The sequence below is a fragment of the Chryseobacterium elymi genome, assembly GCF_003385495.1.
GTDB classification, from domain to species: domain Bacteria; phylum Bacteroidota; class Bacteroidia; order Flavobacteriales; family Weeksellaceae; genus Chryseobacterium; species Chryseobacterium elymi.
In genome coordinates, this window is record NZ_QNUH01000001.1 from 230,687 (window position 1) to 346,029 (window position 115,343).

The 115,343-nt window shown below is 37.4% G+C and carries 102 protein-coding genes (1 of these 102 cut by a window edge); 57 read left to right on the top strand and 45 right to left on the bottom strand.

Annotated elements, in window-relative coordinates:
* Positions 1–106: 106 nt before the first annotated feature.
* Positions 107–541, bottom strand: a complete 435-nt coding sequence (gene msrB, locus DRF60_RS00975; RefSeq protein WP_116010258.1) for a peptide-methionine (R)-S-oxide reductase MsrB — start codon at positions 539–541, stop codon at positions 107–109.
* Between the two features lie 281 nt (positions 542–822).
* Between msrB and DRF60_RS00980 the strand changes: the two genes are divergently transcribed.
* Together DRF60_RS00980 and DRF60_RS00985 are read left to right on the top strand one after the other, a co-directional pair.
* Entirely contained in the window at positions 823–2,067 is a 1,245-nt protein-coding gene (locus DRF60_RS00980; RefSeq protein ID WP_116010259.1) for a DUF445 domain-containing protein, read from the top strand.
* 18 nt (positions 2,068–2,085) lie between these two features.
* Positions 2,086–2,973, top strand: coding sequence for a hypothetical protein (locus DRF60_RS00985; protein WP_116010260.1), 888 nt, complete (start codon positions 2,086–2,088; stop codon positions 2,971–2,973).
* Positions 2,974–3,002: 29 nt separating this feature from the next.
* On the opposite strand, the gene DRF60_RS00990 is transcribed toward DRF60_RS00985, so the two are convergent.
* Complete coding sequence (locus tag DRF60_RS00990) at positions 3,003–4,040, bottom strand: quinone-dependent dihydroorotate dehydrogenase (protein ID WP_116010261.1); 1,038 nt, start codon at positions 4,038–4,040, stop codon at positions 3,003–3,005.
* A gap of 203 nt (positions 4,041–4,243) precedes the next feature.
* Positions 4,244–4,939 carry a pseudouridine synthase gene (locus DRF60_RS00995; protein ID WP_116010262.1) on the bottom strand — a complete coding sequence of 232 codons (696 nt, stop codon included), beginning with the start codon at positions 4,937–4,939 and terminating at the stop codon, positions 4,244–4,246.
* 230 nt (positions 4,940–5,169) lie between these two features.
* Here DRF60_RS00995 and DRF60_RS01000 point away from each other — a divergent pair, with 230 nt between their 5' ends.
* Both DRF60_RS01000 and DRF60_RS01005 read left to right on the top strand, forming a co-directional pair.
* Positions 5,170–6,711, top strand: coding sequence for a glycine--tRNA ligase (locus DRF60_RS01000; RefSeq protein WP_116010263.1), 1,542 nt, complete (start codon positions 5,170–5,172; stop codon positions 6,709–6,711).
* Positions 6,712–6,988: 277 nt separating this feature from the next.
* Positions 6,989–8,521: a hypothetical protein gene (locus DRF60_RS01005; protein WP_116010264.1), complete on the top strand. Its 1,533-nt coding sequence runs from the start codon at positions 6,989–6,991 to the stop codon at positions 8,519–8,521.
* A gap of 29 nt (positions 8,522–8,550) precedes the next feature.
* Here DRF60_RS01005 and DRF60_RS01010 read toward each other — a convergent pair whose 3' ends face one another.
* Positions 8,551–9,876, bottom strand: coding sequence for a M48 family metalloprotease (locus tag DRF60_RS01010; RefSeq protein WP_238639945.1), 1,326 nt, complete (start codon positions 9,874–9,876; stop codon positions 8,551–8,553).
* A 102-nt stretch (positions 9,877–9,978) separates the two neighbouring features.
* On the opposite strand from DRF60_RS01010, the gene DRF60_RS01015 reads away from it, so the two are divergent.
* Genes DRF60_RS01015 through DRF60_RS01025 form a run of 3 tightly spaced genes read left to right on the top strand, consistent with a single transcriptional unit; the run spans position 9,979 to position 13,296 of the window.
* Positions 9,979–11,112 (top strand): serine hydrolase domain-containing protein, encoded by a 1,134-nt coding sequence (locus tag DRF60_RS01015; RefSeq protein ID WP_116010265.1) that lies wholly within the window; start codon positions 9,979–9,981, stop codon positions 11,110–11,112.
* 6 nt (positions 11,113–11,118) lie between these two features.
* Complete coding sequence (locus tag DRF60_RS01020) at positions 11,119–11,730, top strand: YdeI/OmpD-associated family protein (RefSeq protein ID WP_116010266.1); 612 nt, start codon at positions 11,119–11,121, stop codon at positions 11,728–11,730.
* Positions 11,731–11,745: 15 nt separating this feature from the next.
* The gene (locus DRF60_RS01025; protein ID WP_116010267.1) at positions 11,746–13,296 is read left to right on the top strand and encodes a tetratricopeptide repeat protein; all 1,551 of its coding nucleotides are present in this window, start codon (positions 11,746–11,748) and stop codon (positions 13,294–13,296) included.
* Here the strand turns inward: DRF60_RS01025 and DRF60_RS01030 are convergent, their stop codons facing one another.
* The 4 genes from DRF60_RS01030 to DRF60_RS01045 all read right to left on the bottom strand — a co-directional run bounded on the left by DRF60_RS01030 (position 13,297) and on the right by DRF60_RS01045 (position 17,401).
* On the bottom strand, positions 13,297–14,208 hold the full coding sequence (locus DRF60_RS01030) for a hypothetical protein (protein ID WP_116010268.1): 912 nt from the start codon (positions 14,206–14,208) through the stop codon (positions 13,297–13,299).
* A 9-nt stretch (positions 14,209–14,217) separates the two neighbouring features.
* On the bottom strand, positions 14,218–15,030 hold the full coding sequence (locus tag DRF60_RS01035) for a hypothetical protein (RefSeq protein WP_116010269.1): 813 nt from the start codon (positions 15,028–15,030) through the stop codon (positions 14,218–14,220).
* A gap of 10 nt (positions 15,031–15,040) precedes the next feature.
* The gene (locus tag DRF60_RS01040) at positions 15,041–15,901 is read right to left on the bottom strand and encodes a complement C1q domain-containing protein (protein ID WP_116010270.1); all 861 of its coding nucleotides are present in this window, start codon (positions 15,899–15,901) and stop codon (positions 15,041–15,043) included.
* A gap of 228 nt (positions 15,902–16,129) precedes the next feature.
* A complete protein-coding gene (locus DRF60_RS01045) occupies positions 16,130–17,401 on the bottom strand; it encodes a Y-family DNA polymerase (RefSeq protein WP_116010271.1) in 1,272 nt (423 codons plus the stop codon).
* A gap of 405 nt (positions 17,402–17,806) precedes the next feature.
* Here DRF60_RS01045 and DRF60_RS01050 point away from each other — a divergent pair, with 405 nt between their 5' ends.
* The 12 genes from DRF60_RS01050 (at position 17,807) to DRF60_RS01105 (ending at position 32,142) form a co-directional block, all read left to right on the top strand.
* Positions 17,807–18,307 carry a M15 family metallopeptidase gene (locus tag DRF60_RS01050; protein WP_116010272.1) on the top strand — a complete coding sequence of 167 codons (501 nt, stop codon included), beginning with the start codon at positions 17,807–17,809 and terminating at the stop codon, positions 18,305–18,307.
* A gap of 189 nt (positions 18,308–18,496) precedes the next feature.
* Positions 18,497–19,534, top strand: a complete 1,038-nt coding sequence (locus DRF60_RS01055) for a patatin-like phospholipase family protein (RefSeq protein WP_116010528.1) — start codon at positions 18,497–18,499, stop codon at positions 19,532–19,534.
* 232 nt (positions 19,535–19,766) lie between these two features.
* The gene (locus tag DRF60_RS21035) at positions 19,767–19,937 is read left to right on the top strand and encodes a hypothetical protein (protein ID WP_157967914.1); all 171 of its coding nucleotides are present in this window, start codon (positions 19,767–19,769) and stop codon (positions 19,935–19,937) included.
* Between the two features lie 296 nt (positions 19,938–20,233).
* Positions 20,234–20,866, top strand: a complete 633-nt coding sequence (locus DRF60_RS01065) for a leucine-rich repeat domain-containing protein (RefSeq protein WP_116010274.1) — start codon at positions 20,234–20,236, stop codon at positions 20,864–20,866.
* Between the two features lie 8 nt (positions 20,867–20,874).
* Positions 20,875–23,175, top strand: a complete 2,301-nt coding sequence (locus DRF60_RS01070) for an autotransporter outer membrane beta-barrel domain-containing protein (RefSeq protein ID WP_116010275.1) — start codon at positions 20,875–20,877, stop codon at positions 23,173–23,175.
* Between the two features lie 21 nt (positions 23,176–23,196).
* Positions 23,197–26,991, top strand: a complete 3,795-nt coding sequence (locus DRF60_RS01075) for a hypothetical protein (RefSeq protein WP_116010276.1) — start codon at positions 23,197–23,199, stop codon at positions 26,989–26,991.
* Positions 26,992–27,062: 71 nt separating this feature from the next.
* Positions 27,063–28,253: a hypothetical protein gene (locus tag DRF60_RS01080; RefSeq protein WP_116010277.1), complete on the top strand. Its 1,191-nt coding sequence runs from the start codon at positions 27,063–27,065 to the stop codon at positions 28,251–28,253.
* Between the two features lie 546 nt (positions 28,254–28,799).
* On the top strand, positions 28,800–28,976 hold the full coding sequence (locus tag DRF60_RS21040) for a hypothetical protein (RefSeq protein WP_157967915.1): 177 nt from the start codon (positions 28,800–28,802) through the stop codon (positions 28,974–28,976).
* Positions 28,963–29,931 carry a DUF2931 family protein gene (locus DRF60_RS01090; protein ID WP_167443695.1) on the top strand — a complete coding sequence of 323 codons (969 nt, stop codon included), beginning with the start codon at positions 28,963–28,965 and terminating at the stop codon, positions 29,929–29,931. The genes DRF60_RS21040 and DRF60_RS01090 overlap by 14 nt, the downstream gene beginning before the upstream one ends.
* A 176-nt stretch (positions 29,932–30,107) precedes the next feature.
* The gene (locus DRF60_RS01095) at positions 30,108–31,028 is read left to right on the top strand and encodes a helix-turn-helix transcriptional regulator (RefSeq protein WP_116010529.1); all 921 of its coding nucleotides are present in this window, start codon (positions 30,108–30,110) and stop codon (positions 31,026–31,028) included.
* A gap of 163 nt (positions 31,029–31,191) precedes the next feature.
* Positions 31,192–31,710 (top strand): hypothetical protein, encoded by a 519-nt coding sequence (locus DRF60_RS01100; RefSeq protein ID WP_116010280.1) that lies wholly within the window; start codon positions 31,192–31,194, stop codon positions 31,708–31,710.
* Positions 31,711–32,142 (top strand): nucleoside deaminase, encoded by a 432-nt coding sequence (locus tag DRF60_RS01105; protein ID WP_116010281.1) that lies wholly within the window; start codon positions 31,711–31,713, stop codon positions 32,140–32,142.
* A 38-nt stretch (positions 32,143–32,180) separates the two neighbouring features.
* Here the strand turns inward: DRF60_RS01105 and DRF60_RS01110 are convergent, their stop codons facing one another.
* Both DRF60_RS01110 and DRF60_RS01115 read right to left on the bottom strand, forming a co-directional pair.
* Positions 32,181–32,720 (bottom strand): GNAT family N-acetyltransferase, encoded by a 540-nt coding sequence (locus DRF60_RS01110; RefSeq protein WP_116010282.1) that lies wholly within the window; start codon positions 32,718–32,720, stop codon positions 32,181–32,183.
* A 54-nt stretch (positions 32,721–32,774) separates the two neighbouring features.
* On the bottom strand, positions 32,775–33,533 hold the full coding sequence (locus tag DRF60_RS01115) for a type III pantothenate kinase (RefSeq protein WP_116010283.1): 759 nt from the start codon (positions 33,531–33,533) through the stop codon (positions 32,775–32,777).
* Positions 33,534–33,792: 259 nt separating this feature from the next.
* Here DRF60_RS01115 and DRF60_RS01120 point away from each other — a divergent pair, with 259 nt between their 5' ends.
* Positions 33,793–34,395, top strand: a complete 603-nt coding sequence (locus tag DRF60_RS01120) for a hypothetical protein (RefSeq protein ID WP_116010284.1) — start codon at positions 33,793–33,795, stop codon at positions 34,393–34,395.
* A gap of 202 nt (positions 34,396–34,597) precedes the next feature.
* Here DRF60_RS01120 and DRF60_RS01125 read toward each other — a convergent pair whose 3' ends face one another.
* The 3 genes from DRF60_RS01125 to DRF60_RS01135 form a co-directional block, all read right to left on the bottom strand.
* Positions 34,598–36,439 carry a M1 family metallopeptidase gene (locus tag DRF60_RS01125; protein WP_116010285.1) on the bottom strand — a complete coding sequence of 614 codons (1,842 nt, stop codon included), beginning with the start codon at positions 36,437–36,439 and terminating at the stop codon, positions 34,598–34,600.
* A 136-nt stretch (positions 36,440–36,575) separates the two neighbouring features.
* Positions 36,576–37,211: a hypothetical protein gene (locus DRF60_RS01130; protein WP_116010286.1), complete on the bottom strand. Its 636-nt coding sequence runs from the start codon at positions 37,209–37,211 to the stop codon at positions 36,576–36,578.
* A gap of 12 nt (positions 37,212–37,223) precedes the next feature.
* Positions 37,224–37,691: a DUF1572 domain-containing protein gene (locus tag DRF60_RS01135; RefSeq protein WP_116010287.1), complete on the bottom strand. Its 468-nt coding sequence runs from the start codon at positions 37,689–37,691 to the stop codon at positions 37,224–37,226.
* 261 nt (positions 37,692–37,952) lie between these two features.
* On the opposite strand from DRF60_RS01135, the gene DRF60_RS01140 reads away from it, so the two are divergent.
* Entirely contained in the window at positions 37,953–39,332 is a 1,380-nt protein-coding gene (locus DRF60_RS01140) for an aspartate kinase (protein WP_116010288.1), read from the top strand.
* 137 nt (positions 39,333–39,469) lie between these two features.
* On the opposite strand, the gene DRF60_RS01145 is transcribed toward DRF60_RS01140, so the two are convergent.
* On the bottom strand, positions 39,470–41,161 hold the full coding sequence (locus tag DRF60_RS01145) for a DUF6909 family protein (protein ID WP_116010289.1): 1,692 nt from the start codon (positions 41,159–41,161) through the stop codon (positions 39,470–39,472).
* 288 nt (positions 41,162–41,449) lie between these two features.
* Here DRF60_RS01145 and DRF60_RS01150 point away from each other — a divergent pair, with 288 nt between their 5' ends.
* Together DRF60_RS01150 and DRF60_RS01155 are read left to right on the top strand one after the other, a co-directional pair.
* The gene (locus DRF60_RS01150) at positions 41,450–43,645 is read left to right on the top strand and encodes a glutamine synthetase III family protein (RefSeq protein ID WP_116010290.1); all 2,196 of its coding nucleotides are present in this window, start codon (positions 41,450–41,452) and stop codon (positions 43,643–43,645) included.
* 336 nt (positions 43,646–43,981) lie between these two features.
* Complete coding sequence (locus DRF60_RS01155) at positions 43,982–44,692, top strand: C40 family peptidase (RefSeq protein ID WP_116010530.1); 711 nt, start codon at positions 43,982–43,984, stop codon at positions 44,690–44,692.
* 229 nt (positions 44,693–44,921) lie between these two features.
* On the opposite strand, the gene DRF60_RS01160 is transcribed toward DRF60_RS01155, so the two are convergent.
* The 6 genes from DRF60_RS01160 to DRF60_RS01185 form a co-directional block, all read right to left on the bottom strand.
* A complete protein-coding gene (locus tag DRF60_RS01160; RefSeq protein WP_116010291.1) occupies positions 44,922–45,497 on the bottom strand; it encodes a pentapeptide repeat-containing protein in 576 nt (191 codons plus the stop codon).
* Positions 45,498–45,563: 66 nt separating this feature from the next.
* Positions 45,564–46,793, bottom strand: a complete 1,230-nt coding sequence (gene rodA, locus DRF60_RS01165) for a rod shape-determining protein RodA (protein WP_116010292.1) — start codon at positions 46,791–46,793, stop codon at positions 45,564–45,566.
* A complete protein-coding gene (locus DRF60_RS01170; RefSeq protein ID WP_116010293.1) occupies positions 46,790–48,796 on the bottom strand; it encodes a penicillin-binding transpeptidase domain-containing protein in 2,007 nt (668 codons plus the stop codon). Before DRF60_RS01170 ends, rodA begins: the two co-directional genes overlap by 4 nt.
* Positions 48,793–49,299, bottom strand: a complete 507-nt coding sequence (locus tag DRF60_RS01175) for a rod shape-determining protein MreD (protein ID WP_116010294.1) — start codon at positions 49,297–49,299, stop codon at positions 48,793–48,795. The genes DRF60_RS01170 and DRF60_RS01175 overlap by 4 nt, the downstream gene beginning before the upstream one ends.
* Positions 49,292–50,146 (bottom strand): rod shape-determining protein MreC, encoded by an 855-nt coding sequence (mreC, locus tag DRF60_RS01180; RefSeq protein ID WP_116010295.1) that lies wholly within the window; start codon positions 50,144–50,146, stop codon positions 49,292–49,294. Before mreC ends, DRF60_RS01175 begins: the two co-directional genes overlap by 8 nt.
* A 28-nt stretch (positions 50,147–50,174) precedes the next feature.
* Positions 50,175–51,200 carry a rod shape-determining protein gene (locus DRF60_RS01185; RefSeq protein WP_034700899.1) on the bottom strand — a complete coding sequence of 342 codons (1,026 nt, stop codon included), beginning with the start codon at positions 51,198–51,200 and terminating at the stop codon, positions 50,175–50,177.
* 400 nt (positions 51,201–51,600) lie between these two features.
* Here DRF60_RS01185 and hemA point away from each other — a divergent pair, with 400 nt between their 5' ends.
* From hemA to hemE, 6 genes are all read left to right on the top strand, one after another.
* Positions 51,601–52,875: a glutamyl-tRNA reductase gene (gene hemA, locus DRF60_RS01190; protein WP_116010296.1), complete on the top strand. Its 1,275-nt coding sequence runs from the start codon at positions 51,601–51,603 to the stop codon at positions 52,873–52,875.
* Positions 52,862–53,770: a hydroxymethylbilane synthase gene (gene hemC, locus DRF60_RS01195; protein WP_116010297.1), complete on the top strand. Its 909-nt coding sequence runs from the start codon at positions 52,862–52,864 to the stop codon at positions 53,768–53,770. The genes hemA and hemC overlap by 14 nt, the downstream gene beginning before the upstream one ends.
* Positions 53,771–53,816: 46 nt before the next feature.
* Positions 53,817–54,398, top strand: coding sequence for a DUF1287 domain-containing protein (locus DRF60_RS01205; protein ID WP_116010298.1), 582 nt, complete (start codon positions 53,817–53,819; stop codon positions 54,396–54,398).
* A gap of 9 nt (positions 54,399–54,407) precedes the next feature.
* The gene (locus DRF60_RS01210) at positions 54,408–55,064 is read left to right on the top strand and encodes a peptidoglycan recognition protein family protein (RefSeq protein ID WP_116010299.1); all 657 of its coding nucleotides are present in this window, start codon (positions 54,408–54,410) and stop codon (positions 55,062–55,064) included.
* Complete coding sequence (locus DRF60_RS01215) at positions 55,064–55,735, top strand: uroporphyrinogen-III synthase (protein WP_116010300.1); 672 nt, start codon at positions 55,064–55,066, stop codon at positions 55,733–55,735. Before DRF60_RS01210 ends, DRF60_RS01215 begins: the two co-directional genes overlap by 1 nt.
* Positions 55,736–55,800: 65 nt before the next feature.
* Positions 55,801–56,832 carry a uroporphyrinogen decarboxylase gene (gene hemE / locus DRF60_RS01220; protein ID WP_116010301.1) on the top strand — a complete coding sequence of 344 codons (1,032 nt, stop codon included), beginning with the start codon at positions 55,801–55,803 and terminating at the stop codon, positions 56,830–56,832.
* Between the two features lie 290 nt (positions 56,833–57,122).
* On the opposite strand, the gene DRF60_RS01225 is transcribed toward hemE, so the two are convergent.
* The 5 genes from DRF60_RS01225 to DRF60_RS01245 all read right to left on the bottom strand — a co-directional run bounded on the left by DRF60_RS01225 (position 57,123) and on the right by DRF60_RS01245 (position 63,068).
* Positions 57,123–58,343, bottom strand: coding sequence for an aminotransferase class V-fold PLP-dependent enzyme (locus tag DRF60_RS01225; RefSeq protein ID WP_116010302.1), 1,221 nt, complete (start codon positions 58,341–58,343; stop codon positions 57,123–57,125).
* Positions 58,344–58,556: 213 nt separating this feature from the next.
* Entirely contained in the window at positions 58,557–59,183 is a 627-nt protein-coding gene (locus tag DRF60_RS01230; protein WP_116010303.1) for a 50S ribosomal protein L25/general stress protein Ctc, read from the bottom strand.
* 55 nt (positions 59,184–59,238) lie between these two features.
* Positions 59,239–60,177, bottom strand: a complete 939-nt coding sequence (locus tag DRF60_RS01235) for a ribose-phosphate pyrophosphokinase (protein ID WP_116010304.1) — start codon at positions 60,175–60,177, stop codon at positions 59,239–59,241.
* Positions 60,178–60,262: 85 nt separating this feature from the next.
* Complete coding sequence (locus DRF60_RS01240) at positions 60,263–61,813, bottom strand: SGNH/GDSL hydrolase family protein (RefSeq protein WP_116010305.1); 1,551 nt, start codon at positions 61,811–61,813, stop codon at positions 60,263–60,265.
* Between the two features lie 10 nt (positions 61,814–61,823).
* A complete protein-coding gene (locus tag DRF60_RS01245; RefSeq protein ID WP_116010306.1) occupies positions 61,824–63,068 on the bottom strand; it encodes an OmpP1/FadL family transporter in 1,245 nt (414 codons plus the stop codon).
* A gap of 278 nt (positions 63,069–63,346) precedes the next feature.
* On the opposite strand from DRF60_RS01245, the gene ricT reads away from it, so the two are divergent.
* The 6 genes from ricT to DRF60_RS01275 all read left to right on the top strand — a co-directional run bounded on the left by ricT (position 63,347) and on the right by DRF60_RS01275 (position 71,555).
* On the top strand, positions 63,347–64,741 hold the full coding sequence (ricT, locus tag DRF60_RS01250; protein WP_116010307.1) for a PSP1 domain-containing protein: 1,395 nt from the start codon (positions 63,347–63,349) through the stop codon (positions 64,739–64,741).
* Positions 64,734–65,198 (top strand): gliding motility lipoprotein GldH, encoded by a 465-nt coding sequence (locus DRF60_RS01255; RefSeq protein WP_116010308.1) that lies wholly within the window; start codon positions 64,734–64,736, stop codon positions 65,196–65,198. Before ricT ends, DRF60_RS01255 begins: the two co-directional genes overlap by 8 nt.
* Before the next feature lie 6 nt (positions 65,199–65,204).
* Positions 65,205–67,583 carry a penicillin-binding protein 1A gene (locus DRF60_RS01260; RefSeq protein ID WP_116010309.1) on the top strand — a complete coding sequence of 793 codons (2,379 nt, stop codon included), beginning with the start codon at positions 65,205–65,207 and terminating at the stop codon, positions 67,581–67,583.
* 75 nt (positions 67,584–67,658) lie between these two features.
* Entirely contained in the window at positions 67,659–69,200 is a 1,542-nt protein-coding gene (locus DRF60_RS01265) for a protein adenylyltransferase SelO (RefSeq protein WP_116010310.1), read from the top strand.
* Positions 69,201–69,287: 87 nt separating this feature from the next.
* On the top strand, positions 69,288–70,202 hold the full coding sequence (locus tag DRF60_RS01270) for a T9SS-dependent choice-of-anchor J family protein (protein ID WP_116010311.1): 915 nt from the start codon (positions 69,288–69,290) through the stop codon (positions 70,200–70,202).
* Between the two features lie 75 nt (positions 70,203–70,277).
* Positions 70,278–71,555 carry a DUF6080 domain-containing protein gene (locus DRF60_RS01275; protein ID WP_238639947.1) on the top strand — a complete coding sequence of 426 codons (1,278 nt, stop codon included), beginning with the start codon at positions 70,278–70,280 and terminating at the stop codon, positions 71,553–71,555.
* 47 nt (positions 71,556–71,602) lie between these two features.
* Here DRF60_RS01275 and DRF60_RS01280 read toward each other — a convergent pair whose 3' ends face one another.
* The gene (locus tag DRF60_RS01280) at positions 71,603–72,151 is read right to left on the bottom strand and encodes an SPOR domain-containing protein (protein WP_116010312.1); all 549 of its coding nucleotides are present in this window, start codon (positions 72,149–72,151) and stop codon (positions 71,603–71,605) included.
* A gap of 182 nt (positions 72,152–72,333) precedes the next feature.
* Here DRF60_RS01280 and DRF60_RS01285 point away from each other — a divergent pair, with 182 nt between their 5' ends.
* The 12 genes from DRF60_RS01285 (at position 72,334) to DRF60_RS01340 (ending at position 87,517) form a co-directional block, all read left to right on the top strand.
* A complete protein-coding gene (locus DRF60_RS01285; protein WP_116010313.1) occupies positions 72,334–73,692 on the top strand; it encodes a c-type cytochrome in 1,359 nt (452 codons plus the stop codon).
* A gap of 23 nt (positions 73,693–73,715) precedes the next feature.
* Entirely contained in the window at positions 73,716–76,781 is a 3,066-nt protein-coding gene (locus DRF60_RS01290) for a TAT-variant-translocated molybdopterin oxidoreductase (protein ID WP_116010314.1), read from the top strand.
* 25 nt (positions 76,782–76,806) lie between these two features.
* Positions 76,807–78,204, top strand: coding sequence for an NrfD/PsrC family molybdoenzyme membrane anchor subunit (nrfD, locus tag DRF60_RS01295; RefSeq protein ID WP_040993281.1), 1,398 nt, complete (start codon positions 76,807–76,809; stop codon positions 78,202–78,204).
* The gene (locus tag DRF60_RS01300; RefSeq protein WP_034724188.1) at positions 78,191–78,712 is read left to right on the top strand and encodes a DUF3341 domain-containing protein; all 522 of its coding nucleotides are present in this window, start codon (positions 78,191–78,193) and stop codon (positions 78,710–78,712) included. Before nrfD ends, DRF60_RS01300 begins: the two co-directional genes overlap by 14 nt.
* A gap of 1 nt (position 78,713) precedes the next feature.
* Complete coding sequence (locus DRF60_RS01305) at positions 78,714–79,400, top strand: c-type cytochrome (protein WP_116010315.1); 687 nt, start codon at positions 78,714–78,716, stop codon at positions 79,398–79,400.
* Positions 79,401–79,408: 8 nt separating this feature from the next.
* Positions 79,409–80,740, top strand: coding sequence for a quinol:cytochrome C oxidoreductase (locus DRF60_RS01310; protein WP_116010316.1), 1,332 nt, complete (start codon positions 79,409–79,411; stop codon positions 80,738–80,740).
* Between the two features lie 168 nt (positions 80,741–80,908).
* Positions 80,909–81,928 (top strand): hypothetical protein, encoded by a 1,020-nt coding sequence (locus DRF60_RS01315; protein WP_116010317.1) that lies wholly within the window; start codon positions 80,909–80,911, stop codon positions 81,926–81,928.
* A 97-nt stretch (positions 81,929–82,025) separates the two neighbouring features.
* The gene (locus DRF60_RS01320; RefSeq protein ID WP_116010318.1) at positions 82,026–83,225 is read left to right on the top strand and encodes a hypothetical protein; all 1,200 of its coding nucleotides are present in this window, start codon (positions 82,026–82,028) and stop codon (positions 83,223–83,225) included.
* Between the two features lie 3 nt (positions 83,226–83,228).
* Positions 83,229–83,765, top strand: a complete 537-nt coding sequence (locus DRF60_RS01325) for an adenine phosphoribosyltransferase (RefSeq protein WP_116010319.1) — start codon at positions 83,229–83,231, stop codon at positions 83,763–83,765.
* 220 nt (positions 83,766–83,985) lie between these two features.
* Entirely contained in the window at positions 83,986–84,693 is a 708-nt protein-coding gene (locus tag DRF60_RS01330; RefSeq protein ID WP_116010320.1) for a YfgM family protein, read from the top strand.
* 3 nt (positions 84,694–84,696) lie between these two features.
* A complete protein-coding gene (ribH, locus tag DRF60_RS01335) occupies positions 84,697–85,215 on the top strand; it encodes a 6,7-dimethyl-8-ribityllumazine synthase (RefSeq protein ID WP_116010321.1) in 519 nt (172 codons plus the stop codon).
* A 223-nt stretch (positions 85,216–85,438) separates the two neighbouring features.
* A complete protein-coding gene (locus DRF60_RS01340) occupies positions 85,439–87,517 on the top strand; it encodes an LTA synthase family protein (protein ID WP_116010322.1) in 2,079 nt (692 codons plus the stop codon).
* Here the strand turns inward: DRF60_RS01340 and DRF60_RS01345 are convergent.
* The 3 genes from DRF60_RS01345 to DRF60_RS01355 are packed head-to-tail and all read right to left on the bottom strand — an operon-like array spanning position 87,507 to position 89,284.
* On the bottom strand, positions 87,507–88,634 hold the full coding sequence (locus DRF60_RS01345) for a glutathionylspermidine synthase family protein (RefSeq protein ID WP_185144562.1): 1,128 nt from the start codon (positions 88,632–88,634) through the stop codon (positions 87,507–87,509). The genes DRF60_RS01340 and DRF60_RS01345 overlap by 11 nt on opposite strands.
* A gap of 3 nt (positions 88,635–88,637) precedes the next feature.
* On the bottom strand, positions 88,638–88,964 hold the full coding sequence (locus DRF60_RS01350) for a hypothetical protein (protein ID WP_116010323.1): 327 nt from the start codon (positions 88,962–88,964) through the stop codon (positions 88,638–88,640).
* Entirely contained in the window at positions 88,964–89,284 is a 321-nt protein-coding gene (locus tag DRF60_RS01355) for a hypothetical protein (protein WP_123902610.1), read from the bottom strand. Before DRF60_RS01355 ends, DRF60_RS01350 begins: the two co-directional genes overlap by 1 nt.
* Positions 89,285–89,360: 76 nt before the next feature.
* Here DRF60_RS01355 and ypfJ point away from each other — a divergent pair, with 76 nt between their 5' ends.
* A complete protein-coding gene (gene ypfJ, locus DRF60_RS01360) occupies positions 89,361–90,218 on the top strand; it encodes a KPN_02809 family neutral zinc metallopeptidase (RefSeq protein ID WP_116010325.1) in 858 nt (285 codons plus the stop codon).
* 304 nt (positions 90,219–90,522) lie between these two features.
* On the opposite strand, the gene DRF60_RS01365 is transcribed toward ypfJ, so the two are convergent.
* Complete coding sequence (locus DRF60_RS01365) at positions 90,523–91,365, bottom strand: GLPGLI family protein (RefSeq protein ID WP_116010326.1); 843 nt, start codon at positions 91,363–91,365, stop codon at positions 90,523–90,525.
* A gap of 145 nt (positions 91,366–91,510) precedes the next feature.
* On the opposite strand from DRF60_RS01365, the gene DRF60_RS01370 reads away from it, so the two are divergent.
* The 5 genes from DRF60_RS01370 (at position 91,511) to sufD (ending at position 96,088) form a co-directional block, all read left to right on the top strand.
* Positions 91,511–91,840 carry a HesB/IscA family protein gene (locus DRF60_RS01370; protein ID WP_116010327.1) on the top strand — a complete coding sequence of 110 codons (330 nt, stop codon included), beginning with the start codon at positions 91,511–91,513 and terminating at the stop codon, positions 91,838–91,840.
* An 81-nt stretch (positions 91,841–91,921) separates the two neighbouring features.
* Positions 91,922–93,370: a Fe-S cluster assembly protein SufB gene (sufB, locus tag DRF60_RS01375; protein WP_116010328.1), complete on the top strand. Its 1,449-nt coding sequence runs from the start codon at positions 91,922–91,924 to the stop codon at positions 93,368–93,370.
* Between the two features lie 168 nt (positions 93,371–93,538).
* Positions 93,539–93,613: a GxxExxY protein gene (locus tag DRF60_RS21485; protein ID WP_238639963.1), complete on the top strand. Its 75-nt coding sequence runs from the start codon at positions 93,539–93,541 to the stop codon at positions 93,611–93,613.
* Positions 93,614–93,920: 307 nt separating this feature from the next.
* Positions 93,921–94,664: a Fe-S cluster assembly ATPase SufC gene (sufC, locus tag DRF60_RS01385; RefSeq protein ID WP_116010329.1), complete on the top strand. Its 744-nt coding sequence runs from the start codon at positions 93,921–93,923 to the stop codon at positions 94,662–94,664.
* 116 nt (positions 94,665–94,780) lie between these two features.
* Positions 94,781–96,088, top strand: coding sequence for a Fe-S cluster assembly protein SufD (gene sufD / locus DRF60_RS01390; RefSeq protein WP_185144565.1), 1,308 nt, complete (start codon positions 94,781–94,783; stop codon positions 96,086–96,088).
* A 195-nt stretch (positions 96,089–96,283) separates the two neighbouring features.
* On the opposite strand, the gene DRF60_RS01395 is transcribed toward sufD, so the two are convergent.
* Both DRF60_RS01395 and DRF60_RS01400 read right to left on the bottom strand, forming a co-directional pair.
* A complete protein-coding gene (locus tag DRF60_RS01395) occupies positions 96,284–97,204 on the bottom strand; it encodes a DUF3078 domain-containing protein (RefSeq protein WP_116010330.1) in 921 nt (306 codons plus the stop codon).
* A gap of 227 nt (positions 97,205–97,431) precedes the next feature.
* A complete protein-coding gene (locus tag DRF60_RS01400; RefSeq protein WP_116010331.1) occupies positions 97,432–98,358 on the bottom strand; it encodes a DUF3078 domain-containing protein in 927 nt (308 codons plus the stop codon).
* Positions 98,359–98,612: 254 nt separating this feature from the next.
* On the opposite strand from DRF60_RS01400, the gene DRF60_RS01405 reads away from it, so the two are divergent.
* The 3 genes from DRF60_RS01405 (at position 98,613) to gdhA (ending at position 102,246) form a co-directional block, all read left to right on the top strand.
* Positions 98,613–99,380: a rhomboid family intramembrane serine protease gene (locus DRF60_RS01405; protein ID WP_116010332.1), complete on the top strand. Its 768-nt coding sequence runs from the start codon at positions 98,613–98,615 to the stop codon at positions 99,378–99,380.
* 207 nt (positions 99,381–99,587) lie between these two features.
* Positions 99,588–100,697: a DNA-processing protein DprA gene (gene dprA, locus DRF60_RS01410; protein WP_116010333.1), complete on the top strand. Its 1,110-nt coding sequence runs from the start codon at positions 99,588–99,590 to the stop codon at positions 100,695–100,697.
* Between the two features lie 190 nt (positions 100,698–100,887).
* Positions 100,888–102,246 (top strand): NADP-specific glutamate dehydrogenase, encoded by a 1,359-nt coding sequence (gene gdhA, locus DRF60_RS01415; RefSeq protein ID WP_116010334.1) that lies wholly within the window; start codon positions 100,888–100,890, stop codon positions 102,244–102,246.
* A 159-nt stretch (positions 102,247–102,405) separates the two neighbouring features.
* Here gdhA and DRF60_RS01420 read toward each other — a convergent pair whose 3' ends face one another.
* The 5 genes from DRF60_RS01420 to DRF60_RS01440 form a co-directional block, all read right to left on the bottom strand.
* On the bottom strand, positions 102,406–103,926 hold the full coding sequence (locus DRF60_RS01420; RefSeq protein WP_116010335.1) for an amidohydrolase family protein: 1,521 nt from the start codon (positions 103,924–103,926) through the stop codon (positions 102,406–102,408).
* A gap of 104 nt (positions 103,927–104,030) precedes the next feature.
* Complete coding sequence (locus tag DRF60_RS01425; protein WP_116010336.1) at positions 104,031–104,771, bottom strand: LytTR family DNA-binding domain-containing protein; 741 nt, start codon at positions 104,769–104,771, stop codon at positions 104,031–104,033.
* Between the two features lie 153 nt (positions 104,772–104,924).
* Complete coding sequence (locus tag DRF60_RS01430) at positions 104,925–105,239, bottom strand: hypothetical protein (protein ID WP_116010337.1); 315 nt, start codon at positions 105,237–105,239, stop codon at positions 104,925–104,927.
* Positions 105,240–105,353: 114 nt separating this feature from the next.
* The gene (locus DRF60_RS01435; protein WP_116010338.1) at positions 105,354–105,842 is read right to left on the bottom strand and encodes a YkgJ family cysteine cluster protein; all 489 of its coding nucleotides are present in this window, start codon (positions 105,840–105,842) and stop codon (positions 105,354–105,356) included.
* Positions 105,839–106,813 carry an ion channel gene (locus DRF60_RS01440; protein WP_116010339.1) on the bottom strand — a complete coding sequence of 325 codons (975 nt, stop codon included), beginning with the start codon at positions 106,811–106,813 and terminating at the stop codon, positions 105,839–105,841. The genes DRF60_RS01435 and DRF60_RS01440 overlap by 4 nt, the downstream gene beginning before the upstream one ends.
* Before the next feature lie 154 nt (positions 106,814–106,967).
* Between DRF60_RS01440 and DRF60_RS01445 the strand changes: the two genes are divergently transcribed.
* Positions 106,968–107,348: a group III truncated hemoglobin gene (locus tag DRF60_RS01445; protein ID WP_116010340.1), complete on the top strand. Its 381-nt coding sequence runs from the start codon at positions 106,968–106,970 to the stop codon at positions 107,346–107,348.
* Positions 107,349–107,388: 40 nt separating this feature from the next.
* On the opposite strand, the gene DRF60_RS01450 is transcribed toward DRF60_RS01445, so the two are convergent.
* The 8 genes from DRF60_RS01450 to DRF60_RS01485 form a co-directional block, all read right to left on the bottom strand.
* Positions 107,389–108,459 carry a calcium:proton antiporter gene (locus tag DRF60_RS01450; protein ID WP_116010341.1) on the bottom strand — a complete coding sequence of 357 codons (1,071 nt, stop codon included), beginning with the start codon at positions 108,457–108,459 and terminating at the stop codon, positions 107,389–107,391.
* 202 nt (positions 108,460–108,661) lie between these two features.
* Positions 108,662–109,000 carry a DUF6122 family protein gene (locus DRF60_RS01455; protein WP_116010342.1) on the bottom strand — a complete coding sequence of 113 codons (339 nt, stop codon included), beginning with the start codon at positions 108,998–109,000 and terminating at the stop codon, positions 108,662–108,664.
* A 35-nt stretch (positions 109,001–109,035) separates the two neighbouring features.
* Positions 109,036–110,274, bottom strand: coding sequence for a hypothetical protein (locus DRF60_RS01460; RefSeq protein WP_116010343.1), 1,239 nt, complete (start codon positions 110,272–110,274; stop codon positions 109,036–109,038).
* Positions 110,275–112,296, bottom strand: a complete 2,022-nt coding sequence (locus DRF60_RS01465; RefSeq protein WP_116010344.1) for a hypothetical protein — start codon at positions 112,294–112,296, stop codon at positions 110,275–110,277. It abuts the gene before it with no gap.
* Positions 112,297–112,312: 16 nt separating this feature from the next.
* Positions 112,313–112,981: a hypothetical protein gene (locus DRF60_RS01470; protein WP_116010345.1), complete on the bottom strand. Its 669-nt coding sequence runs from the start codon at positions 112,979–112,981 to the stop codon at positions 112,313–112,315.
* An 85-nt stretch (positions 112,982–113,066) separates the two neighbouring features.
* On the bottom strand, positions 113,067–113,786 hold the full coding sequence (locus DRF60_RS01475; protein WP_116010346.1) for a DNA alkylation repair protein: 720 nt from the start codon (positions 113,784–113,786) through the stop codon (positions 113,067–113,069).
* A 61-nt stretch (positions 113,787–113,847) separates the two neighbouring features.
* Positions 113,848–115,134, bottom strand: a complete 1,287-nt coding sequence (locus DRF60_RS01480) for a cation:proton antiporter (RefSeq protein WP_116010347.1) — start codon at positions 115,132–115,134, stop codon at positions 113,848–113,850.
* Between the two features lie 20 nt (positions 115,135–115,154).
* Positions 115,155–115,343, bottom strand: partial view of a DUF4919 domain-containing protein gene (locus DRF60_RS01485; RefSeq protein ID WP_116010348.1) — the 3' portion only. Its footprint extends 441 nt past the window's final position; 189 of the gene's 630 nt are visible here — the last part of the coding sequence; its start codon lies beyond the right edge, outside the window; the stop codon is at positions 115,155–115,157.

Consider the following 115,343-nt stretch of genomic DNA (forward strand, 5'->3'; position numbering starts at 1 on the left):
AAAATTATAAAAACATAATTACCAGACACTTATAAGTCCACAAAGTTTAACTGAATTTAAGAAACTTTAACGTCCTGATTTTGTGAATTAAAGCTTAATATTTTTGTTAATCTGCAACAAATTCCAGGCTTATGGAATTCATGCAATAACGCAGTCCTGTAGGTTTCGGACCATCGTCGAAAACGTGTCCAAGATGAGAATCACATCGTTTACAAAGCACTTCTACCCTTTCCATTCCATAGGCAGTGTCTCTTTTGTAATAAACGCCTTCTTTATCTGCTTCAAAAAAGCTCGGCCATCCGCAGCTGCTCGCAAATTTTGAGGTAGAACGGAAGAGATGATTACCGCAGACTGCACAGTAATAATCCCCGATTTCATCAAATTCATTATACTTTCCGGTAAATGCTCTTTCTGTAGCAGCCTCTCTGGCAATGGAATATAAATCCGGGGCAAGGATCTTTTTCCACTCATCATTAGAAATATCAAGTTTTGAAGTATCGGTTCTGGAATAGTATGGATTGTTTTTTGCTTGGTTTTCCATAGAATTATTTTAAATATTTTTAATAATATGTGTAAAAATAGAACCACAAAGCTTTTTAAACACTTAAGTTATTTTAAGTTAAAATACATCACGCACTAGAAGTTCACTTAAGTCTTTATGAAAATCTCTGATTTTCTACTGATGTGATCTTACTATTTTCAGAAGTGTAAAATTTTTAAAACTAAAGTTTTCTAAAGTGTTTAAATAACTTAAAAGCTTTTGTGACTTTCGTGGTTAGAATAAATCATAAGTTCACAACCAAATTTAGTAAATTTGAGCATATGAATGACGAAGCGAAAAGAAAACAGCTGAGAAAATATAAAATGTTTGCCACCGGACTATTTGTCCTGATGGCCGTTATTTTTATCGCCACTACCCTACTTCAAAAGTCGAGTCCATCTCATTGGCTTGGTTATGTGAGGGCTTTTTCCGAGGCAGCAATGGTTGGGGCCCTAGCAGACTGGTTCGCTGTGACAGCTCTTTTCAGGCATCCGCTTGGACTTCCTATTCCGCATACAAACCTCATTGAAAGCAGTAAACAGAGGCTGGGTGATAATCTCGGCAGCTTTGTGGTGAGCAATTTCCTTTCCCCTCAAAATATACGACCATATATCCAGAAGCTTAAAATTTCAAATTTCGTCGGAGAATGGCTTGGAAAAGAAAAAAGCCAGGAAATCCTGATCAGGAATCTTTCGGATATTGTTCTGGATATTCTTAATAAGCTTGATGATACTTCTGTGAGCCAGTTTATCAGCAAAAAAGTGTCTGAAATGACTGATGATATCAAACTTAATAAAGTGGTGGGCAACGGTATCAGCTACATTCTGGAAAAAAATGACCACCAGAGAATTGTTACCAATCTTTCCAAACAGATTAAAGAGTATATCATCGAAAATGACGAAATGATCAAAGAGCGCGTACAGAAAGGAAGTTATTCATTCATCCCTTCTTTTGTTGATAATAAAATTGCAGATAAAATTGCCAGTGGACTTTCAGATTTTTTCAGGGAAATAGAAGAAGATTCTGACCATGAAATCCGAAACCTGATTACCCGGAAGATCCATGATTTTTCTACCGATCTGAAGGAAGATCCGAAATGGGATGATGAATTTAAAACCATCAAAAACGGCCTTCTGAAAAACGATAAACTTGATGAATACTCTAATGACATTTGGGTTTCCATTAAGAAAACTCTGATGAAGGAGTTACAGGATGACCAATCTTCTTTAAAAACCTACCTCACTAAAAACCTGAATGAATTTTCCGAAAATTTAAAAACGGATGAAAATCTTCAGAATAAGATAGATCATTGGGTTCGGGTAACCGCTTATAAATATATTCTTAAAAACACCCATCAGTTCGGAAACCTCATCAGTTCCACCGTAGGAAACTGGCAGGGCAAAGAGCTAAGCGAAAAACTGGAGCTGGAAGTGGGAAAAGACCTGCAGTTTATTCGGGTGAACGGAACACTCGTTGGAGGACTGGTTGGACTGATCATCTATACCATCGCCAATTTCTTCCTTTAAAAACTATCAAACCCAACCATGAAAAAACTATTAATCACTTTGCTTATTCCTCTTTTTGCGCTCTGTTTATGCCAGAAAGTTGAATTAAAAGCAGTAACGGATTCTTCACAGGTTTTCAAAGGAGAGATCGCAGGAATGCCTGTTACCATGCAGCTTTATTTTGCCGGAATTGCTGACTGCAACCTCAATCAGTATTTTGTTGACGGCTGGTATTATTACGATAAGTATCAGAAAAAAATACCCCTGATCGGTATTTACGATTACGGAAAGCTTTCTTTATATAATTTTGGAAAGAAACAGAAGCAAAATTCCAAAGTATTTAAAGATCAGATTACTTCACCTCAAAAAGTGGAAAGAACCGCTGAAATTGCAGAAACGCTGTTTCCAAAAGAATCCATTGTTTTTGAACAAGATAATTCTAAAGAAAATTCAATCTCAGGAAGTTTTTATTTGGATAACAAAGCCAAACCTGCCAAGTTATTTACCGGTAATGATATGATCTACCGTTATAATAATTATCTGATATTACCCAACAACAAAAAGATCAATACGTTTGATTTCATTAATAAACATGGCGGCAATCAACTGATTTCTTACGCTTCCGGAGAAAATGGAAACCGGATTTTACTGTATTTTGAGCATTCTTCCAACTTCAACGCCTGCGGAAGATGCGGAGCCAGTGAAGGAGAAAAAGGTTACAGGATCCTGTACTTTACCAAAGACTGGAATTATAAAAACTATGAAGAATTCCATACTGAAAGCTGCCTGGAAAATATGTACGACACCCTGGAAACAAAATCCAAAGACCGGAAAATCTTAAAATATAAAATCAATAAATCTTCATCTTCTCCCGCCCATACCCTTACAGTTGACGTAAAAAATGCAACGGTTGTAAAATCAAAATAAAAAAGAGAACATTACGCTCTCTTACTTTTTTATCTTGGAAGCCTGCCGGCTCTTTTTAAAAGTTCTTTATTGATCTCATTGATCAGTTCCGGGCCTTCGTAGATAAATCCCGTATAAAGCTGTATCAGGCTTGCTCCTGCATCCAGTTTCTCTATAGCATCTTTTGCACTATGGATTCCTCCCACTCCGATGATTGGGAAAGCTCTGTTGCTTTTATCGGAAAGATATTTGATCATTTTTGTGCTTCTTTCACGGATAGGCTTTCCACTCAATCCTCCATTTCCTATCTGTTCCAAAGCTTCAGGAGAGGTTTTCAGACTTTCTCTGTTTACAGAAGTATTAGAAACTACAATACCGTCAATCTTTGTTTCTTCGATCAGCTCAATGATTTCGTCTAACTGGTTGTTATTAAGATCCGGAGCGATTTTCAGTAATATAGGTTTCTGTACAGATTTCGATTGATTGATTTTCTTTACTGCTGTAATCAGCTCACGCAGATATTCCACATCTTCCAGTTTGGCGTGGCTTCCCACATTCGGACAGCTTACGTTCAGTACAAAATAATCTACATGAGGATGAAGGCCTTCAAAACAGTCTAAGTAATCCTGGGTATAGTTTTCAGGGCTTGTATCTGTGTTTTTTCCGATGTTTCCCCCGATGATTATTTTTCCTTTATTTCCTTTGAGTTTTTCTATGGCAGCCTGAAGACCATCGTTGTTGAAGCCCATTCTGTTGATGATCCCTCCATCTTCAATTAAACGGAACAATCTCTTCTTAGGATTTCCTGCCTGAGCTTTTGGAGTTACGGTTCCGATTTCTACAAATCCAAAACCAAGATCTCCCAGCTCGTTGAACAAGACTGCATTTTTATCAAAACCGGCAGCCAGCCCTACAGGATTTTTAAATTTTAATCCGAAAACTTCTCTTTCCAGACGCTTATCTTCAATAGGTTTGGGTAAAAATAGTTTGGTAAGAAATCCAAAATTTTTAAGCATTGAAAATGTAAAATGATGAACTTCCTCGGGATCAAATTTGAAGAGAATGGGTCTGATGATACTTTTGTACATTGAAAAAAAGTTTTACAAAAATACTCAATTTAAAATTAATGTTCGGTTAACCTATGATATTTTATCAAATTGTTTTATAAACACCATCTATAAAACACAATAGTTTTTTTATCCTTGTCAAGGTTTAAAACCTTGACAAGGATATTTCCTAGAAACTTGCTCTGTAACATAGAAAGTTTATTAATAAAATCTTTGCGTTTAATTTAAGAATACGAACTCAAATCGAAATTCAAAATATTACCTACTCTTTTGAACTCTTCATCTATAGTAGCATTTACCGTAATTCTTTCGTTAGAAACAGGATGATTAAAAATCAACTGATGGGCGTGAAGCGTCATTTTGTTGATGCCAAATGTTTGAAGCCACAATTTATTCTGTTTATTGCAACCATGTTTCCGACAACCTAAAATCGGATGCAGAATATGTTTAAAATGTTTTCTTAACTGATGAAATCTTCCCGTTTCAGGAATGGCTTCTACCAGGCAATATCTGGAAGTCTGATGTTTTAAAAAAGGTAAATCTATTTCTGAAGTCTGTAACCGGCAATAGTAAGTAACTGCATTTTGCCTGATTTCATTTTCATTAATTAAATCATAATCAATCGTTTCTTCTTCTTTTGCCCAACCACGAAGAATTGCCAGATATTTTTTCTCCACTTCGCGTGAGGCAAACTGTTCGCTCATAATTCTAAGCGTTTCTTTATCTAAAGTAAACAGCAGAACACCTGAAGTTTTTCGGTCTAACCGATGTACAGGAAACACTTTTTGCCCAATCTGTTTCTTCAACTCCTGAATGGCATAAGTATCGGCTTCTCCAGCATAAAAAGATTTATGAACCAATAATCCGCTGGGTTTGTTGATGGCAATAATATGCTCGTCGCGATAAAGAATTTCTAACATGGGACAAAAGTAGAAATTTTATACTGATTTAGCCCTGATTGAACGGCATGTTTGAGCTCATTTTATTGGATTAGGCGCGGCGGCTCCGCCGCCGCGCCTAATCCAATAAAATAGCGAGTAGAGAAAGCAGGTTCCCGGCTCCTAATTCACATGTACATAAAAACTTCCACCTTCCCGCCTCCATCTTCCTACATTTTCACTATTTTTGCACATCAGACGTAAAAAAAATTATGGCAAAGCAAGAAGATGTTTTCAAGAAAGTGATTTCTCACGCTAAAGAATATGGTTTTATTTTTCCTTCCAGTGAGATCTATGACGGTTTATCCGCTGTTTATGATTATGGACAGAACGGGACCGAATTAAAGAACAATATCAAACAATATTGGTGGAAAGCTATGGTACAGCTTAACGAAAATATTGTCGGCATTGATTCGGCGATCCTTATGCATCCTACCACATGGAAGGCATCGGGCCACGTAGACGCTTTCAACGATCCATTGATTGATAATAAAGATTCTAAAAAACGTTTCAGAGCAGATGTTCTGGTAGAAGACTACTGCGCAAAAATTGAAGATAAAGAGAATAAAGAAATTGAAAAGGCAGCGAAAAGATTCGGAGATTCTTTTGACAAGGCTCAATTTGAAGCTACAAATCCAAAAGTTTTGGAATACAGAGCAAAAAGAGAGGCTATTCTTTCAAGACTGGCAAAATCTCTGGAAAATGAAGACCTTGCTGATGTAAAAGCTTTAATTGAAGAATTGGAAATCGCTGATCCCGATACAGGTTCTAAAAACTGGACGGAGGTAAGACAATTCAACCTGATGTTCGGAACTAAATTAGGTGCTTCTGCAGATTCTGCGATGGATCTTTATCTAAGACCGGAAACGGCTCAGGGTATCTTCGTTAACTTCCTGAATGTACAGAAAACTTCACGTCATAGGCTTCCTTTTGGTATTGCTCAAATCGGTAAAGCTTTCAGAAACGAGATTGTTGCCAGGCAGTTTATTTTCAGAATGCGTGAATTCGAGCAAATGGAAATGCAGTTTTTTGTAGCTCCGGGAACTGAATTGGAATTCTATGAAAACTGGAAACAAAAACGTCTGAACTGGCATTTAGCTCTTGGATTAGGTAATGAAAACTACAGATTCCACGATCACGAAAAACTGGCTCACTATGCCAATGCTGCGGCTGATATTGAGTTTAATTTCCCGTTCGGGTTCAAGGAACTGGAAGGTATTCATTCAAGAACAGACTTTGATTTAAAAGCTCACGAAAAATTCTCCGGAAGAAAACTTCAGTTCTTCGATCCGGAAAGAAACGAAAACTATGTTCCTTATGTGGTGGAAACTTCTGTTGGTTTAGACAGACTATTCCTTTCTATATTCTCTCATTGCTTAAAAGACGAAATATTGGAAGATGGCTCAGAAAGAACGGTTCTATCTTTACCTCCGGCTTTAGCACCAATTAAAGCAGCTATTCTTCCTTTAATGAAGAAAGACGGTTTGGCAGAATATGCAGAAAATATTTTCAATGATCTGAAATATGATTTCAACTTATTCTACGAAGAAAAAGATGCAATCGGTAAACGCTACAGAAGGCAGGATGCCATCGGTACTCCTTACTGTATTACCATCGATCATGACTCTTTAACAGACCACACGGTAACGATAAGAGACAGAGATACGATGCAGCAGGAAAGAGTTCCTGTTTCTGAACTAAGAAGAATTATCGACGAGAAAACGAACTTCAGAAATTTACTTTCTAAAATATAGACTCAAGCCCCATTTGGGGCTTTTTTATTGCTTATTTACAGCCTGCCTATTGTGTCATTTGTCGAGTCTATGGAAAATTAAACCTCACTGATTTGGCCGGTAACAACTGTTTTTTGCTTTATAAAAGATTAGAAGGTATTGTATTAGCTGTTTATATTGCAAACCTTATAGGTCTTTGAGACCTACAAGGTTTTTCTTTCACCAGAAAATTCCCATAAAGAAAATGAACTTATCCGGCGTATGTCTTAATTTATTATTTTTGGGAAAAATAATAATTATGAAAAAAATATATTTTCTACTCTTTGGATTGTTCCAAACTTTATCCTATTCCCAGACACAAGACCTTACAACACTTGCAGCCGGTGATCATGTAGGAATGAATGCCCTGTTCGATGATAAAGATAATCTTTACGGTTATGTTTCTCTTTATTCTTATGGAAAAGCAGGTGACAAGACCAAGAAATTCGAATATGTAATCCTGGATAAAAACCTTAACCCTGTTGCTAATAAAGAATTTGAAGGAGATATTACAGCCGCCTCTTATCGTGGGTATGTTGACTTTAAGGGACAGATCATTTTAAAACCTTCCATGATGGATTATTCACTGGTCAAAAGCAGGGAGGTCTTCACACCGGTTTCTATGGTGATAGATCCGAAAACCAATACCATCAAAAGAAAAATATACTACGATTACCTTGAGGATGGTACGTTCAAGGAGATCAATGAGCCCAAAAATTGGAAAGCTCAGCGCAAGGAAAACCGTGAAGAGAAAAAAGAAAAGGGCTATAACTATGTTTCCGCTGTAGGAGAAGTAAAGGAAGGTGGTTATTTTGCCATAGAATATAAAGACTATGGAAAATATGTGAACAGCAACAGCATCATTAAATTCGACGATAATAAAAAGGAGCTTTGGAGATACAAATACAATACTGACGGGAATAAAAAAGTATTCTCCACATTATCCGTTCTGGAAAGAGATGAGAACCATATGTACTGCATCATGAAAAAGGCAGACGATGATAAAAAATCCTTTAGCCTTGTGGTGATCGATATGAAAACCGGAAAAGAAGCCGCCAACAAGCCTATCACCGGGCTTTCCGATACAACTATCGACCTCATCGACAGTTTCTCTCTGGGCTATGGCAGCAGTCTTGACAATGATAAAACATTTGACGACAAGATTGTTCTACTGGGAAGAAATTTTGCCAAATATGATTTTATAGGCTATGCCAGGATGATGGTGAATAAATCTGATTTTACCGTAGACACGAAAGAGATCAATTTCAAGCCGGACTTTGCATCATTCCTTCCGAAAATCAATGCCAACGGAATGGTAGAAAGCGGTTATATGCTCCAGACTAAGGATATGTATTTTATGAGTGACGGAAGCGTTGGAATTCTTACAGAAAAATACAAACCGGCCGGCCAGTACAATGCACCTAAAACAACCGACCTGGTTTACGTTTATACAGATAAAGATTTCAAGATCAAAAATGTCAAAGTTTTTGAAAAGGAAAAAACAAAATGGGTGAACAGCGACTATCTTTTCTCGCAGTATCTCAACGGAGGAAAAGATGTTGTCTTCTTTTACCGCGATTATCAGAAAGATGAAGTTACCAGACAGAAAAAATGGAACCTTTTCATCAACACGGTTATTGACGGAAAGTTCAAGCAGGAAATCATTCCTATTTCTGAAAAAGACAATTATGCCGTTACGCCGTATGTTGGAAAAGAGGGTTATATCCTTCTCCGCGAGTACAACGCGAAAGAGAAATTCAATAAGATCCGTTTAGAAAAACTGAACTATTAAAATAAAAAAATAAGAATCCTGATGATGCATCAGGATTCTTTTATTTGGTAGCTGCTCTGGTAAAAGTCGGCTATATTCTTTATATCATCAAGACTTAAATTCCACATAAAATTCAGGAACTGCTGATAGCTTTCACTTTGATTCTTAGGTTCTATCCTGTCCAGATAACGGTTCAGGTTGTAATTTTTCCGGGCTTCATATATTTTCGAAAAGCATTTGCCTAGCCAGCCTTTATAATATTTTTCCTCTTCGCCGTCCTGCAGGAACTGCATGGATACATAAATTCCCAATCCGTAATCTTCGGAATGAAAATAATTGGGAAGGATTTCCATTCGGGCCATTTTCTTTAATGTTACAAAAATCTCAGAAGACTTGTCTGGCTCCTCAGATGTTTTCAGCTCTGTGAAGCTTTTTTTGAGTCTCTCGATTCTTCGGGGCATTTCAGGATGCGATGCGAGAGAATCTTTATCCAGCTTTTCTTTGTAAAAATTATAATTGTATAGGGAGAAATCTTCTTTTTTCATCCACTTTTCATTGAAGGCCTGCTTGGGAAGATCAAAAAGTTTTTTATAGGTTTCCACCTTTAATTCACGGGGAGAGATCGTATCAAAATCCTGCAGCCGCTGAAGTGCATTGACAAATTCAGCTTTCTTAAAATCACTGTTTTTAAAGATCACATAGCCCAGAGAATCTGCCTTCATTTCCTGTTTCCTTCTTTCCACCCCTTTTCTGTAGGCCCGGTTCTTCAGAATATCAAAAGCTTTCTGGTTTTGGCTCTGGCTGCGTCTTTCTGTTGTTTCCTTTAAATTCTGAACAGTCATTTTATCCAGTTGGTTCTGTTCAATAATGCTTAAAAATGTTTTAAGCGAATGTTCATCAAGTTTGTGTCCCAGCTCATGGGTGATCACTGCTGCGATCTGGTCTTCACTGTTAAGCCAGTTGTACAATCCCAAATTGATCACAAACGTACCGTCTGCAAGGCAGTAAGCATTGGGAGTATTATCCCTTGCCACTAAAATTTTCAGGTCTTGAGGAATGTTCGGATTGTTTTTTCTGAGGCGCTGGATCAGGCTTTTTATTTCAGTTTCAAATTCAGACTTGAAAATAAAATCTTTATTCTTTACCTGCTTTTCGAAATCAGTCCCGAATTCTTTATAAATCCTGGACAGTTCTGTACCTGTCTTCCCGGAATACTGCGATTTTAATTTTTTAATAAAAACCTCGTTATTTCCGGCAAAACTTTTTAAAAATTCTTTTCTCTGTAAATAGTCTGCGGTGTCGATCATTTTATAGGTCTGGGCAGCTCCCATCACTGAAAAAATGAAAAACACGAATACAATAAGTTTTCTGGTCATATTTTTCATCATTAATCGCAAAAATAGTTTATTTACCGCTTCTTTCTCATTTTCTTATCAAAATTATTATAAATTTGTTTGAGACTGATACTCATAAACCATATGAAGGTATTAAAATATGTAATAGGCGGGGCAGCCGTAGGTGCAGCCGCAGTTTATCTTTTGGAATACGATTATTTATTCAGCGGAATTTCCAAAACGTATCTTAAAGGGAAGTTAAGCGCTAATATCGACGACGGGAATCTCTTTCCGGGAAACCTCATCGCTACAAAAGAACCGAAACTCTGGACGGAAGCCCCTGAATACAACCATAAGGAACTGCCTGAAAATGTTATTGAGAATTTAAAACATTCCAAAACGGCTGCCTTTGTTGTTATAAAAAATGGAAAGATCCTTCATGAACAGTATTGGGACGGCTATAACCAGCTTTCACAAACCAATTCTTTTTCTATGGCAAAGGCTGTTACCGTCATGCTGTTAGGAAAAGCTTTAGAAGAAGGTGTCATTAAAAATATTGATGAAAAATTTTCTGATTTTCATCCCGAATTTGAACAAAAACATTTCGGGAGGGATGTTACCCTTAAAAACTTAGCCCAGATGGAAGCGGGACTCGACTGGGATGAAGATTACAATAATCCTTTCCTGCCGAACGCAAAAGCCTACTATGGCAAAAATCTTATTAAGGCTGTATTTTCAAGAAAGTTTAAAGAAGGACCCGGTACCCGATTTGAATACCAGAGCGGATCTACCCAGCTCCTCGGATTTGCTTTGAAAAAAGCCCTAAACCAGACTTTAGCAAGTTATTTATCCGAAAAATTCTGGATCCCGATGGGAATGGAACAGAATGCTTCATGGAGCACGGATAATTACGGGATGGAAAAAACATACTGCTGCATCCACTCCAATGCAAGAGATTATGCAAAACTGGGACAGCTCTTTCTAGATGACGGGAAGGTGAGAAATCATCAGGTCCTTAATAGGGATTTTATTGAGCAGATGAGAACACCTACGGAAAAGTCTGAAGAGATTTATGGAATGGGCCTCTGGATTAATCATGACAATCCTATCAAACATTATTATTTTCTTGGGCTGCAGGGACAATATATCATTATGGTTCCCGAGCACAACATGGTGATTGTAAGAACCGGAAGCTATAGAAATAATCCTAAAAACGACAGAGGAAGGCCGGATCAGGTAAGATTCCTTGTCAATGAAACCGTATCATTATTTCAGTAAAAAGCCATGGAAAATTATCAGATAAAAGTCGATGAGTACATTGAGAAATCTCCGGATTTTGCAAAACCCATTTTAAATTATCTCAGGGAAACTATCCATGAGTGCTGTCCTGAAGCAGAAGAAGCCATAAAATGGAAATTTCCCACTTTCATGTATAAAGGAAAAATACTTTGTTCTATTACTTCTTTCAAACAGTATTGCAGCCTCGGATTCTGGCTTCATCAGGACATGAAAACTTTAAAGGAAATAGAAACAATAGCCGAAAGAAGTTCAATGTTCAGTTTAGGCAAGCTCACCAAAATGGAAGACCTGCCTTCAAAACCTCAGCTTAAAAAGGCAATTAAAGAAGCAATGGAACTTACAGACATGGGGGTTACCATGAAGAAAACAGCACCATCCAAAGTGGAAACTGAAATCCCTGATTATTTTCAAGATGCTTTGAATAAAAATAAAGATGCTTTGACTATTTTTGAGAAAAGGTCTCCTTCTTTCAGGAAAGAATATATCAACTGGATTACAGAAGCTAAAACTGAAACGACCAGAAATAAAAGAATGGAACAGTCTTTGGAATGGATAGCCGAAGGAAAATCCAGAAACTGGAAATACGAAAAAAAGTAAACACAATAAAAACAGATGGGAAAAAAAATTATATTCTTTCTCTTCCTCATATTTTCACATTCCCTATTCTCTCAACAATTTGATTTTGAGAGACAGTATAAATATGCACGGTCACTGGCTTCTAAAAATCCGGACAGCTCGGAAATTGTCCTGAATACCATCATAGATTCTGCTCGGAAAAAAAATCAACCGAATTATATTGCTAAAGCTTATTATCTGAAATCATTCAACAGTTATTTAAGATCCGATGCCAAAGGAAGTCTTGATTTTGCGGAAAAAGCACTGAAAATATCTACAGAAAACAATTATGCTCCTGGAAAAGCGCTTGCCTACAGAATGCAGGGAACACAATATGCAAAATTAGGGCTGTTAAAAGAAGCTTCAGAAAGCTTAAATAAAGGGTTGTCCGAAATAAAAAACGAGAACACGGATGAAGGACATGAGCTGAAAGGAATGATTTACAATTCTTTTCTGATTCTTTTTAATCAGAATGAATATCAAAAAAAAGAGTCTTATTCTAAAAATGCAGTCCGGGAATTTCAGCAGATCAAAAATGCTCCGAGAAGAAATGAACTTCTGGTTTCTGCGTATACCAATCTGGGCTATAATTTATCTGAAACAAAAAAGTTTGATGAAGCCCAGTCTTTTTTTGTGAAAGCTCTTGCACTAGTTGGGAATGATAATCATTATCTGAAATCCAACATCCTCCATGATATCGGCTTCTCATATTCTCAGCAGAATAAACCGGACAGTGCTGTTTCATATTTTCAGAAGGCTTTAAAAATTGCCAATCAATATGGTTTTACGGAAAAGAAAATAGAGATTACAAAAAACCTTGAAGAAGCCTACAAAAAATTGAAGGATCCTGAAAATGTTCAGAAATATAAATTGGAAAACCTTGAATTAAAAGACAGTGTTGCCTACAATCAGAAAATGGCCGTCAATAAAACCCTTACCCAAAAGGAGGAGAATTTCGACAGCCAACTGATTAAAAGCCATAGTCTCTCAAAAGGCCTGATTACAGCCTGTATCATGCTGCTTCTCCTTTTGGGAGCGGTTATTTTTAATATGATCAGCCTACAAAAAAAACACAAAAAAACTGTAACCCAAATTTATCAGCAGGGGATTACTCCCGTTGCGTATGAAGAAGATCCTCATGAGGTTGAAGATCAATCGGGAAGCAGCATTCCGGCTGATATAAAAATTTCACCTGAAGCAGAGGAACACATTTTAGCAGGCTTAAAGGCCTTCGAAGAGAACTTTGACTTTAACAACAAAAATATTTCACGTTACAACGTATCTAACACCCTGAATGTAAACACAAAATATTTGTCTGCAGTGATCAGGAAGCACAAAAATTTCAATTTTAATCAATATATTAATCATCTGAGAATTAATTATATTGTTGATAAGCTAAAAAATGATCCTCAATACCGTAAATACAAGATCAATCATCTCGCAGAAATCACAGGATACTCCTCTCACAGTGCTTTCTCTCTTGAATTCAAAAAAATAACAGGAATACACCCTTCTGCATTCATCAAAGCTCTGGAAGGAATATCGTAATTACTGTTCTGCTATGGTCAGGTTGTTATAACCTCCTGTATTATTCAGCGAGAAACCTGCTGTATTTAAACCATTTAAATTGAACCAGATATAAGGCATCAAACGCTGTCCTGTAGTCATATAAAAGGATGCTGTACAGTTACTTCCTGCATCAATATTGCCGTTGCTGTTTGAAGACATGGTATTGACGCATTTTACAGTATTTACAATATTGGCCGGGAGTACTCCTGCTGTATTATCATACAGCTGCCAGATCGCTTCTATCTGAATCGGGTTCAAAGGATCTGCTGTATAATTGATGGCAAGAGGAGCTAGATCTGTGGTAAAAGAAGCTACATAGACTCCGTTCCGAGGTGCTGTAAAAATTCCTGTAGAAGCATTGAAACTGCTTCCTGAGTTGCTTTCAAAAGCTTTCGTCCAGCCTACCAGATAATTGCTCGCACGGTTCTGTAGTCCTGTTGTGGTAGCAGCAGCAGGGGAAACCAGCTTTACCGTATTGTTCGTTTTTGCAGCGATAACAATAACCTTATTGGCTGTCGGCTGAGCTGTAAGCAAAGGAAGCCACTGATTTCCGTTGGAATATTCCATTCCGGTATTGTAGCGAACTGCACCCTCGTCTGCCGCTGCTGCTGTAAGTGAAGACGTTCCAAAGCCTATTGCTCCGTCCCCTGAATTTCTGGCATCTACTTTTACAGCCGGACTGTGTGTGCCCGCTCCTATTCTTCCGGTGTTTGTAATCAAAACATCATTAGCCTGCTGAGCAGGTGTAAATGAAGATCCTGACACGGGATTGTCCTTTTGCCCATCGGTATGAAGAATTCCTGCTGGATTCGGTGTATTAACCCCAACCTGTGAAAATGCCAAATTGAAGCTTAATGCTAAAATTATTATTAAATATCTTTTTTTCATCATTCCTGTTTTTTATAATCCGAAAATACTTAGAGAAGTCAGTGAGCCGTCCGTATCTAATGTTTTTGCAGTTCCTAAAGCCTGGTTGAGGCTTACCGTAATATTATCTCCCTTATTCAGGTTGAAAATCCCGGAACAGTTTCCTGCAACACGGTTGGAAAGGGAATTCGTTCCCGGATAGCTTCCGACACATTTGAATACCTTATTGGTCGTTGAAGAGGTGGAATTGGTCTGAATAAGGGTTTCATAGCGTGAATCATTGGCAATAGTCCCTGAAGCCAATGAAAATGTGAAAGAGACAATATATACTCCGGTTTTGGAAGCAATAAAAACTCCCGTTCCTGAATTAAAACTGCCGTTAACATCTGTTTTTTTTGTCCAGTTAGTAACAGCTGCCTGTGTTCCGCTGGTGAAACTCTGTGCTGAAGAATTTTCAGCATCTACGAAATCACTGGTGACTTTATGTGCCAGTGTGACCCATGAGGTTCCATTGGAGTAACTTAGGTCCTGTGTTCCGGTATTGTACCTCATCGCACCTGCTTTTGCTGCAGAAGCAGTTTGTGATGTTCCGCCAATACCTATAGCATTCACACGTTCACCGGATCTTAAATCCAATCTTACTTTGGGTGATTTTGTTCCAGCCCCCATATTTCCTGAAGAAGTAACGACTACATCATCATAATAGCTTGCCGGAACTGCCGAAGCTGTATTTTCCTGTCCGTCTACATGAAGTATTGCTTCGGGAGCAGACATATTGATTCCTATCTGTGCCTTAATCAATAGGCTTCCACCCATCATTAAAGCAATTGCTAATCTTTTTTTCATATCAAGTGTGTTATTGTTCTACAATGGAAAGATTTACAAACCCGTAATCATTACTGGCCGGAGTGGTATCTGTCCGCAAGCTTAAGCTTCCATTATACACAGACTGGTAAATATGTGGTTGGAAAGTGTCTCCTTTATTGAGCTGTACTCCCGCCACGCATGAACCTGCAACCTGTGCCTGCTTTGAAGTATTCGAAAAAGATTTTACACATTTTTTAACGACAGTACTTCCGTTCACAACGTATCTTACTTCGGAAAAGTATCCTGAAACAATGGGTATTCTTACAAAGTCATATGTAAAAGAAATTAAGTAAACACCTGTTCTTGGCGCTGTGAAAATGCCCGTTCCGGGAGTGAAATTAGCAGTAGGGTCCGAAATTTCTGTCCATCCGGAGATTCCTGTAGAAACCTGGTAAGGAACTTTAACTGCAAAATTAGCTGCCTGGAGGTTAGCTACTACAACAGCTTTTGTAGGTGAAGAAATAAGATCCTGCCAGACAATTCCGTCTGAATACTGCATTTTTCCACCATTAAACGGATTATACCTCATCGCTCCTGAACCTGCCACAGATGCTGCCTGGGTAGTCTCTCCTATCCCAATAGAATTGTCTGCATTATTAGCGGACCGGGCGTCTATTTTTACTGCGGGAGCAAGGGTTCCCACACCTATTTCTCCGTTGGCAGTGAATACCACATCATTAGCTGCCTGGGCAGCAGTTGGGATTCCGGAGGCAGGATTATCTTTGGCACCGTCGGTATGTAGTACGGCTTGAGGACTCGATGTATTAATACCAACCTGAGCATTGGCAAAACTCATCAAAAAGCATCCTCCAGCCACTACACTTTTCATCAATGTGTTTCTTTTTTTCATGTAATTTGTGGTTTTTAGAATGTAAAAATTCTTCTGCAAAGATAGATTGAAGTGAATCACCTGTGCAATACACAAATTGACTGATAAAATTTAACACACTGAAAATGTTTCAATTATAAACATTTAAGCAGTATCAAAATTCGGAATTTTAATAAATTGTGGTGACAAAATTCAAAAAAGCGTGCATTTTTTTAACTGGAAGTATATTTATCAGAAATTTTTTAAACATTAATGAAACCTGAAATTAGCTTCCGGAAGTGTATTATTTTTTAAGAAGGCTTCGTATTCCGGAGAGAGCCTGGCCCGTCCGAATGTATTTTCTCCGCTCATACTTCCGAGACGCACTTTATCTTTCCCGAATTTTTTATTCATGGCATCCATTGCTCTCATAACGGGAAGATGCTGGTTTTGGGTATCTTCTTCAAAAAGACTGATCAGTCTTTCATTTTCAGGAACGAAATCATTGACGATAACTCCTGCTCTTTTGTAATGGAACCCTTCTCTGTAAATAGCCTCAAAAAGCTCGTTTACCACCCTACCTATCAAAATAGAGGAATTGGTAGGATTAGGAAGGATCTGCGTCATTGCATTTTTATACTCGGGAAGATCTTTTCTGAAGCGATTGGTCTGGACAAAAACGGTAACCATTCTGCAGCATGTATTTTGCTTACGGAGTCTTTCAGAACAATACATTCCAAAGGTTTCCACACGTTCCCGGACTTCTTCTTTTTTGGTAAGCATTTCCATAAAGCTTCGGGTAACTGCTATTGACTTTTTAGGTAATGGACTGTCTAATTCGAGTTGGCGAACCCCTTTCAGCTCATTGATCATTCTTACTCCGTGGATCCCCATTATTTTCCGAACCCATATTTCGGGTTTCTGAAGGAGATCCCAGGCTTTATAAACACCACTGTCATTCATTTTTACTGCAAGTTTACGTCCTATTCCCCAGACATCACCTATGTTGAGCCATTTCAGAGCTTTTTCAATTTTTTCAGGAGTATCGAGGATATAAACACCTTCAAACTTATCCGGAAATTCTTTTACAATCCTGTTGGCGACTTTACAAAGCGTTTTGGTAGGAGCAATGCCTATGCTTACAGGAATACTTTCCTTATCCCATATTTCATTTTTAATCTTAAGGCAATAATCCCGGATATCTATATATTTAAAACCTGAAAGCTCCAAAAACAGCTCATCGATGCTGTACACTTCATATTCCAGAACGTATGACCTTGAGATTTCAATAACGCGCTGACTTTTGTAATTATAGAGTTCAAATTTCGCAGAGAAACTTTTTACATCATGCTGCTTGAAAAGGTCTTTATATTTGAATGCAGGAGCCGCCATCGGAATACCCAGATCTTTTGCCTCTTTGCTTCTGGACACCACGCATCCGTCATTATTGGAAAGCACCACAACAGCTTTTCCCTCAAGAGATGGGTCCAGAGTTCTCTCGCAGGAAACAAAAAAGTTGTTGCAATCTACTAAAGCATACATGACAGGGTACTGATATTTTAATGCAAAATTACATTTAAAAAAAATAATTATTCTGTTTTATCTTAAAATTAACATCACATTTAACATGCTGAATATTATGCAGTTAATTTACTTCAAACACGTCAAGTTTTGTCGCATTAAAGCTTTATTAGGCTCTGGAAGCTACTATTTCTGACTTCGAACATTTCAGCAAAATGATTTTATATTTGAACTTAAATTACTGATCGCAAAAAAACGGATTCCTGAGTTTGTGCATTAATTTTTTTAAATCCCATATATTATTAAGATATAAGGTTGCATGAAAAATTTTATATTTAAAATACATTTTTATTTAATATTATCAGTAAATACGTCAAGTTCCGTCGCCCTTAACCTATACTTTTGTTTCATAAATAATAATGAATCATGGATAAAGTAACGTCAGAAAGAATAAATAAGCTTCACCCTTCTGTAAGAGATGAAGTAAAACAGATCATAAAAGAATGCGATGAAGCCCTTACCGGAAGAGCTAAAGTAAGAATCACCCAAGGTCTGAGATCTTTTGAAGAACAGGAAAAACTGTACGCTATCGGAAGAATTACGTCCGGAAAAAAAGTAACAAATGCCAAAGCAGGCCAAAGCATCCATAATTACGGACTTGCTGTTGATATCTGCCTGATGATCGATGGTAAGATCGCAAGCTGGGACACCGTGAAAGACTGGGACAATGACAAGGTAGCCGACTGGTACGAATGTGTGAAAATTTTCGCTAAACACGGCTGGGACTGGGGCGGAAACTGGAAAACCTTTAAGGACCTTCCCCACTTCGAAAAAAAGAATATCCAGACTAAAAAAGGACTGGTTAAAACGAATTGGCGAATATTATCCAAGATGCCAAAAGATAAACAAAATTACATCCTTTTTTAATTCCCTTTTACTTGAAAATAATTATAATACGACAAGTTCTGTCGCTTCCCCGTCCTACCTTTGTTTTATAAGAAAATGTTAGTTAACTGAGGTCTCAAATACTAAAACCAACATCTGCTTTTAAAGGCAGAAAGTTGGTTTTAGTTGTCTCAGGAACTTAATTTTTCTATAAAAACCAACAAACATCACATGAAAAAGACAACCATTCTTTCTTTGGACGGGGGCGGAATAAGAGGTATTATCACCTGTATTATTCTCCGCTACATAGAGGAACAGCTTCAGTATCATGATACTCCGGGCGCCAAACTCGGTGATTACTTTGATCTGGTTGCGGGAAGCAGTACAGGAGGACTGATCGCTTCTATTATTCTATGTCCCGATGAACACCGGAAGGCAAAATATTCTATCCAGAAAGGGTTAGAATTATACGCTGAAAAGGGGGGCGACATATTTCAGGTTTCTTTTTGGGAAAAGCTGGTCAATCCGTTTGGCCTGCTTAATGAAAAAATTTCTCAGGATGCGCTTGAAAAAAATTTGAATGACTTTTTTGGAACTTTAGAACTTAAAGAATTTATAAAGCCATGTTTAATAACCAGTTATGATATTGAAAACAGAAGAGCAAAACTTTTTAATTCCTGGGAGGCTAATCTGAGCACAGATAATTTTTATGTAAAAGATATCTGCAGGGCGACAGCAGCTGCTCCTACTTATTTCAGTCCGGTGCAGATCAAATCGATGTACGGACAGATCTTCAGCCTGATCGATGGTGGCATGTTTGCCAATAATCCTGCTCTTTGTGCTTATGCGGAAGCTAGAAAAATTCCTTTTGCAGAAGTATTAAAGAATCATCAGAAGGCTAATCATCCCGGTGTAAATGATATGATTATCATCTCTATAGGAACGGGTGTGGAAGCCAGACCCTATTCTTTTAAAAAGCTGCAAAAGTCAGGAAAGATCGGCTGGGTAAATCCAATCATTGATATATTAATGTCTGCGAATGCAGAAACTGTAGATTATCAGCTTTGCCAGATGTTTCAGACTTTAGGCCAGCGAAACCAGAAAAATTATTACCGCCTGAATCCTTCGTTGAAAAATGCATCTCCGGCAATGGACAATGTCAGAAGATCAAACATTGAAAACCTGATTCAGGCAGGATTAAGCTATATTGATGATAACAGAGAAATTCTGAACCAGATTGTACAGAAATTGATCAAAAATAAAATATAAGCTTTTTACCTTATAAAGGACCCATATAAGTTAAATAGCTAATATTTAAAAAAATGTAAAAAATTTTTAAAACACGTCAAGTTTTGTCGTCTTCTCCTGCTACTTTTGGAGTATAAACAAAGACACAAAAAACAATCATTAAAATTTTAAAAAGCCTTTGAATTCAACATTTATTAATGCTGGACAGCCAGAAATATGTTCAAAACATAACCTCAACCTTAAAACACAAAACATGCAAACACCAGATCAAAATCCAGATATCCTTTTTGATGAAGACCTCTATACTATTGAGTGGAGCGATATCGAACATGCTGAGATGGACTATGAAAACTATCTCAATGATATTGAAAGCTTTTTCAGGGAAGATTTCGAAAATACTATTCCTGAAGAAAATATATACTAAATACATTATAACACGACAAGTTCTGACGCTGTCCGGAATTACCTTTGAAACACCAAATCAAAACACCTAGCAGTATCCTATAATCATTCAAATACACCTTTGAATCTATCATTCACAAAATGCCGGACAGCCAGAACTATGTCTAAAAATCTATAAAAAATATGAAAAAGTAATATGTAAGTGGAAATATAGTCTGCAACCACTAAAAAATGAGACTAAAACCTGAAGAGATTCTACTAAAAAGACTCTTCAATAACAATCTATTAATTAATCAAACAAAATCACACAATTTTATTATGAAAACAAAAGAAGAATTAAAACTCTTATTTGAAAATGGAGACAAGCCTATACAAGAAGATTTCTGGGCATTGCTGGACTCTTACTGGCATAAGGATGAAAAAATTTCTGAAAACTCCATTGATTCAACAGAAAAGGTAATTCCTTTTATTATTGATGAAGTAATTCTGGGAAATGCATTATCTATTTCTATTCCTGGAAATGTAAAAAAAATCAAGCAAGGTGCTTTCCAGTACTCAGGAATGGTTTATCAAATCATCGAAGTAAAATTTAGTGAAGGGATTGAAGAAATTGAGGTCGGAGCATTCCAAGGCCAAAATATAAAGAAAATCAAGACTCCTTCTACTTTAAAAGTTATTGGTGGTGGTGCTTTTTTCGGTCAATCAAATGGAGTGAATGGCACAGATTCGCTAGAAGAAATCAACTTAAATGAGGGTCTAACAACAATTGGAAATCATGCTTTTGATTGCCCTAGAGCAACCATTATTGAAGACTTATACATTCCCAGCACAGTAACAAATGTCGGACAAAATGCATTTGCAATTCCTTCGCTAAAAACAGTTTCAGCTCCAACCGGTCTGGATTTAAGCAATGCCGGAATTCCTGCGACAGCTACAATTACCTATAGATAAAAACAATTATGAAAACAAAACAAGAATTAAAAAAATATTTCGAAAACGGGGATATCCCAGTACAGGAAGAATTTTGGGAGTGGCAGGAATCTTACTGGCACAAGGATGAAAAGATTCCGTTAGATAAATTAGATTATGATTTCTCCAAAAAAGCAGATGCAAATGCTTCCAATATAGATCCGCAAAATGTTCAGCTTTGGAAAGATAAAATAGAAACCCAAACATCAATTCAGAATCCGGAACTGAATGGAAATATTTTAACGGTATTTTATACCGGTGAAAACGGCATTCAACAGAGTAAGGCGGTAGATTTAAGCAGTTTGATAACCAATAACATCCGTATTGAGAATGCAGAGTATGACGCCTCTCAAAATGTCATTACAATTACTCAGAGTGACGGATCTTCGTTTCCGATCAATCTTTCTGAATTTAGTATTGTCCCAACGACCAATATAGACGGAAGTGTTTCTTTGGTTCAGGAAAGTGTCGAAAAAGTAAAAATACACAAAGTTGGTATTTCAGGCAGCTATAATGATCTGAGTGATAAGCCGGCTTTTACCGAAAATGACACATTACAATCAGTTATAGACAAAGGTAATTCCTCCACCAAAGCTATTGTTTTTAATGCTGATCAAGGCAGAGCCGGAGAGTTGAACTTTAACAAAACTCTTTACTCTCATTATTTTGGTAATATTAACTCATCACAAACAGGTTACTACAATATGTCTATTGGTTACAATGCTTTGCCAAAAGTGACTACAGGTGGAAATAATATTGCATTGGGTTCTTATTCTTTTTCTGAATTAACGACAGGTAAGTGGAATACAGCAGCCGGGATATTAAGTGGTTCTAAATTAACCACAGGTGAATACAACGTATTCATTGGCACAGCATCAGGTGAAAATGCAACCACAGGCAATTCAAATACGATGCTCGGTGATGAAGCAGGAAACAGAACTACTACCGGATATAAAAATACATTTGTCGGAATGGGTGCCGGTTATTTTAATACAACTGGAAACCTGAATACATTAATAGGCTGGAAAGCCAATAATCAGTCAAATTTAGGTGATAGAAACATCATGATTGGCGTTTCAGCTGGTATGGGTGTTACAGGCAATAATAATATTTTGGTTGGTACTGGAGCAGGAATAAATGACGGAGCAATCAATAATAAATTAATTATCCATGGTAATCAAACATTAACAGGATACTCAAATACTGTTGAAGGAAATTTTGGAAGTTTCCAGCAAGGTCAGTTAAACAGAGCTTTAATTACAGGTGATTTTGTAGATCGCTGGGTTAGAATGAATGCTGGATTTCTACAAATTGGATCCCCTGCTTCAAATGCTGATGATATAACCATAACTCCAACAGCAGGAATAACAGCAGCTAAATTATATACTCCTGCAAGTAATAACGATTATGTTCAACGTGGCTGGATATTTAACAATTACTATAACCAGACTCAAATTAATTCCCTATTGAGCAGGACTTATCGTGTAATGGGATCCGTTGCCAATTTTGGAGTTTTACCTGCAACAGGCCAAACAACAGGTGACGTATGGAATCTACTTGATACAGGTGAAAACTATGTTTGGGTAGACAACTTGAATAATACCGTTGTTCCTGGCTGGGATAAGCTTTCCGGAGTGGTAGATGTTTCGGGTTATATACCAAGAACAGGAACCGCTACAGGCCAACCAATCACTGGAGATCTTCACTTAAATGAAAGCGTTAATTTTATTAATTACGTTAATCCTTCTTATAATTCTAAATTCGCTCTAGAAGATGGTGGTTTTGGATTTACAGGTACCGGGGGTTCTGGATCAGATACCTTTAACTTAACCATTTCTCAGGCAAGAGAATTGAATTTTACATCAAGTTTTGCTGATTCAAAAGGTATAACAAGTAATGTTTATTTTGGCGATAATTATGATGATAACTCTTTTATCCAAAAGAAGTACGCAGACAAACAACATTCTTACACTACCAAAGAAGAACTAACAGGTGGAACATGGGTCAACGGTAAGCCGGTTTACAAAAAAACCTTGTATTTAGATCAAATTCCAAGAACCGGCGAAATTGATTTCAAAATTGAATTCCCTGATATTGAAACCATTGTCTCCAACCAGATATTTACAGACTGGCAGGCAATAGATGCCTCTTTTGCGGGTAACCAATGGCGAACAAAAGTTTATATCACAATCGAAAGACGAATGGCGAAAATTGAGTTAATAAACGAGCCTGATTATGATTATTCTGTCATTGACTCATTTGCCCTGACTCTCGAATACACAAAACAATAAATCATTAAACAAAATATTATAATGGCAACAAACAATACACCTCCAAAAACCGCATTTACTGTAGGAGGATCCTTAATAGGAGAAGGTATTATTAACTATAAAGCAACAGAAGGTATGAACCCAACAAATAATGTATCACAGACGCTTTTCAGATTTGTGAGTTTAAGAAACCCGCAGTTAACGGAAACAAAAGACAAAAATTTAGGATTTATCCACAGGCCAAAAGGCATCACCGGTATTTTTGATACTGCGGTTGCCGGAAGACCTGCCAAGGCTACCAAGTTTGGAGAAATGAAAAGAGCGGCAAGCGGATTCAGCAATCTGGGATTTGAATCAGAAAAGAAAATTGAGGAAGGAATATTCGGAGATCTTCTTGTTATCGGGCGAAAGCTTTCTAAAAAAGAAACATTGGGCAGCAATGATCTGACTTACGTTACAGATTATTATAAAAACCTTATTGATGCCAATAAAGAGCTTAATGCCGAAGGAATTCAAACATTTTCCCTTCTTTGGAATAATTTCATTTATCTGATCGTCACTCAGGGAGACTTCTATATTAAAGAAGCGATCAGCCATATTCTGATGGCCATTCAGCTTGGTTTTGCCAACAATCAGGATCTTACAGATCAGGAAATCATCAAGATAAATGGCGAAAAACCATTAGAAAAAGCGATGAATGGAAAAGTAATACTGCCAACATCTTTATTTTCAGAGGATTATTCGGAAACATCTTTTTCAGCTTCTTCCACAGCATCTGAAGCTTCCGCTCCGGTTCTGGGTGCAAAAACCCTTCAAAGATTGGAAACTGAAGCAAGAACCTCGCTGACAGCCAGCAAAGCGATTCACAGAAAAGAAGGTTTAAATAAGCTGAACACTGAATTGGAAAAACTTCAGAAAAAGTATCACAAAGCCCGTTACCAGGCATACCAAGAAGGCTATTCCAGGTACATGGATGAAAACAGGGAGCGTATAGAGCTCTATGACAGAAAGCTGGCTGAAGTAGAAAGTAAAATCACTCCGGAAACTCCGGAAGAAGAGAAAATACGTCTTTACGACAGCTTAAAGGAATACGAAGTTCCATCTTTTGTTTTTTCATATAGAAAGGAGATCGACTTAGAAGATTTACAGGCAAAACTTTCTCCGGAATCTTTCGATCTTTTTGTTGAGCTTTTCTCAGAATTTGACGCCGAGAAAGTGTCTAAAGTTCCAGCTGAGGAAAGAGTTCAGCTTCTCTCTGACAACACATTAATGATTGGTGATCAGACCATTATTCTGGATGATGAAATACAAAGCTATACTGATGCTTTGATTGCAGTACAAAACAATATTTCTTCATCAATGGAAACCGCGCTGCAAAACAGTCCTCTTCCGGAGCAGCAATATGCAAACATTGGCGGAGCTTCAGTTCCCCTTATTCAGAATACTTCAAGAACTCCTATGGCATATAATTTATATGCACACAGCTCTTTCAGGCTGTCAGGAAGTAGAGGGTTTGTTAATTTTTCTTTTGAGGTTGAGGATGTTTCATGGAGTGTTGCCAATGCCAAGATCATTGCCACCACAGATGCCGCCGGAACTTTTGAAGAAAATTACAGTAATATTGGTGTGGTAGATAATAAAATTACTTTACCGACAAGTTTAGTAGATAAGTTCCGATACAGTTTCAACCTCAGAATAGAAGTTATTTTTGATAACGGAAGCCAGGCATATGGAGATATTGGAGAACAATACCCTAAAGATGACTTGAACCTTACCGGAATGCTTACCCTGAAACGTGCTGTAGTTGAAAATCCGGGTGAACCAGAACCAGTGATCATTCAGAAACGCAAAAATTTCGGGATCAAAAGGCTCGGAGTTGCTGATTATCTGAAAGTAGTCCAGAGCCTTCATGCTTATGTTCCGGGAGAGGTGTCCAATATTGAGAATGTCATGGCAAGCGAATTGAGACACAAATCTTCTGTTGCCAGAGATTATTCCGAAATTACAGATACCACATCCAAATCTGAAGAAACCGAGAAGATTTCCGACACTTCAAAAACTTCCAGAACAGATATGCAAACTGAGGTTGCGAAAGAAATTGACAAGCAGCAAAGTATTACTGCCTATACGAGATTCAGCTACGGAAATGACAAAGCCATGAAATTTGAAATCGGAGCAGACTATGCCAATAATACCGCACAGCACGACAGCACAAGACAGGCCATGATGAAGTCTCAGGAGATCACGGAAAGAGCCATGGAAAGAGTTCTTACCAAAATTTCGGAAGAAAGGGTACAGAAAATCATCAAAGAATACACGGAAACCAATGTCCATGAATTTGATAACAGAGGAAAAGCTCTTACCACCAATCTACCGCCACAGCATATTACAGGCGTTTACAGATGGGTAGATAAAAAGATGAAAAACCAGATCTACAATTACGGTAAACGTACCATGTTTGAATTTATGGTCCCTGAGCCTTCAAGATTACACCGCCTAGCTCTTACCGTTGCTAAAGCTCAGATCCTGACTGCTCCTGTAGATCCTAGAAAAGCTCCTGAACCGTGGTATATGCCAGATCCAAAGTCTGCAACGATAGTACAGATCCAGCATTGGGCACAGATTTACGGGGTAAATTTAGAAGCTTTTCCAGAGGCTACCAAGCAAGTTATATATAATGCTGCAAGTGTACCTCAAACCAATGATGATTTTGGAATAGATAATTGGCAGATTGGTATACCAGATAATTATGCTGGAAAAAATGCAAGTTTCAGCTGCAGATCATCCCGAAACAGAGGTGGCGGATGGGATGGGTCCCGTTATTCCGAGGTATTCTGCTCCAATTTAAAAGGAGATATGATTGGCCGATCTGAGCGTGGTGATATTAATTTTGACGAAGGATCATCCGGTCTCAACGTAACCGGCCCTGTATCTTTCCAGGTGAGAGGACATAATGTTAAAAATTACAATATAAAGGTAACTATAAATTGTGAGCTGAGTGATGCATACATCAACAACTGGAAAACAGAAAGTTTCAATGCCATTATTAAAGCGTATGAAGAAGCTTATGCAAAATTCCAGGAGGAGCAGACAAGATTAGACGCAGAACAGAAAGAAAAAGAGGCACAGGCTAAAGAAAGACAAGATCATTTCTACCGTTATATGGAACATGATGTCTTAAAGCACAACTGTATTGCATACCTGCTGCAGGATTACCTTACTACATTAGGACAGGCAACAACAAACGGAGCCGATGATAAGACAACCATGGATAATTTCCAGGTATACCTGAATGAAAACCTGGATAAATATACCGCTCTTGCCAAGTTTATGGAGCAGGCATTTGAATGGGAAATCATGGATTATACCTTCTATCCGTACTATTGGGCTAACCGTAAGAGTTGGCAGGAATTCTACCTGAGTGAAAGTATGGATCCTTTATTCAGAAGCTTCCTACAGGCAGGTATGGCAAGAATTATCGTTACCGTAAAACCAGGCTTTGAAAATGCTGTACAGTTCTTCCTGGAAACAGGTCTTATCTGGAATGGCGGTGAAGTTCCGGTAATCGGAGATCCAATGTACATGAGTATTGTGGATGAAATGAGACAGCCAACCGGAGAAGCTCAAGGTAAATACTGGATTACCAGAGTACCTACTACACTTACTATTCTTCAGGATAAGTCTACAGGCCTTCCGGTAGATCAGCCGTTGCCGATCTTCCCGGAAAGTGATCCGAAAAATTGTGAGAATCCAGGAGAACTTGAGTTTGAAACGAGTTTTAGATTAGATGTGGATGCACAGTTACAACATGGAGATAAAGATAGTACTTTAGGCTAAGATTGGTATAATGAAATGGCGGTGTAGTTGCCGCCATTTCTATTTTCTTTAACTTTTAAAAAATTGAAAAAATGAGTATAATAAAACCATTAGGTATTCCTAAAATAAAAGAACTAACCTTAGAAAATCCTTACAGTATTTATGAAGAAGAAATGGGAGATCCACAAAACAACCCTTTAACTGGAAACATTAAATCATCCTTAACCGCTTGTAAATGTAAAACTCACACAAAAGCAAATAGTATTAAAGAGTTAATTATATTAGTAAAAGATGCAGAAGCTATGATGATACAAAATAAATTAACTGATATTGGCGATAGAATAAACTGCCTACGAGGTATCTATTATGGTACTACTTGGAGTATGGATTACCAAAAAGAGAAAAGTGAAAATAGAAATAATGGATTTTATTTATATACCGGTTTAACGAATGTCAAACACGATGCGCGAAAAATGTTGAAGTGCTCAGACCAATGTAAAGGAAATTTATTTCAAGCACTTTATCAGTCACCTGAAGTAATAGATAATGCAAGAAAAATGACAGATTTTGGACATTTGATTATTGGACTGGATGCCCGAAGAAGTTATATTTCAAAAAGCACTAACTTGCCTTACGGAGGTACTGGATTGGAAAATGTGACATGGATTGGCGATATTGGTGGTGGTGCTGGAATGCTCGCCTATAGAAGAACGAGCGATCCAAATACCCGTGCAAAAAAAATCGTCTTTGATAGTATGCATGATTATGGATGTTCAGTTAATATTGAAGGTGACATTGCTGGGTATATTGTAGGCTATAATATAAAAAAATATGAAGATATTGTAGACCCTACCAACAATATTGATTATATTTACGTTGGACTGCAAAAATTTTTTGATAAAGATTGGATATCACGCGTTAACGCTTTCATTGCAATGATTGGAGGAGAAATAGAGAATGGCGTATTAACTAATAGGAAAGAGGTATTGGATAATATAATAGATTCTGTAGAAGGATTTGCTCAGTTCTATATTACATTACGTTCTTCTGACAAATCTTTTGATAAAAAGAAATTGGTGCAAAGCTTTGGATATATAGAATCCTGTGCAAAAGAAGTTTCAGAAATATTTCTGGACAGTCTTTTGTCTTTAAGGACACATCCGAACTCCATAGCCTTTAAGGCTACGAAAGACCCAGAACCAACAAAAGTTTCAGCATCAGAAATTGCCGAAAAATCTAAAAATGCTGAGAGAATTATGGAAATTATAAAAGCTTTATTTTAATGAGAAAACTAAAATTGTTTTGGAGTGTTAATTTTTTATTAACCATTTTAAGTATTGTATTTACGTTATGTATTTTTCTGGATTTGAATCAATACATAATATTAAAAAATATTTATTATTTTATTACCTGTAATGAACTAATTTCTCCTTTTCTATTTGTAACCGAATGGGTGCAAATTTCATTAATTATATGTATCCTATTATGGAAAAGAGAAGAAAGAACTCATTTTCATTGGTTGTACTTATCTGTCTTATTTATATTAGCCATTTTTAAAATATTTTTTTATTTCTTTGGTGTAATTGGATTTGCACGAGGAGAAGCTTAATTATAACCCAAACATTATATATTTTAGCCGCAACAATTATGTTGCGGTTTTTATTAAAGCTTCTTACTGTTTATATCTTTAATAAAACTATAAAGTAAAATGCGAGTTCAACTCAATTATATATTATTCGGGCTTTTATTGTTAGGCGAATGTTCTAAGTAATAAAAGTTTAAATAAACTCTTGTTACTAATTCTATCGGCGGAAATGAATAATTATATCATGGGAAATTTTGTACATTTATCAGCAAATTTCAATGCACCTTTAGTAGATGCATTAGATCATTATAATTTTGTCTACGCCAATGTACCCCACTTTACTGATGAAAAAGAGTTTAAAAATCCACCCTATAAAAGGGAGTACTACACTCCTGTTTTGGATGCTTATGATAAGTCTTAGTCTGTTACAGTCTTGCCATAAAAATAAATACCGCTGGGAGCCGGGCATTTCGGCTCCCAAGTATTATCCTGTAGCTGGAAATGTAGACTTTGGGAATGCCGGAAATGGAAGTAATACGAGTTTTGCTCCTGGCTGGGGACAAACCTATGGAGCAGTGGTAGGTAATAAATGGAAAGATGCACCAAAAGAATTATATATAGACTATTATAGTGTAGTAGATGGTAAAGGGTTTAAAGGAAAAGTATTGCTACCACAAGAAAAGATAAGGGATTTGTTTAATCAATATGATCTGGATGATGAAGATAATTTAGGGCATTTGGTAGTAGGCATGGCACCGGGAGGCTGGGTACGGGTTTGGTTTCAGACGATAGACACAAAAGCAGATGATTTGGTGAATATAGAAGTGTCAAAGGCAAAATTAAAAGGTCAAACAGATAATACTATTGGAGAAGGTTTTAGAAATAAAAAATCAAAATATTGGGATAAATATAAAACATACTGGCAACACCACGGCATTCCTTATGAAGCATGGGCCAATAATGAGAAAGAGTATGATATTGTTTTTGATTTTGATAGACCAAATCCTAGAAATGAAGTCACAGATCCTCAATATTCTTCTTTAGATGGTACACTATATTACAGAACTCCCATTGATAGCCTATTAAAAAGAAAACTTCCTGTTGATCTTGTTGCTGTTTGGAAATCCAAAAATAGTGATATTTATTATGATACTCATGTAACATTTCCTAAAAATTTCTCAAAAATTATTGAAAATAGAAAATTAAATAAAGTTGTTCTTTCCTTACAAATAGAAGATGATGACCAACATGGAATTTTCTATCTTATCGGAGATAAAGGGAAAGAAGAGTTATTACGTTTTAAAACATATCCTTCAAAGGATAAAGTTTTAGGAAACAGTGATTTTTCTGAAGAAGTAGAATACTTCATTCCCTAACTTTTAAAATACATATTCCTTACCGAAATAAAGTAATCGCTTTTTGATAAAAATTTCCTTTCCAAAATAATTACAAAAAAATAAAACACGACATGTTTTGTCGCATTAACCCTATATATTTGTCTTATAAAATTTCACCATGAAATGCAGCAGTGCTGCCTTATAAATACAGACGAATGAAAAAAGATTTTTATCTGACAAGATATGCCTTAATTATCAAAAGATTAGAAAGTTCTCCGGCTACCTATTCCCAGCTGGAGGACTATCTTTTAAACTCTTTCGAATTCCAGGATGCAGGGATTAAGAGCTACTCGATCCGTACTTTGCAGAGGGATATTCGTGAGATTTCCGATCTTTTTAATCTTTCCATTCACAACAAGAAGAAAGGAGATAACAGATATTATATTGAGAGCCGCCCCATCATGGAGGTGGATGAATACAACCAAAAATTATTGGAATCCTTCCAGGTAAGCAACGCCCTGAATCTTCATCCGGACTTTTCAGATTTTATCTTTTTTGAAAGCAGAAAACCTACAGGAATAGAACATTTCTATGATCTTTTCTTTGCCATCCGTAATAAGAGAGTTGTTAGTTTTGAGCATTATAATTACAAGAACAAAGTGATGACTTCGCGGAAAGTACATCCTCTGGCTTTAAAAGAATCCAAGGACAGGTGGTACCTCATTGCGATTGATACTAAAGATAAAACCTTAAAGTCATTCGGGTTGGATAGGGTCAATTATCTGGATGTGAGCGACAGCAAATTCCGTGAAAAATATAATTACAATTTCAGGGAACATTTCAAAAATGCTTTCGGGGTAATGAATCTCGCAGAACAAAACCCTCAGAAAATCATTATGAAGTGCAGCAGGCATCAGGGAGAGTACATCAGAAGTTTTCCGCTTCACCAGTCTCAGAAAGAAACAAAAGAAACACCGGAAGAGATCTATTTTGAATTCTTCCTCCAACCTACCTATGATTTTATGCAGGAAATTCTTTCCTATGGTAAAGAAGTCACAGTTCTGGAACCGAAATGTTTAGTTGATGATATCCGCACCCATCTCCAGGAATCTCTGAACCGCTATCTCGAAAGCTGATATCAAAGGATAAAAAGTTCCCATTTTTTAATTATATTTACATAAATATACTCTTTTGAAAGCTGTACTCTTTTGTCTATTTTGCGCTACTTTCTCTTTTTGTTTTTCGCAGCAGAAGGAAGAATTCCGGCAGGTTAAAAACTATTATAACCACCACAGGAATATGCTGAATACAGAATTTAAAAAGAAATTTGACGCAGAAGCAGATTCTTTCAGAAAAGCTAATATAAAACTTGATTTTATGCTTTTCATGAAAAAGATGGACAGCATTGAAAACGTAGCCATGATAGGAGCTTTGTTAAAAGTAAGAAATCTGGAAGACCTTCAGTCATTGAAAAGCCCAAAAGGCATAGCGGTAAATAACACTGAGAAATCTGCTGTTTTTGATAAATCTGCTGACTATCCCGGCGGATTCAATACATTGAGACAGGAGGTTGCTCATCTTTTTTATACCGGAGGCGTTTACACTGAATCAAAAACAGTAAAAACAAGCGTGGGTTTTATTGTTGAAAAAGACGGAAGCATCAGTAATGTACACGCACAGGGAGATAATTTCACCTTCAACAGACAGGCTGAAATCGCTCTGTATTCCGTCTCGGAGAAATTTTCTCCGGCGGTTAGCAAAGGTGATCCGGTAAGACATTACCTCAGGCTTCCTTTAACCTTAACTATTGAAGATTAAATGTTTACCGACGAATATTATATGAAAATGGCCCTGCAGGAAGCAGAAGCCGCACTGGAAAAAGATGAGGTTCCCATTGGATGTGTCATTGTTTCCAATAACCGGATTATTGCAAGAGCCCATAATCTCACTGAAACATTAAACGATGTAACTGCCCATGCCGAAATGCAGGCTATCACTTCCGCCGCCAATTTCCTTGGAGGCAAATACCTGATCAACTGTACCCTTTATGTAACCCTGGAACCGTGTGTGATGTGCTCCGGAGCCTTAGCCTGGTCACAGATTTCCAAAGTCGTAATTGGGGCCAGAGATGAACAAAGAGGATTTATCAACAAACACCTTTCCCTGCATCCCAAAACAGAAATGGTAACCGGAGTAATGGAAGGTGAATGCTCAGCTATTGTTAAAGAATTCTTTAAAAGCAAAAGATAATTTAAAATTTGCTGTCCACCTCCACGAAAGGTTAAATCTTACTTATTTTTAAAAACGGAATACATCATCACATCGAAGTATTCCCCCTCTTTTTTGAGATGCTGCTTTAACATAGCTTCCTTTTGCATTCCAATTTTCTCCATGATTCTTCCGGATGCAGGATTATGTAAAAAATAAGTAGCATAGATTTTATTGAACTGAAGTACCTTAAACCCAAAATCAATTAAAGCTATGGCAGCTTCGGTAATGTAGCCTTGATTCCAGAAAGGCTTTCCCATCCAGTAGCCAAGTTCAGCTTTGTCATCATCCCTGTCATGAAGACCTATCGCTCCTAAAATCTGTCCTTCTTTATTGCGGACAGCAAAAGTATATCCTGTATTATTTTCAAAAGATTCCCGGGATATTTTCACCCAAAGCCCCGCATGCTCTTCAGTATAAGGATAAGGAATATTGGAAGTAAGATCTGAGAAAATTTTATCCTGCAAATATTCAGTCACGAAAGGAATATCCTCCTCTTTCAGCTGTGAGAGAATCAATCTTTCTGTTTCTATCTTTGGAAATTCTTCTAGTTTTCTCATGGTTTATTTTTATTGAACAATCCTTAACTCAACCTTGACCTGAACCTTTTATATCTATAAATCTTTTCCTAAAAAATAAAGTCCTTTCAGTGTATGAAGCCTGTCCATCACATGAATTTTTTCAGTCAGAGGCTTATAAACATGGGAAACACCACCCGTTGCCACCACAAAACAATCATCATTCACCTCATCATTGATGCGGTCTATAAAACCTTCTACCATTCCCAGAAACCCGTATACCATACCGCTCTGCATGCAGGTTACCGTGTCCAGGCCCAGTACGGATTTAGGTTTTTTCAGTTCAATATCAGGAAGCTGCGCCGTCTGGCTAATCAGTGAATTTAAAGAGGTTACAATTCCGGGAGCGATAATTACTCCCAATGTTTCTCCGGATTCCGTTACACAGCTTGCCGTAAGAGCTGTTCCAAAATCAATAACGATTTTCTTGCGGTTTGGATAGAGATTATGGGCAGCCACAAGATTGGCGTAAATATCAGTTCCCATCTGCTTGGATTTTGCCTGAACTCCGGAAGGCGTAGACCGGTCTACAATCACAGGCTGAAGACCATGAATCTTTTTAATCGCCGAGCCCATCACTTTGGTAAGCTGTGGCACTACGGACCCGATGATGACTTTACTGATGTCTTCCGGCTCTACTTTATAGGTTTGGTAAAGCATTAGGATCTGTACATACAGCTCATCTACTGTTCTGTACGGCTTCGTGTTGATCACCCATGAAATATCACAGTTGTCCCCATTAAAAAGTCCGAATCTGATATTGCTGTTCCCTACGTTGATTACAATTGAATTCATTTATTTTTTAAGCTAGTCTGGGTTAAAAAACGGTTGTAAAAATAAGCCTTTATCCTCAAAAAATGAGTAATATCTGTTTTTTTTAGAATAATTCATAACCCTATATTTATTGTTGCGTTGAGTATCGGCATTAAAGCACTGATTACAAGCATCTATCTTCACATTATTTCATTACGGCTACACAAAACTTAAGCCTGAAATTTAGAAGATTGAAAACATTTAATTATCTTTAAAACTGAAAATATTTTTATCCGATTCCATGAAAAAACTGATCTTAACTATATTCTTTTGTATTAGCCTGAATACTTTTGCCCAAACCGGAAACCAGGTGAAAGATATATTCCTGAAAATAAAACAGGAATCAAAGATCGACCGCGATGACAAAGCTGTTTATGATATTCTGGATGAATTTTATACTAAAAGCCTGCAGTCGGAAAATGATGAAATGACGCCGGAAACAGTCCAAAGAATTGAGAGACTAGCCTCCAATCCCGACACGAAAAACCTTCACATCCTGTTACTATTTCTGATGTACCAGCAGAATCTCAGCCGTACTTCTATGGCTGGAAAAACACCTGACACAGAATTTCAGACCGAAGCTATGAAACTATTGGAAAATGAAACCAAAGATATTTATGGAAAAGTGCCTGTAATTATCTATATCTATAAAGCTGAGACGATGGACAGGGCAGGAAAAAAGGAAGATGCCAAAGCTACTGTAGACCAAGGGTTAAAAGAATACCCTGATTCGGTTCCTTTAAAAGTATACAGCTATCTTAATACAAAAAATGAAGTTCTAAGAAATGACCTTGTAAAAAATCATCCTAATCACTGGATGGTTCTGCAGTTTGGGATTAAATAAGGGAATAGTGAATTCAGATTGGTGGTGATAGAGTTGTGAATGGTGAATTTTGCTTCGTAAGTGAATGGTAAATTTCCAAGGTCCACACTAAAAATGCATAAATACTAAATATTAGCTTCAGGCGGAATGCTTAGAATCTCTCCGTACCAAATAAAAATCCCACAGAAAAAGTTCTGTGGGATTATATTTTATGTTTTATGATCTATTGTTTTACTTCCACCATATTATCATTCATATTGACATCTGCAATTCTCTGGCTTAAATCTATTCCTAAGATAGACAGCTGAGCTTTTGTGTAAGGAATTGTCAGTGTATATTCTTTCTGAGTCCATGGCCAGTAAGGCATAGTTTTAAAGTCACCGTAGATATCTTTCTCCTTCCAGGTATGTGTCATATTTAAAGGAATCTGATAAGTAACGATCTTTTTATCCGCAGTCACTACATTGAAATCAATAGGCATCGGAACCTGCCCATTATTCACTAAAGTAATCGTGGTAGATTTTGCATCGTACTTCACATCTTTGATTCCGTAATCGATAGTTTTTGTGGTGTTGATCCAGTAATTATGGAACCATTTCAGATCCATTCCTGAAACTTTCTGCGCAATATGAAGAAAATCCCTGTCAGACGGATGTTTCATGTGCCATTGATCATAATACTGCTGTAAAGTTTCGGCCAGTTTTTGCTCTCCCATGATATAGCCTAGCTGCACGAGATACAATTCACCTTTTACGTAGGAAGCATAAGTATAAGCCGTTCCGTTATCATGATGGTCACCCAACCATACAGCAGGTTCTTCAATTCCTTTTTTAACAAAATTCCTGTAAGCATTCACAGTATTGGCAAAAGGATTCGGAAGTTCTTCCGGAAACAGCTGATACATGACATAGCCTTCTGCATAGCTGGTAAATCCTTCATCCATCCACGGACGTACGGATTCATTGGTTGCCAGCATCTGCTGATACCATGAGTGTGCACCTTCATGAGCCATTAACCCCATTAAACCTTTAATATCTTTAGCTTCACCCAGGATCATGGTACACATTCCGTATTCCATACCACCGTCACCACCCTGGATAAAAGCGTAAGTAGGATACACATACTTTCCGAAATGGCTGTTCATCAGCTGAAAATATTTGGTGACATAAGGCTGTGCTTCTTCCCAAACTTTTGTTTTCTCATTCTGCTGATATACTAAAAATACCTTCGGACCCTCCGGAACGTCAAAACTTTTTACAACATAGTCTCTGTCCGCGCTCCATGCAAAATCCAGCATATTTTTTGCCGTCCATCTCCATGTTGCTTTTTTATCTTTTTCAGCTTTTATTTTTGCGTTTGTGTCGTAACCTTTAACTTCTGCCGGGTTTTCAAGAATACCTCCTGCTCCAATTACATAATCTTTATTGATCTTAATAGTTACGTCAAAATCTGAGAACGGGGCATGGAATTCTCTTCCGATATAATCAAAAGTTGCCCAGCCATCATAATCGTACTCTGCAATTTTAGGATACCACTGCGTCATGGTCATATCAACTCCTTCCCTGTTGTTTCTTCCGCTTCTTCTGATCTGCTGAGGGATCACAGCATCCCATTCCATAGTGAAAGTTGTTGATGAATTAGGCTTAACCGGCTCTGCCAGATACACCTTCATAATCGTTTCCTGGATCTCAAACTTCACCTCTTTTCCGTTTTGTTTAAGCCAGTGAATATTTTGTGCCCCTTCCTGATCTTTAGGAATCGAAGCTAATCTTGAAGTCCCATCTTTTTGCAATCTTGAATCTCCATTTTTACCTTGACCTGTAACTCTTTGATCCATCATCGAATTAGCCTTAAAAGCATTCCAATAGAGGTGGAAATACACCACGTTGAGCTCATCCGGAGAGTTGTTTGTGTATTCTAAGGTCTGATTTCCCTGGTAAGTAAATTTTTCAGCATTTACATCAATATTCATCTTGTACTTCGCACTTTGCTGATAGTAAGCCCCTTGCTGAGCCTGAAATTGAGAAATGATAAACGCAAAAATGATTGCAACCGATTTTTTCATTTAAAATTTATTTTTTTTAAAGATAGGTAATTTGTGTAAAAGCTTAAAATATGGGACTATTTTACAGGCTTTACGATTTTTAGATTGATTCTAATTCTGATTGTTAAATTTTACTCTCAGCTTTTGCGGGATATATTTATTCTCTTTCGTATTTTTTTCCGATTGAACTTAATTCCGCAAATAAATCACTTGAGAAATCTTTAATAAAAATACTTTTTACTACTTTTTTATTTCCTTTGAAACTTTCAAATTCAGTTTTATCAGTTTTCATATTATAGAAATCATTATTTACCGTATAATCTCCCGTTAATAAATTATAAGTTTTATTACAATGTCCACCGGGAGTTCTGTAACTATAATCATAGCCAATCAGTTGAATATCTTTCACTTTCTGATTAAATCTTAATTTTAAGCCATGTCCATAAACCCCGGTTCCTTCCTGATAAACAAGGAATTCAAGGACATCATTTTTATATTTTAATGGGATAACAAAAACACCGTTAAATACATCAAAATCAATATAGAAGGTCTTCTTCTTTGAAGAAAGATAGATTATCAGATACTTTTTGGCAGCATGTAATTCGTAATCCGATTGATAAATCACCGTTATAACATCTTCTTTTTTATCCTTATCAAAATCTGCAACAATTCTTTTCATTTCTTTTCCATTGGACGGGCTTTCTTTGAACTCCGAAAAGCCTTTTGGAATTTTGAGTTGGGAAAAGCAGTAATAAGGCAGCAGTAATATAAAGAAAAAATATATTTTCATCATTTATCCTAATTATTAATTGGTCAGCAGTTTTTTAATCAGAGCGATCTGTCCCAAGTGATAATAGGCATGTTCAATCATTCCATCGATATTTCTTCTGTAGGTTCCGTATTTTTCATCTACGAAAACCTCATCAAGTTTACTGTCAGCCATCTGTTCAACTAATGATGCAAACTTTTCTGAGTCTGTCCAAAGCCTATTTAAAAGCGACTCCCATTGCTCCGCAGATTCAATAGGCGGAAGATCAAAACTGAATTGATCTTTTATTTCGAGTTCACCGCCTTCCAATACATTAACAATTCCGGATATATAATAATGGATATGAAAAGTAAGCATAGCAATCGTATTTAAAGAATCTATTTTAGCAATGGCTTGTTCCCATGTTACATCTGAGAGTTTGTCCTTAAAATTAGTATTGGCGATCCAAAGTCCATCAAGCAAAACTTCCCTGAATCTTTTTGATAACTGTATAGTTGAACTCATTATTTAAAATTTTATTACTTCTAAAGATAATTAATTTAATTTTTTAATCTCTCGCAGATTTCTCTTTTAACTACAAATGACACAAATTAATACACAATTCTAAATACAATCATTCATGGCCTGTGGGCCTTGCCAAGGTTGATTCTGGAATTTAAATGAAAAACATAAGCATTTTTTAGAAAGATTAAACAGGCGACTTACAGATCAGTATCTCCAATCATCTTAATTTTCTTATTTTCGCAGATTAAATAAAGTTTTATAATGCTGACCGTAGAAAAAATAGGAGGAACTTCCATGTCTCAGTTTCAGGATGTTCTTTACAATATAATTATTGGAAAAAGAAAGGAAGGAGAATTTTATAATCGGGTTTTTGTAGTTTCAGCCTATAATAATGTCACCAATTGGCTGTTGGAACATAAAAAAACAAATGAGCCCGGTGTGTATCAAAAGTTTCTGAACGGTGAAGATTATAAGGCTGATCTCGATAAGGTATGCCAAAAACTGATTTCCATTAATAAAGGATTGGAGAATGTTGGCCTTCAGCTTTCCGAAGCTAATGAATTTATAACAAACAGAGTGGAGCAGGCAAAAACGATGCTTAGCAGCCTGAGTAAGGTTTTGGCATCAGGATATGTAAATGCCCACGATATTCATCTTGCGGCAAGAGAAATTTTAGCTTCTATTGGAGAAGCCCATTCTGCATGGAATTCTACTAATATTATCAACAGTAAAGGAATGCATGCAAAATTTGTGGATTTATGCGGATTTGATGATAACGAAGCTCTTACTATTGATGAAAGAATTACAAAAGAATTCAGCGGAACAGATTTTAAAAATGTAATTTGTGTAGCAACCGGATACACTAAAGGAACTGAAGGAATTATGAGGGTTTTTGACCGTGGATATTCCGAAGTTACCTTTAGTAAGATCGCTGTAGATATAAAGGCTGATGAGGCAGTTATCCATAAAGAATATCACTTATCAAGCGCAGACCCTAATATCGTGGGTGTAGAAAACTGTGTTCCGGTGGGACTGACCAATTATATCATTGCAGACCAGCTGGCTGATATAGGCATGGAAGCCATTCACCCAAAGGCAGCAAAGCCATTAGAACTCTCCGGAATTAATATCCGTATTAAAAATACATTCGACCCGGATCATATCGGCACCTTGATTTCAAAGAATTATGTATCCCCTGACGCTCGTGTTGAGATCGTTTCCGGATCAAAAAAAATGCTGGCCATAGAAATTCATGATCCGCTTATGGTAAGTGAAGTGGGTTATGATGCCCAAATTATGGCCTATTTCCAAAAATACAATATAAGTTATGTATTGAAATCTACAAATGCGAACTCAATAACAATGGTGATCTGGGAAAGTAATGCTGCGGAAAAGCTTTTGGAAGAACTTAAACAAAATTTCTATCAGGTAACAGGAGTTCCGGTTGCATTAGTCTGTGCAATGGGAACTAATATTGCGACTCCAGGATTCCTCTACCGGGCAGCGAAAGCATTATATGAAAATGATATCAATATTGAGTGCTATGCACAGTCTATCATGCAGGTCAATATGCAGTTTGTAGTGAAAAGAGAGCATTACGAGAAAGCTATCGTGGCTTTGAACAAAGCATTATGCAATTAAGCATTTTCTGAGAACATAATTCCCCAAACTTTAAGCACAATTTTTCTGTGAAATCCGTGCAATCTATGGGAAGTCTAAAATAAAAAAAACCTCAAATGTAAAATACACTTGAGGTTTTATATGATTTAAAAATCAAATTATTTTTTAGCCGGAATTTCTTTTTTTCCGCTGTGTAAAATTTTTTCAAGGATTCTTAAAGTAATCAGATAAGTTGGCTTTACTCCGGTAAGGCCTAGGCCACCTGAAGAAAGTGTACTTCCGGTTTCCAAAGGATTATCCGAAGCATAGTACGCATAACATACGAACAGGTCCGGTGCAATGTGATGTCTGATCTTAGACGCCACCTGAATCGCTTTCTGGTAATGTGCTCCTTCCATTTCAAGACCAATTGCTTTCCATGAAGTGTTCATAAAGTAAGAAAGGATATCTCTGTTTTGAAGTGAAGTTCCTAATACAGTAATCATCGGGCCTTCAAACGCTTTTAGTTCATCATCTTTAAAATCATCCAGTTTTAAAGCATTTTCAAAAGGATAGTTATCCGCTGTTCCTTCAAAAATATGGGCAGTAGGAATCATAATGTCTCCTTTTCCTCCGGCAAGAATCCCGGCTTTACCCATGATAGAAACGGATTTCACTTTCATCATATACACCTCTCCTTTATGCTCAAAAGGTCTCAGTAATTCATCCATTACCTCAAAAGCCTGTTCTCCGAAAGCGTAGTCGAAAACCATGATCACATCATCTCCTCCATATTTTATACCACTGAACGGAGTATTTTTAAGATCTGTCCTGCTTAAATCAATGATCTGAACATCTATATTACTTCCGCTCTTATCATTAATATAAATCAATCCTTCTTCCAAAGCATATTTGGAAACTTTGTCGCGAAGTTCTTTTTTATCAGAAATGTCTCCGTACAGTTTGTAATCTACTTCTTTATTGTCTTTTTTCTTTAAGGCATCATTTCCGTACAGCATATTTTTCACAGAGTGCATATTAGCGGAAATGATGTGCAACGGACGCATATGAAGATCGTTTTCAAATAAAACTTCTTTCACTTTGTTGGCCCATTTTTCCCCAAAATAATGATGCCCTACTCTCTCCTTTAATATAGCACTGAAATGAATTTCTCTTTCTCTCGTCTGTTTGGCATCCTCAAGGCTTACTTTTCCTAAATTGTAGATGATTTTGAATAAACGGTCTGGATTCTCGTCATCCCCGAAAGAATTATAAGCATTCAGGGTTTCTTCAAAAGTTCTTCCTATTAAAGAAGATAAGTGAATAAGGGCAACCTCTTTTTCTTTTCTACTGAATTTCTTTTCACCTTTCACTACTTCTTCAATAATTTTGAAAGCACGTGTCGGTTTCCAGTTTTCATCCTGAATGAAAGCCAGGTTTCTCACTTTATCCGCTTCTATAAATAAGAATGTTAAGTGGGTAAGAATGTCATAAATTTCAGAACGCCCCAAAAGAACTTCAATATTCATCTGGTGTTCATCTATCCTGTAACAGTTTCTTCTTCTCTTTTTAGGGACAATGGGCTCGAAACTTCCTTTATCAAAACCTTCATCCGATGTAAGATGAATAAACGCACATTCTTCAATCCCTTCCGGAAGTCTGTCTAAAACGTACATCAAACCATCTAATTCCATTTTATTAGGAATATTCATGGTACCATAAATCTCTGGATTGATAGTCTTTAACAAACTTCTGATACTTTCTCCAGAAACACCGGCAGGTTTAAAAAAACCTCTGTAAAAGAGGTGTCTCATAGAAATATACAATCTTTCAATTGCTTCCGTTGTTTCTCTAGCTCTAGAATTTGTCATAAAATAAATTTCACACAAATATACAAAATCTTCGCTCAACTTATTTTAAGTATCTTTTAACAAGCAGTTTAAATTTGTATCTTTAAAATTGCAAATACATCTCATAAAATGTATTATGATACTTATTAAAGTCTAAACATTACCTTTCAGCAGCCAATCACCCTATTAAAAACAGTTAAACCACCGTTTGATTTTCATAAATTTTACAAATACCCCTAAAAAATATAGGGGCAAAATATTTTCAATTCATTTTTTTTGTAAATTTGCCCCACAAAATACAACCTTAATATGTCAACTTTAAGATTCAAAGCGTTAGAAACTTTACCATTTAAGGACTTCAGAAGAGATAATTCTGTTGAGGTTCCTGGAAAACTGTCAGAATTATTCTGCCAGAATGTTTTCTCAGAAGAAACCATGAGAGAATATCTGACCAAAGAAGCATTCCAGTCTATCATGGATGCTATTAAAAAAGGTACAAAGATCCAGAGACACATTGCAGACCAGGTAGCCGTAGCTATGAAAGACTGGGCAATGAGCAAAGGAGCAACCCACTACACACACTGGTTTCAGCCTTTGACAGGAACTACTGCAGAAAAGCATGATTCTTTTTTCACTCCAATTGAAGGAGGAAGAGCCATCGAAAGATTCAGCGGAAACTTATTGATCCAGCAGGAGCCTGATGCTTCTTCTTTTCCGAATGGAGGGATCAGAAATACCTTCGAGGCAAGAGGCTATACGGCATGGGATCCTACCTCTCCTGCATTCATCATGGGTACTACTTTATGTATTCCTTCTATCTTTATTTCTTATACAGGAGAAACTTTAGATTATAAAGCCCCTCTTTTAAGAGCTTTGAATGCTGTAGATGAAGCTGCAACCAACGTAATGCAGTATTTTGACAAAAATGTAACAAAAGTAACTCCTACTTTAGGGTGGGAACAGGAATACTTCCTAGTTGACTCTGCATTATACCAATCCCGTCCGGATCTTGTTTTAACAGGAAAGACTTTATTAGGCCACTCTCCTGCTAAAGGACAGCAGTTGGACGACCACTATTTCGGTTCTATTCCTACAAGAGTAATGAACTTCATGAAAGAACTGGAAATTGAATGTATGAAGTTGGGAATCCCTGTAACAACAAGACATAACGAGGTTGCCCCTAACCAGTTCGAACTTGCTCCAATGTTCGAAGAAGTAAACGTTGCCGTAGACCACAACTCTTTGTTGATGGATATCATGGCGAGAATTGCTCACAAGCACCATTTCCATATTTTATTCCATGAAAAGCCATTTGCAGGAGTAAACGGAAGCGGAAAGCATAACAACTGGTCTTTAGCAACGGATACAGGTGAAAACCTGTTAAGCCCGGGAAAAAACCCTAAGAAAAACTTACAGTTCTTAACATTCTTCGTGAACACAATCAAAGCGGTTTACGAATATGCTGACCTTTTAAGAGCAAGTATCGCCTCTGCAAGCAACGACCACAGATTGGGCGCTAACGAAGCTCCACCGGCAATTATTTCCGTATTTATCGGAAGCCAGCTGTTCAGAGTACTGGAAGAGCTTGAAAAAGTAACGGAAGGGAAACTTTCTCCGGACGAAAAAACAGACCTTAAATTAAATGTAGTTGGAAAAATTCCTGAAATTCTTTTAGATAATACTGACAGAAACAGAACTTCCCCATTTGCATTTACAGGAAATAAATTTGAGATCAGAGCGGTAGGTTCTTCTGCAAACTGTGCAGAATCTATGACAGTAATGAACACCATTGCTGCTAAACAATTGATCGATTTCAAGAAAGAAGTTGATGCACTTATTGAAACAGGACTTAAGAAAGACGAAGCGATCTTCAATGTATTGAGAGAGTACATCAAGCAGTGCAAGAGCATTATGTTTGAAGGTGACGGATATTCTGATGATTGGGCGAAGGAAGCTAAAAAGAGAGGTTTAAACAACCTAAAAACTACTCCGGAGGCTCTTAAGCAGGAAATGGATAAAAAATTCGTTGATCTTTACGAGGAGATCGGAGTATTTACTCATAGAGAAGTTGAAGCCAGAAACGAAATCAAACTGGAAAAATATTCTACTGTCATTGATATTGAAGCAAGAGTTTTAAGTGATATCGCAAGAAACCACATCATTCCTTCTGCTTTAAATTACCAGAACAGATTGATTGAGAACGTAAAAGGTCTTAAAGAAATATTCCCGGATAAAGAATTCAGAATATTAGCGAAAGAGCAAATGAGCCTGATTACGAATATCTCTGAAAACGTTTCCAAGATTAAACTGGGCGTAGAGGATCTTATTAAAGCGAGAGAAGCAGCGAAAGCTGTATCCAATAGTCAGAAGCAGGCAGAAACCTACTGCAGCAAAGTAATTCCTTTATTTGATGTAATCAGAGAAGCTTCTGATGATCTTGAAATGATGGTGGACGATGAGCTTTGGCCAATGACTAAATATAGAGAAATGTTATTTACAAAATAACATTTGTAAAGTTCCATATTAGTTAAATCCCCCGAAAAATCGGGGGATTTTTTTGTTTTATTAACAGTCCTAAAAATTGGAGTTTTAAATAACAAAATCCGACTGATAAAGGAAAAGCCATTTATTATGTTAAAGAATCTTAATAAAAAAAACCGCAGACTCACCAAAAATAGGCGGTTGCGGTTTATTTTTCTTTAACATACTTAAATAATATGTTAAAATGTGTTAAATAAAGAACCTGACAATAATCATATCAGGGGTCTTTTGCCCGGAATCTCTACTTTTGTAATGCTTTTGAAAATAAATATTCCTTTTAACACGGATAATCAAATATATATGAAGAAAAGAGTTTTGTTTTATTTAGTTGCTTTAGTGTCTACAGTTTCAGTTCAATCATGCGCTACAAATTATGTAGTTTCACAACCAGCAACTTACGCTAAAGAATACAAAACAGATGCCAAACTAGCTTCTATTGACAACAAGAAAATGGAGCAGGATAAGCAAAGACTTATTGATTCTTTCCTGGCGGAAAAGGCGGCATCTATCGCAAACGCGAAAAAAGCTATTAAGAATTCTGAGATTGCAAAGGCAGTCAAATACAATAAAACCATCGACAATATCCTTACAGAAGCTGAAACATACCTTGGGACTCCATACAGATACGGAGGAATGACCAGAAGAGGTATTGATTGTTCAGCTTTCGTTCTTTCTGTATTCGGAGCAGCAGCAGGGCTAAGCTTACCAAGAGTAGCGGCTTCTCAGGCTCAGGAGGGTGAAAGTATTGATAAAAGTGAGCTTCAGAAAGGAGATCTGATCTTCTTTTCACACGGAAGAAGAATCTCTCACGTAGGTATCGTAGAAAGTGTAACTGAAGAAGGTGAAATCAAATTCATCCACGCAGCCACTTCTAAAGGGGTAATGATCTCATCGCTGAATGATTCTTACTGGGGACCGAAATTCAGGTTTGCCAAAAGAGTGATCAACGAGAACGGAGACGCTTACAACAATTTAGCTTCTTCTACTCCATCCGCAGCGACAAGTTTTTAATTTTAAATAATTGATTTAAATAATGAAGCCATCAGAATCTGATGGCTTTTTTATTGTTTAACGTTGATATTTGACTGATTTGTTGGCTGAGGCTCTCGAAGCCAACATGTTTTGACTACCCCGTCTTTTTGCTTTGCAAAAATCCACCCCTTCTGAGAAGGGGAATGATGGAAGATAGAAAATGAATGATAGGTTTTATAATAAAATATGAGTCTTTTTCTTTCTCCTTTTAGTCTTTATCTATTTCGATATCCAGTTTATAAAGAAGTCCATGTACCTCAGAAAGGGAAAACTTAGCCTTTTTAAGACGATTTACGGAAGGATCTATGGAATAGCTGAATGAAGTCCTGAAATCTGTTTTTTCAAGATTGGTATTGTCGAAAATAGCTCCGGAAAGATCACAGCTGGTAAATACTGAATTGGCCAGATCACATTCAGCGAAATCGGTTTCAATTAATCTGGAATTTTTAAAGACCGTTTTTTTAATTGAGGTTTTGTAGAATACAGCATTATTCATTAAACATCCATCAAATGTAAACGAAAGTCCGAAATCGTTGCAGTCATTAAACTGAAGCCCGAACATTTTACATTCTTTGAAAGCAGCATTCTTAAAAGATGTTTTCACCAGTTTTGCCATGCTTAGATTACACCCGGTAAATTCACAGTCTGTAAAGCTGAAACCTGAAAGATCAGCATATTCAAAGCTGCAGTTCCAGAAGGTACAGTTTTCGTATTCGCCTTTTTCGAAAGGCTGTTCATTAAAATTGATATTTTGATAATTTTGATCCAGAATATATGCTTGCATTAGGCCTGTCTTTATGTTAAAGGTTCCGTCCTGTAATTTAAAGAATATAAGATATCACACTACAATTTATACCAGACTATTCTTATCCGAATAATTCAGTTTAAAAAAGATAAAAGTCATCATAGAAAAGGCAAGCAGCGAGCTTCCACCATAACTGAAATACGGAAGCGGGATGCCTACTGTCGGGAAAAGCCCCATAACCATCCCTAAATTAATCGTAAAGTGCATCATGAGAATAGAAGCAAGACAATATCCGAACACTCGGTTAAAGGTAGATTTTTGTTGTTCTGCAAGATAGTAGATCCGCCCTATGTAGACCATATAGCATAAAACAAGTACTGCGCTTCCTATAAAGCCCCATTCTTCACCTACTGTACAGAAAATATAATCGGTTTCCTGCTCGGGAACAAATTTCCCCTGCGTTACTGATCCTTCACGATATCCTTTTCCTAAAAGTCCACCGGATCCTATAGCTGTTTTTGAATATAATAAATTGTATCCCGAAGTATCTCTGAATGCTTTTTCTCCTTTGTAAAGGACCTCAATTCTTTCTCTCTGGTGCTTTGGAAGCTTTTCCAGGATATAGGGTGACCCGAAAGCCAGTCCACACAACAGAAGGACTGAACCGGCAATTCCTGAAATAGAAATTACGTCCCAGGACATTCTGTGATAATTCATAGCGATCAAAATCCCGGCAATTACTACAACCGCTAACGCTACATAAACTGGGGGTATTGCAAGAGAGACCAAAAAGACTCCGGCAAAAACAAATCCTACTCCAAATAGAAGACCGCTCAGCCCTTCCCTGTATAAGGCAATAAAGAATGCTATAAACACAAGCATGGAACCCACATCCGGAATCGCGAGAACAACGGCTGCCGGAATCCCGATGATGGCTAAAACAGTCCAAAGTGATTTTTTAACTTTCAGATTGAAATCCGGTCCCGAGACGTAGTTTGCAAGCATAAGAGCAGTTCCTATTTTCGCAAATTCCACGGGCTGCATCGTAAAGCTTCCGAATTTATACCAGTTTTTCTGTCCAAGAATCTCTTTTCCAAACGGGAAGAGCCCAATCAGAAGTAAAACCCCGCCGATATAGATAATAGCAGACATATTCTCGAAGAACTTGCTTCGTCCCACGAATATAATAAGCCCTACAAATAGAGAGATACAGAAGAAAATCAACTGTTTTTCCCCTAATTTCTGGTCAACACTGTAAATATTTGCAATTGCAAAAATGCAAAGCAGAAAATACAGCCCGAGTCCTAGTTTATCTATTCCTTCTGCCCACTTCATCGCTTTACGTTTTTAGTGTTGTTTTTTGTTTCTTCTTCTATTTTTTTCTGCAGCTTTATTTTCTGCTCTTTGATAAAGTTCAGACTGTCCTGTTTTCTTTTCAGCTTAACAGAATCTGCTGCAGGGTCTTTATATAATCCTTTACGTTTCAGGTCTGCAATCCACTGTCTTTTATATTCAGGCATAAAGCTGGCACTGGTCATCTTTTTGTAAAGGTGTTCTCTCTTAAGATCTCCGGTTATATATTTTTCAGCGATCACAGTACAGGCAGGGCCTGCCCATGTTGCACCAAATCCGGCATGCTCCATTACTGCCGCCACTACAATCCTAGGTTTATCTGCAGGAGCAATCAATACGAAAATAGAGTTATCTTTTCCCTGAGGAACCTGTGCGGTACCTGTTTTTGCAAGCTGGGTAAAGTCATTGGATTTCAGGCTTCTTGCGGTACCTCTCAGCACTACAGCCTCCATTCCTTTCAGTACAGGCTCGAAATGCTTCGGATCTACAAGAGTTTTATGTTTTGTTTTAAATCTTGGATCAGGATTCGGTTTGCCATCAATAGATTTAACGATATGTGGGGTGTAAAACCAACCTTTATTTGCAATGGCAGCAACATAGTTCGCCAATTGAAGAGGGGTTACCAAAACGTCACCCTGCCCCATCCCGTTAAAAATGGACCCGTTCATGGTATAATCGGAGCTCCAGTTTTTCTTTCCGCTTCTTTTTTCATAAAATTTACCGGAAGGGATTCTGCCCGGAGAACCTACGGCAATATCATTATTCAGGTATTCTCCTACCCCGAAGCTGCTCATTATTTTTTTCCATTCATCAACCCCTTTGGAAGGATCGCCCGGATATTTATTCATGATAGCAATAAACGCATGAGAGAAATAACAGTTACTGGACACCTGGATAGAAGGAATAAGAGGATCAGCTCCACCATGTCCTTTAATTCTCAACCCTTTGTAATAGAAGCCGCCGCCACAAGGAAAAATGGTATTCTCGTCCATCACTCCCATCTGCATTCCCGCCAAGGCAGTCAGCAGCTTAAAAGTAGAGCCCGGAGGATAGGCTGCCTGAACAGATCTGTCAAATGTAGGCTTGTTTTCGTATAAGGTATCTTTTGATAATGCGTACAGGTTTTTTGATTTGTAAGGCCCTGTAAATAAATTCGGATCAATATCCGGGCCAGTCGCCATGGTTAGAATTTCACCGTTATTCGGATCTATGGCTACAATTGCCCCATGTTTGCCAACCAGCATTTCCTCTGCCATTCTTTGCAGGTCGTAGTCAATAGTTAAGGTAATATCTTTTCCGGTAACCACATCTTTGTCCAGCGCGCCATTTTTATAGGAACCAATATTCCGGAGTTTAATATCCTTCTGAATATATTTCATCCCTTTTATACCGCGAAGATCTTTCTCATAAGATTTCTCAACTCCTGTTTTCCCGATAAAGTCTCCGGGAAGATAATAAATGGAATCTTTTTTAATTTCTCTTTCATTCACTTCACTGGTATATCCCAAAAGGTTTCCGGAAGTGGCTACTTCGTACTGACGCTGAGGTCTGGAAACAATACTGAATGCCGGGTATTTGAAAATAATTTCCTGCACCCTTGCAATATCTTCCCTGCTGAGGTCCTTAAAAAAGGTCATAGGAGTCAGCTTTGAATAGTATTTTTCTTTCTTAATGATTTCGATTCGTTTAATAAAGTCCGCTTTACTGATCTGCATCAGGTTACAGAACCCAATGGTATCAAAATCCGGTTTCATTAAGGCTTGTGTAAATGAAATTTCGTAAGCAGGCTGGTTCCCCACAAGGATTTTCCCGTTCCTATCAAAAACAACCCCTCTCTGCGGGATTACATATTCAATTTTAATAGATGTGTTCGCTGCATTTAAAGCATAACGGTCTGTAAACAACTGCAAATAAGCAAGCCTCGCCACAAAAATAAGGGCGATAACTACGAGGGCAGAAAAGATTTTTAAATAACGTGTGTTCAAACTTTTTGTTTGATTTTAAATATTAATGCGTAAACCACTATAAATATAAAGGAAATTATACTTGTGATCACCACATTAAGTAATATTTCAAAAAAACGGCTAAATTTAAAAAACTCTATATACTGCACTAAAAGCTGATGCAGGAAGATACTCGAAAATAAAAACAGTAAAAACTGTGCCCATTGAAGGGACTGAAAAGAGAAAAAATCTGTGGAAGTATCTGTGGAAGTTCTGAAGATTAATGTTCTGAAATAAGCAATCAACGTTGTTGCAAAAGCATTGATTCCCCACGAGTAAAGGAATGCGTCTACAGAAAGTCCTATTAAAAAGCTTAAAGCTAAAAACTGATATCTATTTCTGAAGAAAGGATAAAACATGACGAACACCGGATAAAGAACCGGCGTGTACTTTCCGAAAATAGTGATCCTGTTGAGTACAAAAATCTGTAATGCAACCAGGAAGATCATGATCAATATATCGGTAAATAGAGTCCTGCTAATCATTTTCTTTTTTTATTACGGCCTGCAGCGTATCCTGAATTTTCTGTACTTCAGCTTTTTTAAGGTTCTTCACAACAAATACCTTGCTTAAAGCACCCATTTTTTCACTCAGCTCTACTGAGATATCCCAGAAACCTGTTTTATTGTCTACAGAATATCCTGCAATAGTACCAATCATTACCCCTTTAGGAAAAATAGCTGATTTACCGTCTGTAACAACAGTATCCCCAACTTTTAAAGCAACATATTTAGGAATGTCCGCAAGATGCATCACCCTTGAATTATCACCATTCCAGGTTAAAGTTCCAAAATATCCTGAATTTTTCAACGAAGCATTGATTCTGATCCTGTTAACACTCAGAACGGACTGAACTAAAGCATAACTGTCTGTAGAGTTGATTACAATTCCGGCAATTCCTTTAGGAGCCATTACTCCCATCTGAGGAAAAACACCGTCTCTGCGGCCACGGTTAATGGTAAAGTAATTATTTCTTCTGTTGATACTGTTAAAGACAATCTCTCCATCTACAAAAGTATAGATCTGACCACCGCCTAATGTATCATGTACTTTTCTGAATACGGGATTTTTTGCACCTTCTTTACCGTAAAGCTGGATCATCAGAGCTTTGTTCTGAGCAACAAGATCTTCATTGATCTGTTTCAGCTTCAGATATGAAACTCCCTCATCAATATACCCAGAAATCCATGAATTCAGCGCAGCCGACTGGCCAGCTACCCATGATTTCTGCATGGCATTTTTAGAGAATATCAGAACCAGAGCAACAATCTGCAGGAATATAAAGAAGACAAAAAGGGCGTTCTTCGAAAATAGTCTCAGCAAAAATCCCATTCAGATATATAGTCGTAAAAGGTTAAAATTATTTAATTAAGAAATTGAATTTATCCATATTCTTAAGGGCAATTCCTGTTCCGCGAACGACAGCTCTCAGCGGATCTTCTGCAACAAATACAGGAAGGCCGGTCTTTTTGTGCAATCTGTCCGCAAGACCTCTCAATAAAGCACCTCCTCCAGCAAGATAGATACCTGTTTTATAAATATCAGCAGCCAGTTCCGGTGGAGTAAGAGAAAGCGTTTCCATTACGGCATCTTCAATTCTGATGATAGATTTGTCCAATGCACGTGCAATTTCCTTATATCCTACCATGATCTCTTTTGGCTTCCCTGTAATAAGGTCTCTACCCTGTACCGGGATATCTTCAATGTCAACATCGAGATCTTCCACTGCAGAACCTACTTCAATTTTAATTCTTTCCGCTGTTCTTTCTCCGATGTAAAGGTTATGGTGAGTTCTAAGATAGTAAGCAATATCATTTGTAAATACGTCACCTGCAATTTTCACAGATTTATCACATACAATACCTCCTAAAGCTACAACCGCAATTTCCGTAGTACCACCACCTATGTCGATAATCATATTTCCCTCAGGCTTCTGTACATCAATCCCAACTCCTATTGCTGCAGCCATTGGTTCGTAGATCAGTCTAACTTCTTTTGCGTTTACTTTTTGAGCAGAATCTCTTACCGCTCTCTTTTCAACTTCAGTAATTCCGGAAGGGATACAGATAACGATTCTCAGTGCCGGCTGAATAAATCTGCCTTTAATTCCGGGGATCTTTTTGATAAATTCCTTAATCATGTGTTCAGAAGCGTGGAAATCTGCAATAACACCATCTTTCAATGGACGGATTGTTTTGATATCCTCATGAGTCTTACCCTGCATATGCTTAGCCTGCTCACCAACGGCAATCGGCCTACCCGTAGAACGTTCAATTGCAACAATTGACGGTTGATCTATAACAATTTTATTATTATGGATGATAAGGGTATTGGCAGTACCAAGGTCTATCGCAATTTCTTGCGTAAACATATCAAATAAACTCATATTTTTCTTCTGATTTTAAGATTACAAAGATATAAATTTAACACCACTAAAGAAATTTAACATGAATATAATTTGGTTAAAATTTTATTAAAATTCACAATTGTTTATTAACTTTTGATTTAATCATTTACGGAGCCTGATTTAAACTAAAATTGACAGAATGTAAGACGGAAGTCAGGAGGCGAAGGTCATTTAATTTAAAACAACAAAAGAGCATCTTTAAAAGATGGTAAATCGTTGATTATAAAATATTTTCCACACCACTGAAGCATCAACCTAAATTTTAGACAGCCGCTTTTTCAGCTCCGCCTCTCTTATACCACCATAGTTTTTCACGATAATTATCATATACATTATCAGAGGGTGGTTAACTAAAAAATCCGTAAATTTGCGACTGCTTATGTTACAGTATTCCAATATTCATCAGACATCAAATTTTGCTGTACTTTCCATCAGTTTTGAAAAGGCTGATGTGGAAACGCGGGGGAAGTTTGCATTTTTTGATGATAACATCAAGAATTTTGTCACCAGGGTCCATACTATGGATTTAGGGGATGCATTTGTGGTTTCCACATGTAACAGGACCGAAATCTACACCACTTCCCCGAATTATCTTCTGGTAGCAGAAGAATACTGCAAAACAATCGGAGTAAACCTTACAGATTTTCTTCAGTTTGCCAATATCCTGACCAAAGAAGAGGCTCTTACCCATCTTTTCAGAGTAGCAGCCGGACTGGAAAGTCAGATTATCGGAGATTTTGAGATCATCGGACAGATCAAAAAAGCATACAGCCGTTTTAAAAAAGAAAGGCAGAATTCCAATCCATACCTGGAAAGGGCGATCAATGCAGCAATCCAGATTTCGAAAAGAATTAAAAATGAGACAGGGATTTCAAACGGAGCCGCCTCTGTGTCATATGCTGCTGTTCATTATATTTTAAACAGCCAGAAGAAAATCACAGAAAAAAACATTCTTCTTTTGGGTGTGGGTGAAATAGGGCAGAATACAGTTGAAAATCTTGTTAAGCATGTCTACCAGCCAAAAATTAAAATTGCCAACAGAACTCAGGAGAAAGCTGAAAAGATTTCCCGGAAATACAGTATTCCTCATGTTGATTATTCTGATTTTGACATGGAATTAAAAAACACGGACATTCTTATTGTTGCTACAGGAGCCAAACATCCTATCATTAACAAATCTCATTTCCCGAACGGAAAAGAGACCCTGGTGATCGATCTGTCTATTCCTCACAACGTTGAAAAAAATGTAACCGAGAATGAAAATGTAACCCTGATTGATGTAGACGAGCTTTCCAAACAGATCCAGGAAACGATCCAGCAGCGGGAAAAAGAAATTCCAAAAGCTGAAAAAATCATCAAAGAACTGATGAAAGAGTTTCTGGAATGGGAAAAAAAGAGAAAGCTGGCACCCAATATTCACCATTTCAAAGCGGTTCTGAAGAATATGGAACGTAATGAAATGCATAATTTTTATAAAAAAAATAAATACATAAACATCACGGACATGGAGCTTTCTGACAAAATGATCCAGAAAATCACCAACCGTTTTGCAAAATTTATCATCGACAATCCTTTAAAAGCCGAAGAAATTAGTAAATTAATGCACGAAATATTAGTTGAACAACCAAACAACGAATTCAATGAAAAGCATTAGAATCGGAACAAGAAATTCCGCACTTGCACTTTGGCAGGCAAGAGAGGTTGCCAGGCACCTACAGAACCGTAATTATTTAACGGAAATTGTTCCTATCATATCTTCCGGCGACAAGAACTTAAATCAACCGCTCTATTCATTAGGAATCACCGGGGTTTTTACAAGAGACCTTGATGTTGCCTTATTGAATGACGAAATTGATATTGCCGTACACTCTTTAAAGGATGTCCCTACGCAACTGCCTCAAAATATTGAGATTGTTGCTTACCTGGAAAGAGACTTCCCTCAGGACGTACTCATCAGAAAAGAATCTTCAAGAAATAAAGAATTCCATGAACTTAAGCTAGCCACAAGCAGCTTAAGAAGAAGAGCATTCTGGTTAAAGAATTACCCTCATGCTGAGTTTTCTGATATCCGCGGAAATATCCAGACCCGTCTTCAGAAACTGGAAGAAGGAGATTTTGATGCGACCATTCTGTCTCTGGCAGGAATAAAAAGAATGAAAATGGATATTGATTATGAAATGCTTCCGCTAATGATCCCGGCTGCTTCGCAGGGAGTTATTGCTGTTGCAGGACATTCTGATAAAATAGAGATCAATGAAACCCTGAGCCAGATTAACCATAAGAAAACCCAGATCTGTGTAGAAATCGAAAGAAGTTTCCTGAGCACACTGGAAGGCGGCTGCACGGCTCCTATAGGAGCTTTTGCTGAGATGATCGAAAACCAGATCCGTTTCAAAGCTGCTCTTTGCTCTCTTGATGGCAAAAACTGTATTGCTACCGATGAGAACTTTGAATATAATGACACCGAAAATTTTGGAGAGAAGTTCGCCAAGGTAGTTCTTGAAAACGGTGGAAAAGAACTGATGACTGAAATTAAGAATTCGTATTAAGAGTTTTCAGGCAGATTGATACATTTATATTCGTAAGTGCAGAACAATGAAAAAATCCTTTTTTTTATTCGTATTTCTATTTTGTGTATTTATTGCAAATGCACAGAATAAATTTGGACTTCAACTATCCAGCTCTGCTTTGGCGCTAATAGACAGTTCCATTAAATACGATCCCGCTTATTTTGTGCTCAAATATCCCAACGGCGATGTCCCGGCTGACAAAGGAGTTTGTACAGATGTTATTATAAGAGCATACAGAAAACTCGGTATTGATCTGCAAAAAGAAGTACACGAGGATATGGTAAAGAACTTTTCAAAGTATCCGAAAACCTGGGGATTAAAAAAACCTGACACGAATATTGATCACAGAAGGGTTCCCAATCTTGCCGTCTTTTTTTCCAGATTCGGAAAAGTAAAATCTACTGAAGCCAATCCCGCGCTTTATGTTCCGGGAGATATTGTTACCTGGATCCTGCCTGGTAACCTGACCCATATCGGAATTGTTGTCAATAAAAAATCTATTGACGGAAAAAGATTCTTAATTGTGCATAATATAGGAGGCGGACAGGTTTTGGAAGACTGCCTCTTTAAATATACCGTCACAGGGCATTATCAATACCCAAAGTAAGCTGCTTTTATGAAAAATCTTATCTATGCTTTATTTGTATTGGTAGCATGCTGGACGAAAGCACAAATCAACGAGTTTAAAATCGTCAGCAAGCCTATCGATTATTCTCCGGAGAGAGTCCGTTTAAGTTTGGAGTATCTTAAAGATCATCATCATATTGTACAAAACTCCCCAACGATTTCGCCTAAAATAATTGTTCTGCATTATACTGCAGGCGGAACTGTTGAAACGAATTATAAATATTTCAATAAGACCCATCTGGAATCTGCCAGAAATATTTTAAAGAAACAAAGTACTTTAAATGTTTCTTCGCAGTTTATTGTAGACCGGGATGGTACAATTTACCAGCTTATGGAACCTAATATGTTTGCAAGGCACACTATAGGCCTTAATTACTGTGCAATTGGTATTGAAAATATAGGAAGCAGGAAGCAGCCGCTTACAGAAAAACAAGTTTTAGCCAATGCTCAGCTGGTTAGATATTTAACTAAGAAATATACTATAGAATACCTTATAGGCCATTCAGAATATGATGCATTCAGAGGTTCTAAACTTTGGAAGGAGACGGATCCGAATTATTTTACTGTAAAAGATGATCCGGGGAAAGATTTTATGACAAAAGTAAGACTGTTAGTGACTGATTTACATTTAAAAGACAAGCCTTAATGAAAATTCTGTTTACCAAAACCATAGATGCCACATTATTAGCCAAAGAATTAGGATCGGATATTTCGGCTGAATGTATTGAGGTAATTAGGACAGAACCTATAAAAACAGCTGCATTTGATTTAAAGAATTATTCACTGATCTTCACCAGTGTCAACGGAGTGAGTTCATTTTTCAATAATCAGTTTAAACCCAAAGAGGATTTTACAGCAAAAAACTACAATAAAATATACTGTGTTGGCGAAAAAACGAAGCGTGAGCTAAGAAAACACGGTTTCGGAACATTCAAAGTTCTGAAGAATGCCGAAACTCTTTCGAGATTTATCATCGGAAACTGCCAGCACGAACAATTCCTTCATTTCTGCGGCAATCTTGCCATTGATGTCCTGGATAAGGATCTTCCTTTACAGAATATCAGCTACAAAAAGATAACGATTTACAAAACCGAAGAGCTCTATCCTTCTGTACCTGAAAAATATCATGCTGCAGTTTTTTTTAGTCCAAGCGGAGTTCGTAGTTTTGCAAAACTCAATCCTTTAGAAGGAATAAAGATTTTTTCAATTGGGGAAACCACCTCAGGTGAGCTCAGAAAGCACACTACAGAAGAAATTTTCACATCAGAAGAAAATAATCTGGCTTCCATTTTTGAATTGATAAAAAAGAAACTTTAAACAGCCGCACACATGGCTGCTAAAATAATGAGTGCCGACAACGGCCGTATTAGTTTAAATAAATTATGATTAAAAACGACTTATATTTAAAAGCACTCCGCGGAGAAACTGTAGAAAGACCGCCGGTATGGATGATGAGACAGGCCGGAAGATATCTGCCGGAATTCATTGCTCTCCGGGATAAATATGACTTCTTTACAAGATGTCAGACTCCCGAGCTGGCTGCTGAAATCACGATACAGCCGATCAAAAGATTTCCGTTGGATGCTGCGATCTTGTTCTCTGATATTTTGGTAGTTCCCCAAGCTATGGGAATTGATTTCAAAATGAAGGAATCAGTTGGCCCGTGGCTGGATAATCCTATCAGAACGGCTGAACAGGTTCAGAATATTGAAGTTCCTGATGTAAATGATACATTGGGCTATGTTTTTGATGCTATTGAGCTGACTCTGCAGAAATTGGATAATGAAATTCCACTGATCGGTTTTGCAGGTTCTCCATGGACGATCCTGTGCTACTGTGTGGAAGGAAAAGGAAGCAAAGCATTTGACATTGCAAAATCATTCTGTTTCCAGCAGCCTGAAGCGGCTCATTTACTGCTTCAGAAGATCACGGATACTACGATTGCCTATTTAAAAAGAAAAGTTGAAAAAGGAGTGTCTGCGGTTCAGGTTTTTGATTCATGGGGAGGTATGCTTTCTCCTACAGATTATCAGGAATTCTCATGGCAGTATATCAATCAGATCGTTGAAGCCTTGAGTCCTCTTACTCATGTTGTGGTATTTGGAAAAGGATGCTGGTTCGCTCTTGAGGATATGACGATGTCTAAAGCATCGGCTTTGGGAGTTGACTGGACTATTACTCCTGAATTTGCAAGAACATTAACGAATCACACAATGACGCTTCAGGGAAATTTTGATCCTGCAAGACTACATTCTACTCCGGAAACCATCAAGAAAATGGTGACCGAAATGATCAACCGTTTTGGGAAAGACAGATATATTGCGAATCTTGGTCATGGAATTTTACCTAACATCCCTGTGGAGAATGCAGAGGCTTTCATCAGAGCTGTTGTGGACTGGAAACCGAATATTTAAGATTCATTTACAAAAATAAAAAGCCCTTTCAGTTCTTTGAAAGGGCTTTTTTAATATTTTAACCTGAGTTCGGGATAAGAAAATTAAGATTAATATGCTGGAAGCTGGAAGTGGGAGGCTTGAAGTTACTATTGGGCTGATAGTTTCTTAAAATTGAATTAATTAGTCTTAAAAAAATTGATAAAAAACCGAGGTATTGTTATTTTTCACGACCTTAATAACTTCCCTCTTCCAGCTTCAGGCTTCCTTACCTTATTAAAAACAGAAATATCTTATCCCGAACTATTATTTTAGCTAAGCATTTTCTGAGCTTTTTTTACTCCTTCTAACAACTTATCAATTTCTTCAAAAGTATTGTAAACCGCAAAACTGGCTCTTACCGTTCCGGCTATATTGAAGAAGTTCATAATAGGCTGTGTACAGTGATGTCCTGTTCTGACCGCAATCCCCATTTTATCCAGGATCATTCCTACATCGGAAGATATACCCACACCTTCCAAGTTAAAGGAAACTACCCCTGTTCTTTTGGCTTTCTCGCCGTAGATCTTTATATTTTCCAGTTCCAGTAGTTTTCTCTGAGCATATTCCAGTAAGGCATTTTCATGATTCTGGATATTCTGCCTGCCTGTTTTTTCAATAAAATCAACAGCGGCACCCAGTGCGATATTTCCTCCTACATTTGGAGTTCCTGCTTCATATTTAAAAGGAAGTCCGGCGTAGGTTGTCCCATCGAAAGAACATGTTGCAATCATCTCTCCTCCTCCGTGAAACGGTGGAAGTTCTTCAAGAATCTCCTGTTTTCCATAAAGGATCCCGGTTCCCATCGGAGCATACATCTTATGGCCTGAAAAGACAAAGAAATCACAATCCATCTGTTGTACATCGATATCAAAGTGAGGAGCAGACTGCGCCCCGTCGATCACAATATAAGCATCTGAATTTTTCCTTGTTTTAGCGATGATCTCTTCTATCGGATTTACAATCCCCAAAGCATTGGAAACCTGGTTTACAGAAACCACTTTTGTCTTTTCGCTAAGAAAATCATCCAGATAGTTCAGTTGAAGAATACCGTTTTCATCAATGGGAATCACTCTGAGCTTTGCTCCGGTCCTTTCACAAAGCAATTGCCATGGAACAATATTGGAATGGTGCTCCAGGTAAGAAATGATAATCTCATCATCCTTTTTAAGCTTCTGTGTCAGAATGTAGGCGATGAGGTTCAGACCTTCTGTTGTCCCCTTTGTAAAAATAACTTCAAAATCATGCTTAGCATTGATAAATTTCTGAATCTTTCTTCTCGAAAGTTCCATTTCTTCTGTAGCCAGCTGGCTTAGTGTATGAATTCCTCTGTGAACATTGGCATTAAGTTCTGTATAATAATCATTCCATATCTTTAAAACAGAGTCCGGTTTCTGGGATGTTGCTGCATTATCTAAGTAAACCAAAGGCTTACCATTCACTTCGCGGTTTAATATGGTAAACTGACTTCTTATTTCCTGAATGTCAAACATTTATTAAAATTTTAAATTAGATTGTTCTTATTTAGAACACTTCAAATTTACGGCTTTTTTTCTGAAAGGACGTAGTGGATTAAAGACTGATATTGGTCAGGCAATAGAAAGATTCGATGAGCAAGTACTGGAAAGTCAATTTATCATCTTATCACAAAATAAAAACCTGCCAACGTATTGACAGGTTTTATATTATTTGTTGAATAAGCAATATTATTCTGCTGCAGTTCCTTCTGCTGCCGGAGCTGCACCTTCTTCCTCTTCATCATCTTCTACTACTGCACCACCTTTCATTGCATTTCTAGACATCTTAACAGCTACTACAACTGCATTGTCAGGGTGCACGAAAGAATATCCTTCAGCTTTGATACCTCCAACATAAATCTTGTTACCGATTTTTAATGGAGTAACGTCTACAACTACCTCATCAGGTAAGTTTGCAGGAATAGCTTTCACTTTTAATTTTCTGAAAGACTGACGTAAAACACCACCAGCCACAACACCTTTAGAACGTCCGGTAATTCTTACAGGAACTTCCATAATCACTGGCTTATCAGCAGATAACTGATAGAAGTCTGCGTGTAAAATTTTATCCGTAATTGGGTGGAACTGAATATCCTGAAGAACAGCTGGAATTGTTTTCCCGTCTAGTTCAATAGATACCGTGTGTGCTTCAGGAGTGTATACTAAACCTTTGAAAGCTTTCTCTGCAGCAGAGAAGTTTAAAGGCGCTTCACCTCCATAAACAACACAAGGAACTAATTCAGCATCACGTAAAGCTTTTGTAGACTTTTTGCCCACGCTTTCTCTTTTTGTACCTTGAATTGTAATAGATTTCATTTATAAAAAATTTAAAAATTTGTTCTGTTTAATTTTGCAATTCTCTAAAAATCAATTAAATAATAAACTTACTACTAATTGATTGATGCTCATGAACCATCTTCATAACGTCTGCAAATAATGGGGCGCAAGATAGCACTTTTATTTTAGTTGACAAATTATTTTTAACAGGAATTGAGTCAGTTACAATAACTTCCAACAATTTGGAGTTTTCAATATTTTCGTAAGCCTTTCCGGAAAGTACTCCGTGAGTAGCCATAGCTCTTACTGATTTTGCTCCCTTTTCCATTAAGATATCCGCTGCTTTGCAAAGTGTACCCGCAGTATCAATCATATCATCGATAAGGATCACATTTTTACCCTCAACATCACCAATAAGGAACATTTCTTCTACAACATTTGCTTTTTTTCTTTCTTTATAAGCAATTACTACCTCAGCACTCAAATGACCGGCATAGTTCTTCGCTCTTTTCGCTCCTCCCATATCTGGTGAAGCTATAGTAAGATTATCCAGATTTAAAGCCCTGATATAATCTACGAAAATACTTGAAGCATACAGATGATCTACCGGAATTTCAAAGAATCCCTGAATCTGGTCAGCATGAAGATCCATGGTCATTATTCTTGTAGCTCCTGCAGCTGTTAATAAATTAGCAACCAGTTTTGCACCTATCGGAGCTCTTGGCTTGTCTTTTCTGTCCTGTCTTGCAAGTCCGAAATAAGGAATTACAACAGTAATGCTTTTAGCGGAAGCTCTTTTCGCTGCATCAATCATCAATAGAAGTTCTAACAGATTGTCTGCAGGCGGGAAGGTAGATCCGATCAGGAAAACTCGTCCTCCTCTTACTGACTCATCTAAAACAGGCTCGAATTCCCCGTCGCTGAACTCCTGAAAGTTGATTTTCCCTAACTCTTTCCCATAATATTGGGCGATATTTTCTGCCAAGTCCTTACTGGTTCTTGTACAAAATAGATAACTTAACTGATCTGCCATTTTTACTTTTTAAAGATTTTGCAAATTTAAAAAAAAACCACAAGAATTGCTCTTGTGGTTTCTAAGTTTTTATTTTCCTGAATTATTACGGGAATTTTATTCCTGAATATTTGTTAGGGTCTACCTGTGGTAAGTTGGATCTGTAGGTGCCGTTGATTGATTTTATAAACTCGTTGGCAATAACTGCATAACCTCTTCCTGTAAGGTGAACACCATCTAAGGAGAACGCACCCCCTGTAACAAATTTGGCTGTATATCTTACACCGTCGAAAGAAATTCCTGACTGGGAACTAAGCTCGGTCATTTTCTTATTGGCATCCACAAAAGCATACCCTTTTGCAGTGGCTGCCGCCTGAATAGCTACGTTATAGGCATTAATCGCTGTACTGATTTCTGTAACTTCAGTTCCTGTAAGTATATATTTGTCAGCAAACGGATAAGCAACTCCTCTTGCTCCAAGAGATGCAGGGATTCCAGGAGGAAGTGTTTCCGGTTTTCCGATCTCTGCTTTGGTAGTTAGTGGCACAAGATCACCTGCTTTTGCTTGCCTGGCCTGGCCGTAAGTTGCTCCAAGATAAGCAGCAAGAGCCATTAAAGTAGGATTTCCTGAAGCTGTAGCCGCAGCAGTAATCTGTGCTCCTAATGGTGTAAGACTTTCATCCTTGATCAAAAGAGGATTGGCATCAGTTTTTGAAAGCGGTTTAATTCTGTCTCCTGCTCCAAGCGCTGTTAGTATTTGGTTTAACGGACCGTAAAGTTGCGCATTTAAGGCGTCAATCGTTGCGTTTCCTGCCGTTACATTTCCACCTCCCAATACAGATGCTGTTAAAGGATTAACCGGAATTGTCGTTAATGCTGGAATAGAAGTTACACTAGGAATATTAGCAATAACCCCTTTTGCGTTGGTGCTTGCAATTTCATTAATCAGGGCATTATAGTATTGTGTAAACTGAGCTGGCGGCGTTAAGGTTTCAGCTGAGCTATCTGCACCTGCCAAAGCATATAGTAAAGCATCATTATTTCCAATCCATAAGGAAAAGAATGTTGGATTTTGCTTTTTAAAATCTTTAATTACAGATGTAGTCGGCTCTGAAGCAAATCTCACGAAGTACGGGTTAGCTGTTTTTGCAGCTACATTCAGTACATTTCCATAGCCGTCGGCTAATAAGTGAGCAACTTTAGCTCCCGGAACTCCTAGGTTATTAAAAGGACCGGCTAATACTGTATTGGTTAAAGTTGTTGCTGTATTGTTATTGGCAAATTTCAGATCCGGCGCCCCATCGATAAAGCTATTGATATACAGCTTGGTATTGGCAATCTGCATAGGACCAACAAGAGTATTAAGGATCAATCCTCCGTTGTTGTCTGCCATTAAAGGCTGTTTGAAATCACCTCCGCCTACTAATTTCATCTGCAGTGCAATCATGGAAGGATAAGACTCATTCTGCCCATCTATATAAAGCGCTCCGTCTCTGTACCCTGAAGTAAGTGAGTTTCCAAGGGATACATATCTGGAAAAATCCGCATCTCCTTTGGTCACCTGGATATCTTTTACATCAGTATCAAAATCAGTCTCACAGCTTGTTGTAAAAAGAAGCGCGGAAACGGCAAGTGTTGATATTATAATTTTTTTCATAGTCTTTCAATTAAAAAGGGTTATACGATAAACCTAAACCAAAGTAAAATGCTTTAGCTTTTGCCTGTCCATTAAAGCCAAGAGTGGCATTCCTTACATCTCTGGCCTGAGGAAGGGCATATCCTCCTGCTATATCAACTCCAAACTGCTTTAGTTTAAAGCCAACACCTCCGGTAATTACATATGTATTAAATGATGGCGTTTCCGGAATGAAGTTCTCGTCAGTGTATGGCGATTCATCATAATAAGCACCTAAACGTCCAAAAATCATATCCGTGAATGCATATTGTGTCCCCAACCTGAATGTTTTCGAGTTTTTAAAGTTTTTAGGAGACACAAGAACTGTTGGATCTGTTGGATTTGTTGTTGCAACAGGAGCCGTAGCAAAATCCAGAGTCAGTTTGCTGTATCTTTCCCATCCGTGGTAGTTAAAGTCAGCTGAAATCAACCATTTCGGTGTTACTTTATACGTTAAACCAATTGTATATTCTTCTACCAAAGGAAGTGTAGCTGTAAATTTATCCTGTCCTGTACTTGGGTCAAGTCCTAACAAAGGATAAATAGATGCTGATGGGAACTTAAATGTTGCAGTTCCTTTTTTAGCTTTCATATCTATGGGTGAACGGTAAGCAATACTGATGTCTAATTTAGGGTCAGGTCTGAAATAGAATCCAAATCCGTAACCACTTCCGCTTGCTTTTTCGTCTTTAATATTTAATTCACCACCAAATTGTGTTACCGCTTTATCCCAGTCTACTTTACCTTTTGCATAAATATAACTCGCCCCGAATGACATCCAAGGTGCCAGCTTAACAGAAACCATAGGCTGAAAATAAAAGCTCTTAAGCTCCAGCTTCTGAACCATTTCTCTTCCTTCCCAATCCCCTGGCCACTCGATAGTGCTTCCGAAAGGTGTTGTAAAACTGAAACCAACAGATAAATTCTCTATCGGCCTATAAGCAACCGCAGCATATAACGGAGTACCAATAGGATTATCTGTTTCTGTACTCTGCAAAGTATTCAAGTTTTGAAAAGTAACTTTATTACTTGCACCGAACCCTCCTGCCACTATACTCAGTTTGGAAGGAATGAATGACATCCCCGCTGGGTTAAAGAATGCCACACTTGCATCTTCGGCATGAGCACTAGTATGCGCCATTGCCAATTGTTTTACTCCCTGCAGAGATACCCTGAAGCCTCCTGCGTAAGATAAAACACCCGCCAATAAAGCAGTTGATACTAATATTTTTTTCATAGACTGTTATTATATAACCCAAATATAAAATTATTTTAGATACACCTGTTAATATTTCTTAATATTTTAAACAATATATTAAAAGAAAATTATGTTTAAAATAACACTTTATAAATACTTTAGGCTAAACATATATTATATAGCAACTTATCTACTTTTTTGAAAGGGTATATGTTTCACGTTTAATGTTAAACAATCCCTATTTTGAATATTTAGGTATTTTAGAATTGCATAAAGATAAATTTACATAAATTTGCAGGATTATAAAAAATAGTTATATGAGTTGTGGATGCAAAACATCCGGCGATTCTGCCCATTCTTGCGGACCAAAAAAAACCGCGAATGGCTGTGAAAGTGTAAATACCTGTGGTAATAGTTATAAATTAAGTGTTTTCGACTGGCTTTCTAACATCAATAATCCCGCATCGAACAAGTGTGACATTGTGGAAGTTAGATTTAAAAATGACAGAAAATCGTTTTATAAAAATGTAAACAATATTCCTTTACATATAGGTAGCGTAGTAACAGTAGAATCGAGTCCCGGACACGATGTAGGCGTTGTAAGCCTCACCGGAGAATTAGTAAAGATTCAGATGAAAAAGAAAAAATTTCCTGAAGAATCTATACTTAAAATATACAGGCAGGCTAACCAAAAAGACCTTGAGGTCTGGCAGGAAGCCAGAAAAAAAGAAGACAGCGTAAAGATTGAGGCGAGAAAAATCGCTCATAGAATAGGTCTTGAAATGAAGGTGACGGATGTTGAATATCAGGGAGACTCTTCCAAGATCACATTCTACTATACCGCAGATAACCGAGTGGATTTCAGACAATTGATCAAAGAATACGCCAGTGCTTTCAGAACCAAGATTGACATGAAACAAATTGGGTTCAGACAGGAAGCTGCAAAAGTTGGAGGTATCGGATCTTGCGGAAGAGAACTTTGCTGTTCGACCTGGCTTACGGATTTCAGATCTGTGAACACGAATGTCGCAAGATATCAACAGCTGAGCATTAACCCTCAAAAGCTTGCAGGACAATGTGGTAAGCTAAAATGCTGCCTGAATTATGAACTGGACAGCTACCTTGATGCATTAAGCCACTTCCCTTCTTCTTCAACCACTCTGGACACGGAAAAAGGAAGAGCATTCTGTATTAAAATCGATGTTTTCAAAAAGAAAATGTGGTTTGCTTATGTAGATAGTTCTATGGCATGGTATGATTTTGATATTGACCTTGTTAAGAAATTAATCGCTAAAAATAAAAGAGGCGAAAAGATCCTTCCTTTGGAAGATCTCAAGCAGCCTGACACCCCGATTCAGACCATCGACCTGATCCAGGAGAACAATGTGGACAGATTCGAAAAGAAGAACAGGGGCAACAACAGAAGCAGAAACCAAAACAGACCAAACAACAACGGACAAAACCAGGGACCAAAGAAAAACAGACCGGAAAGGGCTGAAAGATCCGAGAGACCTGACAGGCCAGACAGATCAGAAAATCCTAATGCTAATGCTGGAAATCAGCCAAGACAACAGCAAAAGCAACAGCCTAAACCGCAGCCAAAAGCCCAAACGGAAAAAACTGATACTTCTTCCGACCCTGAAAAAAAGCAAAACCCGAACAAGAAAAATTTTAAAAAGAAATACCCTCCAAAAAAAGATAAAAATGCGTAAAATTTTAGGATTATTACCTCTTATCCTTTTCTTTAGCTGTAATTCCTCCTCAGGAGAGAATGTCATAATGAATTCCGTTAATAACAAATGGAATAAGAAAAGTGAACAAAAATTTAATCTTGAAGTTTCAGATCCGCAGAATCCTAAAAATATTATATTTGTTGTAAGAAATAACAGCAGTTACCCTTACAGTAACATAAGATTTATTGTCAACTTCACCAATCTCCAGAACAAAAAAAGGGAAACAGATACCCTGAACTATGTACTGGCAAAACCAAACGGAGAATGGCTTGGTACAGGTTTTGGTGATACGAAGGAAGCATTATTTCAGTATAAAATGAACTATAAGTTTCCGGAGAAGGGGAAATATGAAATCAGCCTGATTCAGGCGATGAGAAATGACAACCTTCCGGGAATTGAAGACGTTGGAATAAAAGTAGAAACGGCTAAACCGTAACCATAAATGGAAGACAACAGACAAAATGCAGGAAATAAAGGGAAAACCTTCCCTCTTCCTCCCAAAAAAAAGAAAGATACCTCTTGGAAAAAATGGGTTAGGTTCATTTGGATTGGACTCATTGCGGTAATTTTAGGTATTTCAGGACTTTTCTTTGCTGTTTCTCAGGGATTTCTAGGAGAAATGCCGGACGTAAAGGAACTGGAAAACCCTGATATCTATGTCGCTTCTGAAATCATTTCATCTGACGGTGTTTTACTGGGAAAGTTTGAAAAGGAAAAAACACAGCCAATTACTTACAAACAGCTTCCTCCCTATCTTATCTACGCATTACAGGCAAAAGAAGATGAGCGTTTTAAAGAGCATTCAGGAATTGATTTAAAATCTATTTTGAGAGCCGTGAGATATGGTGGTGACAGAGGTGGAGGCTCTACAATCACTCAGCAGCTGGCTAAACTACTATTTACTAAAGAGCCATCTAAAAACCCCATCAAAAGGGTTATACAGAAACTAAAGGAATGGTCTGTTGCGGTAAGTTTAGAAAAACGATACACTAAGGAAGAGATTATTACACTGTATTTCAACAAATTCGATTTCACATACAATGCGAACGGTATTGAAATGGCTTCCAAAATTTATTTTAATAAACCAACTTCCCAACTTACTCTTCCGGAAGCAGCAGTTTTTGTAGCCATGTTAGAAGCTCCTATTGCCAATAACCCTATGAGAAATCCTGAACGTGCGAAACGAAGAAGAGATGTTGTATTACAGCAAATGTTTGAAACAGGTTATATAGATCAGGCAACTTATGATAAAGCAGTTAGTACACCTGTTGAGGTTGATTATCATCCGATCAAAAACATCAATGATGACTATTCTGCCTACTATAAATTCTATTTAAGAAAGGAAATCGACAAGTATCTTGCAGGCTATGAGAAAGAAACCGGAAAGAAACTTAATCTTTACAAAGACGGTTTGAAAATATATGTAACTCTTGATTCAAAAATGCAGAAATATGCAGAAGAGGCCATCAAGGAACATTTAACGGATCTTCAAAAAAGGTTTGATGCTGAGCAAAGAGGCAGAAAAAACAGACCTTTCTATTACCTGACGGATAAGCAGGTAACCAGCGTAATGACCCAGGCGATGAAGAGAACCGGCCGTTACAAACAACTGAAAGCCGCTGGAGTTTCTGAAGATTCTATCTTACTGGAATTCCATAAGCCAATCAAAACTTCCCGCTTTACATGGGCCGGTGAAGAAGAGGTTGAAATGTCCCCTTGGGATTCTATCAGATACCACAAACAGATTGCACAGGCAGGCTTAATGTCTATGGTTCCTGGAAGCGGTGACATCAAAGCATGGGTAGGTGGTATAGACTGGCAGCATTTCCAGTATGACCATATCAAACAGGGTAAAAGACAGGTAGGATCTACCTTTAAACCTTTCGTATATGCTACGGCAATCATGAAGCTTGGCATGACGCCATGCTCAACAGTATCCAACGGTACTTACGACCACAAAGGTTGGCATGTTCCGGGAAGAGGAGGAATGCTTACTTTAAAAGATGCCTTGGCCCACTCTCAAAACCCGGTAGCTGCACGTCTTATTGAAATGACAGGGGTAGATGCCGTTATTCAGACCGCAAGAGACCTGGGGGTTACAGAAGACATCCCTAGAAACAATACTATTGCTTTAGGTTCATCAGATATTACAATTTATGAAATGCTTGGTGCCTACAGTACTTTCGCCAACTACGGAAATCACAATAAACCGGAAATGATCTGGAGAATTGAAGATGCCAACGGAAGAGTGATCAAAGAGGTAAATGTAGAACCTAAAGAAGTAATGAATCCAATGTATGCCTATACCATGATCGAACTGATGAAAGGTGTAACACAATATGGTACTGCTTCTGGAGAATTGGGAAGAAGAGGAATCTCAAAAGGTGTGGAAATTGCTGCTAAAACAGGTACTACACAGAACAACTCTGACGGTTGGTTCATGGGAATCACTCCGAAATTAGCAACAGGAGCCTGGGTAGGCTGGGAAGACAGAGCCACCCACTTCTTCGGAACCGGGGAAGGTCAGGGTGCGAAAATGGCATTACCGATATGGGCAATTTTCATGAAGAAAGTATGGGCAGACAAATCTCTGGGAATTAGCCCTGATGATAAGTTCACCAGACCTTCTGACTGGAAAGACGGATGTTCGAATTTAAAAGGTCTAGGTGAAGGATATGGAGACGACGGAGGACTTCAGACTATTGATGAGATCAAAAATCCAAGACCGGTAGATCCAACGCCTAAAAACAATACAGAAAAAAAAGAGGAAAATATCAATGACAATCTTCACTCCACCGATGAGGTAGATTTCAATAAATAAATTCTCTTTTAGAAATACACAAGACCTTTCAATAATCTGGAAGGTCTTTTCTTTTATAATTAATATCTTTGATCTATGAATATTGAACAGATCAGACAGCCCTTTACCGATATATTTCCAGGAGACCTTTCCGGCAACCCAATGCAAAGAAACACTCCAAAAGTTTTATTTGCAACAGTAAAGCCGGCAGGTTTTGACAAACCAGAGCTTATTATTTTTAATGAAATTTTATCCGAAGAGATCGGGCTGGGAAAATATGAAGAAAAAGATCTGAACTTCCTCGTAGGGAATAATCTTCCTGAAAATGTAAAGACATATGCTACCACTTATGCCGGGCATCAGTTTGGAAACTGGGCAGGACAGCTTGGAGACGGAAGGGCAATACTTGCCGGAGAGATCATCAATAAGAATGGGAAGAAAACAGAAATTCAATGGAAAGGTGCCGGGGCAACTCCATACTCAAGACATGCAGACGGAAGAGCGGTTTTGAGGTCTTCAGTACGAGAATACCTGATGAGCGAAGCTATGTACCATCTTGGAGTTCCTACAACCCGAGCTTTAAGCCTTTCTTTTACCGGTGAAGATGTGGTAAGAGATATAATGTATAACGGAAATCCTCAGCTGGAAAAAGGTGCTGTCGTAATCAGAACTGCACAAAGCTTTCTCCGTTTCGGACATTTTGAACTGCTTTCTGCACAAAGGGAGTATAACAGTCTGCAGAATCTGGCAGATTTTACTATTGAAAATTATTATCCGGAAATCACAACAGACGGAATTCAGAAATACAAAGACTTTTTTAAAAGCATATGCACCAGAACAGCACATCTTATGACTGAATGGTTCAGAGTAGGATTTGTACACGGTGTTATGAATACCGATAATATGTCTGTTTTAGGCCTGACCATAGATTATGGGCCTTATTCAATGATGGATGAATACGATCTGAATTTCACCCCAAATACAACTGATCTTCCTGGAAGGAGATATGCTTTTGGAAAACAGGGTCAGATCTCGCAGTGGAACCTTTGGCAGCTGGCGAATGCCCTTCATCCGTTAATTAAAGATGAAAAATTTTTGGAAGAAACTTTAAACCATTATGGAACCTATTTCTGGGAAATTCATGATAAAATGCTCTGCAGAAAGTTTGGATTCGATGAACTTAGAGAAAGCGATGAAGACTTTTTCACCAGCTGGCAGGGGCTGATGCAGGAACTTCACCTGGATTACACGCTGTTTTTTAATCAGCTGGAAAAATTAAATTCAAATAGTGACATCAAATCTCTGTTTGAAAATATTTCTTATTCTGTTTTGAATGACGAGAAAATAAAAAAGTTGGAAGATTTTATAAAGGAATATAAATCAAGGTTATCATCCAACAAAATTTCAAGAGAAGAATCACTATCACTGATGAAACGATCAAATCCGAAATTTACACTGAGAAATTATCTTCTTTATCAATGCATCGAAGAGATTAATACCGGAAAAACGGAAATGCTCGAAAAACTTACCTGTGCCTTAGAAAATCCTTACGAAGAATTGTATCCTGAATTTTCAGCAAAAAGGCCCTCAACCTACGATGACACCACTGGATGTTCTACACTTTCCTGCAGTTCCTAACGGATGAAATATAAATTTTATTTACTTTTTTTGAATTATTAATATTCATATTGTTAATTTTTACTAATTTAGGAAAAAATTAATATTATGAAAAAACTTCTACTATCTCTAAGTTTAATGCTTATTGGAGCCGGTACACAGGCACAAACAGTATTATTAGATGAAAATTTTGATTCTTACACAGATTTCGTAATTACGGGATTTGGCAACTGGCAAACCTTAGATCTAGACCAACTTAACACTTATACAGGAGGAACAGACAACCCAACATGGAATAACGCTGGTGCCCCTATGGCATATCAAATTTTTAATCCTGCTGCTGCTGGTGTAACTAATGCAGCAACAGGAACAGAAGTGAGAAATTTCGATCCTCACAGCGGTCAAAAATATGCTGCTTGTTGGGCAGGTGTTCCAGGTATTGCTACTGCCAACAATGACTGGCTTATATCTCCTTCCGTAACATTAGGAGCCGCTTCTAATTCACTTTCATTATGGGTAAAATCAATGTCTAACTCGTATGGACTGGAAAAGTATAAAATTGGCGTATATGTTGGTTCAGGTACTCCTACATCTTCTGCAAATTTTACTATTATTTCAGGTGCCGCCGCATTATCAGCTCCTTATCCAAACTGGGAACAAAAAACATATTCTCTGGATGCTTATGCTGGACAAACAGTGCGTATTGGTATTCAGTGCGTTTCTGCTGATACTTACATGTTTATGGTTGATGATGTAAAAATCACAACTGGAACTCTTGCAACTGATGAAGTAGGAGCAAAAACAAAAGCAACAAACATCTACCCTAATCCAACAAAAGGAGAGATCAATATTAAAACTGATAAAAAGATTAAGTCTTCAACAGTTTTAGACCTTTCTGGAAAATCAGTATTGAAATCAACATCTGATAAAGCAGATATCTCTTCTCTTCCAAAAGGAGCATATTTGCTTCAGGTTGAATTTGCAGACGGAACAGCTACAACAGAAAAAGTAATTAAAGAATAATTACTTTCCATATAATCTTTAAAGCTCACCGGACATGGTGAGCTTTTTTATTTTATTTTTGCAAAAAACTGACACGTGTCTTTTATTAAAACAAAACTCACCAGCCTGTTAAAACAGGTGTTTCCATCTTCCTACACAGAATTGGCAGTATTCATGTTCTTTCTACTCTGCTATGGAATACTGGGCACTTATATTGCCCTTCATTACAGGATTATTTTTGACAGCAGAATTCCCTGGGATGCCTACTTCAGCTTTGATAACAAAGCGATTGTAATGACCGGCGGAAGCTTTGAGAGGCATCCTTTGGCCTATTATTTTTTTAATTGGGTCCGGGAGTTTTCTCTTTTCGTTTCGGGTGGAAAAATGGATGCAACATTCAGACTTACCCTGGCATGGCTAAGTAATATAGCTATAAGCTTGTGTATTGTACAGATATTCAAGTATCTTAAGAATATTATCCGGCTGCCGTTAAAGATTTCCTTATTGATTATTTTGTTTTTTGGATTTTGTTCTACGAATATTATCCTTTCTTTTACCCCTGAGAATTTCACCTATACGCTGCTGTTGCTGTGTATTTACAATTATTATGCAGCCATAAAACTCAGTAAAGAAGGAAAGATACCGGGGTCTGCGTTAACGCTTGCCGGAATTACGATCGGCGGCCTTACCATTACCAACCTTGCCAAAGTTTTTATCCCCGTTTTATTTGAAAAGAATGTTTTCAGAAGCTGGAAAAAATTTAGAAACGCAGTTTTCCGTGTCGTAATCACTACAGTCTGTTTTGTGTTTCTTTATTTACTCCGAATTGATTTTGAATATAAAAATATCTTCTCAAAAACCAACCAGCAATATGAAAAATTTTCCAATGTAGAATCTATTCCGGATTGGGATATGATGCTTTCTTATTTTTTCGGGGGCAGTATTTTATTTCCAAGCTTTATAACCACGGATAAGCATAATATGAAAGGATTTAATTTCAAGGGCCTTTTAATGGAGCCCTATTCATCCTCTTTTTGTTATGCTTTTATCATAATACTGCTAGTCCTTATTTTATGGAGCTATTTTAAAAATTTCAGAAATAAGCTGGTGCAGATTATAGCTTTTTCATTCCTGTTTGACATTGTGATTCACTGTATAATGCGATTCGGCCTGCATACTTCTTACATCTACGGAGGACACTTTATCTTTGTCTATCCATTGCTTTTGGGATGGCTTTTTTATGCTTATAGATCAAAACCAAAAATTTCATCATTTTTAATGGTAACAATGGTTATTCTATTTTCTTTTTTACTGACTAATAATATCTTTAGAATGTCTGACTTCTTCCAATTCTTAAATACTTATTACCAATAAAAAAAGCTGAGAAAATTCTCAGCTTTAGTTTATTTATTTTATTCTCATTATCTCGCTTCAGAACAGAAAATTCTATATTGTACAGCGATCGCAGATTTGAAATATTCTCTTATTTTGGACAGATCTGAAGCTGCACTTTGTTTCGTAAAATAACTTCCTGCAAGAATCTTATAATTCGGTCTTAAAGAAGCGTCCGTTTCTACTTTCAGGTTCGGGAATCTTTTTCTGAAATAAGATTTCACCTCGTTGGCCTCTTCATTACTTTTTACCGTTGTAATCTGGATTTTAAATCCTAAAATCCTCGGATTCTTACGACAAATCTCTGCATTAGTCAGCTCTCTGCTCGGTACATAAATCTTCGGAGGTTTTGAATTTGTCACAATTCCACTATCCGTACTATTTTCTCTCACCGAAGAACCTCCTGCAGTTCTGGAACATTTATCTTCGATCCCTCCCAAAGCAGTGCTTACTCTGGAATCCATAGTCATTATTAGCTCCGTTCCGGATAAAGTATCTTTTTGAACAACCTGCTGGGCACCAACACTATAAAACCCAAATAAAGATAATATTGAAAATATTTTGATTAAATTTCTCATTTAAACTTGTTTCTGCAAATCTATTAAAATTAAAAAATTATACCAAACAACACTATTTAGAATCAATACAAATTAAACGTAAATGATATTTTCCCTTTTCCATATACCGTTAAATTGCTGTTAAAAATATTATTTTTGCGGAATTGATTGGTTCAATATTTTACTAACATAAGATAATTTAAATGATTAGTTGGAGAAAGCATTATAAACAAACGTTGATCGCGATAGGCTTATTGCTATCAACCAGTGCTTCAATTTACGGGCAAGACGGCGATCCTAAAAACGGCGAAAAACTTTTCAAAGCGAATTGTACTGCATGTCACGCGCTGGACAAACAAGTAATAGGACCTCCTTTGAAAGGGGTTGTAGAACGAGTGAAGACAGAAGGTGGTGTAGACAGAGATTGGCTTCACAAGTGGATCAAAGACAACAAAGCTCTTAGAGCTTCTGGGGATAAATACGCCAATGAGATTTTTGAAAAGTATAATAAAACTGAAATGTTACAGTTTCCTAATCTTACAGAGAAGGATATTGATGATATTTTAGAGTATACAACTAATCCTCCGGCCGAGCCAGTTAAAACGGACGCAAAGGCAACAGCAACAGACGGTGCAGCCGCAGCACCGGCAGACAAAACAACAACAAGTGTTGTTATTATTTCTCTTATCGCAATAGCAGCTTTATTAGTTTGGATCTTAATTAAACTGAGACAATTGGTTAAATTAGGTCAATCTGAAGACTTAGCCGGACTTAACGAAACAAGAGTTAAATCTTTCAGCGAAATCTACGAGAAATACCACTACATCGGTAAAGCAGTACTGGGTATCCTTGCCCTTCTGGCCGCTTATGGAGTTTGGAACTGGATCATGTGGATCGGGGTTTACAAAGGATATAAGCCAGAACAGCCTATCTACTTCTCTCACAAAATCCACGCTGGAGAACAGAAAATTGACTGTCAGCTATGTCACTCCAGTGCCAAATACGGAAAAGTATCTGAAATTCCTTCCATGAACGTTTGTATGAACTGTCACAGAACAATTTCTGAGTATAACGCAGACCACTATATGGAGCCAGGAAAAGATAAAGCATTCTATGACGGTGAGATCCAGAAGATCTATGCAGCTACAGGCTGGGATCCTGCAAAACAGCAGTACACTGGAAAAACACAGCCGGTTGAATGGACAAGAATCCACAATATGCCAGACTTCGTGTACTTCAACCACTCTCAGCACGTAGTAGCAGGTGAGCAGGCGATCATCAATTCTTTCAATAAAAAGAATCCAAACAACAAAATTGATGTTGTATGTAAAGCTTGTCACGGAAAAATTGATACAATGAATGTTGTTCAGATGGCTAATGACTTCACGATGGGATGGTGTATCGAGTGCCACAGAACTACTGAGGTTGATATGAACAACGGTTATAATAAAGAATACTTCAAGAATCTACATGACAAGTTGAAAAAACAATATCCTCAGGATGGCGGTAAGATCACTGTAGATGCAATTGGAGGTCTTGAGTGTGGTAAATGTCATTATTAATAACTAAAAAATTAGAAGTATAAATGGCTTCAAACAAAATACAATTTAGAAGTATTCATGAACTTAAAGATCCGGCTTTGAACAATAAGCTGGCTCAGAAAGAGTTTCAGGAAGAAATTCCGGTAGAAGATTTCCTTGGAGATGCTGAACAGAACGGATCCAGTACTTCAAGAAGAGATTTCTTAAAAATATTAGGATTCTCTACAGCAGCCGTAACATTGGCTGCATGTGAAGCTCCGGTGATCAAAACGATTCCTTACGTGGTAAAACCACATGATATTATTCCGGGGGTTCCGAATTATTACGCTTCAACTTATTTTGACGGATTCGACTTCGCCAGCGTTTTAGTAAAGACCCGTGAAGGAAGACCTATCAAAATAGATCCGAACCCGGCAGCGGGCGATTTAGGAAAAACTAACGCAAGAGCTCAGGCAAGTGTACTTTCTCTTTATGATAATGATAAAGTAAAACAGCCTAAACTGGACGGTAAAGACGAAACTTTTGATAAAGTAGACAGTTTTATCCTTAAAGGTCTGGCAGATGCCAATGCAGCAGGTAAAAAGATCGTGCTTTTGTCACACTCTTTCCCTTCTCCTACCTTCAAAAAGCTATTTGCTGAATTCAAAGCTAAATATCCGACTGCTGAACTTGTAACGTATGATGCTTATCCTCACGCTGCGGCTTTAGATGCAGCTCAGGAAGTATTCGGACAGAGAGCATTGCCGGTTTATGATCTTAAAGGTTCAGAATTGGTTGTTTCTTTCCAGGCAGATTTCTTAGGAGATTATAACGCTTCAAGCTTAGAAACTTCTTACGCAGCAGCAAGAAAGCCAGGACCAAACATGTTGAGACACATTCAGGTGGAATCCAATATGTCATTGACCGGAGCTAATGCAGATGAAAGAGTTAGATTAAAACCAAGCCTTGTCAATAAAACTTTAGTAGAAGTTTACAACGCAATCGTAGGTGGTGGTACTTCTGATAAGACTGCTTCTGAAATTGCAAAAGAACTTCAAGCAAAAGGCAGCAAAGCTGTTGTTTTTGCTGACGGTTCTAAAGGAGCACAGGTTTTAGCACACTTAATCAACCAAAAATTAGGTTCAGTAGCTTTCACAGGTAAAGCGAACTTCCTTAAAGAATTTGATAAAGCAAGATACCAGGAATTCTTAGAATGGATAAATGCAGGTCAGGTTGGCGTATTGATCGCAAACAACGTAGACCCTATCTACTCCCACCCAAAAGGAGAGGTTTTCAAAAAATCTTTAGCTAAAGTTGCTTGTATAGTAGCTGTAGCAGATAAGAAAAATGAAATGTACAAAGCAGCGAAAGCTGTAATTCCTGTAGCTAACTGGTTAGAGTCTTGGGGTGATATTGAGCCTCAGACCGGAGTATATTCATTAATGCAGCCAACAATCCAGAAGATCTACAAATCAAGACAGATTGAAGAATCTCTATTGGTTTGGAAAAACGGAAAGAACAATGCTGCCAATAATTATTACGATTATCTGAAAGCCAGCTCTGCTTCTATTTTAGGATCTACTTCTTTCAACAAAGCCTTATATAACGGTATCACTACTTCAAATAATGCAACTGCATTATCTTACGCCGGAGGAAATGCTGCCCAGGCTATTGCTGAACTAGGAAACTTCAAAGCTTCTGAATTAGAATTAGTATTATACACCAAGCCTTCAATGGGTGACGGTACTCAGGCCAACAACCCTTGGCTTCAGGAATTACCGGATCCTATCACAAGAATGTCTTGGGATAACTATTTAACAATTTCTCCTAAAGACGCAGAAAAATTTGCGATTGAAAACGACCTTAATGCAAGAATGCAGCTGGATGGTTCTATCGTAAATCTTACTGTAAACGGAGTAACAATAAAAGACGTTCCTGTATTCATTCAGCCAGGACAGGCAGAAGGATCTGTAGGTCTTGCGCTTGGGTATGGTAAAAAAGACTCAGGAACTACTGCTGATACAGGGGTAAACGCTTATCCATTATTTGACGGTTCTAACTTAACTGTTTCAGGAGTTAAAATCGAAAAAACAGGAGAAGACCACGAATTCGCAGGTATCCAGCTTCAGAATACATTAATGGGACGTTACGAAATCGCTAAGGAAGTTCCTTTGGCAGAATTCTTAAACGTAGCATTTGATGATGAGCACAAAGGATGGAACAAGCCTTTAGAATATCACACCATCAGCGGAGCTCTTCCGGCAAGAAAGATTGACCTTTGGGATGCTTTCGATGATACGGACGGACCTCACTTCAACTTATCTATCGACTTGAACTCTTGTACGGGTTGTGGAGCATGTATCATTGCTTGTCAGGCAGAAAACAATGTTCCTGTAGTAGGTAAAGAAGAAATCAGAATGTCCAGAGATATGTATTGGTTAAGAATTGACCGTTACTATTCTTCAAGACAGAAGGTAGAAATATACGAAGGATTAAAAGAAGGAATGGCAGTACCTGAATTGTATGGTACGGCATTCGGAGACGGAGGTGCATTAAACCACCCTGCAGACAATCCGGACGTAATCTTCCAGCCGGTAATGTGCCAGCACTGTAACCACGCTCCTTGTGAAACGGTATGTCCGGTAGCGGCTACTTCACATGGTAAGCAAGGTCAGAACCATATGGCTTACAACAGATGTATCGGTACAAGATATTGTGCTAATAACTGTCCTTATAAAGTAAGACGTTTCAACTGGTTTACGTATAACCTGAATGACAAGTTCGATTTTAATATGAATAATGATCTTGGAAGAATGGTACTTAACCCGGATGTAGTGGTAAGAACGAGAGGGGTAATGGAGAAGTGTTCTATGTGTATCCAGGAAACTCAAGCTACAATCTTAGCTGCTAAGAGAGAGAACAGAAAAGTAACAGACAACGAATTCAAAAATTCTTGTGCTTGTGCTGCTGCTTGTTCTACCGGAGCAATGACGTTTGGAGACATGAATGACAAAGAATCTGAAGTGAGAGAATTATACTCCAGCAACAGAAGATATTATTTACTAGAGGAGATCGGCACAAAACCAAACGTGTTCTATCACACTAAAGTAAGAAACAGAGTAGAAAAATAAAGTTTAAATAATAAATAGGTAAAAAATGTCAGGACATTACGAAGCTCCGATAAGGGAACCTCTAATTATTGGTCACAAAACTTATCACGATATCACAGAAGATATTGCACGACCTATCGAAGAAAGAGCAGGTAAACTATGGTGGATTTCACTATATGCAGCCTTAGTTCTATTCATCTACGGATTTGGCTGTATCGCTTATACTATCGGAACAGGTATTGGAGCATGGGGGCTTAACAGAACTATTAACTGGGGTTGGGATATTACCAACTTCGTATGGTGGGTAGGTATCGGTCACGCCGGGACCCTAATCTCCGCAGTATTATTATTATTTAGACAGCGTTGGAGAATGTCTGTAAACAGATCTGCAGAGGCAATGACAATCTTTGCGGTTGTACAGGCGGCAATCTTCCCTGTAATCCACATGGGTAGAGTTTGGGTAGGATACTGGGTATTCCCATTACCTAACCAGTTCGGGTCTCTTTGGGGGAACTTCAACTCTCCTCTGCTTTGGGACGTATTTGCGATCTCTACGTATTTCTCAGTATCAACTGTATTCTGGTTCATGGGACTAATCCCTGACTTTGCAATGATCAGAGATAGAGCTAAAACTCCCTGGACAAGAAAAATTTATACATTCCTGGCTTTCGGATGGGGTGGTAAAGCAAAGCACTGGCAGAGATTCGAAGAGCTTTCTTTGGTTCTTGCAGGTTTGGCAACCCCACTTGTATTCTCCGTACACACCACGGTATCTTTTGACTTCGCAACTTCGGTTATTAAAGGATGGCACTCTACAATCTACCCTCCTTACTTCGTTGCCGGTGCTATCTTCTCAGGATTTGCAATGGTACAAACCTTATTGCTGGTTGCAAGAAAAGTATGTCACCTTGAAGAATATATCACAATGTATCATATCGAAATTATGAACATCGTAATTATCCTAACAGGTGGGATGGTAACTGTGGCTTACGCTACTGAATATTTCATCGGATGGTACTCAGGTTCAAGATTCGAAGACTTTACATACCTTTCTCCAGGTGCTGCTGTAGGACCTTACTGGTGGGCATTCTGGTCACTGATCATCTGTAACCTTGTTGTTCCTGCTTCATTCTGGTTCAAGAGACTAAGAACAAATATTATCTGGACTTTCATCGTTGCATTGATCATCAACATCGGTATGTGGTTCGAGCGTTTCGATATCATCGTTATCAACCTTTCGAGAGATTATTTACCAGGATCTTGGACTATGTTTAAACCAACGATCATTGATGTGGGTGTATACTTAGGAACAATCGGATTCTTCTCTGTATTATTCTTACTATACGCAAGGACGTTCCCTGTAATTGCACAGGCTGAATTAAAATCGATTCTGAAAATTTCAGGTGAAACTTATAAAGCAAAAGAAGGAGATGAGCACCACTAAAATTGTATACGGACTTTATGCTGACGACGACGATTTAATGAACGGCGTTAAGGCATTCAACGATAAAGGAATTGCGATAAACGAAGTTTATACTCCATTCCCGGTTCACGGACTTGATAAAGCTTTAGGGTTAAAGAAAACCAGAATTTCTGATGCCGCATTCTTCTATGCTCTTTATGGTGTTACCATTGGTGCTACTGTAACATGGTATGTAATGAATCATGACTGGCCTCAAAATATTGGTGGTAAACCTGCTTTTGACTGGGCACATAACATGCCTGCATTCGTAGTTCCAATGTTTGAATTAATGGTATTCTGTGCCGCTCACATGATGTCTTTAACTTTCCTAGTTAGAAACAAAATGTATCCGGGAGCTCCGGCTCAGAACCCAGATCCAAGAACTACTGATGATAAATTCCTTATGGAGTTTGTAACTGAAGACGTAGAGTCTGTAAAGCAGTTACTTATTGAAACTGGAGTTGAAGAAATAACTGTTAAAGACGCTTAAAATGAAAAAGAATGTATTAAAAATTACAGCTATTTTAGGTTTAGCAACGGTTTTACTTAATTCATGCGGACCAAAAGAAAATACACCATTGGTATATTTCCCGGATATGTATTTTCCGGTAGCTTATGATCCATTGATGAAAGCTCAGGATGCTTATTCAGATCATGAAAATGAAATCCCTGCTTTCGTTAAAAATAGCTTTGCAACAGGACTTGCTCCTGTAGAAGGTTCAGTTGCTCAAAATAAAGACGGAATTTTCGAAGAAAGTCCTCTTCCTAAAAATGTAGACGAATATAACGCAGGCTACGATGCTTCCAAAAAGATGACAGGATCACCTCTTAACCCTGCTAATGCAGCTAAAGATATTGAAAGAGGAAAAATGCTGTTTGATCGTACTTGTGCAACATGTCACGGAACTGGAGGCGATGGACAAGGACCAATTGTACAAAGCGGAGCTTTCTCTGGTGTACCTAACTATGCTGACAGAGAACTTACTGTAGGATCTGTTCATTATGTATTAACTAACGGTAGAAATGCAATGGGATCCTATGCTGGCCAGCTTAACCCTGGTGACAGATGGAGAGTGGCAATGTATGTGATGAATGCCTTCAAAAAAGGAGCGCCAGCACCAGCAGCAGCTACACCAGCTGCCGAAACAACAGAGACTACTACCGCAACTAAAAAATAAGAAAAGAAATGTATAGTTTTTCACCAAAATTAAAATCAACTTCTATAATCCTTCTTGTTGTAGGTTTAGTTCTATTTGCTATCGGTTTCTTCATGAATAAAGGAATGACTACTGAGAGAATAGAGCATATGATGGAAGCGGTTCATTCTGCCGGTCATACCGCCCCTACACACTCAAGTGAAATGGTAGGACCTCAGGACCATGCGTCTCATTTAGAGCATGCAGAGCTTCAGGTTCACAACCAGCCTCTGGCATCGCTGCATTTTGTAGCTGTCTTTTTCTTTGGAGTTAGTTGTGCTGTATTGTTCTTCTATTGTATTCAGCATGCTGCACACGCAGGTTGGCCTATTATTATTACAAGAGTAATGGAAGCTATTGCTTCTTATATTCCATATGGTGGTGCCATCCTGGTTATTATGATGATACTGAATATCACTCACAATGGCCACTTATTCCATTGGATGGATCCCGAATTGACAGATCCTAATTCTGCACATTTCGATGTGATTCTTTTCGAAAAGAAAAGATTCTTAAACATTCCTTTCTATGCTATCAGGACAATCATTTATGTAGTAGGTGCTTCTTTCTTTGCATGGAAACTGAAAGCTCAGTCTAAGAAAGTAGATGAAACTAAATCTAAAGTAGATTATCAGATGCTTTACAGATGGGCAGTAGGATATATCGCATTCTTCGGATTTGCTTCTGCTGCTTGGGCTTGGGACTGGTTGATGTCTATTGACCCTCACTGGTATTCTACAATGTATATCTGGTATTCAATGGTAAGCTGTCTTTCAAGTGGAATTGCTGTGATCATTCTTCTAAGTGTTTATCTGAAGAAAAACGGATTCTTACCTCAGTTCAATGACAACCACTTACACGATTTAGGAGTATTCCTTTTCGCTACAAGTATGCTTTGGACGTATACATGGTTTGCTCAGTTCATGCTTTACTGGTATGCGAACGTTCCGGAAGAGGTTAACTACTTCTTTGGAAGATTCCAGCACTACGGACCTACATTCTTACCAATGCTGATCATCAACTTCTTATTACCTTTATTGGTATTAGTAAGCAGCAGCATCAAGAGAAACTACAAAGTAGTAACAACTATGGCTGTAGTGGTTATTTTAGGTCACCTTTTAGATTACTTCAATATGGTAATGCCGGGAACGGTAGGACCTTACTGGAAAAATCCTGAAGTATTCCTATTAATAGCAGGAGCTGTTTTATTCGTAGCAGGATTGTTTATGTTTACTGTATTAAGCGCTTTATCTAAATTAAAGTTGATTCCTACAGGAAACCCATTCTTACATGAATCTGAAATTTATGAGTATCCTTTCTAAGGACTTGTAACAGAAATAAAATAAAAAAGACTGATTGTAATGATCAGTCTTTTTTTATGCAGACAGATAAACATTTTAAACTGTATCAGACAACCATTCTGAGTTTTGTGTGTCTTATAATAAAGATTGATGAATTATTTCAGTAAACCATAAAAACAAAATATCATTATGAAAAGAAGTTATCTCTTCTTCACCGTGTTCATTTTCCTGTTTAGCCTCATTCAGGCACAAACTATAACTTTTGTTTCTGAACAGACGAATAAACCTTTACCCAAAGTTTCAGTTTTCGGGAAAGATGGAAGCATCCTTGCTTTTTCTGATATTGATGGCAAAATTAATAAGCAGGCAATATCCCCTTCTCAGGAAAAGTTCCAATTGGTTTACAACAACTTTCCTGTTGCACTTCTCTCCTATTCAGAACTTAATCAGGATGTCATTAAAATAAATGATCAGGTTAAGGAAATAGAAACCGTACTCATCAAGAACACTAAGCCTGCGAAATATATTATGATCAAAGGAAATTTCAATGCTTATGTAACCGTGAACAGTAAATTAAACAGCTACGCAGATGGAATAGTTACCTATATTTTTGATAACAAAACCAAAAAACTGAAAAGTACAAATGTTGAGCAGTATAGGGTCTTCAGATTAGAAGTCAAAAACGAAAAGAAAGCAACTTCAACATGGGATTACGGTAACTCTTTGCAGCTTCCGAAACTCAAAAATGTAGGAAATCCTGAAGAATATAAAACCAAAAGAAATATCATCAAAGAATTAAAAGGAGAACGTAAAGATCAGATTGAGGTGACGGGTGCCGCTCTTCAGGAGAAAGAGTTTTCTTTATTTGGATTCAGATTCTATGATATCAGAACTATACTCAATATGTCTTTTGAAAAAGGTACAGAAAAAAGCCTGAAAGATTTCCTTGAATACAATGAAGTAGCTTTTGTAAAACTTAAACACAAAAGCGAACCAAATTACAACCAGATTATCCTCTACAATAACTTTTATCCTGCGGAACTTAATTTCAGTAATAACGACGATATAGAAAAAGTGAAATTTGATAAGGAAAACAGTAACTATAAGGCCAAGTATTGGCAGGAACCATCCTTCCCGAACATGCAGAGCATCTTTAGTTCATTTTTCAAGGATGATTTGAAAGAGCAGCAAAATAAAGATAAAAATTAAAATTTCAATATAAATCCGGAATCTAAAAGCGAACAAAAGAAAAATAAAAACTCACTATTAATAAAGGTTTTATTAAATTTGCAATAAACAAAATAAAATGAAAAAGTTTTCTTTTCTACTTGTTCTCAGCATGTTGCTATTTACAGCATGTAAGAAGGATCATGTAGATGCTACGAATACTAAAACACTGCAGTCAAGTATCAATGACATGACTTCCAGCCTTTCAACTATTAAACAGATCAAATTCAATGAAGCGCTTTACATCCTAAAGACGTTCGGTGTAGAGGCAGAAGGTGATGTAGAAGAACTTAAAGCACTGGGAAAGCTTATCGACGGAAAAAAAGTACCTGAAATCCTTAGACTGGCCGATGAAGTTGCACAGAAAAACGGGATTGAATGGGCCAGTACCTCTCCGCCTTCTCTTGGAGAAATGAATATCTTCGGAGATGACAAAGCCAAAGAAACCGACGCCAACGATGTAAAAGCAAACTCATTAAGCATTGTTACCAAGCCTACAGGTGATGATGGAAACGGCGCTCCTACTGCAATTCAGATCGTTCCTAGGCTTGTAGATGCTGCAGGAAATCCTGTTTCATTTACAGGTGCAGGTTTAGAAGCCACTTTGGAAGTCTTCAGCAACGGAGTAAAGCTTTCTACAGCGAAAAATCTTATGCAGGATAATAACTTTAAAGGATTTAATTTAAAATTCTCTTCTATTCCTGCAGCAAAAGTAGTTGACAACAAAATCGATATTACCGTTTCAGTAAAAACAACAGCCAAGACATTCAAAATGTCTAAGATCGGACTTGATGTAAACCCATCAGCTCTGAAAATTCCGGCTCCTCCGAAAACTGATTCAACGGCTGTAAAACAGGATCCTAACGCTTCAATCGATACAAACAATCCTACAGCAATACCAACTACGCCTACTGATCCAAACGCAGCATCAACTACTCCGGCTGCACCTAAACAACCGTCTGCAGATCCAAAAAATACAGTAAGTAAGTTTTTAAGCAGTGTAAACTCTCAAAACCTTAAGGCAGCCTATGAAACTTCAAGCAACCCTAGCTGGGGAAGCTATGAATCGTTCTCCAATCCAACTTCAGGCTTTGGATCCGTAAAAAACGTAAGTGTGAAAAACATCACAACCAATGCCAGCAACCCTAGCAGCGCAAGTGTAAATGCAACCTATGACGTTACGGATAAAAACGGAAAAACAACTTCTTTAAAGGTAACTTTCGGACTTAAAAATGTAAATGGAGACTGGAAGATTTCCAGCTATAAAATAAACCCGTAATTAATGGCTTCAAAAGAACTGATTAAAAAACTTGAAGAAACAATTGAGAATTTCCCTGATTTTCCTGTTCCGGGAATTCAATTCAAGGATATCTCACCCATTTTTCTGGACTCGAAGCTTTATAAGCATGTCATTGCAGACCTTGCCGCTTTCAGTAAAGGAAAAGTAGATGCAGTCTGCGGTATAGAAAGCAGGGGCTACCTGTTCGGAATTGCCATTGCAGTAGCTCTGGAAGTTCCTTTCATTTTAATCAGAAAAGCAGGTAAACTTCCGCCACCGGTGGCTTCAGAAAAATATGACCTTGAATATGGAAGCGCCATCATCGAAACTCGTGAAGGGCAGATCAAGCCAGGACAAAGAATCCTTATCCATGACGATTTACTAGCAACAGGAGGAACTACCGAAGCCGCCGCCAAACTTGTGGAAAAACAAGGGGCAAACGTTTCACAGTTCAGTTTTCTTATTGGTCTGAAAGATTTGAAAGGCCACGAAAAACTGAGAAAATTCGGGGCAGAGATTTATAACATCCTTGAATACTAACCTGTCTGAGCTAACGATATAACACTTCGACTCTGCTTAGCCTGACACCGCTTATAAAAAATACGATTAGAGAGTCATGCTGAGCGAAGTCCAAGCACCTATTTAAAAGTAAAATCAAGATTTAAATTACTCTTTTATAACATTTCATTAATAATACTGTCAAAGTATTTTGTAAATCATTCAGAAACAATTAAATTTGCATTTCAATTTTTAAGAATTTATGGCAAAATTGGGAAAGAATGCTCCAAATGAGCAAGAAGGTAAAGAAACGGTTGAGTTCTTTAAAGACCTTGACAGAGAGGCTTTAAACACTGAAAGATTCCTTGAGAAATATTCAAAGCAATTGGGTATTATATTCGGAGTGCTGGTTTTGGGTGTTTTAGGATTCTTTGCTTACAAACAGTTTGTAGTGGCTCCTAAGAACGTTGAAGCTGTAAAAAGTTTTCTTGCTGCTCAGAAAAAACAGACGGAAGGTAAGGATAAAGAAGCTTTAGGCGGGAAATCTGCAGCCAATCCGGGTTTTTTAGGAACATATAATGAATATTCAAACACGAAAGTGGGTGAACTTTCTGCTTATAATGCAGGTTTATTAAAATTCAAAGAAGGAAAATTCCAGGAAGCTTACGATCTTTTAGACAAATTTTCATCTGACAACAAAACACTAATGGCATTGAAATTCGGTGCTATGGCAGATGCAAAATCAGGACTTAATAAAAACGATGAGGCTCTTTCCTTATTAGATAAAGCGTCAACTGCTTCTGATGATCCTTATACCACTTATTATTTCACAAGAAAAGCAGGTATTGTAGCATTAGGATTAAAGAAAAATGCAGAAGCTAAAAAATATTTCTCTGCAATTGACGAGAAGTATCAGGACTATGATAACGGAATGTCTGACTCTTATATTGAAATGACTAAATACTTTTAAAAAATGGCAACAGTTAATCTTTCCGATTACAAGCCACTTCATATAACAAATGCCGAAGATTTTTCTATCGGCATTGTTTTTTCTGAGTGGAATGATTTTGTAACTTACAATCTTCGTGATGCAGCCCTTGAAATCCTTGAAAAAGAAGGGGTAAAACCAGAGAACATTAAGCTTTTTCCGGTTCCGGGTGCTTTTGAGCTGAACTATGCAAGCATGCAGCTATGCAAAGAAAGAAAATACGATGCAGTCATTGCTGTCGGGTGTGTAATCCGTGGTGAAACCCCTCACTTTGATTTTGTATGCTCTGCTGTAGCACAGGGAATCAAAGACTGTAATATTTTAACAGATACCCCTACTATTTTCTGCGTATTGACAGACGACAACAAGGAACAGTCTATAGCCAGAAGCGGCGGAGACCTGGGGAATAAAGGCGTAGAAGCAGCAGTAACTGCCCTGAGAATGATTGATTTTAAAAAGAATATATCAGACAAAAAGGGAAACATCGGTTTCGGGCATTCTTAATCTTTATTACATCTTAACACTATACAGGGCTATTTTTAATAGCCCTTTTTTAATGATATTCGGCATTCCATCACCCTTTTAGCTTACTATTTAAAATTACAGAATAAGTTAAATCTTCAATAAAAATTTAAAAAAACTATAATAAATATCATATTTCCACTTTTTTTATTTAAAAGTTATATACAAAAACTATCTTTGCGCGAATTAACACAGACTATTGTACATGTTTCAAGGTAAAATAAAACCATTCCTATATTTAGGGATTTTCTATCTGGTCATTTCATTGATACTAAGGATCGTTTTTCTATTCCACCCTATTACAACTTCGGGCTTTGGTTTTTTTGAAATTATTAAAGTCTTATCCATCGGTCTGTTAAATGATATTTTTGTTTTTACTTTAGCCAGTACATTATTGGCAGTTTACTTTTTATTCCTGTCAAACTCCAAATACAATAAGCCATACGGACATATTATTTTCGGAGCATTGGTTCTGCTTTTCCTATACATTTTACTTATTCCAAACAATATTTTCGATCAGTATGGAGGATCTGTTACAGAAGTAGTTCTTGCTTTTGTAGGAATCAAAACTATTTTCTTCGGTCTGATGCTTTTTCTCCCTTCAAAAAGGATCAGGATCCGGAATGTTCTGTATTTCATCACACTGTTGCTGTATGTTCTTCTCATTATCTTTAACGCTGTAAGTGAATACTTTTTCTATAATGAGTTCGGGGTGCGCTATAACTTCATTGCGGTAGATTATTTAATTTACACCAATGAGGTTATTGGAAACATCATGGAAAGTTATCCGGTTATTCCTTTATTTTCAGCCATTCTTATCATCACTTTAGCCATTACGTGGTTTATTTATAAAAAGACAAAAGATGAGCTTTTAGAGCTGCCAAATTTTAAACAAAAAATGGTATTGCTGGGAACTTTTACTGTTTTGTCCGGCATTAGTTTTTTAGGAGTATCTTCATTAATGCATATCAGATCAGACAATGTTTTTGCTGATGAGATTGAAAATAACGGACTGCCAAAATTTTATTGGGCCTTTACCCACAATGAGCTGGACTATTTCCAGTTTTATCCGCAAATTACCCAGCAGGAAGCTGAAAAAAACTTTTTAAACCAGTATGCCGAGCCCTCATTATCAAGAAATGTAGCCTCAGAACATCCGGAACTTAAGAAAAATGTGGTGCTGATCTCTATTGAAAGCTTATCCGCTGATTTTATGGAACATTATGGAGGTACTTTAAGAATCACTCCTTTCCTGGATAGCCTGGCAGACCGTTCTATACTGTTCACCAATCTTTATGCTACCGGAAACAGAACCGTAAGGGGACTTGAAGCGTTAACACTGTGCATTCCTCCTACCGCAGGGGAAAGCGTCATCAAAAGAGACGATAACAAAAATAAATTCACGACGGGAAGTGTATTCAAATCCAAAGGATATGATGTAAAATTTCTGTATGGAGGCTACAGTTATTTCGATAATATGCAGGACTTCTTTGCCGGAAACGGTTATGATATTGTTGACAGAAACAATTTTAAACCCGAAGAAATCACCTTTGCCAATGTCTGGGGCGTTGCCGATGAAGATATGGCTAAAAAAGCAATTCAGACTATGAATGCTGAGGCCAAATCCGGCAAACCTTTTTTCAATCATTGGATGACGGTTTCCAACCACAGACCTTTTACGTATCCTGACGGAAGGATTGATATTCCAGGAACAGCAAAATCCCGTGACGGAGGTGTAAAATATACTGATTATTCACTTAGAATGTTCTTTGAAATGGCTAAAAAACAGGATTGGTATAAAAACACAGTCTTCGTGATCATTGCCGACCACTGCGCATCCAGTGCAGGGAAAACAGAACTTCCTATGGACAAATACAGAATTCCGGCGATGATTTTTTCAGAAGGTTTCATTCAGCCTCAGAAGTTTGATAAGCTGATGTCCCAAATCGATATCATGCCAACACTTTTCGGACTGCTGAATTTCAATTATACCTCTAAATTCCTTGGCCAGGATGTCTTCAAAAAAGAATTCCAGCCAAAAGCTTATATCGCCACTTATCAGGATCTCGGCTTGGTAAAAGACGGGTATTTAACGATCATTTCACCCATTAAAAAGGTAAAACAGTATTCTTTACAGCTTGAATCCAGCAGCCTCGCTCCTGAATTCAAGCTTTATTATCATGAAAAACTAATGAAGAATCCTGAGCAGAAACTGGTCAATGATGCTGTTTCTGCTTATCAGTCTACATCATTCTGGCTAAAAGAAAAGAAACTTAACCTATAAGGTGAGGAACAAAACGGCTCTGGTTATTGGTGATCAGATGAACACTTTCTCTGATCCCGATACCGGCAGGTTCCTGTCCTATCACCCAGCTGCCAATCACCGGATAATTGTCATCAAAGTTGGGAAGGTCAAATAACTGCTGGTAAATAAAACCATCTTTCCCATAGACACCATCGTTCTCCTCAACCGGAATATTATTTTTATGCAGGATTATATTAGCTCCTTCTCTGGAATAAATTGGCTTTTTAGCAAAGTCTTTCAGATGCTTGGGCTCAAAATAAGATTCCAGCAGGTAAGGATGATTGGGATACATCTCCCAAAGGATCGGTAGAAGTGCTTTGGAAGAAAGTAAAATTTTCCATGCAGGTTCAATCCATTGGGATCTGAAACCGTTTTTCACTAGCTTTTCTCCAAAACCGTCTGCAAGAATCCATTCATAAGGATAAAGCTTGAAAATATACTCCATGATTGACCGGTCACCGGCGACGAATTCTGAAATATCCTCAGCCCAGCCGATATCCTGAACAGGAATAAATTCTGTATCAAATCCCGCCTGAGAAGCACAATCACGCATATATTCCGCATTGGTGACATCTTCAATATTGGTAAGAGATGCAAAATAAATATGGTGCGGGTTCATATAATTTTTAAGATGCTTCCAGTATCCCACCAGTTTTTCATGAATGGAATTAAACTGATCTTTATAGGGAAACAGCTCTTGGAGCCAGTACCATTGGATCACAGATCCTTCATACAGCGAAGTAGGCGTATCAGCATTAAATTCCAGTAATTTCAAATTTTTGCCGTCAAAACCAAAATCGAACCTTCCGTAGATTGAAGGGTGATCTTCTTCCCAGCTTGTGATGATATAATTTTGGAACCATTCGGGAATATTGAACTTTTCCCAAAGGTTTTTTGCTATAATATGATCTACAGCCTCCAGGCACATATGCCAGAGTTCTGCAGTCGCGTTTTCTATTGTATTAATTTCCTCCGGGCTGAACTGGTAATAATGACTTTCATCCCAATAAAGACCATCCAGAGAATGGTACCCAAACCCTAAGTTCTCTAGTTTATGCTGCCAGTTTTTCCTGAACTGTGACTGAATTCTTTCCATAATTTATGATGAGGCACTAAAGCCGCTTCTTCCCAATTGCCCTCTTACTACATTTCCTTTGAAATTATTTCTTCCGATATTGGATTTGCTGCTTATCGCATCACTGTAATAACCGGCCTTCTGATAAGATCCATAGCTGTAAGCCCCATACGGTCTGAACGCATGATAAAGAAGGACTCCCGCCAAAAAACCATGACTTCTCGTGTAAGAAGCTGTAGTGTCAGACCTCATATAGACTTTCTTTTCTTTTTGATCTTTCGGCTTTTCCTGGGAACAGGCAGCCAACACACCCGTTACGAAAAGTAATTTTATAGAACTGGACTTTTTCATTATTGAACCGTTATAAAAAATTCATAGTCTTTTTTCGTTTTGGCAATATGGTCATTGCCGTCACCGTCTTCTCCAGCAACAAGGGTGTCTCCCAAACCAGGGATAGTATCTTTTTTAATGATCTCTTTAAAAAGCTTTTTGTCTTTCCATATCTTGTGTCTGGTAATAAGAATATCCGCAGTATCCAGGTGCTCAACAGATAGTACTGTTTCAATAGAGCCAGTCTTATCTACACTATTTACTTCATCTTCCTTTTCTTTTTTACAAGCTGTAAGTGCCATGATCCCAACCGATAACAGGCAAAGTTTAATTTTTTTCACGTGGGCCGTAATTTTTCACAAAAGTAGTAATTTAGTAATGATATTATTTTAAATTTACAGGGCAAAAAAAATTGTTATGAAATGGACAGACGATAGAGGCGGGAACGTAGACGACCGCCGTGGTTCTGGTGGTAATGGAGGTATGGTTGTAGGTGGAGGCCTCGGAACTTTAATTATAGCTGCGATTATTTTCTTTTTAGGAGGTGATCCTTCAGGCATTCTGAACTCAGGTAGTATACAATCTTCCGGAAATGGGCAACAGCGGGAACTTACAGCCGAAGAGCAAAAAATTGGAGAAATGGTTGATATGATGGGTAAATGGAACATTGTTACCTGGAACCAGATCTTTAAAGAAAATGGCATGACATATACAAAGCCGGGGATTGTTCTTTTTGAAGAAACCACACAATCCGGCTGCGGAACAGCACAATCTGCCATGGGGCCGTTTTATTGCCCAGCAGACCAGAAAATCTATATGGATATGAGCTTTTTTAATGAACTTCAACAAAGATTTGGAGCCAAAGTAACCGAATTTACTGTTGCTTATGTTTTAGCTCATGAAGTAGGACATCACGTGCAAACTCTTCTTGGAACCACACAAAAGGTAGACCAGCTGAGAAGAAGCGGAAGATATCCTGAGGCAGAAATGAACAGAGTTTCTGTTGCCACCGAACTTCAGGCAGATTTTTATGCTGGTGTTTGGGCAAAAAGAACAAATGATACAAAAGGTATTCTTGAACCGGGCGATATACAATCTGCCATAGATGCAGCCCAAGCTGTTGGTGATGATAATATTCAAAAAAGATCTCAAGGCTATGTAAATCAGGAAAGCTTTACCCATGGATCATCTGCACAACGTAAAGAATGGTTTATGAAAGGATATAATACAGGAGATATTAGGCAGGGAGATACTTTTAACCAACTTTTAAAGTAATCTGTTGTTATAAAAAATTTCTAAAAATGTTGTGAAAATATCGGTGGAGGAATGAAACATACACCTTGGTACTCGTATAATGTCGAATATAGAAGACCCGGAGCTTCAGCTTTGTGGATTCAGAAACCAGAACATTTGCTCACAATTTTATGTATTGCCCTGATCATTCATTTATAATAAAAATTTCAATATTATTGCAATTATTAAAAAGTATGTGGACATACAGAATTAATGTATTACAATAAAATAATTTAGAAAAAACACCTATAAAATACCCCTGAAGAATTCTCCAGGGGATTATTTTTTACTGCAGTTCGATAGGATTGCTGTTTTTCTTGGTTTCATTCTTCACCCTCTCCTCCATTCTTTTCCTCATATCAGCAGGGTTCTGATTTCCACCCCTGCCGCCACCGGATCTTGGTGGTGCAGAAAAACCTCCCCTCCCGCCACTCTGCATGAATGACATTGGATCTGTTTTAAATTTTTCCTGCTGTTTCAGGTAATCCGATCTTTTTACTTTCAAAGTATTTCCAAACTGGTTCAAGGTTACGATTTCAGCAATTTTATAATTCTTCATTAAATCAAAAGAATAATCACCTTTATCATCCTCTACTTTCACAATCAGGCCAGGAAGTCCTCCAAACTTATACGGTCCATCCTGATAAGGTAAATCCGTAGTAAACCAAGCTGTCCATATTCTTCCGGCAAACTCCGTCGTTGCTTTCTGAACTTTATAATCTCCTATCTTCGTTGTTTCAGAAAACATTTTCCAGTTCAACGGACGGTCTTCCTCATAAACATAGACATCCCTTCCTATCCTATCCTTAAAATAGGTCTTTTGGCTGGCTTTATCTTTTTCTACAGAATAATTGATATTGGTTCTCACCCCTTCCATCTGCTCTCTGCTCACGGAACCTCTGCCTCCTCCACTCTGGAAAGCTTTCTGCAGGATAGAATCTCTCTTATATCTGTTTTCTGAATAAAAAAGAGACTTTTCAGCGGAGATATCTAAATATGCATTTTCAGTTTTAATTTCATTTTTATCTTCCGCATCCGGTTTCATGGTAACCTGATAAACAAATCGGTTATTCTGTGCGGAAATATGCTGCATTAACAGCGCTAAAGCAATGATGCCTATTTTTTTCATTATAGAATAAATTTATTGTTTGGATTTCAAAAGGTTAACAAAGTTAAGCCATCAATAATAAAAATCGATAAAATAAAATTCCCGATTTTTATTTCCTAATTATTGTACGTATTTTTGCATAATTAAATCATTCTAAATAAATACAATGATAAAAGTATCAGACCAAGCAAAGGCAAAAGCCATCCAACTTATGTCGGAAGATGGTTTCAACCCTGCTGAAGACTATATAAGAGTAGGGGTAAAAAGTGGAGGATGTTCTGGTTTAGAGTATGTTTTGGGATTTGACAATCAAAAGACAGACGCAGATCAAGTTTTTGAAGACAATGATGTCAAAATTATTGTTGAGAAAAAGTCTATCCTTTATTTAGCAGGAACAATCCTTGAATATTCAGGAGGATTAAACGGAAAGGGGTTTGTTTTTAACAATCCTAATGCATCCAGAACGTGTGGTTGTGGAGAAAGTTTTTCTTTATAATTAGAAGTTAGAAACCGGAAGTTAGAAATGAGCACATTGCAAAAACTGACTTCTAAAAACTAACATCTAAAATCTATTAAAATGAGTAAATATACTGAAGACGACTTAAGAGTTGATCTCGAAAATAAAAAATATGAATTCGGGTGGGAAACGAAGATAGACTATGAAGAGTTTCCAATCGGTTTAAATGAAGATATCGTCCGTGCGATCTCCGCGAAAAAAGAGGAGCCGGAATGGATGACAGAATGGCGTCTGGAATCTTTCAGGATCTGGCTGAAGATGACAGAACCAACCTGGGCAAATATCAAATACGAAAACCCTGATTTTCAGGCTATTAAATATTACGCCGCACCGAAAGCGAAACCTGAATTGGAGAGCTTGGATGAAGTTGATCCTGAATTGTTGGCCACTTTTGCAAAATTAGGAATCAATATCGAAGAACAAAAAAGACTTTCAGGAGTTGCTGTAGACATCGTAATAGATTCCGTTTCTGTGAAAACCACTTTCCAGGAGACTTTAATGGAAAAAGGAATTATTTTCTGTTCCATTTCAGAAGCCATTAAAAACCATCCTGATTTAGTAAGGAAGTATCTTGGAAAAGTAGTTCCAAGAGGAGATAATTTTTATTCAGCACTGAATTCCGCAGTATTTTCTGACGGAAGTTTCTGCTATATTCCAAAAGGCGTAAGATGCCCGATGGAGCTTTCCACTTATTTCCGTATCAACCAGGCAGGAACAGGACAGTTCGAAAGAACGCTTGTGATTGCTGATGAAGGAAGTTATGTTTCTTACCTTGAAGGCTGTACAGCCCCATCAAGAGACGAAAACCAGCTTCACGCAGCTGTTGTGGAACTGATCGCAATGGATAATGCAGAAATTAAATACTCTACTGTTCAAAACTGGTATCCGGGGAATGAAGAAGGAAAAGGTGGAGTATTCAATTTTGTAACGAAAAGAGGACTTTGCGAAAAAAATGCAAAAATCTCCTGGACACAGGTTGAAACAGGATCTGCCATAACATGGAAATATCCTTCCTGTATATTGAAAGGAGATAATTCCATCGGTGAGTTCTATTCTATTGCGGTGACCAACAACCACCAATATGCAGACACAGGAACAAAAATGATCCATATTGGAAAAAATACCAAATCTACGATCATTTCAAAAGGGATTTCTGCTGGAAAATCTCAGAATTCATACAGAGGACTGGTAAAAGTAATGCCTTCTGCAAAAGGAGCCAGAAACTTCTCCCAATGTGATTCCCTGTTGATGGGTAATGAATGCGGTGCACATACTTTTCCTTATATTGAAATCAAAGATCCTACTGCCCAACTGGAGCATGAAGCTACTACTTCAAAAATCGGAGAAGACCAGATCTTCTACTGTAACCAGAGAGGGATTGATACAGAAAGAGCTATAGCTCTGATTGTAAATGGTTTTAGTAAAGAAGTATTGAATAAGCTTCCAATGGAATTTGCCATTGAGGCTCAGAAATTATTGGAGATCTCTCTTGAGGGTTCTGTTGGATAATAATATAAACATTAAGAAGTTAAGCATTTTGCTTTCTTAAAATTTTAATGTTAAAGAAGGAAGGAATTGATAAGTCAATTTTTTTGAAGAAAATTAAGTATAACCAAAGCAGAAGTAACCCAGCTTTCTTATGATATCATAGGATGTGCCATCAAGGTCTACAAAGAATTGGGGCCGGGTCTGCTGGAAAGTGTTTACGAACTATGCTTGGCTTATGAATTAAAAGAAAAGGGATTGTATTAATTAATTTTTATACGGATAATATTACTAAATCAATGATTTCTTTAATAAATGAATATTTTGGAAAACTTAGTGAATAGTAGGAAAAAAACGAAAGCATTAAGTAGATTGTAAAACTTAAAGATTTTAATTCAAATCAATTTTATTGGTTTGCTTAAAAAGAATAATACGTTAAGATGAACTTGACTTCTTAATGTTTAAAATAAATTAAAAATAGTATTTCATTCGCAGACTTCGGTACATTTGTAATTAATGGTTAGGATTACAAAAGACAAAAACGTCAGTCTGATCTTGCGATAAACTTGAATATATGTTAGAGATAAAAAACTTGCACGCCAAAATTGAAGATGGCGCAGAAATTTTAAAAGGTATTAATCTTGAAATAAAACCGGGGGAAGTTCATGCGATTATGGGACCGAACGGAGCTGGAAAATCTACTCTTTCTTCTGTTATTGCAGGAAAAGAAGATTATGAAGTTACGGATGGTGAAATTCTTTTTCAGGGAGAAAACATCAGCGAAGATGCTCCTGAAGACAGAGCGCACAAAGGGATCTTCCTTTCTTTCCAGTATCCAGTGGAAATTCCGGGAGTTTCTGTAACCAACTTTATTAAAGCTGCCTTAAACGAAACAAGAAAAGCAAATGGATTGGAGGAAATGCCGGCCAAAGAAATGCTTGCCCTTATCCGTGAAAAATCTGAGCAATTAGGTATAAAAAAAGATTTCCTTTCGAGATCACTTAACGAGGGTTTCTCCGGAGGTGAAAAGAAAAGAAACGAGATCTTCCAGATGATGATGCTTAATCCTAAACTGGCTATTCTTGATGAAACGGATTCAGGATTAGATATTGATGCATTAAGAATTGTCGCAGATGGTGTGAACCACTTTAAAAATGAAGGAAATGCGGTTCTTCTGATCACTCACTATCAGAGATTGCTTAACTATATCCAGCCTGACTTTGTTCACGTTCTTGCCAATGGGAAGATCATCAAAACCGGTGATAAATCTCTTGCCTTAGAGCTTGAAGAAAAAGGCTACGATTGGCTTCTTAACTAAGAAGCAACTCTTTTCAGCAGGGATTTTATCAATCCTTTCTGAAGATGCGGAAAAACCGCAGTAAATAGTATTATTTCAAATATATAAAATAAGGTGTGATGGCCGAAATATCAGTAATGGCTTTATACGATCAGATTATTGACAATCACGGTGAATTTTTGGAGAGCCTTCGTCACAGATTTCTGGATGAAGATAGAAAAACTGCTCTTCAGAATTTCGAAAACTTAGGTTTTCCGACAAAAAAAGACGAAGAATATAAATATACCAGCATCAAAGAGATCACAGAGAAAAACTATAATTTTTTCCCTAAAGAAAGTCATAATATTACCAAAGAACAGCTGGATCAGCTGCATTTAGGTGAAGAGAATTTTGACTGGATCGTTTTTGTAAACGGTAAACTTCATAAAGAACTTTCAAAAGTTTCTATTGAGAATGTAGAATTTCTTTCATTCAACTACGCATTGAATGATGAGAAACACAAAGAAGTATTTGATAAGTATTTCAATACCATTGCTTCTAAAGACACTGCTTTTACGAACTTAAATCTTGCCTATTGCAAATACGGTTTCTTCCTAAAAGTTCCGAAAAATGTAGTGATCGAAAAACCGATCCATATTTTCTACATCTCTCAAAATCAGGAAGAAAACACATTCTACAATACAAGGAACTTACTGATTGTAGAAGAAGGAGCAAAAGTTGAGGTTATAGAAAGTCACCATAATTTTGACAGTACGTATGTACTGACGAATTCTGTGACGGAAATCTTTACGTATCCCAATGCAAAAGCAGACTGGCATAAGCTTCAGAATGACAACAACACGTCATATCTGATCGACAGTACTTTTGCAAGACAGGAAAAAGACAGCTTAACTACTGTAAATACTTTCTCTTTCGGAGGAAAACTGGTAAGAAACAATCTGGATTTTATTCATAACGGAAACAATATCAATTCGTTTATGAACGGAATCACGATTATTGGAAAAGATCAACTGGTGGACCACCATACAGCAGTTCACCATAATTTTCCGAACTGTGAAAGCTACCAGAATTACAAAGGTATTTTCGATGGAAATGCACACGGTGTTTTCAACGGAAAGGTTTTCGTAGATAAAATTGCCCAGAAAACCAATGCCTACCAACAGAACAATAATGTATTGCTAAGCGAAGGAGCTACCATTGATACCAAACCTCAATTGGAGATCTTTGCAGATGACGTAAAATGTTCTCACGGATGTACAGTAGGCCAGCTTAATGAAGATGCACTGTTTTATTTAAGAGCAAGAGGAATTTCCAAGAAAGAAGCTCAGGCATTGCTTTTATATGCTTTTGCCAATGATGCCATGCAGAACATCGACATTGAACCGCTTAAAGAAAAAATCTCAAAACTTTTAGCTGAAAAGCTTCAGGTTGATATAGAATTTTAAGACTAATATAAATTGATATCAAAAAGCACTTCGAAATGAAGTGCTTTTTTTATTAGGTGAGATGGGAGTTCGAAGCTTGAAGATGGTTATTCAAGTCGAATCTAAGCTCTTGTTCTTTTCAAGAGATAATTCCTTTATTATACTGTCAGAAACTATAAGTCTACTAGTAACTTCCAGCCTCCCTCCTCCGTCTTATTATTTCAGCCAGGACTGATTATCTTTCTTATCGGAACGTTTCTTTCCATTATCGATATTATATGCGAATCCCACTCCTAAAGTCTGCTTAAGCTGTGTTTTTTGGATTTGGTTATGATCATACAACAGATCCAGTGTAATATTCGTTGAAATAAACTTGTTGATCTTCATATTAAGGATTCCGCTGTACCCAAGCACCAAATGATCAGGATGGTCAAGATAGTTTGAAAATACCGATGCAGTATTGGTCAGGTTGATATTTTCCATGATCTTGATCTTATAGATAGCCGTACCCAGGAAACCGAACTGGAACAGAGAAGAATCTCCATCATTCTTAAGTCCATAAGTTCCTGCGGTCTGGAGATCTTCGTCCAATACAAATGTCCATCTTGCATTGGCAGGGCGAAGTGTCATTGTAAAGTTGTCATTGGGACGGTATGTAACACCGGCACCAATATTGAGATATCCCGGAGCCATAAAATTGGAGATCTTTTTAGCATCAGGATTATTCCCATCTTCATAACCTCCTGCAAACTGAGTCTGAAGGCCTATTCCTCCAGAAAGATACCAGTTTTTGGCAAATTCGCGCCCGTAATTGGTGGAAAGATTAATCACATCCTGTGTTTTTCTGGTTCCGATACCTTTTGTGTTATTCTGCCCATACCCCAGAATGATGATATTCTCCCAGAGATCCTTCCCTTTTTCATAAGTAAGGTTATAATTAACCCCGGCAAGCCATCCAACATTGTTAGCTCCTCCACCAACCCAGTTTGAAAAAGCTGCCTGGTTGAGCATTAATGTATTTTGCCCCTGTACAGACCATGCTTTTACGGTGTCTGTTTTAGCAACATCAGTTTTGACTTCCTGAGCCATTGTGGTGATTCCAACAAAAATGGAAACGGTTAATAAAAGTTTTTTCATAAATAAGGATTTTCGTTACAAAAATATACATATAATTTTTGTTAAAAAACTAATCACTCGTATTTGAAATACTGAATTAATATTTAGTGCACTAAAAAACAGCAAATTACATCTTCGAAACAGCCACAAAAAGCAAAAATGAACTTATCTCTACTTAAAATTATATTTATTGTTAAAAAAAAGCGCCTCATATTGAAGCGCTTTCCTATTGAATGAAATTTAATAATCTATTTTTTTATCCACCACTGGCTGTCTTTACGATCAGAGCGTTTTACTCCATTATCCAAAGTATAGGCAAATCCTATCCCAAGCGTTTGCTTCAGCTGTGTTTTCTGGATCTGGTTATGATCGTACAGCAGATCCAATGTGACATTAGATGATATGAATTTATTGACTTTGAAGTTTACAACAGCTCCATAAGCAAGAACCAGCCGTTCCGGATGGTCCAGATAATTGGAGAATACAGAAGCAGTATTGGTTATATTAATATTCTCCATTAGTTTTACTTTGTATAAAGCCGTTCCCAGGAAACCAAACTGTAAAAGTGAAGTATCACCATTATTTTTTAAACCGTAACTTCCTGCGAACTGCAAGTCTTTATCCAGAACGAAAGTCCATCTGGCATTGATAGGACGCATGGTTATCGTAAGATTGTCATTAGGCCTGTATGTGATACCCATACCGAGGTTCAGATAACCGGGAGCCATAAAATTAGAGATTTTTTTAGCGGCCGGATTGTTTCCATCTTCATAGCCCTTATAAAACTGTGACTGTAATCCCGCCCCTGCAGAAAAATACCAGCTATTAGAGAATTTCCGCCCGTAATTAGTAGAAATATTCATTACATCCTGTGTTTTCCTTACGCCAAGCCCCTTAGTATCATTCTGTCCGTAATTCAGGGCAATAATATTTTCCCAGAGGTCATTATCTTTTTCATAAGTTATATTGTAATTTACTCCGGCAAGCCATCCTACGTTATTAGCTCCTCCACCAACCCAGTTTGAAAAGGCGGCCTGATTGATCATCAGAGTATTTTTTCCTAGTATTGACCAGTATTTTACCGTATCTGCGACTATCGAATCTTTTTTCAATTCTTCTTGTGCACTTGCATAAATTCCCATAGAAAAGGAAAGAATCAATAAAAACTTCTTCATTATTTTATATGATTTTCATTACAAAAATATTAATATAATTTTTTAAACGTGAATATTGGTCTATAAAAGCTTTAAAAAAATTAAAATCTCTTCAATAGTCAAAAACTGGCCAGTTTAATACGTTCAATGTCAAAATACTAGGTTTAGAATATTAAAATAGAAACCTTTTGTCTTAAAATAAACACTAGTCTTGGAAATACATCGACAAAATTTCCGAAATTTATCATTGGCTTTTGATTTGACGTACCATCGACATGTTTAAAGATATAATTTCCAAAAGAGCTGTTACAACCCCTTTGCTGATGCTTTCAGCCATGTGGTTCGGCTACTTTCTGCAGATGCAGGGCTTTTTTCAAAGCTGTTTTGGGGCTATAATACCTCTATTGCCAGAAGGCTTACTGGGAGTCATCACCTCTCCTCTTCTGCATGGAAATATTGACCATATCATAAGCAACTCTATCCCTGTAGCTATTCTTTTGTTCCTTTTATACCAGTTTTATCCGTTAATTGCCAATAAAGTCTTTATTATTGGCTGGCTGGCAACAGGACTGCTGGTCTGGCTGCTACCTCCGATAGACATTCTCACCGGCAATTACATATATACCTGTACCATTGGAGCCAGCGGAGTGGTATATGTCCTTGCCTTCTTCCTGTTCTTCAGCGGAGTTTTCAAATGGAATATGAAGCTTCTTACTATATCGCTGCTTGTTGTTCTCTATTACGGCAGTTTGGTATGGGGTATATTTCCTGAGGAATTATTCTACAATCTTCAGGAACCAAGCAAAATATCCTGGCAGGCCCATCTTTCGGGAGCTGTTGTGGGAAGTATCATCGCTTTTGCCTTTAAAAATGTAGGCGACAGAAAAAAGAAATATATCTGGGAATTCCCAAACTATTACAGTGAAAAAGATGATAAACTATGGCAGGAGTACAAAGAAAATCACCCGGAGGATTTTCTGGAACTGCCTTATAAAAAAAGAGATGACATCTGGGATCATTTGGATGAATTAAGAAAAAAATAAAATGGAACTGGAAGCTCGGAGGTTGGAAGTTACTATTAGACTTAGTATTTCTGAAAGTTATCGAAAATTCTGGTGAGCTCTATTAAAAAAGTAATAAAACAGGCCTATGGCTATTCATTAGGTGATCAATAACTCACCTCTTCAAACTCCAGGCTTCCTGACAATATTTTACTCGGGTTATTTTATTACATTTGAGAAAACACACACATGATCACTGAAGAACATTTCTATGCAATCGCCCTACGCGAATGCAGCTTGATTGGAGATATTAATTTTCAAAAGCTTATCCATGCATTTGGAAGTGCTGGAGAAGCCTGGAAGAAAGCAAAAAGGGAATTCAGCAAAACAGATGGCGTAGGAAAAAAGACTGTAGCCGATATCGGAAATGAAGAATATCTGAAATTTGCAGAAAACGAGATTAAATTCTGCGAAAAGAACAATATTCAAATCAGGCTGCGACATCTTAAAGAGCTTCCTTATCTGCTTAATGAATGCGATGATGCTCCTGCAATTCTCTATCAAAAAGGAAATTTTGACGATTCTTTACAGAAGATCAGTATTGTAGGAACACGGAATATGACTTCTTACGGCAAGCAGTTTATCGTGGATTTCTTCGAAGCCTCAAAAAATTCTAAATACATATCCGTCAGTGGATTAGCTCTTGGCGTGGACAAAGAAGTTCATGAGCAGTCTATTCAGTTTAAAATCCCTACTATAGCAGTTCTTGCTCACGGTTTTCATACGCTCTACCCTTCCAAAAACAAAAAACTATCTGAAAAAATCCTGCAGGAAGGTGGCACTTTAGTAACAGAATTTAATTCTTCCCGCAAACCGGACCGGGAAAATTTCATTCAAAGAAATAGAATCATAGCCGGGATTTCTCCTTCAACGATAGTGGTAGAAACTGGATTCGGTGGCGGGTCAATAAGTACCGCATCTTTTGCCAACGACTACAATCGTGAAGTTTTCGCCCTTCCCGGAAAGATAACAGATCCATACAGCCAGGGATGTAACCAGCTGATATTCCAGCATAAAGCAGCTGCCATTTCTACTGTTAAAGGGCTCGTAGATTCAGTTGGGCTCAATCATTCAAAAGAGAAAGTCGCGGAACTGTTCCCATATAGTAAAACAGATGTACAACTTACTGACAGTCAGGAAAGCGTATATCAGTTGATAAAAGCCCATCCTCAGGTATTTCTGGACGATCTTGCACAGATGATTTCGGTACCGTCTTATAAAATTCTTCCTATAATTTTAGAATTGGAGCTTTTGGGGAAAGTAAAATCATTTTCCGGGAGGCAATTCATGGCAATTTGAGAATTAACGATTTCTTAATATTGCATTATTTGAGACGTAACTTTTAATTTTTAACAAAGTTTGATCATAAATTATCAATTTAATAATATTTCGACACATTATTATTTAATTTTTAACAATGTTGAAATACAGTATTGTGAATCTTGAAAAAAAAATTAAATTTGTTGACAATAATATTCAACCCTAATATATGGAACAATATAATATTGACCAGAAAATCCAGGAGTTTATTGCCAAGATTGAAGCAAAAAATCCTAATGAACCAGAATTTTTACAAGCCGTAAAAGAAGTAGCTGTGACTGTAATTCCGTTTATTATGACTAAGAAGGAATATACAGGCATGAAGCTGCTTGAGAGAATGGCTGAAGCTGAAAGAATCATTATCTTCAGAGTTCCATGGGTTGATGACAAAGGAGAGATCCAGGTAAACAGAGGTTTCAGAATTCAGATGAACTCTGCAATCGGACCATACAAAGGAGGAATCCGTTTCCATCCTACTGTGAACCTTTCAGTTCTTAAATTTTTAGCTTTCGAGCAGGTATTTAAAAACTCACTGACTACTCTTCCAATGGGAGGAGGTAAAGGAGGTTCGGATTTCGATCCGCAAGGTAAATCTGATATGGAAGTAATGCGTTTCTGCCAGGCTTTCATGACTGAGCTATGCAAGCATATTGGTCCTGAAACAGACGTACCTGCAGGAGACATTGGTGTAGGAGCAAGAGAGATCGGATACCTTTTCGGACAATACAAAAAAGTAAGAAACGAATTTACCGGAGTACTTACAGGAAAAGGCCTTGCGTACGGAGGTTCACTTATCCGTCCTGAAGCTACAGGATACGGTGTGGTGTACTTCGCAGAGCAGATGCTTAAAACAATCAACGAGACTTTTAAGGATAAAATCGTAAGTGTATCAGGCTTCGGAAATGTAGCCTGGGGAGTAATCAAAAAAGCAACTGAGCTTGGTGCTAAAGTGGTAACAATTTCTGGCCCGGACGGTTATATCTATGATAAAGACGGTATCAGCGGAGAAAAAATTGATTATTTATTAGAACTTAGATCTTCCGGAAACAACAGGGCTGAAGACTATGCTAAAAAATATCCTTCTGCTGAATTCCACGCTGGAAAACGTCCTTGGGAAGTGAAATGTGATGTAGCATTCCCTTCTGCAACCCAAAATGAACTGGATCTTGAAGATGCTAAAGTTTTGGTAGAAAACGGATGCCTTTGCGTTACCGAAGCTGCGAATATGCCTTCTACTTTAGACGCCATCAATTATTTCCTGGATAATAAAATATTGTTCTCGCCTGGTAAGGCTTCCAATGCCGGAGGTGTTGCTACTTCAGGTCTTGAGATGACGCAGAACTCTATCCGTCTTAACTGGACTTCTGAAGAGGTTGATGCAAGACTGAAGGAAATTATGATCGGCATCCATAAAGCTTGCAGAGACTACGGAAAAGACGAAGATGGCTACGTAAACTACGTGAAAGGGGCAAATATTGCCGGCTTCGTGAAAGTTGCAGAAGCAATGCTGGCTCAGGGAGTGGTATAAAAATAAATAAAGGTTGGGAAAATTCCCAGCCTTTTTTGATATAGCCTGTTCCCGGGATAATGGGAAAAAAGTAAAAAGTGAAAGGAGAAAGCGCAGTACATGTTACAGCGCTTTTTTTATTGTATCAGATGTAAAAAATTAAAACATTAATGGATATCTTCATTTCAGGTATTCATCAATTTCTATATTCCTGTTTTCATTGTTGCCATCCTCGATAGCTTTCAGAATCATTTTAATTTGAGCTTTACCAATTACATGTTTATTAAAAAACACATACTCAATAGCTTTTGTATTTCTGATATCTTCCAATGGATTTTTAGAAAGGAGCACCAAATCTGAATAGTAGCCTGCTTTTATCTTCCCGGTCTTGCTTTTCATCCATTCACCAGGCTCCACCGTAGCAGAATAGATGGCCTGTGAATTGGTCATTCCGGATTGAGATAAAGACTCTAATTCATCGTGAAGAGCAAACCCGGGAACAACCGTGGCAACATTAGCATCAGTTCCGGCCATAACAGGGACATGATGATCCACCAATGCTTTGGTCATGATGTGAATCGCTTCCACATAGGTCTCCCAAAACGTCAGTGATAATTTTTTTGCTTCAGGTGTATCTTTTCCATCATATTCATAGCCATTTTTACCGGGTAACCAGCCCATTTTGTACAATGGCGTTCCTTCAATAATTTTGGGATTAGCATATTTTAATTCTATTGCTTTAAGCTTAGATTTCAAGTCAAACCGCTGGGCTAAAAAGCTTTTGCATAACCAAACGGTTGAAGTAACACTTACCTTATTTTCTTTTAGTTTTTTGGCGATCTGATGTGACCGTGTTTTTAAAAAACGGAGATATTCTTCGGGATTTTTAGAAATTGATTTTCCGAATTCATCAATTGTTTTAACGGTTATCTCTTCAATATGAGCGACTTCCTTCTGTCCTGAGTGAGAAAAGGTTTCTAAATCAACCAACGGTATGTGCCCAATAACCGGTATCTTATTTTCTTTAGCCATCCCTATTGTTGTTTTAAATATTTCCGGATTCACAAAACCGTACATTTTGATGGCATCATAGCCCTGCTCCTTTATTTTCTTTATGGCTTTTTCTGCATCTTTTTTATTGGAATAATTGACGGACTGTCTTGTCCAGCTATAATAATAACCCGCCAGACCAGCCTCACTAAATATAGGTGGTGAAGCAACAAACATCCTCGGCCCCAAACCGTTTTTCCGTATTGATTTCCGCCATTCTAAAATCTCCGGATTCCCGGCCATTTCCCTGATGTAGGTAACCCCATTCGTCAGATACAAAAACAAATCATTTTTACTTTCTTTTACATGAACATGGCTGTCTACAAGACCCGGAATAAGATACTTCCCTGTACCGTCAATGAGGGTAGCTTCCTTATTCACGGGTTGATTGGCGTCAAGCTGAAGAATGAGTCCATCTTTCATAAGGACATTCTGATTTTTAATAAAATGAGTACAATCTTCTGAAAGGACATTGACATTTCTAATTTGTACTAATGGTGATGGCTTAATAAATGAAGAAAAGTTAATAACCCGGGTAGATTTACCCAGGACTTTATTGAGTTCATGATCTGCCCATAAAAAAATACAGCCCATCATGCACCATCCTATTGCAGATGACCATACAATTCTCCTGATCCAAAGCTTTTTCATACAATATTTATTCTTAATCTGGAAGGCAAAATAAAAACAAAAACACCGTTCAACAAGGTGATATGAAGGATTAGGGATGAAATACGCGGTTTTAGGTACGGAAATTATAAGGACAACAAATGTTCTCTGTAATTTTTAGAGACAGGAAGTTCAATTTGAGTAAGCGAAATGGTATCCGCATTTTTCCAGGCCTTAAAATGAGAAGGATTGATGAGGTGTGAACGATGAATCTGAATCAAAAAATCAAAATCATTCTGAATCTTTTTAAGTGTGCTGCGAATGAGTTTTACCTTTACTTCATTTCCTTCTACAAAGAAAATCTCAACATAATTCTGAGCATTGGAAACACAAATCAGCTCATCTTTTTTAATTTTTAAAATATCCAGCTTATTGTCTCCCCTAATGATGATAATGTCATCCTGTGCAGGAATTAATGAAACTACATATATTCTTGCCAAAACTATGATGGGCGTTGAAATTAAAGCTGATTTAAGAATGATGGTCTCTAAAAATTTGATAAACCCATATCCTCCATTCAAAATAGGGCTCTTATAAAGACAATATGTGCCTATCCAAAAAAGAAATTGAAAAAAAACAATGCTTATTAATTCAAACCCAATGTTCCATTTTGCCAGTTTCCCATAAACCTTTTTCTGCAGCAAAGCAATAACCCCATAACACAGAAATGCAATGATGCTAAATCCAATACTAATAATGATCCATACCTTAAAACTAATGGTTCCGTCGTCAAACGGTCTGATAAAAAAAGCAAAAATGAAAAGCCACATACTCAGGAAAACTCCTATCAGTAAGTGATGCTTAAGGGAAGGGTTTAATCTTTTCATTGAATAAATCAGCTTGGCCCGAATGATCCGGATCTATAATTACATCTGAAATATACGTAAATAATATACGGGTTGATTACTTCAATTAATGGATAACAAAAAAATCCTGAGACATTTGTCCCAGGATTCCCTTTCTACTTTGCTCAATATTTACTACTTAGATGACTTTGCTTTTTTCTTAGCTTTTCTTTCTGCTTTGGTTGTTTCTGAAGGTTTCGTAGCATCTGTTGTGGTCTCCGCCGTAGCATCAGTTGTTGCAGCCGGAGTCGTTGCATCTACCGTCGTAACAGTTGTTGTGGTATTTTGTGTTTGAGTACTGGTGTCTGTAGTAGTGCTTGGTTGTGTATTCTGCTGAGGCTGAGTGGTCTGGTTATTAGACGTATCGGCTGGCTTTTGTGGTTGTGTCTGGGCCGATACTGCGATTACACCGACTAAAGTAAACGCTGCAGTTAAAACTAACTTTTTCATAATGTAATATTTTAAATGGTTGTTTAAATTAAACGACACTCTATTTACTAAATTATGTGTAACGGTCTTATTTAACGCACTTTATAATTATTTAAGATATTTTTACACGAAGTATTATTTTGAAATATTCTTCATCATTCTTTCCACAAACTCAAATGCAGCCGGGCATATGACAGTATTTTTCAGCATTAAACTATTGATCTGGTAGATCTTTTTACGATCCGTATGCGGATATTCCCGGCAGGCTTTGGGCCTTACTTCATAGATAGAACAGGTATTGTCTTGATTCAGAAAAAAACACGGAAGACTCTGTAGCACCTTATCGTTATCTTCATCTATCCTTAAAAATTTAGCTTCAAAATCAGCCTGTTTCATTCGCAGATGTTTTGAAATGCGCTCAATATCTTTTTCGGTATATAAAGGTCCCGTTGTTTTGCAGCAATTAGCACATTGCAGACAATCAACTTCATCAAACACTTCATCATGGGTTTCCTGAACAATATAATCGAGGTTTTTGGGCGGTTTCTTTTTCAGTCCGTCCAGAAATTTCTTATGTTCTTTCTGCTTCTGTAAAGCCTGTTTTTCGTAAAGGTCTAAATTCATTTATTTATGGTCTCCAGCACAGCTGGAAGATCTGCTTTTTGATAGTCATTAATTTTATCCAGATCCAATATTGTTGTCTGGTCATTATTATCCGGATAGTACATTGGAGCGAACTTAGCTCCGTAGACAATTTCCTTCGATACATAGGAAGACCTCTGAACTACCGTATTGGAAAAGACTTCATCAAATGCCCGGACCTGAACGATAATTTCAATATCCGTGCTCTTAAAATCATCTTCAGAAAAGGCGTAGAAGGGTGAATCTTCCTTTATTTCATGAACTACTGTCCAGTTCAGTGCCAGGGTGTTAATCTTGCTCAGATGGGTCTTTAAAGAATAAAAATTACTTTTTGGAACTCCATTTTCGATCACTTCAATAGCTGTTGAAACAATAACATCCGCGTCCGTCAAAGCATTGTTTTTATAAGGAGCCAGCCTGAGCATCAAAGCTCTTGATTCTTTAAAAGGGGCAATAACTGCAATATCCGAAAACCTGAGGTAAGCTCGCGGTCTTGAGAATCTTCCATAAAAAAGTCCGGTTGCAATGGCAAAGGTAAGCAATCCCAGGAAAGCTTCAAAGGTAGCCACTAAGCTTGCAGTAAAGCCCACGGGTGCAATCCTTCCGTAGCCTACTGTTGTAAAGGTTTGGGAACTGAAGAAAAATACATCGATAAACTCGTTAAGGGGATCACTTTTATCAATTCCGGTAAGATGTTCTACTCCAATGAGATAATAAATCATTGCAAATACCAGATTAATCAGAATATAGGCGACCATCAGGTAAGATAAGAAGCGAAAGGTAGACAGATTCAGCATGGTGTGGTACCAGCTCAGCCTATTAAATACATTCACACCTCTTCGCTTTACATTCGGAAGACCGTCCTTATTGATGAACCTTCCGGATGCATTGCTGCCAAACCCGCTGTTTTCGGTATTTTTCTGACGGATTTTTTGTCTGAAGCCTCTTGCCATTGTTATACTATTTATTTTTATTAACTAACTGTAATAAGCTAATTTGTTTTTATCAGCTGGGTCTTTTTATGATGCAAATATAAATTATTGTTTTCATGAAATTTATCAAGCTGTTGATTGAATTTTTAATCTGATTTTGCAGTACATTTGAAATATGAAAAAATTAGAATCAAGAGAGGATATTGAGCATCTTGTTAATTCATTTTACACGAAAGTCGTTAAAGATGAGACGATTGGTTTTTTCTTTAATGATGTGGCCAAAGTAGACTGGGACAAGCACCTTCCAAAAATGTATTCGTTCTGGGAATCTATTCTTTTTGGGCAGATGAGCTATAAAGGAAACCCTATGGCCGTTCATTTTCCGATCAATGAAATTCAGGCTATGGAACAGAGACACTTTGATCAGTGGCTGAAGCTTTGGAGAGGAACCATTGAGGAAAATTTTGCCGGAGAAAATGCAGACATGGCCATATATAAATCCGAAAACATCGCCAGGCTGATGGCTTTTAAAATGGAACAGGTGAGGAAGCTGTGATATACGTTTGAGAATCGGAAAGTTTGAAGGTGAAGATTTATTATGGAACGATAACCGTAAAAATGTAGGCTGCGAGATTCACCAATAAAACGGTTCCGTACAGGACATTTGTTTTACCACGGCTTAAAGAAAGCATTACTATAAATACGGATAACGAAAGAAGGATAATATCTTTTTTATCAAGTCCTAAAACCAACGGAATGTCATAAATGATACAAACGGTAGATACTGCCGGAATTGTTAAACCGATACTTGCCAAAGCAGATCCCAATGCCAGGTTTAAGCTGGATTGTATCTGGTTACTTCTTGCAGCACGTATGGCGGCCACTCCTTCAGGAAGAAGTACAACACCTGCAATAATTACCCCTACCAAAGACTTCGGAGCGCCGATACTCTGTACCATTCCTTCAATGGTTCCGGAAAGCCCTTTGGCCATCAGGACAACAATGATCAGGCATACTACCAGAAAACCAAAGCTTATGAGCGTCTTTTTCAATGAGGGAATATAATGTTCTTCCGGATGTTCATCAGGAACGATAAAATAGCTTCTGTGGCGCACAGTCTGCACCATCAGGAAAACTCCGTAGATCACAAGACAGGCAACGGATATAAAAATAAGCTGTGCCTCGTTATAGAAGGGCCCGTTGACACTTGAGGTAAAGTTGGGAAGGACAAGGGTAAGGACAAGAATTGAAACAATGCTTACCAGATAGGTCGTAGCTGAGGTCCTTGCAAAGAACTGTTCATGATATTTTACACCGCCTATAAGGATGCAAATCCCCAGAATTCCGTTAAGAATAATCATTACAGCAGCAAAAACAGTATCTCTGGCCAGCGTGATCGCCTGGTCTCCACTGGCGACCATCAGTGAGATGATAAGCGCAACTTCAATAATAGTGATACATAGGGCAAGAATAATGGTTCCGAAAGGTTCCCCCACTTTATGAGCCACCACTTCCGCGTGATGCACTGCGGATAAGACACTTCCGGTGAGCAGTATCCCTGCGATAATATCATATAAAATTCCCGCTCCCATCAGTCCGGAGAAATAATACCCTACAGCAAGGACAGGGAAAATATACGTATAATGTAAAAATTCTTTCAATCTCATAAAGTGTCTACAAAATATAAAAAATCTATGAAATTTGAAATATCAAAAGATAATATTAATAATATTTTAATCCAGATTAGGCCTTTTTCTTCTTTAATAAGGTAAGGAACTTTACGATCATAGCGTTTAAAGTTATTCGAAATCAAATTTTGTGAGACCTTTAAAAATTAATTCCCAACAATAGCGTCTATCTTCCCTCCTCCTAATAGATCCACAAGTTAAAATCCAGAAAATCCGTCAGCATATGAAACAAAAGACCAATGGCCACAATTCTGGTATTTCCTTTAAAAAAGAGCAGCAAAAAATACACCGCAATAGCATAATAGGAATGTAAAATGTGAAAGCCTATACTATTTCTTGATGGATCAAGAATAGGATTGGCAAAAAGATGGTCCAGATCTACAAGCATGGTAGCCAGCATAATAATATAGGATTTCTTCCAGTTTTTATGAAAAAAGGTAAGTGCTATAAAAACCGGAAAAACCAGATGTAAAAAATAATGTATGAATGTTTTAAGTAATACAATGTCAGATAAATTCATTAATACTCAGTCAGTTTTTTAGGATTACGGAGCTTTTACCATCTTAAAATTAAAGGTAATTCACCTTTCTTCGCTTTGATCTTCACCCAATAGTTCTGGGCTTTATTCCCATAAAATATATACTCTATATCGGTAAGCAACTTTTTCTCTGCCGGTGATAAAATACTTAATGAAGAGATCAGCATCGGGTTGTTTCTGACGAAGATATAGTTTTCTTTGAGCTTTGGGGATAACATGATTGGGTTTCTAGTAGATTTTATAACAAATCCGCCATTATTCTTCTGTATATGATTAGGCAGAAAAGGGATCGCAGTGAATTGATCCTTAGCATTAATCCATTTTTTTCGTTGAAAATATTCTCTTGTTTTTTCAGGAGCCGGACTTTGAAGATCAATGACATAGTTGGGCTGAATAATTTTCTGAAAGGTCTTTTTCTCTATTTCATTAAAATTATCATCGTAACCGTAACTGATGATGGTATCATTCACCTGCTCAAGATCAGCGGTTGCTTTAAAATAGCTGATTTGGACAGAATCCGCGAGGGTTTTATCAAAAAACCGGGTATAATTCTTGACATTCTGAGCATCCAGCTCAACCTCTAAAAAGTGGCTTTTCCTCTGAATATCAGCTACAATGGAAGCTAAAGACCCTATTTTTGATATATTTTTTACTTCAATTTCATCCGCTTTCAATTCAATAGTAAAATTCTGAATCTTCTTTCCGGAAATAAAAGAGATACTTCCTAAAGAGTTATTGATAAACCGGTCTGCATTCAGGAACTTTTTTTCAGAAGATAGAAAAAGCTGTTGGTTAATGTTCCCAAAAGCTGAAGCAGAAGTTCCAATGATTACATTTTCACCTTCAATTTTAACGAATATCTGATCTTTCTGGAATACGTTTTTTCCTTTATTAACAAATTGAAGGCTCTTTAAATAAGCTGAGAATTTTTGCAGGTCTTCTAATTCAACCACGCTGTACCATTCTGAAAATTTATTGCCTTTGATATGGAATATCTGTACAAAATCCGGGATTTTGATTCCTGAATTTTTTAATGGAATCGTTTTTTTATCTTTCGTTTTATTTTCTATCCATTTTGAGGGATGGGCAATGAAACTTGAAATATATTGTCCCGTTAATTTTTTCACATCAATCAAAACAACGGCATCTGCATTTTCAGGAACAAATTTTAATGTTTTGTTTTTATAGAAAAAGACAAAATAGAACGCAGCAGCGAGTAAAAGAGTTAACGGGAGAATAATTTTTTTCTTATTCATTTACAGTATTTGAGTCTTTTTTTCCTCTTCATTAATTTTATAAATCTCATCAAACAGGTCAAAGAAATACATTAAGCTGTTTTCCGAAGAATTTTTAATGTTATAATCTATTTCTGTTTCTACGCTTTCTCCTTTCACCTCTGTTTTATAATACATTTCACCCACATTTTTTCTGAAAAAATCCAATGATTTTCTTTCGGAAGGAGTTTTAAATTCTTTTTCTAAGCCTATTAAAAGTTTCTGAATGTCCAACCTTCCGGATAATGGGTATTTAGATGAATCTTTCGCCCACTGTTTAGAAACATCAGACTGACTTTGAGGGTTGATATTGTCTGTAGAACTAGTCAGGTAAACGATACCGTCTTTTACCGTCATGTACAGCTGATCCATGTATCCGCCTCCTTTTTCATCTTTAAATGAGTAAAAGTTTCCGATTTTTGAGAATTTCTTAGACAAATGTTTATTGGTAGCCATTACATTGAAAACACGGCTCCAATAGCCTTCATTTTCTGTGGCAAAAGCAAACGTAAAATTGGGAACAGCTACATCTTTGGTTTTCTTAACTTCTTTTTCATTGTAGTCATCATCATATTCGTAATCTGTATACTCTACTTTTTTGGACTTTAATTCGTTCAAAACAAAGATTCCGTTACCCGGGGCTATTTTGGTGATGGCCTCTTCATCCAGAACAATTTTCATAGTTTCCATCATTAGCTCCATTTCTTTTTTATATTCGCCATCTCCTGTGTCCTGAAGAAGGTCGTACATCAAGTCAAAAGATTTGGCTCCGTTGACATTTATAACGTAATAACCGATACTTTTTTCGTTGATCAACGCTGCCAGCTTTTTGTTTTTCTTACCTTTATAAACGGATGAAATCGTCTTCTGGATTTCCGGATTTTTATGCTGATAGTTATTCACCAGCTTTACTTTATCCTTATCAAAATATAAATTATAGTATGAACTTGATTCGTATGCATTTCTCAAAAACTGACCCAATTCAAAACGTTTCATCATTTTGCCATAGATGCCGTCATTGACCATTTTTCCGTAATCAGTATAAACATAAGCATCCGAATTAGGATCTCTGAATGTAAGCATGGCTTTTGGAACTTCAATTTCTAAATTTGAGCTGAAATATTGGTCAAAACGGTCTTCCGCAAGTTTTTTCACTATTTTGAAGTTTTCAATACGTATAGAATCCAGCTCTTTCTGGTATGCCGTATCTATTTCAGCTTCTGCATATTCTTCCTCTCTGGGATAAACTTCTTCAGCTTCACCTTCAGAATGCTGGGTATCCACATTTTCCTTCGGATATTTGTGATTTTTTTCCAGATACTTGATATCTTTATGAATTCTGGTAATCTCCTTGTTATTTTCTCTGATGTTGTCTTTTAAATATTTAATTTCCTCCTTCAGGTTTATTATTTCCTCCTTATAATCAAAAGGCATTTCCGGTTCTACGGCATAAGCACTGTCCACAGCAACAGCCACACTGTCTGCAACGGTTACAGTACTGTCTATAACAGCTTCCGACCAGATGTCTTTATAGGGCTTGGTATAGTTTACCATGCTCAAAACAGCACGGTCATTATTCCACGCAACAAAGATATTATCATCTATATCCACGTAAGAATAATTGTTTTTCTTAGAAATTTCCAATCCTTTTTTCTTTGTAGAATTAATAAATTCCTGGAACTTTTCTTTGTTATCTACAATAAAATGAGTCGTATACGTCTGTATCGAATCATTAAAACTGGCATAATGATATTGGGTAGCATCATACTTAATTCCCGTCTTGGAATAATCATTCCATGAGGATTTTTCTTTACTTTTCTTGCTTAATTCATGCAATAAAGGATTAAGCTTTTGCCAGTTGATTTTTTGGTTCAGCTGTTTCCCGTTGATTTCCATATAAAATATAGCATCACTGGGAAGTTTCATACTTTTTTGTGCAAAAACGAGCATAAAACCAAAAAGTACGAAAGTAATTATTTGTGTTTTTAATAATATAGATTTCATGGTTAAATGTTAAAGTTTATTGAAATAATATTGTGTTTTGTAATTGTTTCTTTTGAAAAATCAGTTCTAAAATATCCGCTTCCAGCTTTACCGCTTTTTTATTCGGAGCCAGTAGATAAGCACTATTAGTCTGAGATTTTACGGTATTCTCAAACTGCATTACAGAGGTATACCTGGCATTATTGAAAATCTCCTTATCTGCCTTCCCCATTTTGTCGTAATCCGCTTTGAAAGTATTGACTTTGTTTCTGACCAATGATTTTTTCTGAAGATTCTGACTGTAAATTTGTGTAGGAATCATTTTCCCAAGTATATTTTTGGCTTTCAGCTGCTCCAGTCCGGCATTGATATTTTCAATCTTTTTAAAATGACAGCTCAGCTTGATGATGTAATTATCAAAATCCATTGAAGTTTTTACGTTGCTGATTCCCGGAGTTGCTTTAAAAATCCTGGCAGCCTCACTGATTTTATTCTCAATTTCACCTTTTTTGGGAACTTTCTTTCCGTTAATCGTCTCCATTTTAGAAATGGAAGCCAGCCTTGTTTTGCTTTTACTGGCATTAAGAATAATGGTATATTCTCCTGTTCCGTCGGCTTTAACATTCACTTTGTCCAAAATATCAAAACAGCTGGTCAGTAATAATAAAGGAATAAGCAGTAAAAAAAGCTTCAGAAGATTTTTCATAATTGAGTTTTAAAACACAAAATTACTTAATTCCGTTTGAAAATACTTTATGGACTCTGTTATTTCACTGAAAACAGTCATTTTTTCAAATTCTGCCTTTCAGATAATCCTGTCTCACTTCCTCATCCAACTTTTCAATGGCATATCTCAGACAGGTTCTGGGCATCTCCTGATAATGCTTATTCAGAAAGCTAATGAGCTCGGTTTCGTTTTTCTGTCCCATTTCCCTAAGCAGCCACCCGTTGGCTTTATGCATGAGATCATGAGTATGTTTCAGGTTTTTGGTCACAAATTCTTTAGTCAGCTCAAAAGATCCCTTTTTTACATAATACATTGTACCAACCACAGCAATTCTCTTATGCCACATTTCTTCAGAATCCGAAAGGCTTCTCAACAGCTCTTCCTTTCCGCTTTCAAAAGCATATCTTCCTAAAATCTTGTAGCAGCTTGAATCTACCAAATCCCAGTTATTAACATACTGAAGATGATCCAGATAAAACTGGATGATCTCTTCTTTCACAGTCTTATCCTTGGTTTTTTCAAATTTAGATATCAGTATAAAGATCGCAGTTAGCCTGTGTTCATGATATTTTGAGGATAACAGGACACTGAGATCCTGCAGGCTTATCTTTGAATAATATTCTTTAGCAACAGATCTCTGGTCCGGAACTTTCACGCCTAAAAACAGGTCTCCTTCTCCATATTCTCCTTTTCCTGTTTTGAAGAACTTCGGAAAGAATTCTGCTTTTTCAGGAATGGACAAAACCGCTAACGCTTCTTGTATTTCTTTGATTATATTGCTCATGTAGTTTATCTCATTGACTTTATGATCTAATTAATGATAAAAAATTATAGATTGTTTACAATCAAGCATGTTCATCCTCCACAATAATTTCCTGCGCTTCCTCTTCTTTTGCAATGGCTTTCGGATTGGCTACTTTTGCAATAGTAAGACCCTGAACGACAATTGAGAATACAACTACACAGTAAGTGATACTTAAGATAATTGCACTGTATTCGCTTTTAGGAATAGACATAGCTAACGCTATAGAAACTCCGCCGCGGATTCCTCCCCAGACGAGAACTTTTACCGTTTGCGGGCTAAATCTTGTTCGCAGAGACATAAATTTCGTAGGTACCCAGATCGAAATAAAACGGGCAATTAAAACTACTGCAACAGCCAATAAACCAGGAACCATAAAGTACTTTAAATCCTTGATCATCAACAGTTCAAAACCGATAAACAAGAATAAAACAGCATTAAGAATTTCATCGATCAGCTCCCAGAATTTGATGAGGTAATCCTGAGTAATGGACTTCATTTTGAACCTTACGTTAAAATTACCCATGAATAAACCTGCAGCAACCATCGTCAGAGGTCCTGAAATATGCATCTGCCTTGCAACAAGATATCCTCCCATTACCACGGAAAGTGTTACCAAAACAGAAATAATATAGTCATCCACCTCACGCATCAGCCTGGAAGTGACCCATCCCAATAAAACACCGAGGAGAATTCCTCCGCCGGCTTCTTTCATCAGAAGCAATCCGATACTTTCAATACCCAGATCCACTTCTTTCCCGATGGCAAGCTGCATAACGACTGTAAATACCACTACGGCCATACCATCATTGAAAAGAGATTCTCCAGCCACTTTGGTTTCAAGTGATTTAGAAACATTGGCCTGTTTCAGGATACTTAAAACAGCCACCGGATCAGTAGGCGAAATAAGTGCCCCAAAAAGCAGACAGTAGATAAACGGGAGATGAATTCCTAAAAAAGGCAGCAGGTAAAACATTCCGAATCCCACTACAAATGTGGAAATAACCACTCCGGCTGTGGAAAATATCAGGACCGGCCTGAACTGCTCTTTGAGATCATTGATATTAATATGGATCCCTCCCGCAAAGAGAAGGAAATTAAGCATTGCCCCCATCAGAACTTCTGTAAAATCTATACTGTTCATTAACTTATTAAGATGCCCAAAAGTTCTCGGAAGCACTGTTTCTCCAAATATTACCAAAAAAATAGAAACCACGATGGCAATCACCATAATCCCGATGGTACTGGGAAGTTTCAGAAATCTGTAATTGAGATAGGCAAAAATTGATGCTAATACTATTAAGGCTGAAAATGAATAATATAACTCCACTAAGTGTTTTTTAATTAATTTTATAGGTCTGAATAAAGTATTTTAATATACAGCCTGTGCCCGTCCTTTTCCCAGATATCAATCATCCCGTCTTTGCCAGGCTGCGATCCCCTTACATAATCTTTCCCGATATTCAGGATATTTAGCAGGATGTATTCATCTCCTACAGAATTGACTAAATAGGCTGTTTTTTCAGAGTTTCCGTTACC

What these genes read in the sequence shown, in the direction of transcription:
- msrB (WP_116010258.1), bottom strand. Translation starts at nt 541, where the DNA reads ATGGAAAACCAAGCAAAAAACAATCCATACTATTCCAGAACCGATACT.
- DRF60_RS00980 (WP_116010259.1), top strand. Translation starts at nt 823, where the DNA reads ATGAATGACGAAGCGAAAAGAAAACAGCTGAGAAAATATAAAATGTTT.
- DRF60_RS00985 (WP_116010260.1), top strand. Translation starts at nt 2,086, where the DNA reads ATGAAAAAACTATTAATCACTTTGCTTATTCCTCTTTTTGCGCTCTGT.
- DRF60_RS00990 (WP_116010261.1), bottom strand. Translation starts at nt 4,040, where the DNA reads ATGTACAAAAGTATCATCAGACCCATTCTCTTCAAATTTGATCCCGAG.
- DRF60_RS00995 (WP_116010262.1), bottom strand. Translation starts at nt 4,939, where the DNA reads ATGTTAGAAATTCTTTATCGCGACGAGCATATTATTGCCATCAACAAA.
- DRF60_RS01000 (WP_116010263.1), top strand. Translation starts at nt 5,170, where the DNA reads ATGGCAAAGCAAGAAGATGTTTTCAAGAAAGTGATTTCTCACGCTAAA.
- DRF60_RS01005 (WP_116010264.1), top strand. Translation starts at nt 6,989, where the DNA reads ATGAAAAAAATATATTTTCTACTCTTTGGATTGTTCCAAACTTTATCC.
- DRF60_RS01010 (WP_238639945.1), bottom strand. Translation starts at nt 9,876, where the DNA reads ATGACCAGAAAACTTATTGTATTCGTGTTTTTCATTTTTTCAGTGATG.
- DRF60_RS01015 (WP_116010265.1), top strand. Translation starts at nt 9,979, where the DNA reads ATGAAGGTATTAAAATATGTAATAGGCGGGGCAGCCGTAGGTGCAGCC.
- DRF60_RS01020 (WP_116010266.1), top strand. Translation starts at nt 11,119, where the DNA reads ATGGAAAATTATCAGATAAAAGTCGATGAGTACATTGAGAAATCTCCG.
- DRF60_RS01025 (WP_116010267.1), top strand. Translation starts at nt 11,746, where the DNA reads ATGGGAAAAAAAATTATATTCTTTCTCTTCCTCATATTTTCACATTCC.
- DRF60_RS01030 (WP_116010268.1), bottom strand. Translation starts at nt 14,208, where the DNA reads ATGATGAAAAAAAGATATTTAATAATAATTTTAGCATTAAGCTTCAAT.
- DRF60_RS01035 (WP_116010269.1), bottom strand. Translation starts at nt 15,030, where the DNA reads ATGAAAAAAAGATTAGCAATTGCTTTAATGATGGGTGGAAGCCTATTG.
- DRF60_RS01040 (WP_116010270.1), bottom strand. Translation starts at nt 15,901, where the DNA reads ATGAAAAAAAGAAACACATTGATGAAAAGTGTAGTGGCTGGAGGATGC.
- DRF60_RS01045 (WP_116010271.1), bottom strand. Translation starts at nt 17,401, where the DNA reads ATGTATGCTTTAGTAGATTGCAACAACTTTTTTGTTTCCTGCGAGAGA.
- DRF60_RS01050 (WP_116010272.1), top strand. Translation starts at nt 17,807, where the DNA reads ATGGATAAAGTAACGTCAGAAAGAATAAATAAGCTTCACCCTTCTGTA.
- DRF60_RS01055 (WP_116010528.1), top strand. Translation starts at nt 18,497, where the DNA reads ATGAAAAAGACAACCATTCTTTCTTTGGACGGGGGCGGAATAAGAGGT.
- DRF60_RS21035 (WP_157967914.1), top strand. Translation starts at nt 19,767, where the DNA reads ATGCAAACACCAGATCAAAATCCAGATATCCTTTTTGATGAAGACCTC.
- DRF60_RS01065 (WP_116010274.1), top strand. Translation starts at nt 20,234, where the DNA reads ATGAAAACAAAAGAAGAATTAAAACTCTTATTTGAAAATGGAGACAAG.
- DRF60_RS01070 (WP_116010275.1), top strand. Translation starts at nt 20,875, where the DNA reads ATGAAAACAAAACAAGAATTAAAAAAATATTTCGAAAACGGGGATATC.
- DRF60_RS01075 (WP_116010276.1), top strand. Translation starts at nt 23,197, where the DNA reads ATGGCAACAAACAATACACCTCCAAAAACCGCATTTACTGTAGGAGGA.
- DRF60_RS01080 (WP_116010277.1), top strand. Translation starts at nt 27,063, where the DNA reads ATGAGTATAATAAAACCATTAGGTATTCCTAAAATAAAAGAACTAACC.
- DRF60_RS21040 (WP_157967915.1), top strand. Translation starts at nt 28,800, where the DNA reads ATGGGAAATTTTGTACATTTATCAGCAAATTTCAATGCACCTTTAGTA.
- DRF60_RS01090 (WP_167443695.1), top strand. Translation starts at nt 28,963, where the DNA reads ATGATAAGTCTTAGTCTGTTACAGTCTTGCCATAAAAATAAATACCGC.
- DRF60_RS01095 (WP_116010529.1), top strand. Translation starts at nt 30,108, where the DNA reads ATGAAAAAAGATTTTTATCTGACAAGATATGCCTTAATTATCAAAAGA.
- DRF60_RS01100 (WP_116010280.1), top strand. Translation starts at nt 31,192, where the DNA reads ATGCTGAATACAGAATTTAAAAAGAAATTTGACGCAGAAGCAGATTCT.
- DRF60_RS01105 (WP_116010281.1), top strand. Translation starts at nt 31,711, where the DNA reads ATGTTTACCGACGAATATTATATGAAAATGGCCCTGCAGGAAGCAGAA.
- DRF60_RS01110 (WP_116010282.1), bottom strand. Translation starts at nt 32,720, where the DNA reads ATGAGAAAACTAGAAGAATTTCCAAAGATAGAAACAGAAAGATTGATT.
- DRF60_RS01115 (WP_116010283.1), bottom strand. Translation starts at nt 33,533, where the DNA reads ATGAATTCAATTGTAATCAACGTAGGGAACAGCAATATCAGATTCGGA.
- DRF60_RS01120 (WP_116010284.1), top strand. Translation starts at nt 33,793, where the DNA reads ATGAAAAAACTGATCTTAACTATATTCTTTTGTATTAGCCTGAATACT.
- DRF60_RS01125 (WP_116010285.1), bottom strand. Translation starts at nt 36,439, where the DNA reads ATGAAAAAATCGGTTGCAATCATTTTTGCGTTTATCATTTCTCAATTT.
- DRF60_RS01130 (WP_116010286.1), bottom strand. Translation starts at nt 37,211, where the DNA reads ATGATGAAAATATATTTTTTCTTTATATTACTGCTGCCTTATTACTGC.
- DRF60_RS01135 (WP_116010287.1), bottom strand. Translation starts at nt 37,691, where the DNA reads ATGAGTTCAACTATACAGTTATCAAAAAGATTCAGGGAAGTTTTGCTT.
- DRF60_RS01140 (WP_116010288.1), top strand. Translation starts at nt 37,953, where the DNA reads ATGCTGACCGTAGAAAAAATAGGAGGAACTTCCATGTCTCAGTTTCAG.
- DRF60_RS01145 (WP_116010289.1), bottom strand. Translation starts at nt 41,161, where the DNA reads ATGACAAATTCTAGAGCTAGAGAAACAACGGAAGCAATTGAAAGATTG.
- DRF60_RS01150 (WP_116010290.1), top strand. Translation starts at nt 41,450, where the DNA reads ATGTCAACTTTAAGATTCAAAGCGTTAGAAACTTTACCATTTAAGGAC.
- DRF60_RS01155 (WP_116010530.1), top strand. Translation starts at nt 43,982, where the DNA reads ATGAAGAAAAGAGTTTTGTTTTATTTAGTTGCTTTAGTGTCTACAGTT.
- DRF60_RS01160 (WP_116010291.1), bottom strand. Translation starts at nt 45,497, where the DNA reads ATGCAAGCATATATTCTGGATCAAAATTATCAAAATATCAATTTTAAT.
- rodA (WP_116010292.1), bottom strand. Translation starts at nt 46,793, where the DNA reads ATGAAGTGGGCAGAAGGAATAGATAAACTAGGACTCGGGCTGTATTTT.
- DRF60_RS01175 (WP_116010294.1), bottom strand. Translation starts at nt 49,299, where the DNA reads ATGATTAGCAGGACTCTATTTACCGATATATTGATCATGATCTTCCTG.
- mreC (WP_116010295.1), bottom strand. Translation starts at nt 50,146, where the DNA reads ATGGGATTTTTGCTGAGACTATTTTCGAAGAACGCCCTTTTTGTCTTC.
- DRF60_RS01185 (WP_034700899.1), bottom strand. Translation starts at nt 51,200, where the DNA reads ATGAGTTTATTTGATATGTTTACGCAAGAAATTGCGATAGACCTTGGT.
- hemA (WP_116010296.1), top strand. Translation starts at nt 51,601, where the DNA reads ATGTTACAGTATTCCAATATTCATCAGACATCAAATTTTGCTGTACTT.
- hemC (WP_116010297.1), top strand. Translation starts at nt 52,862, where the DNA reads ATGAAAAGCATTAGAATCGGAACAAGAAATTCCGCACTTGCACTTTGG.
- DRF60_RS01205 (WP_116010298.1), top strand. Translation starts at nt 53,817, where the DNA reads ATGAAAAAATCCTTTTTTTTATTCGTATTTCTATTTTGTGTATTTATT.
- DRF60_RS01210 (WP_116010299.1), top strand. Translation starts at nt 54,408, where the DNA reads ATGAAAAATCTTATCTATGCTTTATTTGTATTGGTAGCATGCTGGACG.
- DRF60_RS01215 (WP_116010300.1), top strand. Translation starts at nt 55,064, where the DNA reads ATGAAAATTCTGTTTACCAAAACCATAGATGCCACATTATTAGCCAAA.
- hemE (WP_116010301.1), top strand. Translation starts at nt 55,801, where the DNA reads ATGATTAAAAACGACTTATATTTAAAAGCACTCCGCGGAGAAACTGTA.
- DRF60_RS01225 (WP_116010302.1), bottom strand. Translation starts at nt 58,343, where the DNA reads ATGTTTGACATTCAGGAAATAAGAAGTCAGTTTACCATATTAAACCGC.
- DRF60_RS01230 (WP_116010303.1), bottom strand. Translation starts at nt 59,183, where the DNA reads ATGAAATCTATTACAATTCAAGGTACAAAAAGAGAAAGCGTGGGCAAA.
- DRF60_RS01235 (WP_116010304.1), bottom strand. Translation starts at nt 60,177, where the DNA reads ATGGCAGATCAGTTAAGTTATCTATTTTGTACAAGAACCAGTAAGGAC.
- DRF60_RS01240 (WP_116010305.1), bottom strand. Translation starts at nt 61,813, where the DNA reads ATGAAAAAAATTATAATATCAACACTTGCCGTTTCCGCGCTTCTTTTT.
- DRF60_RS01245 (WP_116010306.1), bottom strand. Translation starts at nt 63,068, where the DNA reads ATGAAAAAAATATTAGTATCAACTGCTTTATTGGCGGGTGTTTTATCT.
- ricT (WP_116010307.1), top strand. Translation starts at nt 63,347, where the DNA reads ATGAGTTGTGGATGCAAAACATCCGGCGATTCTGCCCATTCTTGCGGA.
- DRF60_RS01255 (WP_116010308.1), top strand. Translation starts at nt 64,734, where the DNA reads ATGCGTAAAATTTTAGGATTATTACCTCTTATCCTTTTCTTTAGCTGT.
- DRF60_RS01260 (WP_116010309.1), top strand. Translation starts at nt 65,205, where the DNA reads ATGGAAGACAACAGACAAAATGCAGGAAATAAAGGGAAAACCTTCCCT.
- DRF60_RS01265 (WP_116010310.1), top strand. Translation starts at nt 67,659, where the DNA reads ATGAATATTGAACAGATCAGACAGCCCTTTACCGATATATTTCCAGGA.
- DRF60_RS01270 (WP_116010311.1), top strand. Translation starts at nt 69,288, where the DNA reads ATGAAAAAACTTCTACTATCTCTAAGTTTAATGCTTATTGGAGCCGGT.
- DRF60_RS01280 (WP_116010312.1), bottom strand. Translation starts at nt 72,151, where the DNA reads ATGAGAAATTTAATCAAAATATTTTCAATATTATCTTTATTTGGGTTT.
- DRF60_RS01285 (WP_116010313.1), top strand. Translation starts at nt 72,334, where the DNA reads ATGATTAGTTGGAGAAAGCATTATAAACAAACGTTGATCGCGATAGGC.
- DRF60_RS01290 (WP_116010314.1), top strand. Translation starts at nt 73,716, where the DNA reads ATGGCTTCAAACAAAATACAATTTAGAAGTATTCATGAACTTAAAGAT.
- nrfD (WP_040993281.1), top strand. Translation starts at nt 76,807, where the DNA reads ATGTCAGGACATTACGAAGCTCCGATAAGGGAACCTCTAATTATTGGT.
- DRF60_RS01300 (WP_034724188.1), top strand. Translation starts at nt 78,191, where the DNA reads ATGAGCACCACTAAAATTGTATACGGACTTTATGCTGACGACGACGAT.
- DRF60_RS01305 (WP_116010315.1), top strand. Translation starts at nt 78,714, where the DNA reads ATGAAAAAGAATGTATTAAAAATTACAGCTATTTTAGGTTTAGCAACG.
- DRF60_RS01310 (WP_116010316.1), top strand. Translation starts at nt 79,409, where the DNA reads ATGTATAGTTTTTCACCAAAATTAAAATCAACTTCTATAATCCTTCTT.
- DRF60_RS01315 (WP_116010317.1), top strand. Translation starts at nt 80,909, where the DNA reads ATGAAAAGAAGTTATCTCTTCTTCACCGTGTTCATTTTCCTGTTTAGC.
- DRF60_RS01320 (WP_116010318.1), top strand. Translation starts at nt 82,026, where the DNA reads ATGAAAAAGTTTTCTTTTCTACTTGTTCTCAGCATGTTGCTATTTACA.
- DRF60_RS01325 (WP_116010319.1), top strand. Translation starts at nt 83,229, where the DNA reads ATGGCTTCAAAAGAACTGATTAAAAAACTTGAAGAAACAATTGAGAAT.
- DRF60_RS01330 (WP_116010320.1), top strand. Translation starts at nt 83,986, where the DNA reads ATGGCAAAATTGGGAAAGAATGCTCCAAATGAGCAAGAAGGTAAAGAA.
- ribH (WP_116010321.1), top strand. Translation starts at nt 84,697, where the DNA reads ATGGCAACAGTTAATCTTTCCGATTACAAGCCACTTCATATAACAAAT.
- DRF60_RS01340 (WP_116010322.1), top strand. Translation starts at nt 85,439, where the DNA reads ATGTTTCAAGGTAAAATAAAACCATTCCTATATTTAGGGATTTTCTAT.
- DRF60_RS01345 (WP_185144562.1), bottom strand. Translation starts at nt 88,634, where the DNA reads ATGGAAAGAATTCAGTCACAGTTCAGGAAAAACTGGCAGCATAAACTA.
- DRF60_RS01350 (WP_116010323.1), bottom strand. Translation starts at nt 88,964, where the DNA reads ATGAAAAAGTCCAGTTCTATAAAATTACTTTTCGTAACGGGTGTGTTG.
- ypfJ (WP_116010325.1), top strand. Translation starts at nt 89,361, where the DNA reads ATGAAATGGACAGACGATAGAGGCGGGAACGTAGACGACCGCCGTGGT.
- DRF60_RS01365 (WP_116010326.1), bottom strand. Translation starts at nt 91,365, where the DNA reads ATGAAAAAAATAGGCATCATTGCTTTAGCGCTGTTAATGCAGCATATT.
- DRF60_RS01370 (WP_116010327.1), top strand. Translation starts at nt 91,511, where the DNA reads ATGATAAAAGTATCAGACCAAGCAAAGGCAAAAGCCATCCAACTTATG.
- sufB (WP_116010328.1), top strand. Translation starts at nt 91,922, where the DNA reads ATGAGTAAATATACTGAAGACGACTTAAGAGTTGATCTCGAAAATAAA.
- sufC (WP_116010329.1), top strand. Translation starts at nt 93,921, where the DNA reads ATGTTAGAGATAAAAAACTTGCACGCCAAAATTGAAGATGGCGCAGAA.
- sufD (WP_185144565.1), top strand. Translation starts at nt 94,781, where the DNA reads ATGGCTTTATACGATCAGATTATTGACAATCACGGTGAATTTTTGGAG.
- DRF60_RS01395 (WP_116010330.1), bottom strand. Translation starts at nt 97,204, where the DNA reads ATGAAAAAACTTTTATTAACCGTTTCCATTTTTGTTGGAATCACCACA.
- DRF60_RS01400 (WP_116010331.1), bottom strand. Translation starts at nt 98,358, where the DNA reads ATGAAGAAGTTTTTATTGATTCTTTCCTTTTCTATGGGAATTTATGCA.
- DRF60_RS01405 (WP_116010332.1), top strand. Translation starts at nt 98,613, where the DNA reads ATGTTTAAAGATATAATTTCCAAAAGAGCTGTTACAACCCCTTTGCTG.
- dprA (WP_116010333.1), top strand. Translation starts at nt 99,588, where the DNA reads ATGATCACTGAAGAACATTTCTATGCAATCGCCCTACGCGAATGCAGC.
- gdhA (WP_116010334.1), top strand. Translation starts at nt 100,888, where the DNA reads ATGGAACAATATAATATTGACCAGAAAATCCAGGAGTTTATTGCCAAG.
- DRF60_RS01420 (WP_116010335.1), bottom strand. Translation starts at nt 103,926, where the DNA reads ATGAAAAAGCTTTGGATCAGGAGAATTGTATGGTCATCTGCAATAGGA.
- DRF60_RS01425 (WP_116010336.1), bottom strand. Translation starts at nt 104,771, where the DNA reads ATGAAAAGATTAAACCCTTCCCTTAAGCATCACTTACTGATAGGAGTT.
- DRF60_RS01430 (WP_116010337.1), bottom strand. Translation starts at nt 105,239, where the DNA reads ATGAAAAAGTTAGTTTTAACTGCAGCGTTTACTTTAGTCGGTGTAATC.
- DRF60_RS01435 (WP_116010338.1), bottom strand. Translation starts at nt 105,842, where the DNA reads ATGAATTTAGACCTTTACGAAAAACAGGCTTTACAGAAGCAGAAAGAA.
- DRF60_RS01440 (WP_116010339.1), bottom strand. Translation starts at nt 106,813, where the DNA reads ATGGCAAGAGGCTTCAGACAAAAAATCCGTCAGAAAAATACCGAAAAC.
- DRF60_RS01445 (WP_116010340.1), top strand. Translation starts at nt 106,968, where the DNA reads ATGAAAAAATTAGAATCAAGAGAGGATATTGAGCATCTTGTTAATTCA.
- DRF60_RS01450 (WP_116010341.1), bottom strand. Translation starts at nt 108,459, where the DNA reads ATGAGATTGAAAGAATTTTTACATTATACGTATATTTTCCCTGTCCTT.
- DRF60_RS01455 (WP_116010342.1), bottom strand. Translation starts at nt 109,000, where the DNA reads ATGAATTTATCTGACATTGTATTACTTAAAACATTCATACATTATTTT.
- DRF60_RS01460 (WP_116010343.1), bottom strand. Translation starts at nt 110,274, where the DNA reads ATGAATAAGAAAAAAATTATTCTCCCGTTAACTCTTTTACTCGCTGCT.
- DRF60_RS01465 (WP_116010344.1), bottom strand. Translation starts at nt 112,296, where the DNA reads ATGAAATCTATATTATTAAAAACACAAATAATTACTTTCGTACTTTTT.
- DRF60_RS01470 (WP_116010345.1), bottom strand. Translation starts at nt 112,981, where the DNA reads ATGAAAAATCTTCTGAAGCTTTTTTTACTGCTTATTCCTTTATTATTA.
- DRF60_RS01475 (WP_116010346.1), bottom strand. Translation starts at nt 113,786, where the DNA reads ATGAGCAATATAATCAAAGAAATACAAGAAGCGTTAGCGGTTTTGTCC.